The organism is Asticcacaulis sp., from assembly GCA_024707255.1.
GTDB lineage: Bacteria > Pseudomonadota > Alphaproteobacteria > Caulobacterales > Caulobacteraceae > Asticcacaulis.
Map to the genome: position 1 here is coordinate 1,025,915 of JANQAC010000002.1, position 115,343 is coordinate 1,141,257.

The following is a 115,343-nucleotide window of genomic DNA, read 5'->3' on the forward strand; positions in this document are numbered from 1 at the left end:
GAGTGCGTGTTCGTTGCCGGAATAGCCGTCCATAATCTGGCTGAGATCCAGCTTGAGCGACAGGGCGCCTTCAGTGGTCGGTTGCAGCTTTTCGTCGAGGGCGGCCATCTGCACCCATTCGCGCACCTTGCGCGAGCCGACGCGGTAGGACTTGATATTGCTCAGGCCATAATCGGCATGGAAACGACTGAGAACCTTCTTGGTTTCTTCCAGTGACGAGAAGCGATTGAAGCTGAACAGCGCCATGCCGGTGGAAGGCAGGCGCGGACCGGTCATCAGGCCGGCATCGAGCATGTCCTTGTAGACGATCTCGTCGATGGTCAGGGTCGAGGGATCGAAGCTGGTGGTCACGCCATAGGCCAGGCGTTCGCGCAAGGCCCAGTCCTCGCTATCGAGCACGTCACGGCGCACCGTGCCGATATGGTCGTGGGTATCGATGAAGCCCGGCATGATGGTCTTGCCGGTGACGTCACGGATCGTGGCATCAGCGGGCACATCGAAGCTGCCCAGCGGACCGATCTCGGCGATGCGATTGCCATCGATCAGGATGTCGGCATTGGCGATGGCCGGCGCATCCATGGGCAGGGCGGTGGCGCCGCGCAGGAGCAGCAGACCCTTCGGTTCATCGCGCGGGACGACGACATCGGCGTGGAAACGGGCGGGCTTGCCGGGATCGGGCATCCAGTTCGGCTTGTCGTCGAAGGTGATGCTGTCGAGCGCGCGCGTATAGAAGGTCGAGCCCAGGGCATAGGTCAGGGTCTTGCCATCGGCCGACCATTCCATGAAGTCGGCGCCGACATCGGTGATGCGACGGTGCTTCACCTTCGGATCGGACAGGTCGACCTGTTTCACATCGGCCGCCGGGCGTTCGATGACGTGCAACTGCTGGCCGATGATGGCGGCGATCCACTTGCCATCGGGTGCAAGACGCAGGGAATCCACCGGCACCGGGCCATCCTGGAAATACCAGCCAGGGCCATTGACTGACACAATATCGGTGACCGCGCCGGTTTTCAGGTCGATGCGCGACAGGCCGGCGCTGGTTTGCAGGTAGGCTGCGTCCGGCTCATTGGTGAAGGTCGGGCGCTGACCCATATAGGTGGTGACGATATCGCGCGCAGGATCGCCATTGACCGGCAGGCTGACGAGGGTGGCTTCGCGCGTGGCGCCATATTCCATGTAGAGGCGCAGGCGGTCGCGTTGGGCGGAGCGTTCGGCCAGTACCTGCGTACCGTCCGGCGTGAAGACCGGGTAGGTGTAGTAGTCCGAACGCGGGCTGATCTTTTTAGGCGCACCGCCATCAAGCACCACGGTCCAGACATCGCCGGCCTGGCGTGCCGACCAGGTGACATAGGTCAGCGACTTGCCGTCCGGCGACCAGGACGGTTGCCAGCCATCGGCGATCAGGCGTGGTTTGGTGTCGGCGGCGAGCGCCATGACATAGACCTTGCCGAGTGCCGAGAAGGCCAGTTGCGAGCCATCAGGCGACATCTGCGGCGTCTGGATGATGTGGGCGTGGACTGGGCCGGTGTCCTCGGTGATTGTTTGCCGGCTGAGCGCGCCCAACGCTAGCCGCACATGGGCGGTGAAGGGGATAGGCGTCGCCTGGCGATCCAGGGAAATGCGTTGGAACTTGCCGCCGACCGTGATCAGGATCGACCGGCTGTCGGGCGCGAAGCTATAGCGTGGCAGCAGGTCCAGCCAGCTATTGGCCTGGAGCTGGTCGTGCGTAACCGGGAAGGCCAGCCACCTGTCCTCGCCGGTTTGCAGGTTGTGCAGGCGCAGGCCGGTCTGGTTGTCGAAACGGGTGGCGTAGGCGAGGTAGCGGCCATCCGGCGAGACGGCCGGGCGGAAATAGGCGCCGGGATTGCGACTGTGTCCGGAGCCGGAGGGTTCAGCGATCAGGGTGGTTTCGCTGCCGGTGGCGAGATCGCGTTTGATGATGGTCCATTCGTCGCGCGCATCGGGATCGACCGGGCCGACATGGCGCGCCATGTAGAGTGACTTGCCGTCCGGTGACGGCGTGGCGCCCAGTGTACTCAGCCAGGTGTCGCGGCCCTGATCGGCGGTGGCCTTGGAGGGCACGATCAGGGTTTCCGTGCCATCCAGGCCATATTGCCAAAGCTCGTAGGCGTTATAGCTGGGGCGATAGCGGCTGAGGTAGACGGTCTGGCCGTCCGGCGCCCATTCGGGCGACACCAGTACTGTATCGTCATCACCGAAGCTGACCTGGTGGGCGCCCGTGCCATCGGCCTTCATGACCCAGAGATTGTCCGCCCCGGAGGCATCGCTGATAAAGGCGACCTGTTTGCCATCGGGCGAAAAGACCGGTTGCGACTCGAATGGCAAACCGGTGCGCAGGGGCTTGGCCGCGCCGCCTTTCGTATCCAGGGCGTAGATATCGCCCAGCATGTCGAAGACCATCATTTTGCCGTCGGGCGAAACGCCCAGCGACATCCAGGTGCCTTCATCGGTGTCGAAGCTGATCTTGCGCGTCGGCTTCAGTGGCAGGACCTGGCCCTTCGCCTGACGGGGGCGGACATTATCAACCGCGCCGGCGCCATCCTTGATCCAGCCGACAGCATTGCCGAAAGGCACGGGCAGGTCGTCATCATGGGCGTGAACGGCGGTGGCGGCGAACAAAGCCACAAGCGCGAAGAGGGGTAGGGTTTTCATTTCTGATAGACCGGGGGCAGGGCAGAAGGTTTGGCGTAGCGGTCGCGCAGCAAGGTCTGGCGGGTTTCGAGCGAGGCTTCGTGGCCCAGGACGAAGACCTTCCATGGGTAGGTGCCAGGCTCCAGCGGATCGCCATCCCAGATGACCAGGTCGGCCTCCTGGTCCTTCGCCAGGGTGCCATAATGGTCATTGAGGCCAAAGATAGCGGCGGGGTTGCGCGTCATGGCCGCCAGTGCATCCTCGTAGGGCAGACCATTGGCGACGGCCAGGCCAGCCACTTCGCGCATGGCTTCACCGGCATCGTAGGAGAGATAGATGGTGTTGCCAGAGGCGTAGAATGCCATTTGTACGCCGGCCTTGCCGAGGATGGCGGCGTTATCCAGCCGCGCGCCGATCTGGTCGAAGCTGATCGGCAGGTTATCCATCGGATCGAGGATGACCGGGATTCTGGCGGCGGCCAAGGCGTCGGCGCAGCGCCAGGCTTCGTCAGCGCCCATGACGGCGACGCGCAGTTTGAAGTCCTTTGCCAAAGCAATTGTCTGACGAATATCGGATTCGCGCTGGGTGACAATGACCAGCAACTGGCCTTTTAACACCTTTTGCAGGGCCTCGGCGTCGAGACGGCTGATCGGCTGATCGGGCTGGCCCGGCTTATAACGCCCGGCCTCGATCAGGGCATTGCGCAGGAGTTGCCACTGGGCGCTGCGCGAACCGCCGGCGGCGGAAAGCGTAGCGCTGCCGATCTGCACGTACATAGCGGCCTGGGGCCGTTCGAGAATGTCGCCAGTCTCTGTCAGGTGGATAGTGGCGGCCTGGCCCATGAAGGGCGCGGTGCCGGCGGCGGCCGGATAGGAGACCGCGCGGGTCAGGCCATCGGCGCGCGCCACGGGCAGCAGCACGCTGTTCGCGTTGAGCGCGTACTGGATGTCGAACGAGGCCCCCAATGTGGTGTTGCTGCTCGATTTGTCATTGGTCTCGTCGGCCGAACCCGTCTCGACCAGTCCAAGCTGGGTGGCGGCGTTCATCAGGCCGGGCGTAACCATCCGGCCGCCGGCGTCGATTACGGTGGCGCCAGCGGGCACGGCGCCGGAAGGGGTGACCGAGACGATCCTGCCGTCATGGACCAATACGGTGGCATCAGAAATCTTGCCGGCGCCGGACATCGTCCAAGCTTCGGCGTGGGTGATGGCCAGATCCTGCGCAAAGGCAGGGGCCGGCAGAAGGACGGCAAGCGAGAGAAGCGTGACGCGGATCATTGAACCACTCCTGCCTTTCGGCCAAGCTGGAAATCGCTCAGGGGCTGATAGGCCGGATCCTGGCGGTCATAGGCGATGGCGCCGTCAATCATGACGGTATCCGCCTTGGTATAGATGCTGAACGGATCGCCCGACCAGATGACGATATCGGCATTATAGCCGGGCGCGAGCGTGCCGATTTTATCTTCGAGACCCAGCACCTTGGCCGGATTGCTGGTGATCCATTTGATGATGTGTTCCGGCGGCTCCGGCAGGCCCATGTGCCGGCCGGCGGCCGCGGCCTTGGCGGCTTCGATATTCAGCCTCTGGCCGATGACCGGCGAATCCGAATGGACGGTGACGCAGGCGCCGGCGGCATCGAGAATGGCGGCATTTTCGCGGATGCCGTCATTGGCCTCCATCTTGAAGCCCCACCAGTCAGGCCAGACAATGGCGCAGGTGCCGGTTTTGGTGAACAGGTCGGGATTCTTGTAGCCCTCGACCGTGTGGTGGAAGGCGATGATTTTGAAATCAAACTCGGTGGCCAGGGCTTGCATCTCGGCCATGTCATCGGCACGGTAGCAATGGATATTGACCCGCAGGTCGCCGTCCAGAACAGCCGCCAGGGTATCGAGCTTCAGGTCACGCGATGGTGGCGGGCCGTGCGGATCGGCGTGATAGTGGTTCCACTGGTCACGATAGGCTTCGGCCTGGCTGAAAATATCACGAAAATTGGCCATTTCGCCTTGCCGGCTGTTTGGCTTCATACCCTTGCCGCCGTAATAGCCCTTGGCGTTCTCGCCGCACGACATCTTGAGGCCCGTTGGCGCATCGGGAAACTTCATGGCGGCGACCGAGGTGGCGGGGATCGAATGCAGCGTCACTGCCCGGCCGCCGATCTGCGGCGTGGAACCGGGCAGGATCTGGAGCGTGGTGACGCCGCCTTGCAGGGCGTAGAGGAAACTGGCATCCTGGGTATTGATGGCGTGCTCGATCCAGGTGTCGGCGGCGATCGGCGAACTCAACTCCGAGACATCGGACGAGTCGCTGTCGATCGAGGTCAGAGGCATCGAATAGGTGCCATCGTGGCTGTGCGGATCGATCAGGCCGGGGGTCACCCAGCGGCCCCTGGCATCGATGACGCGGGCATTGCCACCGTCGAGATGCTGGCCTACCGCGATGATCTTGCCGTCACGGCTCAGCACATCGGCATCATCGAAGCGATGACCGGCGCCATCGAGTACCGTGGCGTGGGTGATCAGCACATCCTGGCGGGGCAAGGGTTTGTAAGTGCTCGGATTGGTGCCGAGCAGGAAGGGGATGGGATGTTCCTGCGTTTTTTCAGCGGCAAAATCAGGCTTTGGCTTTTCGTCGCGTACGACAGGCGGTCGATGCGGCGCGCGGTGGGGTGTGGCGGCCCAGGTCGCGGGGCAAATGAGGGACAGAGCAATGAGGGGCAGCCAGACCCTGGAAAATGAACCCTTCATCGCAACAGCCCCTGTATCGTCAGTTTACGCTTATGAAATATATGGCAAAGGCCCGCCTCCGGATACCGGAAGCGGGCCTCTCTGGATCAGAACTTCCGCGTCAATGTCGCGGTCCAGGTCTGACCGGCGCCGTAAGTACAGCCGACCGAACCGGAGCAGCGGGCGACGTACTTGACGTCTGTAATGTTGCTGCCGTTCAGAGCCAGACGCCAGGCCGGGGTATCATAGTGGATGGCGGCATCGAACAGGGTTGATTGCTGACCCCAGATGCCCGCGCCATAGGAGCCCAGACTCTTGGAGTTGTAACGGACGCCCAGACCAAAGCCGAGACCGCCGAGCGCGCCGGATTTCAGCGTGTAGTCGGCAAACAGGGAAGCCTTGTCTTTTGGAGTCGTCGGCATGGGGCCACCAACTTCAGCCGGATTGTTTGAGGCCAGGACTTCACTGTCCGTATAGGTGTAGGAGCCGTTGATCGAGAACTGCTCGTTGATACGGGCCACAAACTCGGTCTCGAAGCCCTTGACCTCGACTTCACCGATCTGGGTGCTGATGAAGGTGGGGAAATAAACGGTCGAAACCACATTGGTCTGCTTGATATCGTAAACGGCCGCCGTGGCGAAAAGTTTCACGCCGTTGTCCAGTGTACGACCGTCATATTTGACGCCGATTTCCGACTGCTCGCCTTCGGTCGGCCGGAAGCCGGTGCCGATGACAGGCTCGAACGAGGTCGAGTAGCTGGCATAGGGAGCGACGCCATTGTCGAACAGGTAGTTGGCGCCGATACGGTAGGTGAATTTGCTGTCCTTGGTCGTCGTCGCGGGCAGATAGGTTTTTGTGACGATCTTGTCTTCGTCGTAACGGCCACCAATCGTGATAAACAGCTTGTTGATACCGATCTGGTCCTGGACATAGAGGCCGGTCTGCTTCAGGTCCTGGTCGTTGTAGGGATTCCAGGCCGGGTCGGTAAGGGAGGAAGCGTCGCTGTAAACCGGGTTATACAGGTCTATCGATGAGGCCAAGGCAAAGCCGTACTGGGCGAAGTTCTTGACATCGCGGTAGTCGATACCGGCCAGAACCTTGTGTGTCACGCTGCCGGTGGTGAAGGTGCCATCCAGTCGGTTATCGATGGCGAAGCTCTCGACATTTTCCATGTAGGGGAAGCTGTAGCGATCGACCGTGCGGTTATCGGCCTCAAGTGCCGCGCCATAGATCACCTTGCTGTTCTCGCGGTACTTGCTGTACTTGGCGTTCGACGAGAAGGACAGGTTGTTGCTGAATGTGTGCTTGTAATCGTAACCGACGGCCCACTGGTTGCGCTTGTAGATATTGTAATCCGGCTCGCCGAGATTGGCCGATTCACTGACCTGGCCGTTCGGGTTCGGCAGAAGGGTGCCCAGTTCCGGCAGGAAGCCGTTGGTGTCGCCATCAACCTCGTCGTCCTGCAGGTAGGCCAGACCCGTGAGGGTGTCGTTGTCGGTGATCTTCCAGGTCACGGTCGGGGCGATCAGGTCGCGCTTGGCCGAGACGCCGTCGCGCTCCGCGCCGCGATCGAGGTAAAGGCCGGTCAGGCGCGCCGAGACATTGCTGGACAGGGCGCCGGTGACCGTGCCGGCGATCGACTTGTAGTCATAGCTACCGAGCTTGCCCTGGATTTCACCGCCAAAATTGCGGCTGGCGCGGCGGCTGGTCTCGTTATAGAGGCCGCCCGGAGGCGAGTTGCCATAAAGCGTGGCGGCTGGACCCTTGATGATGCTGGCCGTATCGAAAGCGTAGAGATCCACGCCGGTCGAGAAGATGGTGGTGGTGACGGGCGCTGCCAGGCCGTCAACATATTGTTTCGGCGTGAAGCCGCGCAGGGTGACGAAATCGTAGCGCAGGTCGGGGCCATAGTTTTCACCGAAGGCACCAGAGGTGTAGCGTACCGCCTGTTGCAGGTCGGTGAAGCCGAGCAGGTCGATCTGGTCGCGGTTGATGACCGAAACCGACTGCGGAGTCCGGATCAGCGGGATGTCGGTTTTGTTGGCCGACATGGCGCCGCTCGGAACGAAGCGCTTGGACCTGATGATGACGACGGTAGAGCCGTCAACGGTTTCCCTGGTGGTCTTGAGGCCGTCGCCGGTGTCATCCTGCTGTGCCTGGGCGGCGCCGCTGATGCAGGCGGTCGCCACGGTTGCCAGAAGCAGAGCCCGTGTAATGGTTTTATTTATCGAAGTCCGTTGGGTCAGCATTTCAATTCCGCTCCTTATTGAATTGCCCATGACACGAAAATGTCTTGGTAACGTGACGAAACTGTAACTCTCTTTTTTTGAGGCCCGATGTCTAACTTAGGACAGTTTATCTTGCGATCAGGCCGCGTAAAGTGGATGTGGGATCCTATGTTGCCAAAGTGCTTCAGTTTCGGACGATTTGGGCGAAAAAAGGCATTCTGTGAGATAGTTTTTTGTGCGACGCAATATTCTTGAGATGTGTACGGAAATCAGGACGCAGTCTTTTTTCTTGCAAGGCGTTTGCGTGTCCACCACAGACTGATTCCCAGTCCGGCCATGGCGATCAGCCAGAAGCCAATGAGCAACTGCAAAATCCGACCGGTAATCCCGCCGATCTGGCCGGTATGCAGAGGGTAAATCGTATCAAGCACGAGCCGCGCCGGGCCATGCGCCTGACGGGCATCATACGCGCTTAAAATCCGGCCGTCATGCGCGTCTATATATACGGTTGTCAGCCCCCAGATTCGCGGTATTTCGCCATTCGCCCGCAGGCGGACCTTGTACCAGGGCGTGTCTTCGCCAGGCAGGGAGAAGCCGGAAAGGGTGGCGCCGGGATAGGGCGCCAAAGCTGCCGCCAGGGCGGCGGAGGGTTTGATTCTGGTTGTCCGAAGCCGGCCTTATCTCGGCGGGCACCGGGATTTCGGCTTTGAAAAGCCCCTCAAGGCCCTCGTCAAAGGCCAGCAGGACCCCAGCGGAAATGGTGATAAAGGCGGGTACGGCGATCCACAGGCCGACGGTACGATGCCATCCGTGGAGCAGGGGAACGCCGGCCTTGCCTTTCGGGCGGCTGAGCGCCTTCAGCCACTGGCCGGCGCGCGGCCAGGCAAGCTTGAGACCCAGGCCGATGTTTGTCAGGAGCAGGAGGCCGCTGAGACCAAGAAAGGCCCGGCCGGCATCACCCAGCATCAGGGCCATGTGAAGGTCGCTCAGGCGGTCGAATATATTGCCGTCGGAAAGGGTATCGTTGCGCCGGTCACGCAAGGGTTCGCCCTGTCCATCAACACGCAGAGTGCGGTCCGTATCCGCCCGGCTGTAAAAAATATCGAAACGGCTGGCGCTGTTATTGGCCGACCACACGGAAGACACGTGCGTGCCCGGTTCCTGAACCAGGCTGTCCAGTCTTGCACCCAGGCGTTCGGCCTGGAAAGCGGCGCGGGAGCCGGCAACACCGGCGTCGTCAATATCCCAGCGGAAGACGATCAGGCAGCCGGTGACCGCCTGAAAGACCCAGAGGGCGGCAAAAACGAGACTGACATAACGGTGGATGGTCCTGATCTGCATGGTTCGTCTCCCGTTTATTCAGTGTCAGGTGTATGCGCGTTGCGATACCCGTAAAATACGTAGATCAGCACACCGGCCAGCAGGTACAGTCCGAGGAATATGGCGGGCAGGACGTCGCCGCGTCCGGCCTGCGAAAGGATATCCATGCCGACGGGTATAACCATGCCGAAGCACAGCACTATGGCCAGCAAGGGAACATAGCCGATCCAAACCTTGCCGATCGAGAAACCGCCAAGCGGTACGCGGAAAGGGCGGGGCAGGTCAGGACGGCGATTGCGCAGCCAGATCAAGCTGAAGGCGACGATCGAAAAGGCGAGCGCCGTGCCGAAACTGACCATGTCGCCCAGCACGGAAATGGGCAGAAAGGCCGCGATGACCGCTGAGGTGAGGCAGACGGTGATCGTGCCCCACACGGGTGTTCGTAACCTGGGGTGGACCTTCGAGAACAGCGGTGGAATCAGCCCGTCACGGCCCATGGCGTAGCAGATGCGCGAATGACCGTAGCCATTGACCAGCAGGACGGAAGCAAGGCCGGTCAGGGCGCCGATCTTGATGATGAAGGCAAAGGCCGGCTGGCCGATGCGATCGACCGCGACGGCGATCGGATCGGCGACCCCAAGTTCCTTGTAGGGCACCAGGCCGGTCAGGACGGCGGCCACAGCGATATAAAGGGCCGTGCAGACAAAGAGCGCGCCCAATATGCCGATCGGCATGTTCCTTTGCGGATTTTTCGTTTCGCTGGCGGCGGTCGATACGGTTTCAAAGCCGAGGTAGGCGAAGAACAGTATGGAGGCGCCGCGGACGATGCCCTGCCAGCCGAAGGCGAAGCCGCCCTCATTGGCCGGAATGAAGGGGGTCCAGTTGGCCGGGTTCACCGCACCGGTGCCGACAGCCACGAACGCGATGAGCACGGATATCTTTATGAAGACGAGGATGGTGGTGACGAGGGTGGACTTGGAAACGCCCGCCGACAGGATCACGGCGCTGATCAGCAGCGCGATGGCGGCGATCAGGTTAACCCCGCCGCTCAGTGAAAAGCTGGTCCGTCCGTCCACCACCGTTGAGACGACAGACGGCGTAGACAGCCAGGCCGGTATATTGACGCCGAAATCAGTGAGCAGGCTGACCAGGTAGCTGGAAAACCCGACAGCGAGTGCAGAGCCGGCAAGGCCGTATTCGAGCATCAGCAGCCAACTCAGCCCCCAGGCCACAACCTGGCCCAGGGTGGCGTAAGCGTATGTGTATGATGAACCGGAGACCGGGATGGTCGAGGCGAGTTCGGCATAGCACAGGGCGGTAAAGCCGCAGGCGGTCGCGGCCAGCAGAAACGACAGTATGACGGCTGGTCCGGCGAAATGGGCGGCGGCCGTGCCCGTCATCACATAGACGCCGGCGCCGACAATGCAGCCGATTCCCAGCAGCATGAGCTGGAAACCGTCCAGAGTCCGATGCAGGGGATGCTCTTCAGCCTGCAGGGCCTCTATGGATTTTCGGGCGAACAGTCTGGCGGGCATGATTGGCTCCGGTGCTGGGGCTATGTGTAAGGCAGCAGAATTATCGGACGTATAGTATGCGGATAATTTTTAACGCGCTGTGTCTGGCGCGCTACAGCGAATGGAGCGCAAATCATCTATAACGGGCCACATGATGACACGCAGCACGCATGGTGAAGATTATCAGAAGGTCAATCGCCCGATCGCCGTGCTGATTGACGAATATTCACCGGATCATGTCGATCCGCCGCACAGCCATGAACGTGCCCAGTTGCTGTACGCCACATCTGGCGTGATGTCGGTCATAACCGATGAGGTCAGTTTCACCATTCCCCCACAGCGCGGCGTATGGATGCCGGCCGGTGTCCGTCATGAGGCCCACTGCCGGGGGCATGTGTCGCTGCGCACGCTCTATGTCGAGCCGGATGCCGACAGCCGGATGCCGAAGCGCTGCCAGACGCTGAAAATATCGCCCTTGCTGCGTGAACTGATTATCGAGGCGGGCAACCTGCCGATCGAGTACAGCCTCAATGGACGTGAGGCGCGCATAATGGAACTGATTCTCGATGAGATTGCCGAGGCGGTTGAGCATCCGGCATCGGCGCTCAACATACCGATGCCAAAGGATCCGCGCCTCTCGCGCATTTGCCGGAAGATCATGGATGATCCGGCGGCGGAAGATGATCTCGATCACTGGGCCGCAGTGGCCTGCATGGGGCGCCGCACCTTCACGCGCGCTTTCCGCCGGGAAACGGGCATTACCTTCTCAGAGTGGCGGCAGCAGGTCAGGCTGGCGGAGGCGGTATCCATGCTGGCCTCCGGCAAGTCGGTGACGACGGTTGCTTACGAGGTCGGGTATAACAGCCCCAGTGCGTTCGGCACCATGTTCCAGCGCGCCTTCGGTACGCCGCCCAGCCAGTATTTCAGCCAGCTCACAAAGCCGGTCGCGGGCGCCTGATCAGCGGGCCGGATTCTGCCGGCGCATCTCCGTCGCTAGGTCGGTTTCGCCCGCGCGGTCCAGCGCCGCCAGGATTTCATCATATTCCTGCACGGCTTCATCCTGTCCCATCTTGAACGCCGCCTGCACATCGGTAATCCGGGCGTGAAAGCCTACTACGCCCTGCGCCAGCCGTGCCGCGCGTTCGCCCATGTCGTCCAGCGACCAGGCATTGTCGCGGCCCGCCTCCATTGTATCGATAAGGTCGCGCAGGAGCATCTCTATGCCGGGGGCATCTTCAATCAGGCGGATGTCGCAATCGAAAGCGATGCTGGCATAGTTCCAGGTCGGGGCCTGGGTGCGGTCTGTCAGCCATGAGGGCGAGATATAGCCATGCGGTCCCGTAAGCAGCAGGAGGGCGCGGGGGTGAGCGCGCAGGTGCGCGATCTGGGGATTGTTGCGCCCGAAATGCCCGATCAGCCCGGCCAGCCGGCCATTTTCCAAATATGGCCGGACCGGAAGCTGGGTCGCGCCAAAGCCGCCGGCAGCCGTAACGATCCAGGCAAATGGATGGCGGGTGACGATATCGAGGATATCGGCGTCGGATTTCGGGGCATATTTGGCGGGTTTCGGGTCCATGCGCCGGTTCTAGCGCGATAACCGCAAGGGTTACAGCCGCTATTCAGGCCCAACGGTCATGTTTTCGGGCCAAATCCAAGGAAGATGTGCTGGTGCCGGTTGCAGGAATCGAACCCCCGTTTGCGTCAGCAAACAAAAGACCAGACACACGGGTTCATGCAGGAAATGAATGAATCAGTAAAGGTGGGAGTGCTGGTGCCGGTTGCAGGAATCGAACCCGCGACCTGATGTTTACAAAACAACTGCTCTACCATCTGAGCTAAACCGGCGCGCACACTCCGAACCGTCAGGTCCGAGGAGGGGTCTTATGCCGATGGCCGCGCGGCTTGTCCATATCTCATGCGCGGATTTTTTTGCTCATTTGCGCATCATCCCTATATTTCAACCGTCGAAATGGTTTATGACCACGGCCTTCTCATCATTAGAGAGCTGAAAGACCACTATGTCCCGCATCCTGATCACCTCCGCGCTTCCCTATATCAATGGCATCAAGCACCTCGGCAATCTGGCCGGTTCCATGCTGCCGGCGGATGTGTTCGCCCGGTTCCAGAGGGCGCGGGGACATGAGGTGCTCTATATCTGCGCCACCGACGAGCACGGCACGCCGGCTGAGCTGGCGGCCGCCAAGGCTGGCCAGGATGTCCGCACCTATTGCGACGAACAGCATCTGATCCAGAAGAACGCTGGCGAAGCTTTCGGTCTGAGCTATGACTGGTTCGGCCGGTCTTCCTCGCCGGAAAACCGCGAGCTGACGCAGGCATTCTGTGAGGCGCTGGATCGGAATGGCCTGATCGAAGAACGGGTCGACAAGATGGTCTTCTCCATCGATGACGGCCGCTTCCTGCCAGATCGCTATGTTGAAGGCACCTGTCCGCACTGTGGTTACGACAAGGCGCGCGGCGACCAGTGTGACAATTGCGGCCGCCTGCTTGACCCCACCGACCTGATCAATCCCTATTCGGCGGTTTCCGGTTCGCGCAACCTCGAAGTGCGCGATACGCGCCATCTCTATTTGTTGCAAACCAAGGTCGAACCGCAGTTGCGCGAATGGATCGCTGGCAAATCGGAATGGCCGCAACTGGCGCTATCCATCGCCAACAAGCATTTGGAAGAGGGCCTGATCGACCGCGGTATTACGCGCGATCTGAAATGGGGTGTGCCGGTGACCAAGGATGGTAAGCCGCGTCCCGGTTTTGAGGATAAGGTCTTCTATGTCTGGTTCGATGCGCCGATCGAGTATATCGGCAGCACAAAAGAATATTTCACCGACTTGTCTCGGAAGAATGGGAGCAATCCCGACGACTGGCAAAAGTGGTGGCGCCTCGACCAGGGCGCCGATGATGTCCGCTATGTCGAATTCATGGGCAAGGACAATGTCGCCTTCCACACGGTTAGCTTCCCGGCCACCATTCTGGGCTCCGGTGAGCCGTGGAAGATGGTTGATACGCTGAAGGCTTTCAACTGGCTCAACTGGTATGGCGGCAAGTTCTCGACCTCCATGAACCGCGGCGTCTTCATGGACCAGGCACTGGAAATCCTGCCGGCCGATTACTGGCGCTGGTATCTGATCGCCAACGCGCCGGAAAGTTCGGATTCGTCGTTCACCTGGGAGCAGTTCCAGGCCACGATCAACAAGGACCTGGCTGATGTGCTCGGCAATTTTGTCAACCGCATCCTGAAATTTACCGAATCGAAGTTTGACGGCATCGTACCGGCAGGCGGCGAGGCCGGGCCGCTGGAAGAAAAGCTCTATGCCGATATCTCGGCCCTGCTGGTCGAAGCGACCGAGGCTTTCGAGGCGATGGAAATGCGCAAGGCGGCGCAGGCCGTTCGCCGTATCTGGGTGCTGGGTAACGAGTATCTGCAGGAAGCCGCCCCGTGGACGGCCTTCAAGACAGATGTCGAGCGTGCCGGCGTGATCGTGCGCCACGGCCTGAACCTGGTACGTCTCTATGCCACCCTGGCCCAGCCGATCATTCCGTTTGCCGCGCAGAGCATTGCCGATTGCGTTGGGGTTGAATTGCCGCTGGCCTGGCCGTCGATGGACGCAAAGGCTGAACTGAGCCAGTTGCCGGCCGGTCAGAAGGTGCAGTCCGGCGAAGTGCTGTTCAAAAAGATCGATGACGATATGGTCGCCGAATGGGCCGCGCGATTCGGCGGCAGCGAGGCATAAAGGTTACGGCGAATTCAGTAGGCGAACCGTTATCGCTGCGTATACTCCGTTTCATTACGAACGAATGATCGGGGGTAAGTCATGAATCTCGTCCAGTTCCTGTTCAGCTTTCAGGGGCGCGTGCGCCGTCTGCATCTGTGGCTGTTTTTCCTTGTCCTGTCGGTGCTTTACGGCGGCATTTTCTGGCAGTTCGGCCATATCCATGTCGATTACGGCAGCGGGTGGGCACATGGTCGCCATGACTGGTATGGCCCCGGCTTCTGGTTCATCGAGCACAATCCGGGCTTCGGGCTTTTGGGAATCGTGGCGATCTGGATGAAGCTTGCGGTCATCGTCAAGCGCTGGCACGACCGCGAAAAGTCCGGCTGGTGGATACTGATCACCCTGATCCCGTTTATCGGCTGGCTGTGGCAACTGATCGAGTGCGGCTTCATGGACGGAACCCAAGGTCCGAACAAATACGGGCCGTCACCGAAAGGGCTTTGACCGCCGAAGCGTTTCTTTAAAATGCCAGATATTTTGAAGTTTATTGCCGGAGGGCTGATTCTTTCCCGGCTTTTTAGAAGGGGGAATATGTCTCTGTTTCAGACACTCTTTAGGCTCAGGACTCATTGATTGATCCAGAAGGCTACGGTAGCGGCGATGAGTATGGCTGAGAAGAATGTGTGTGCGCATCGTTCGTATCGTGTGTGTATGCGTCGCCAGTCCTTCAGTTTTGCAAACATGTTCTCGACCTTGTGGCGCTGTTTGTAGAGCCGTTTGTCGTAGTCGACCTGGATTTTTCGGTTTTGCCTTGGCGGAATGCAGGGCGTAATACCTTTTTCAATCAAGGCTTTGCGGAACCAGTCAGCGTCATAGCCACGGTCAGCCAGCAGGTCTTTAGCCTTGGGCAAAGAGTCAGGCAGCAGGGCCGCACCTTTATAGTCGCTCATCTGGCCTTCGGACAGAAGCAGCACCAAAGGCCGCCCCTGGCCGTCTGTCACAGCGTGGAGCTTTGAGTTGAGGCCGCCTTTCGTGCGACCGATGCAGCGGGAAAGAGCCCCTTTTTAAGGAGGCTTGCCGCCGTCCGATGTGCCTTCAGATGGGTTGCATCGATCATCAGCCGGTCGGGTTCACGGGCATGTCCGGCCAGAGCCGCGAAAATGCGGTTGAACACACCCAGCCGGCTCCAGCGGATAAACCGGTTGTATAGCGTCTTGTGTGGGCCGTAACCTGACGGCGCATCTTTCCACTGAAGTCCATGTTTTATAACGTAAATAATCCCGCTCACAACCCGAAGGTCATCCACACGCGGTACCCCGTGCGACAGCGGAAAATAGGGACGGATGCGGTGGAACTGGCGCTCAGACAGCAAAAACAAATCACTCATGGCAAGTCACTCCTGAAAAGAGTGAAACACAACAAACCTGATTTGGGAATCCTGTTAATCAACAGGTCCTGAGCCTAGGGACCTTGTTCCATTGGTTGATGTTTTACTTATGAATGGAAATGAATCTGCACACGATTTTTTATGGGGTGAAAATCGCAGCGGTTACTTCGTTCACCTTAAAAGGCCGATTGATTTCTAGTTGATCGAACCGTTGTTTGAGATTCCAGACTTTATTAAAATTGATAGAGCCACGAATTCAATTGAATGTGAAAAGAGTTGGGTTACCCTCAAGGGAGGGGTGAAAGGTAAAATTTCACTTGCTAAAAAAATCAGGTGGCCTTCTGGGCCTTTTCTTTAAAAAGTGGCGGTGTTTAATCCAGATTAAGCGTCAGGTCGTCCAAAGCGTCATAGCCGGACCTAATCGCCGCCAGATGGGCGGGGGCATGGTTCAGGACATAGGCAAAAAAGATGCGCATCAGTTTGATGCGGTTGGTCAGCCAGATTTTGTCCCCGTTTTCCAGTTGTTCACTCGCGGCCACGGCGCCTTTCAGCAGCAGCCAGCCGCCGACCAGATCGCCGGAAAGCGTCAGGTAGGTCGTGGCGGCGGTGGCGACATCAAGGGGCGCGGTCGCTTTTTGTAACAAAAGATAATCCGTGGCAGCGGAAAAGACCGCAAGCGCGGATTTCAAGACTTCACAATCTGCCTTGAAATCCGCCGGCAAGTCACTGTCCAGGAAAGATTTTATATCGTCGGCAAGTTCCTTTGCCGCCATGCCGTCGCTGCCGAGCTTTCGGCCGACCAGATCGGCGGCCTGAATGCCGTTGGTGCCTTCATAGATCGGCGCGATGCGGGCGTCGCGGTAATATTGCGCGGCGCCGGTCTCCTCGATGAAGCCCATGCCACCATGCACCTGGACCCCGGCGGACGCCACTTCAACGGCACGATCCGTGCTCCACGCCTTGGCAATGGGCACCAGAAAGTCCTCCCGGCGTTTGTGGCGTTCGGCATCATCGCCGCGCTTGACTGCATCGATAGCCGAGGCCGTCAGCATACAGATGGCGCGCGCGGCCTCGATCTTGGCTTTCATCACGGCCAGCATCAGACGGACATCCGGATGATCATAGATCGGCGCATAGTCCTGACCGGTGATCAGTGACTTGCCCTGCCGGCGTTCCAGTGCATAGTCTTGTGCCTTCTGCCAGGCCGCATCGGCCAGGCCCACGCCTTCAAATCCGACCGCCAGGCGTGCGGCATTCATCATGGTGAACATGGCCGCCAACCCGCCATTGGGCGGGCCGATCAGTTCGGCTTGTGCGTTCTCGAACGACATGACGCAGGTGGGGGAGGCGTGGATGCCCAGCTTGTGTTCCAGTCCAACGCATTTGACGCTGTTGCGCGCGCCGAGACTGCCGTCCACATCGACCAGAAATTTCGGACAGAGGAACAACGAAATGCCGCGCGTGCCTTTAGGCGCATCGGGCAGGCGGGCCAGCACCAGGTGGATGATATTTTCCGAGCCATCATGTTCACCCCAGGTGATGAAAATCTTCTGGCCGGTAATGCGGAAGGTGCCGTCACCATTGGGTTCAGCTTTGGTGGTCAGGGCCGCCAGGTCGGAACCGGCGCCGGGTTCGGTCAGGTTCATGGTGCCCGACCATTCCCCCGCGATCAGCTTCGGCAGGAACAGGTCTTTCTGGGCTTGCGTGCCGTGTTCATGGATGGCCTCGATGGCGCCCTGGCTCAGGGTTGGCAGCAGGGTAAAGGCCATGTTGGCGCCGTGGAACATATCAAAACAGGCTTGCTCCAGCATTTTTGGCAGGCCCTGTCCGCCATAGGCCGGATCGGCCGCCAGACCGTACCAGCCGCCTTCGGCATAGGTTTTTATGGCCTCCAGGAAGCCCGGCGCGATCACGACCCGGTCGCCTTCCAGTCGGGTGCCACCCAGATCGCCAGCGCGATTAAGCGGCGCCAGCACATCCCCGGCCAGTTGCCCGGCGGCGTCGAGCACGGCGTCACGCAGGTCGGAGTCGAAATCCGGGAAAACGGCGTGACCATAGCTGTCCGACATGCCGATGACATGATCGAGGCAGAAGGTGATATCCTTGAGACTGGGGCGGTAGGTCATTTCGACTCCCTGTTTTTCAGGCAGTCTATGACGGAGAAAATCGCACCGCAAGTTTAATTTACGCGAACGTCAACTTTGATTAAATTGTAATCATGACTATTGCATTTGTTTTTGCATGACCCCTTATGACGGGTAGTGTATGCAAGGCGTATCTGAGGAGAGTGGCCGTTATGACAGATCTGACCCCGACCAGCTATAATCGTTATAGCCGCTATATTCACTGGCTGATGGCCTTCCTGATCCTGTTCATGGTCTTCCTGGGGTGGCGCTTCGAGGATAAGGATACCTTCCTGCTCAATCGCGCCAACCTGCATAAGTCGATCGGTATAACGATTTTGCTGCTGACTTTCCTGCGTATTGGCTTGCGCCTGGCTTACAAGGCGCCGCCGGAGCCGCCCATGCCGAAATGGCAGGCCCTGGCCGCCAAGGCGCTGCATCTCGGCTTCTATGTGGTGATGATCGCCCTGCCATTGTCGGGCTGGCTGATGGTCTCGACCTCAGCGCGCGAAATTCCCTTCTTCGGTATGGCCTGGCCGCATCTGCCGGTGCCGCAGAACCACGAAACGCACGAAACCTTCGAGACTGTGCATGGCCTGTTCGCCAAGCTGATCTTCTACGTCATGATCCCGCTGCATGTCTTGGCGGCGCTGAAGCACCAGTTTGTCGATAAGGATACGGTGGTCGAGCACATGGTGCCGGGTCTGACCCCGCGGCCGATCCTCAATTACCGCTGGCTCCTGCCGATCGGCGTGGTCGCATTGGCCGTGGCGCTCGGTTTTGGCATCTACAGTGGTACGCCGCTGAATGAGGGCCGGGACGCGCCGCCACCGCCGGAGGCCGCGGCCGAATCCGCCTCAGTCGAAGCGTCGGCCTCAAATGCCGCGTCTTCGACCGAAACCGCTGCGAGCGCGTCGTCTGCGGCCGCGGTGACCAACTGGATCGTCGACAAGTCAGCCACAACCATCGCCTTCGCCACCACCTTTTCCGGTGAGGTAATCAATGGTGGATTCAGCAGCTATACGGCCAGTATCGCCTTCGATCCGGAGCAACTCGACTCATCGCACGTCAAGGTGACGATCGATCTGGCCTCGGTCAATTCCGGCGATAGCGACCGCGACGGAACCTTGAAAAGTGATGCCTTCTTCAATGTCGCGGCCACGCCCAAGGCGATTTACGAGGCATCCAGCTTCACCAAAACCGACGCCACCCATTTCGTCGCCAGCGGCAAGCTGACCATGCACGGCACGACCAAACCGCTCAACCTGCCGTTCACGCTGAATATCAAGTCGGGCGTCGCCACCATGTCGGGTACGGTCGATCTGGATCGCACGGCCTTTGGCGTTGGCACGGGTGACTGGGCCAAGACGGATTCGGTACCGGCCAAGGTGACCGTGAAAATCAACCTGAAGGCCAAAGCGTCAAAATGAGTGACGTCGATGCGGCGGTAAGCGCTCTGCGTGAGGGTGCGCTGATCCATCTGCCGACCGAAACCGTCTATGGCCTGGGCGCGCGCGCCGACGATCCGGAAGCGGTCATCAAGGTCTTCGAGGCCAAGGGACGGCCGCGTTTCAATCCGCTGATCGTCCATGTGGGTGAAGTTGATCTGGCCGAATGGATCGGTGTGTTCGACGACCGTGCGCGCGCCCTGGCGAAAGCCTTCTGGCCGGGACCACTGACCCTTGTTGTGCCGGTGCGCGATTCCGGCCCGGCCTGTGATCTGGCGCGCGCCGGGCTCGACAGCGTGGCCCTGCGGATGCCCGCGCATCCGATGGCGCTGGAAATACTGCGCGGTTTCGGCGGCGGTGTGGTGGCGCCTTCGGCTAATCGCTCTGGCCGGCCCAGCCCAACGACGCAAGCGGATGCCTATGAGGAAACCGGCGCCTTTGTGCAGGCGTCGCCGGATGGTGGTGATTGTCCGGTGGGCGTGGAATCAACGGTTGTCAGTTTAATGGGGGATGCTCGCTACCTGCGTGCTGGTGCCGTAACGCGGGCGCAGGTCGAGGCGGTGATCGGGCCATTGGCCCCGGATGAAGCCGAAGGTCACCGCTCGCCTGGACGGCTAAGCCTGCACTATGCGCCGGATGCGCCGGTAAAGATCAATATTGATACACCGTCCGCCGGTGCTGCCTATCTGTCTTTCGGCCCGACGGATTACAATGGCCCGGTTATCCAGCTCAGTACCACGCGGAATTTGCATGAAGCGGCCGCAAATCTCTTCCGGGCTTTGCGCGAGGCCGATCGTCTTAAGCCGCCGGTGATCGAAATCGCGCCTATACCGGAAGAGGGCATAGGTGAGGCAATCAATGATCGCATCAAACGCGCGGCGGGATTTGTCGGCTAGAGCGCAATCCGATAAAGTGGATGCCACTTTTCGTATAAATTGTGCGGTAAAACAAAAAACTTAGATCAGGATATGTTTTGATAGAATCAAAACATATCCTGATCTAAGCGGCCTTCTTCTTTGTCAAAAGGGCCGGCTGCGGGCGGGTAAATACCCAGTCGCTTTCCTGCGATAGATCGGCGCGGAATTGATAGTCGGCCACCCTGAAGTCCTTCAGGCCGTCGATCCGGTCGATACGGTTATCAATCATGTATCGCGCCATCAGGCCGCGCGCCTTCTTGGCGAAGAAGGAGACGATCTTCGCTTCATTGCCCTTGATCTCCAGAAAGCGTGGACTGACGACCTTGGCCTTAAGCGCCTTGGTCAGGGCGGCGCGCGAATATTCGGTGCTGGCCAGGTTGACGAGCGTGTCATCGCCTTGCGCTTTCAACTCCTCGGTCAGGCTTTTGGCCAGGCTGTCGCCCCAGAACTGATAGAGCGACTCCGCCCGTCCTGTTTTCAGTTGCGATCCCATTTCCAGGCGGTAGGGACGGATCAGGTCAAGCGGCCGCAGTACGCCGTAAAAACCAGACAGGACGCGGACATGATCCTGCGCCCAATGCAACCCGGCTGCATCGAGCGTGCGGGCATCGAGGCCGCTATAGACATCGCCATCGAACATGAAGGCGGCGGCGCCCGGTGTCTGGTCTTCAAAGCCCTGATACCGCTCATAATTCAGCTCGCTGAGCGCCGGTGAAATATCCATCAGTTCGGCGATCTGCTTCGGCTTTAATCGCTTGAGGCTTTTCAATAGTTTTGCGCTCTGTTCTGAAAACCGCGGTTCTGTAGGGTTAATGCCGCCATCGAATGGCGTGAGGTCGAGTGACTTGGCAGGCGATAAAAGAGTGAGCATGAACGTTTTTTTTAAGCTTTGCGGTTTAGGGTGCGCGTCACCGGCCAACATACGGATGTTCGACATCTAAAACAATAGAGCCGGCCTGACGTTCAGGACAGAGGCCAGTAGCGTTCCAGTTGCTTAAGTGTACCCGTAACCGATTTCGGCAGGTCCGATCTCGGCGCGTAAGTGTATGACCAAGACAATAGGGGAGCCATCCACATGCCCGTATCCGCCGGTACTGTACTTGTTCTGGAAGACAGCCGCGTCCAGGCGCAACTGATCTCGCGTATGCTCACGCCGCTGGGCTGGTCGGCGGTGCTGAGCTTCGATCACAAGATGGTTTTCCAGCAACTTAAGGCGTCGCGCGTCGATCTGCTGCTGCTGGATGTCTATGTCGATGACGGCAATACCCTGACCTTGCTGCCGGAGATCCGCGAACTGGCGCCGGGCGTGCCGATCGCCATCATGAGTGCCGGCGGAGCGGGTGGCGCGGCGCTGAATTCGACCCTAAATGCCGCGCGGCGCGCGCAGGCGGATTTCGTCCTGCCCAAGCCCTTCGCGCCCGACGACCTGGCTATTATTCTTGATGAGGCCGCGAAGATGCGCCGCGCGCCGGTTCGGCCGAAGCATGTGCTTGTGGTCGATGACTGCCGCGTGGTCCGCAAGCTGACGACTACGGCGCTGGCGGAGGAGGGCTACCGCATCAGCGAGGCGCGTTCGATGGAGGAGGCATTCGATCGCGTCGATATCGCCCACGTCGATGTCGTCATTACTGATATCTTCATGCCGGGCATGGGTGGAATCGAGGGGATCCAGATCATCAAATCGACATGGCCGAAGGTAGCGATTGTTGCCATGTCTGCCGGCTCGGACAATCGCGTGGGCAATGCTCAGGCGCTTTCCGCCGCCAAATATATGGGGGCGGATGCCCTGCTGCCAAAGCCGTTTTCCGCCACCGACCTGACCTATCTGATTGAAGCGATCCTGAGTGAAGCCGGCACCGTTGCCTGACAGGATGGCTTTATGGTTATCTGCCTGTAAACCACAATAATGGTTAAGCAAATAACTTGCATGTAAGTGGTATCTGGAAACCGTAATTGTAATATATTGCCGCATGAATCATGAAAGCTGGCGCATATAAGGGCATCTGCGGGGCGTTATTAAGATTTTAAGTGTTTTTTACTTAAATTCGGGAAACAAGAATAAAGTCGCCGTTTCAAGGGTTCCGTATGAGTCAAGGCAGCGTGCTTATAATGGATCAGAACCGTGATCTGGCGCAGCGCATTGCCTTGATGCTGCATCAGCAGAAGTGGACATCGGTCCTGAGTTTTGATCAGAAAATGGCCATGCGGATGCTGAAGGGCAGCCGTTTCCATTTGCTGCTGTTCGATGCCTATGACGCCAATGGCGCAACAATCGAGCATATCGACCAGATCCGCGGCGAAGCCCAGGATGCGCCTCTGGCCATCATGTCCGATGGCGGTGGGCGCGGCAATGCCATCAATACCGCCATGAACCAGGCGCGTGTTGCCGGCGCGGACTTTGTCCTGCCCAAGCCGTTCAATCCGGAAAAACTGAAAAACCTGCTGGCTGATACCAATGCTTATCATCGCGCCCGCTCAAAGGATCACAATGTCCTGGTCATCGAGGACAATGAAGACCTGCGCAATGATATCTGCCGGGTGCTCAAGCAGGTGGGCTACAAGGTCTCCTATGCTGCCAATATGGAAGACGCCTTCTTCGATCATAATCTCGGTCTGATCGATGTCGTAGTGACGGCGGTGCTTATCCCCGGTATCGGCGGCATCGAAGGCACGGCGCAGATCAAGAGCGACTTTGGCCACTGCAAGGTCGTGGCCATGTCGGAAGGTGTCGACGCCACAATTACCGCTGTTCACGTTCTGGCGGCGGCCAAGGCGGCCGGGGCGGATGCCTTGTTGCCCAAGCCTTTCACCATGCACGAACTGCTCAAGAGCGTGGCTGGTGTTATCCGCGCCAAGGATGATCCGGCGGAAGACCTGGCCCAGGCGGCTGTCGACGCGATTTTCGCGCGCTAAAACAACACATGCGGATTCATGATCCGCTTCGGATCAAGCGCCAGACGCAGGGCCTGCATGGCCGAGATTGCCACCGGATCCTTGTAGAGCAGGGCTTCTTCGGTTTTCATGCGGCCGAGGCCATGCTCGGCCGAGATCGAGCCTTCATATTCATTGACCAGATCATGGACGACCTTGGCGCCGGCGTCGCGCATGGCATTGAATTCGCCAGCGTCCATGCCTTCCGGCACAATGACGTTAAAGTGGACATTGCCATCGCCGACATGGCCAAAGGCCACAAGACGCGCGCCCGGCAGGAAGGCTTCGATGGCCTTGGCGCCTTCTTCCATATATTCCGCCATCCGTGACAGGGGCACCGAAATATCATGCTTCCAGGCGGCGCCCTCGGCCTTTTCGGCGGCGGAATGGTCTTCACGCAGGCGCCAGAACTCGGCGGCCTGGGTTTCGTTCTGGGCGATGACAGCGTCGAGCACCAGTTCTTCTTCGAAGGCGGCCTCCAGCAGGCGCTCCATGGATGAGGCAGCGCCTTCCGGATCGCCGGACGCGACCTCGATCAGTGCGTACCAGGGATATTCGGCACCCAGCGGCTCGCGCGTATCCGGGATATGCTTCAGCACCAGCGAGAGACCATAACGGCCCATAAGCTCGAAGGCTTCGACCTGACCGCCGGTTTCCTGCTTGGCGCGGACCAGCAGATCGATTGCCTTTTGCGCGCTGTCAAACGCCACGATGGCGGTCGAACGCGAATTCATGATCGGGAAGAGTTTCAGCGAAGCGGCGGTGATGATGCCGAGCGTGCCTTCGGCGCCAATGAACATGTGCTTGATGTCATAGCCCGTATTGTCCTTGCGCAGACGTTTAAGGCCATGGAAAATATCGCCATTGGGCAGGACAACTTCGAGACCGGAAACCAGGTCACGCGTTACGCCATAGCGCAGCACGGCCGTACCGCCGGCATTGGTCGAAATCACGCCGCCGACCGTGGCGGTGCCTTCCGCGGCCAGCGACAGGGGGAAGTAGCGACCAGCCTTTTCGGCGATCTGCTGGGCGTCGAGCAGGGTCAGGCCGGACTCCAGCACCATTGTGTCGTCGGTCGGCGCCACATCGCGGATCGCTTTCATGCGCTCCAGCGAGATCAGGATTTCGCCGAACGGAATTTGCCCGCCGACCAGACCAGTATTGCCACCCTGGGGGTAATGGCGATGTTATTATCGTAGCAGATCTTGACCACGGCTGAGACTTCCCCGGTCGATTTCGGCAGGACGAGCAGGGGCGTGTGTCCCTTCCACTTGCCACGCCATTCGGTCAGCTTCGGGTCGACACGCATCGGGTCTTCGCTGTAACCGGCTTCCCCGACAACGGCCTTGATCTGCGCCAGGACTTCGGGCGAAACGGGCGGAGCGTCAGTGAAGGCGGGCGTAGACATAGCATAGACCTTGATTAAAGATGCGTTGGCGTTGCGTTAAGCGAGAGAGCCCGGAAGTGCAAGACACAAAACCTAATCCATCCGGTCAGCCTGACTCACATCCGGTGCCCGCAGTAGGGGTTGTGTGCTGGCGCGGTGACGAAGTCCTGCTGATCCGGCGCGGACGGGCGCCGCGCCTGGGCGAGTGGTCGATCCCAGGCGGCAAGGTGCATCGGGCGGAGGCGCTTGAGGCAGCCGCCCTGCGTGAGTTGCTTGAAGAAACCGGCGTGCAGGCGAAAATTAGCGGATTACTCGCCATCTACGAGATAATTGAGCCCGGATTTCATTATATTCTGATCGATTATGGCGCCGAGTGGCTTTCAGGGGAACCGGTAGCCGGAGATGACGCCGATGAAGCGCGCTTTATGCCGCTGGGCAAGGCTATGGCATTGATTAATAATGCGGATATGCACGACGTGCTGTTGAAATCCGTACGCGCCAGGTAAGATTCAGGTCGTTAAAAAGGACTGTGACCTTTCGGTCGCGTACGGTCAAAGAATGCAAAAAATCTAAGTTGAGGGGCGTGTGCGGTAATTTCGCGTCTTGTGCGAGTTTCATTTTTGTGGTTAATGCCTGTTAACGGTAATAAAGGTGGTTAATTCCACTCGAATCCGTGCGGCAGGGCTGTAATTCCAAACGTCAGTGCGGAGCTCCAGACTGCGTCAAATGTTCATTTTGGTGAGTCTCAGGAGTAAGTTTATGAAGAAGTTGACTATCGCTGTTGTCGCTATGGTTGTCGCTGCCGGCGCCTCTTTCGCCGTTAGCCAGGCGGTTGCTCACCAGATGCCGACCTGCAACTGCTCGCCGCAGTTCGGTTGCGTCTGTGGTGGTATGCGCTAATTACGCTCGAAACTGACGGAATTCAGTTATAATTTTTACGCCCCGCGCTTGCCGCGGGGCGTTTGCATATTACCGTCTTCGTAACCCTGCAGTTTAAGTGAATCCTAAGGTCTTTATGGCCAAATGGAAGAACTTTAGGTAACGGGAGACGGCATGGGTCGCTCTGATCGCGCAATGAGCATTGCGACCGTAAGGCATTGGCTTGCTTTAGGGGGGGCTCCTGCTCGCCTTTTTTGTGATGCCCATATCGGTGTTTGCGCAGGAACAACCGATCGCCCCGCGGCATGATAAATTGCTGGCTGTATATAATCTGGTGGCCTCCAACCCGTTTATATACACTGAAAATGAGATTGACACTTATGGCGAACGCGCTGTCAGGCTTTCCGGCGATGCTCGAATTCACGCCTTGTGGCGGGTATTATATGCCTACAAAACTGACCAGAATGAAACCAAGCTGTTGGCTTGGCACGACCGCATTCTCAAACTGGCTCAAAAAGAAGACGACACCAATCTCGATTTGCTGGCTCGCTTTATGTACCAGGCATACCAAAGTGAAATCGGCGATTTTAAAGGTTTCTCGGATCGTGAGTGGAGCGCCTATCTGACGACGCCCAATCAGGCGCTGCAAAGCATCGTCATGATCGAACGCGTGCGTTACCTGCAATACTTCGAGCAGTGGGCAGACGCCATCGATCTGGGTGACAAGCTTATTGTACACCTCAAGGCGGAAGGCCCTGATGCCGAACCCGTGCTGGAGGCGGCATATCAGGTTATTGCTTTCTCGCTCGGCGCTGTCGGTGATTATGACGCCTATGCCAACAATATGCTGGCCATGGCGAAATTATCGCAAAAAAGAATGCCTTTTTCTCCCAAAAGCTCGATATGGTCTACGATCTGGCCTTATGGGCGGCGCACGAAAACGATATGCCGGTCGCCGAGCAGTTTCAAAAGCTGCATACTGACTACGTCAATAAGTATAATGTTGAAGACTTGAAGACGTGGGATGAGTTTCTGTGCGCCACTATTGAGGATCAGGCACAAAAATATGCCGCCGTCAGAGAGTGCCTGGCTGAGTCATATGTTACCAAAGGCATCATCAATAATGTGCTGGATGTGTGGAAAATGCGCCTGTTGGCGCGTGCCTATGCTGATGGAACGGACACAACGAAGGCTCGTTTTTACTTAGCCAAATTGCGGGCCTTACCTGAAAGCATGAGCCCGCCTGATCCGTCGTTCGATAAGCGTCTGCAGGCTTATATGCTGCGTGCCGATGGCCGTGGCAATGAAGCTTTTGATGCGCTGGACGAATGGACTCGCACTCAGGCCGCCTATTACGAAAAATCTCGCGTGGACTCAGTGCAGGGTATGTACAAGGCGCTGCGCAAGGAACTGGACAGTAAGACGGCCGAAAGTCGCCTGCTGGTCAAGCAGGTGCAAATGCGAAACCTGCTGCTTGGAGCGGCGGGGCTGATCGCGCTGCTGCTTCTAGTAATCCTCGTCGGCGGTGCCTTATGGGTCTTCCGGATGCGCCGGATGCAGTGGCACCTGCGTGATGCGCACGAACATGCTGAAGCGGCCAATGCCGCCAAGTCGCGCTTCCTCGCCGTCATGAGCCATGAACTGCGCACGCCGCTGAATGGGGTGCTTGGCATGGCACAGGCGCTCAAGAAAAACGATCTTACCGAAAGCCAGCGCGAACAGGTCGACATACTGGTCGATTCCGGCCAGACCCTGCTGGTATTGCTCAATGATGTGCTCGATATGTCGCGGATCGAAGCCGGCAAGATCGAGCTGGCGCCGACGCCTACGACGTTAAAAGACATGATCGAGCGCGTCATCAATACCTATGGGTCGCTGCTGGACGGCAAGGACGTCATGCTGCGTTACGAACTGGATGAAAATGCCAGGGCGCCTATGACCTTTGATGTACTGCGTGTCTATCAGTGCCTGTCCAATCTCGTTTCTAATGCCCTTAAATTTACTGAAAAAGGCACGGTGCGTATCCTGGCTTCGGCTACGTCGCGCGAAGAGGGCGGGTATCGGGTGCGTGTCGAGGTCCGTGACACGGGCATAGGCATGAGCAAGGCCACGCTCGACAAGCTGTTCGAGGCCTTTACCCAGGCGGATGCTGTCACCACCCGTAAATATGGCGGCACCGGCCTGGGCCTGAATATCAGCCGCCGCCTCGCCGAACTGATGGGGGGCACGCTGAGCGTCACCAGTGAAGAGGGGGTCGGTTCGGTGTTCGTCATGACTTTTGAAGCCGGTGAGGTTATGGCCGTGCCTGAATCGGAGCAACCGGAAATGAAGCCCATGCCCAAGCACGATAACAATGCCGACCTGCCGGGTATGCACATCCTCCTGGTCGACGATCACCCGGTCAACCGCAAGGTGGCGCGCCTGTTCCTGGAGCCGTTCGGCTTTATCATTACCGAAGCCGTCGATGGCCAGGAAGCGCTCGATCTCGACATGTCGCGTTATGACCTCGTCCTGATGGACCTCAACATGCCGCGCCTGGGCGGCCTGGAGGCCACGCGCATCTTCCGGTCGCAGGAACCCGAAGGGCAGCATGTGCCGATCGTCGCCCTGACTGCCGATGCCATGCACGACCAGGTCGAAGCCTGTTATGCCGCCGGCATGGATGCGCATATTCCCAAGCCGATCATCATGGATACACTGATTGATACGGTGGCCGGGCTGCTGCGCCTGAAGGAAGATCAGCCGGACGCAAAGGCGGAAGTGGCTTAAACCGCTTTCACGCCGATTTGGCTAGGGCCCGGCCGAAACCCCCTGTATAATGGCCATCACATACCCCATATTGGGCGTGTGATTTCGGGGGAGGCCCTATTGCTGCAATCCATTTCCATTTTCGGACCCTTGACCTTTGTCGTCATCGTGCTCGGAGTCATGATGCTGTTCAGCATCGTGAAGATCGTGCCGCAGGGGTACGAATTTACCATCGAGAACTTTGGCCGTTATACGCGCACGCTCAAGCCGGGTATTGCCTTCCTGACGCCGTTCGTCGAGGCAATCGGACGCAAGGTCAATATGATGGAGCGCGTCTTCGATGTGCCGCAGCAGGACGTCATCACCAAGGACAATGTCAATGTCAAGGTCGACGGCATCGTCTTCACCCAGGTTATCGATGCCGCGCTGGCCGCCTATCGCGTCGATAATCTTGACAACGCCATCACCCAACTGGCCATGACCAACCTGCGTACGGTCGTTGGCGCCATGGAACTGGATGAGGTGCTTTCCCAACGCGACGCCATCAATTCACGTCTGCTGAATGTGATTGATCATGCCACCAGCCCGTGGGGCGTTAAGGTAAATCGTATTGAAATCAAAGATTTGAAGCCGCCTCATGACATAACGGATTCGATGGCGCGCCAGATGAAGGCCGAACGCGAACGTCGTGCGCTGATCATCGAGGCCGACGGTGAAAAACAGGCCGCGATTGCCCGCGCAGAAGGCTCGAAACAATCCGCCGTGCTGGAAGCTGAGGGCCGCAAGGAAGCTGCTTTCCGGGACGCCGAAGCCCGCGAACGGTCGGCCGAGGCGGAAGCCCGCGCCACGGATGTGGTGTCCCAGGCTATTGCCAAGGGCGATGTCAACGCCATCAACTATTTCGTGGCGCAGAAATATGTCGAAGCCTTCGGCCGTTTCGCCGAGTCGAACAATACCAAGACCCTGATCATGCCCGCTGACATGTCGTCCCTGGCCGGAATGGTTGGCGGGGTCGCCGAACTGATCAAGTCGGTCGGGCCGGATACGCCCAAAGCGCCGGCGAAGAAGGCGTAGGAGGCAACCATGGATATGAATGCCATTCTTCTGATGGGGCCGATGTCGATGAATGCCTTCTGGTTCTGGTTCGTCTTCGGCCTGCTGCTGCTCGGCATTGAAATGTTTCTGGGCACGCAATGGCTGCTGTGGGCCGCCGCCGCGGCCGGCGTCGTGGCGGTAATCTGCTTGACCGGCCTGCCGTTCGGCCTGTTCCTTCAGGCCCTGACCTTCGCGGTCCTGAGCCTGGTGATGGGGCTGCTGACGCCGAAATTTCTCAAGGTGAGCAGCCACAGCCCGGATGTCAATGATCCGCACCGGCGCATGGTCGGCAAGGAGGCTGAGGTGCTCAGCGGCTTTGAACTGGTGTCCGGCGGTGAACGGACCGGCCGTGTGGTGTTCGATGGTGTCGAATGGCCGGCCGTGCTGGGCGAAGCGAGCCAGATGAAGCTGGCGGCCAGCGATCGTGTCATCATTGAGCGCATATATGAAGGTCGGGTTTTCGTTCGGCCGGCCTGATTCGCTTTAAAGTCGCATCTTGCCTCGTTAACCATTTTTTGGTTTGATATCCGGCGGACATCTGGTCCGTTTGGGGGAAATCCATGAAAATCTGGTTGCGGCTGACCATGCTTGCGGCGTGCCTCGTATTGCCGACTGTGGCTCAGGCGGGTGCCTGGCCGCAGATGAAGGGCGATACGCAGGCGATTATCACCTATGAACCAGGCGCTGCCGATGATGGGTTCGACGCTTCCGGCGACAAGACGATCGCGCTTGACAGATGGAAGCAGAACAACCTGTCGCTGTTCGTCGATCATGGGGTCACCGAGCACCTGACCCTGACAGCCAAGGTCAACTACCGCGACTATACCACTGGTTCGGAACGCTTTTCCGGCCTGAGTTCGATTGAAGTCGGCGGACGCTGGACAATCAGACGAACCGACGATTTCGTCTTTGCGCTGGGTGCCATGGTCGAAGGTTTCGGCAAAGGACGGCGCAATGATTACGACCAGACTTCTAAGGGCGGGACCGATTATGACCTGCGCGCCTATGCCGGTCGGAACTTCAGGCTGCTGGGCAAGGATGCGTTCGTCGATCTTCAGGCGGCGCGTCATTTGCGCCAGTATGAAGCCAATGAATGGCGTATCGATGCAACCCTGGGGGTAAAGCCCTCGCCAAAATGGATGGTCATGGCCCAGGTTTTCGCCGGCCGCACCGATAAGGCTGCCTGGGGACATGCGGAATGGGCCAATACCGAACTGAGCGTAGTGCGCCGCTTCGGGCCGCAGCAGCAGACCAGCCTGCAACTCGGCCTGCGTCAAACGGCGGCCGGCCGTAATGTACCCGCCGTCCAGGCCGTCGTTGTCAGTCTGTGGAAGACGTTTTAGTCGGCACTTGAGGCCGATTGCGAAGCCGCTGCCGGCGGCGCATAGGGCGTTGTTTCCAGCTTGAGCCAGGCAATCAGATTGCGGCGGTCGGTTTCATTCTGGATGCCCTGATAGCTCATCTTCGTGCCTTTGACGACGGACTGCGGCGCGGCGAGGTAGGTATCCAGCGTGTCGAAGTCCCAGGTAACATTATGCGCCGTCATGGCTTCCGTGAAGGTGTAGCCCGGTTCGGTGCCCGATTTGCGGCCGAAAACACCATAAAGATGCGGCCCCACCAGGTTCATTTTGTCGGGGCCGATCGTGTGACAGGCGCGGCATTTGGTGAACTGCTTTTCGCCGGCAGCCAGGTCGGCGGTATTGTAGGGGGCGGGGAAGGTGGTCTGGATGGCGACTTTTTCCGCGTCGGTATAGACATGCGGTGCCGCCATCACGACGTCCGGCGCATCGTCATTATCCGCCTTGGAATCGCAGCCGCTTAAGATCAGTGCGGCGGCAGAAAATAGTAATATGGCCTTCGTCATGTGATCTGCCTCTGAATGAACGCCCATCTCTTAAGCCAGACCGAGGCGTCTGGCGACCGTTAAAATGTCGCACTCAGGACGAGGCGCTGCTGTCCATGGGGGCGGAAGCCGGTACTTCGCTCGGTGCGGAATCGCCGGGCTCCTGATTACAGGCGGACAGCAGAACTATGGACGTCAGCGCCAGTAGCAGCAGGCGGACAGAGGTTTGATGAGCAATCATGGGAGGCTCCGTATTGCCGGTTCGTAGGGCTTTAACCGGCTTTCTCTCCATCATAATCCACAGCGATCCCTTCAGCCTATCGGAAATATCGCAAGGTGATCCAATGCCGCAGGACTGTGGCAAAACCTCCTCAATCAAAAGAGGAGCGGGGTCTCGAAATCGAGCAGTTTCTGCTTGAGCGGGAGGCCGCCGCCATAACCCGTCAGGGCGCCGTTCTTGCCGATGACACGGTGGCAGGGAATGATCAGGGCAATCGGGTTCCTGTTATTGGCGCCGCCGACCGCCTGGGTGGCCTTGATGTCGCCGATGGCGGCGGCAATCCGCTGGTATGACCAGGTCTCGCCGAAGGGAATGTCACATAGAGCCTCCCATACCCTGAGCTGAAAATCGGTGCCGCGTGGTTTCAGGTCCAGTGTGAAAACGGTGCGTTTGCGGTCGAAGAATTCATGAACCTGCCGCGTCACCTCCCCGAGCCGTGCCGGCGCGTGCTCCGCATGACCGGGACGGGAGTAATGGTGGGACATCTCGCCGTTCAGGAAAATGAACTCAATCAGGGCGCCGTCTTCGTCCACAGTGGCCGCAGCCATGCCAACCAGTGTGTCGATATGTGAAAAATAGAGGGCCATATCACCAGTTTCTCACGCAGATATGAGAGTCTCAAAATCAACTTTTCGGGCATCGCGACGGCGGCTTGACCAAGCCTTAAGACATACGTCAGTAATTTGCTTCAATGAAAAGTGCGAACATGAGTGACGCATTATGTGGTCTGAGGTGCGCGTTGCGGTTTGTGTAGTCCGTGCCCGGTACCGCAGCCAGCGAAGGATATATTCTATGAGCACCGATGCCCTGAAATCTGATCAGCCGCTGGCCAATGTGCTCCTGATCGATGACCGGAAGGCGGATATCGAACTGGCCCGCGTCTTCCTGCAGGTCCGTGACCGGATGCAGTTCAATCTCAAGGTCGCCCATGGGGCAAAAGAGGCGCTGGAAGTCCTGGAGCAGGCCATGATCCAGGGGAAGGCCGTCGATCTGCTGCTGCTTGACATCAACATGCCGGGCATGGATGGTTTCGAGCTTTTGGAGGCGGTGCGCCGGGATGCGGCGTTGAGGCATGTGGCCGTGGTGATGTGTACCGGCTCCACCTATGACCAGGACCAGGTCAGGGCAAAGGCGCTGGGGGCCGTGGGCTATATGGTCAAGCCGGCTTCTCTGGCGCAGCTCAGGCCCATGCTGACCGCCATCCCGACATTGAAACTGGAGCCCGAAGGCGAGGGGGTCCGTCTGCTGCGCGCCGCCTGACATCTGCTGCCGGCGTACTGGCTTTCAATGTAACTTCCGTATCTTGTTTTTATGCGCGGGCGTGGCAGAGTGTGCCTATTGAAGGAGCATTCAAATGGCTGAGACCATCTACCATATCTTCGACAACAACACAGGCGAGGAAATCTACCTGTCGAACGATTTCCGTTTCCAGAGCACGCCCCAGCCGGAACATCGCATCAATGACGAAAACATGCGCGATCGCTTTGGCGGGCCGGCGATCGTCAACCGCGTCGAAACAACCCCGGACGGTTCGATCAACGTGTATGTGGATGGGTCCGAAGAACGCCTAAACGCCGACAACCAGGATAGCGATCAGTCTTACCGGCGCTCATAAGGTGGTCAGACCAGGCCGAGGTGCTCGATGCCGAGGCGACTGGCCTCGGTTTTCAGACCTTTCTGAGCTGCGGCAAAACCGGGCGCGCCGCCGCCATCGCTGTTATAAAGAATAGCGACAGTCAGCTTGCTGTCCGTAAAGCTGCGCAGGTGACCGGTGAATCCGTTGATGCGGCCGCCGTGCGCTGCCAGTTTCAGGCTTTTCATGGTGCCGAGCCCCTGGCCCAGACCATATTCCAGCGGATCGGCGCCCTGACGCTCATAGGCGGGCTTGCCGTTCCGGAGCAGGGTGGGGGTAAGCATGGCCTCCACGCTTTCCGGCTTCAGCACCTTTCCGCTCAGCAGGGCCAGATGCCACAGGCACAGATCTTCCGTGGTTGAGCGGATGGCGCCGGCGCCGCCCGCGAAACTCGGGGAAATAGGCATGGCCAGGTCATATTTCATCGGTGCCCGGAAGTTGGGGCGATAGCCGTTGCAGATGGCCGTGGTGTTGCAGATCTTGTCGATCACCGTCTGGCTCAGTCCGGCGGGTGCAAACAGATGCTGGGCGCAGAAATCGGCAAAGGCCATGCCGGACAGTTTTTCGACCACGATGCCCAGCAGGGTGAAGGCGCTGTTGCTGTAAAGCCAGGTGGCACCGGGCTGGGCGCGGTAAAAGGGCTGGCGGGCGGTAATGATTTTGATGAGTTCGTCGGCCGTGTAGTCGCGGGTCTGCGCCTCGGTCAGGATACTGCTGACCTGGCCGTTGATATAGTCTCCCATGCCGGAGGTGTGGCTGAGGAGCTGGCGCAGGGTAATGTTTTCACCGCGCGGCACCGCTGGCAGGAATTTTGACAACGGATCATCAAGGGTCAAGAGGCCGCCTTCGGCCAGAAGCAGAATGGCCGCGGCCGTGAACTGCTTGGTGATCGAGGCCACGCGAAATCCAGTCTGCGGTGTGGCGGCGGCATTGCTCTCTATATTGGCCAGGCCGAAACCCTTTGAATAGAGCAGCACGCCGGCAGCCATGACGCTGAGGCTCAGGCCTGGCGTCAGCTTCTTGTCGACCATCGCCTGGCCAAGCGCTGTCAGGCTGGGCCAGTCGAGCAGGGGCGGTCCAAGCGTCTTTTTTGCCGGCGTCGCCGGGGTGGCTGCCTTTTCGACGGTCCGGATCAGGGAGGGAGCGGCGGCATTGCCCGCCAGTGCGGCCAGCATCAGGCCGAGGGTTGAGCGCCGTGTCAGGATGGCCGGGTTTTCATGCGTTGCGGTCATAAGCTTACAAACCAGTAGATGCCCCAGGCGCGCCGCCGTCCTGCGCTCAGGGGTGTAAAAAATCGATAGCGAATCTCGCCGTCATTTGCCGGAAAGACTAGGCTAATCGGTAAATGGTTTCAAAATCGTTTTGGTAAACGGGAAATTCACAGGGTCATATTTTTGTGAGCAAAATGTGTTCCAATGGCTGGATTGGCCTGAAAATGCCCGCGAAGATGGCTAACGGCCGGTTAAAATTGCCGCCCGGCCGGGATTTGCGGAAGCTTTTGCCGGGGAGGCGTTTTTAGCGGGTTGATCTCGACATGTGGCAACTAAATAATATTATTTAATTTCAACGTATTAAATTAAAATTTGCCCGCCCATTCCCTGGCCTCCGGCTTGCTGTGTGCATCACCGGCTAAAATAGCTGTGCGGCAAAAGCCGTTTAAATCCCCCGACCAGAATGGAAAGGAAATCCGATGTTGAACAACTCGGTGAACACCAATGTTGGCGCAATGATTGCGCTGCAGAACCTGAACAAGACGAATTCTGAACTGTCTACCACCCAGAACCGGATCAACACCGGTTTGAAGGTGGGCTCAGCCAAGGATGACGGTGCGACCTTCGCTATCGCTCAAAGCCAGCGATCCACCGTTGCCTCCCTGGATGCGGTAAAAGACTCGCTGAACCGGGCGACGTCCTCCGTGGATGTGGCCATGTCGGCGGGTGAAAGCATTTCGGATATGCTCACCCAGATGAAGGAGAAGGCACTCGCAGCTTCCGACACGTCGTTGGATACCACCAGCCGGGAGGCCCTGAACACGGATTTCGCTGCCTTGCGTGACCAGATCACCAAGACCATGTCGAACGCCAAGTTCAACGGCATCAACCTGATTGATGGCTCGCTGCCGGGTCTTGAGGCCCTGGCGAATGCTGACGGCAATTCACGACTGACCGTCGCCGGGCAAAATCTGAGCCTTGGCGGCACGATCGTGACGTTGGCAACGACGGCTGCGTTTGCAACCGCTTCTTCCGCGGGCGCACTGCTGACGACGATTGATGACTCGATCAACAATGTCTCGGCGGCCCTGGCAAAACTGGGTACGTCTTCCAAGGCTCTGGAGGCGCACATGACCTTCATTGGTAATCTGCAAGACTCGGTTACGGCAGGTATCGGCAACCTTGTGGACGCTGACCTGGCGAAAGAAAGCGCGAAACTCCAATCGTTGCAGACAAAGCAGCAATTGGGCGTACAGGCGCTATCCATCGCCAATCAGGCGCCGCAAACGGTGCTTAGCCTGTTCAAGTAACCCTTATGCCGGGGCGGGCCGCGTCCGCCCCGGCTTATTTTCCGTTGTCCCCATTTTGAAGGGGGAGGCGAAGAGCGCAAGCTTGTGGGCAAAAGCTGCCGGCCTCGGCAAATATTGCCGCCCTCCGGCAAAAATTACCCGGCAAAATTATCCTTAATGCGCCATTAAAATGAAATAAATCAGTTCGTTGCGTATTTCTCGAAATTTGGCCGGTGTGGCCTTTTTCTTGCAGTCTCGACCTCAGGCAAAATGCCGCCGGCAGACAAAACGTCGCCGGTTCACTTCTAGAAGAAAGACTAGACAGATGCCCGTGAATAGCGTCAATACCAATGTCGGGGCTATGATTGCCCTGCAAAACCTCAATAAAACCAACACCGACCTGCAAACGACCCAAAACCGCATCAATACCGGTTTGAAGGTTGGCAGTGCCAAGGACGACGGCGCCGCTTTCGCCATCGCCCAAAGTCAGCGTTCGACCGTTTCGTCGCTCGACGCTGTCAAGGACTCCCTGTCCCGCGCGACTTCGGTTGTGGACGTTGCTTCGTCCGCCGGCGAATCCGTTTCGGACATGCTGACCCAGTTGAAGGAAAAGGCCCTGGCCGCTTCCGACACCTCGCTGGACTCCACCAGCCGCAGCGCCCTCAAGGCCGACTTCGAATCCATCCGCGATCAGATCACCAAGACCCTGACCAACGCCTCCTTCAACGGTATCAACCTCGTTGACGGCAGCCAGGGCTCGGTTACGGCTCTTGCCAATGCCGATGGTTCCAGCGTCCTGACGGTTGCCGCTCAGAACCTGTCGCTCGGCGGCAGCATTGTGACCCTCGCCAGCAACGCGTCGTTCTCGACCGCGTCGTCGGCCGGTGCCCTGCTGACCACGCTCGACAGCTCGATCAACTCGGTTTCGGCGGCTCTCGCCAAGCTGGGTACGTCGTCCAAGGCGGTTGATAACCACTTGGAGTTCGTCGGCAAGCTGCAAGACTCGATCACTGCCGGTATCGGCAACCTGGTCGATGCTGACCTGGCCAAGGAAAGCGCCAAACTGCAAGCTCTGCAAACAAAGCAGCAGCTCGGCATTCAGGCCCTGTCCATTGCCAACCAGTCGACCTCGACTGTCCTGAGCCTGTTCCGTTAATCGGTCCAAAGCCTCTTGAAATCGGGAGGCGGGCCACAGGCTCGTCTCCCTTTTTCTTTTCACCCATTCTATCGGAGGGCGCCTGACGTGTAAGAGCGCAGGCGAGTTGCGAAGATGATCAATAATATTCTCAGTTTCCCGCAGGTTCCTGACGTATCTCATGTAAAACCTGCGCCTGACGTGCCTGTCGAGGTTGCCGCCGGTAATGGTTCGGAGCAATCGAAGAATGAATCTGGCGCCGACCTTTCCAAGGGAAGCAGCCAGGGCCAGACGCCGGCCTACATGCTGCGGTTGACGGTCGACAAGGATCCGGACACGGGCGATTGGGTCTACAAGGCCATCGATCGCTATACCGGCGAAGTGGTTCGCGTCCTGCCGCGCCAGGAGCTTACCAGGATGAGGGAAGCGTCGAATTACCAGGCCGGTTCGGTTATAAAGACAGACGTCTAAACCGGACTTTCAGGTCAATATTTGTATTTATCCACCGTGCATTCCCTAATGCGCGGTAAAAGTCGTTTGCGCTCATTAACCATTTGCTTACCATAAAAGTTAAGACTCTGCTGAGTCGGCGTTTTTATAGAAGGTATTTAGGCCATGACAGTGAGCGTTCATACGAACTCCTCCGCGATGATTGCCTTGCAAAATCTTAACGTAACCAACAAAAGCCTGGAGGATGCGCAGCAGAAGATTAGCACGGGCCTGGCGGTTTCCTCGGCCAAGGACAATGCCTCGGTCTACGCCATCGCGCAGGGGCAGCGTGCGGACCTGGGGGGCCTGAACGCCGTGACTGACAGCCTTAACCGCGCGTCTTCCATCGCCGATGTGTCGCTGGCGGCCGGCGAATCGGTTTCTGATCTGCTGAACCAGTTGCGCGAAAAAGTCGTCGGCGCGATGGATACCTCGATCGACACGACCTCGCGCAATGCGCTCAGCAGTGATTACAAGGCCATTCTGGGCCAGATTACCCACGTCGTGGAAAACGCCACCTTCAACGGCTCCAACATTATCGATGGCTCGCTGTCCAACGCCATCCAGTTCATCGCCAATGCTGACGCCAATTCGGTCATCACGCTGAGCGTCCGCACCATGGCCCTGGGCGGACCGATCATCACGCTTTCGGCAGCCAGCGACATTTCGTCGGCTACGGGGGCGTCGCTGCTCCTGACTCAACTCGATCAGTCCATTGACAATCTAAATGCCAATCTGGGCGCGCTGGGCTCGCAGGCCAAGCAGATCGAGGGGCATTTGAGTTTCGTCTCGAAACTTCAGGATCTCGATCACCGGCGGTATCGGCAATCTGGTGGATGCTGACATGGCCAAGGAGAGCTCACGTCTCCAGGCGCTTCAGGTACAGCAGCAACTCGGCACCCAGGCGCTGTCGATCGCTAACCAGTCGCCGCAGCAGATCCTGTCGCTGTTCAAATAGGGCGGCCGGCATCCGGGTGTCTCTCAAAAGGCGGGCTTCAGGCTCGCCTTTTTCAGTTTGGCGTGACCGTCAGGGCGTTATTTTATCAGGACTTCCGGCGCATTAATCTCAAGTGTTTACGACTCTTAAGGATTATCCATCGATACTGAGCACTGATACGTTTCATTCGCCGCCGGACCTGTTGTGACCATCTCTTTTGATGCCTCATTGCTGACCAGTTACTACAATGCCAAGATGGGCATTGCGTCGACGGATGCGTCATCGTCTGGTTCGTCGTCGAGCGGTTCCGCCAGCACCAAAACCAATTCCCCAACAGGGCAGGCGGCGGCGCCATCGGCGCCCTGGACGGGCAGTTCCGGCATGATGTCGGAAGACGACCTGGTCACGAAGGTGCTGGGCGGCCGCCGGTTTATCGACCCCAATGCGGTCACCTCCAATGTGGCGGGCGCCTCGCCCGACTATACCAAGCTCTTTACCCTTTATCAGGGGCTTAATGCTCTGGAAGGGCTGGCCAGCAAGGCGCAGGATTCAAAGATATCCGCCCTGACCCTGGCGGCGGTCCAGCGCCGTTTTGCCGCCGGCATGGCCGAGGTCGGCAGCTATCTGTCCGATACGAAATACGATCACCTGTCCCTGACCGAAGGCACCCTGACCAGTGAGCTCAAGGGCACGGTCGGCACGGCGCGGACCGATACCCTCTATACCGGGCCGGCGATCCAGACCGGTTCCGCTTCGACCGCCGTCAAGGCGTTCGAGGGCGATGTCAAATTCACCATGAGCGTCAAGAAGATCGGCACGGCCACGCCGTTTACCGTCAATATCGACCTGGCTGAAATGGGCACGCAGACCCGCAGCATGTCGAATGTGGTCAGCTACATCAACAGCAAGCTGAAAGAGCAGGGGCTGCAGACCAAGTTCGTGGTTAACCGCACGCCGGCCGTGCCGACCACGACGACGATCAACGGCAAGACGGTCACTCTGTCCGCCGGCCAGGATACGTTCGGGTTGCAGATCAAGGGTGTGACGACCGAGGCTCTGACCATGAGCGCGCCGGCCCTGCAGGATTCGGTCTATGTGGTGCAGACGACCGGCGATCCGACAATCACCACCACCAAGAAAGCGGCGGACGGCACATCAACCACGACCAACAGCGTCACCTCGCAGATATTGAAATTCCAGACCGACAGCTCAAGCACGGCAACTCAGCCGGCGGCGGCGATTTCCAAGGTGGGGGCGCAATACTGGACGGCGGGCGAATCCGGCCAGACCGTGCTGCCCGATTCCGTGGCCAATGTGGACGCCAACGGCTCTGCCGATGATACCATCGCCAATGCCCTGCAAACCGCCGCCGGACCGGACGGATCGCTCTATGTGCTGGCCAATGTCGATAATACGACCGATGATCAGACCATCAAGGGCACGCAGGATGTGGCCCTGATCAAGTACGATTCCGCCGGCAAGATCGTCTTCACGCGCACCCTTGGCGCCAGTGACACGGCCTCGGGCACGGCCACTGGCGGTCTCGGCCGACGGCAAGGTGGCGGTGACCGGTTCGGTGACCGGCGCGCTCGATGTCGCCACCACCAAGGTCACGACCTACGGCAGTGGCACGAATACCGCCACCAGTACTTCGACCACGACCACCAGCCTGAACGGTGCCGACAACACGACAACCGACAGCTTCGTCACGGTCTATGATTCCGCCGGTGTCGAGCAGTGGACGCAAAGACGTGGGGCGAGCGGCGCGGATGAAGCGACCTCGGTGACCTTTGGCGATGACGGTTCGGTCTTTGTCGGCGGCAAGACGCAAGGGCTGATGCAGGGCGCCAGCGGCACGGCCAAGGGCGGCTATGACGGCTATGTCATGGGCTTTTCGGCCACGGGCGATTACAAATTCACCGTCCAGACCGGCACGGCGCAGAGCGATACGGTGTCGCAACTGAAGACGGACGGCAATACGCTCTATGTTGCTGGCGTGGAAAACGGCAATGCTGTGCTGAAAACCTTCGACCTGGGCTCGACCACGACGATGGATTCGAAGGGCGTAACGACGACCAAATACACGGCCACCCAGTCGGCTTCGCGCGACCTGGGCGGCATTGGCGGCGGCACGATCAGCGGCATGGATATCTATAACGGCAAGGTCTATCTCGGCGGATCGTCCGGGTCTGGCAGCCTTTTGAGCGCGACCGGCAATGAGACGGCGCAATATGCCGGCTCCTATGACGCCTTCGCCCTTTCGGTGGATGCGGACATGTCCGTCACCACCAATGACCGCATCGCCTTCTATGGTGGCACGGGCACGGAAAAAGACGCCAAGGTGCAGTTCGCCAATGGCAAGGCGTGGATTTCCGGCCAGACCAATGGCGCGATCGACGGCACGACCAAGATCAACGGCAATGACGCTTATCTGGCACGGCTGAACATCGATACGGGCGCCGTGGAATACCAGACGCGCTTTACCGGCACGAACGGCATGGTGACGCCGAATGCCATCGCGGTATCGGCCAATTCCGGCAGCGTGCTCGATCGCCTCGGCTTGCCGCTCGGCAAGATCGAAACCACCGATTCCAAGCTGATCACGTCGGGTACGAGTGTGCGGACCGGCGACCAGTTCTACCTGGTCGATCCCAAGACGGGCGTTAAGAAGACCATCACCATCGAGGCCAATGACACGCTGGAAAGCCTGGCGACCAAAATCACCCGCGCCTCCGGCTATAAGCTGACGGCCGATGTTACCAAGGTCACTGGCAAGCAGATCGACCGACTGGATATCAAGCCCGCCAACACGTCGAGCCAGATGGAAATCGTCAGCGGCCCGGCGGGCAAGGACGCCCTGGCCGGCCTTGGTCTGGCCTCAGGCATGATCACCAATGACGCCGACAAGGCGATGGATGCATCATCGAGCAATTATCTCAAGTCCCAGAAGACGATGGGCCTGGAATTTGATACCTCGCTGAACCTGAATTCCGACGCCAATATCGCCAAGGCGATCGCTTCGTTGCAGGACACGCTGAAAAACGTCCAGAAAGCCTATACCTATCTGCGTTACGGCGATCCACAGGACAGCGAAAATAGTAAAAAAGGCAAGACCGGCGGCACTGTGCCGCAATATATGACCGACCAGATCGCCAACTACCAGGCGGCGCTGAATCGTCTGACGGGCGGCGGCTAGCCCAGCCGACGCTTGACAGCGGGGCGCGGAACAGGGCTTTTACATCCTCATAATGCAGCAGATTGCCGGCCGTCATTCGGTTGCCATCTTTTCGCGTCAATCGTATTATGGTTAGCAGTCAGGACGCGTGTTTGCGTCAATGAGGGGAGTTCATGGCCAAGGATCAAAAGCGCTGGATCGCCATCGGCACAGGCGCGGCGGTGGCAATTATTGTCGGCATCATACTGGCTATGGGCATTTCGCGCGGCCATAAGGACGACGAAAAGATGAATGATCAGCCGACCGGCCTGACCTTCAAGGTGGCCGATCCGGCGCCGTCGCTCGACACCAAGAAGCCTCTGCGCTGCTATGTCAACGGCGCATATGTCGGCGATGTCACCCTGGCGGAATGCGCCAAAAAGAACGGCGTCGCCGCCCAGTCGCTTGATGTCGGTATCGATGACAACGGTAACCAGGTGGCGGCGCCCACGGCTTCGCTTGTGCCTGTGCCTGGCGCGCCGGGAAGCGCCGAGGCCGCCCAACCGGCCGATCCGGCCCAGGGGGCGGAAATCGTGCCGCCCACGGCGACGGCCGCCGGCCCGACGGCGTCCTGCCTGCGCTACAGCAGCAATTCGTGGAACAAGCTGGCGGATAATATCACGATCGGCCAGTGCGCTATTCTCCTGTTTGATACGCGCTGTGTGTCACCCGGTCAGGCGTCTTATGGCCGCTGGGGCAGCAAAACCCTGCGCCTGGTGCCGAGGCGCGTCGAGCAATCGGATGATAACGCCACCTTCCGCCCGCTGGTCGACCAGGGGCAGGGGTGTTCGGTGCCGATGGTGCGCTGAGGGAATTAAAAGGCGGGGCTTTTGTCCCGCCTTTTTTCATGGATTTTCCTTGGTTTTTTCCGGTTAAACGTGGTTAAATCCGCTGTCTGATTAAGGGGCGGATTACGAAGGATAAGCCATGAAAACCAAGACAATTCTGCTGGGCGGCCTGATCGGTGCTGCGGCCATGACCGGCCTGGCCGGATGCCAGAAGCGCGTAAAGGCGCCGGAGGTGGCAAATGCCTGCTATTATGTCGGCTTTCCCAAAGCAGGCGGCCTGAAATTCAACGAACTGTCGAAGAACGAGCCGGACCTCGAACATTGCGCTGTCCGGCTCTACAATGCCCGCATGGACCTGATGGCGACCCGCACGGCCGGTGAGCAGACGATCGGCGCCTATAATGGCACCTTCCTCTTCGCCAGCGGACGCGAAGTGCGCTATTCGCAGCACTATGAAGGGCCGGCCTTCCCGCTGCTGGTGAAGGCGCCGGACGGCCGTCTGGTGGCGCCGGGATCGGTGGTCCAGGAAGAGGCGCCGACCGGTGAACAGGTGACGGTCGATATCCCGAAAAATCTGCCGCAAATGCCTTCGGACGCCAAGAAGTAACTATCTGTGGAAGAGGCGGCGAGAAGCGGCGGCAAAGCCGTTGCGGGCCTTCCCATGAGCGGCATAAGGTTCTAGTGTTAACTATTCGGCGCCTTCATGGCGAACCGATTCGTCATGGAACAAAAGAGCGTGGAAAGCGCTCAGGCAATAAAGGAAGTTTACGATGGCAGGCAGTGTCAACAAGGTCATTCTGATCGGCAATCTCGGCAAGGATCCAGAAATCCGCAACATGCCCTCCGGCGACCGGATCGCCAACCTGACGATCGCCACCTCCGAGCAGTGGCGCGACAAGGCGACGGGCGAGCGCAAGGAAAAGACGGAATGGCACCGTGTCGTCATCTTCAACGATAACCTGGCCAAAATCGCCGAGCAGTATCTGCGCAAGGGCTCCTCGGTTTATGTCGAAGGCAGCCTGCAAACGCGCAAATGGACCGACCAGAACGGCGTTGAAAAATATTCGACCGAGGTCGTCCTGCAGCGCTTCAACGGAAACCTGACCCTTCTGGGCGGTCGTGGCGACAGCGGCGGCGCCTCTTCCGGTGGCGGTTATGACCAATATGAGGATTCCTATGGCGGTGCGCCCGCTTCCTCCGGTCCGAAGGCGGCCCCTTCCGGCGCGCCGCAGAACTTCGACCTGGACGACGAAATTCCGTTCTAAGGCAGAACTGTACCTCTACGCGTTTTAACAATCCACGCCGCCGTTAAAGGCGGCGTGGATGCATACAAGACATTGAATTCATGAACGATACGACATCTGGCGACGTTTTGGGGCCTGAAGACGAAGATCCCCGTAACGGTTTTGGCGGCCAGCCGCCGACCGGCATCAGCTTCATCACGATCGAAGACGAACTGAAGCGCTCCTATCTCGATTACGCCATGAGCGTCATCGTGTCGCGCGCCCTGCCGGACGCCCGTGACGGCCTGAAGCCCGTCCACCGCCGCATCATGTATTCGATGCACAAAGAAGGGCACACGCCCGAAAAATCCTATGTGAAATGTTCGCGTATCGTCGGTGACGTGATGGGTAAGTATCACCCGCACGGCGATCTGGCCATCTACAACTCCCTAGTCCGCATGGCCCAGCCCTTCTCGATGGGGCTGCTGCTGGTCGATGGCCAGGGCAATTTCGGCTCGGTCGATGGCGATGCCCCGGCGGCCATGCGTTATACTGAATCGCGCCTCTCCAAGCCGGCCATGTCGCTGCTGGCCGATATCGACAAGGACACGGTCGACTTCCAGCCCAACTATGACGGCAAGGAAGACGAGCCCTCGGTCCTTCCGTCGCGCATCCCGAACCTGCTGGTCAATGGCGCCGGCGGCATCGCCGTCGGCATGGCGACCAATATCCCGCCGCACAATCTCGGCGAGGTGATCGACGCCTGCCTGGCCCTGCTCGATAATCCGAACGTTACCCTGGAAGAACTGCTCGATATCGTGCCGGGGCCGGATTACCCGACCGGTGGCGAAATCCTCGGCCGTTCCGGGGCGCGTCAGGCCCTGATGACGGGCCGCGGCTCGGTGGTCACGCGCGGCAAGGCCAGCGTCGAGACGATCCGCAAGGACCGCGAAGCCATCGTCATTACCGAGATTCCCTATCAGGTGAACAAGGCGACCCTGATCGAATATATCGCCGACATGGTGCGCGAAAAGCGTATCGAAGGCATTTCCGATATCCGTGATGAAAGCGATCGCCAGGGTATGCGCGTCGTCGTCGAACTGAAGCGCGAAGCCTCGGGCGACGTCATTCTTAACCAGCTCTATCGCTACACGGCGCTGCAATCGAGCTTCGGCGTCAACATGCTGGCGCTGAATCACGGCCGCCCGCAGCAGATGGGCCTGCGCAAGCTGCTCGAACTGTTCCTCGAATTCCGCGAGGAAGTCGTCGTTCGCCGCACGCGCTTCGAATTGGGTAAGGCGCGGGATCGCGGCCATACCCTGGTCGGCCTGTCGATCGCCGTCGCCAATATCGATGAAGTCATCCACATTATCCGCTCTTCGGCCGATCCCTCGGAAGCCCGTCAGCGCCTGACCTCGCGCACCTGGCCATCCGGCGACATGGCGCCGATGATCGACCTGATCGCCGATCCGCGCTCGATCGTGCTCGAAGACCGTCAGGTCCGCCTGACCGATGAACAGGCCCGCGCCATCCTCGCCCTGACCTTGTCTCGCCTGACCGGCCTCGGCCGTGATGAAATCGGCGACGAGATCAAGACCCTGGCCGCCGCCATCGCCAACTATCTCGAAATCCTGGGCTCGCGCGAACGCATCCTCGGCATCGTGCGCGAGGAACTGAGCGAGGTGAAAGCCCTTTATGCCGTTCCGCGCCGCACGACGATCGTCGATGGTGAAGGCGACATTGAAGATGAGGACCTCATCCCGCGCGAGGACATGGTGGTCACGGTGACCCACTCCGGTTACGTCAAGCGCACGGCGCTGGCCGCCTATCGTGAGCAGCACCGCGGCGGCAAGGGCCGTTCCGGCATGGCCATGAAGGACGAGGACGCCATCACCGGTGTCTATTCGGCCACCACGCACCAGCCCATGCTGTTCTTCTCCTCTACCGGCAAGGTGTACAAGCTCAAGGTGTGGCGTCTGCCGCTGGGTAATCCGCAGTCCAAGGGCAAGGCGTTCGTCAACCTGCTGCCGCTCGATGGCGGTGAAACCATCACCAATATCCTGGCCCTGCCTGAGGATGAAGCCGCCTGGGAACGCCAGGACATCATCTTCGCCACGAAGTCGGGCGATATCCGCCGCAACAAGCTGAGCGATTTCGTCAACGTCAATCGCGCCGGCAAGATCGCCATGAAGCTGGAAGAGGGCGACGCCATTGTCGGCGTGGCCGTCTGCAACGAGGATCAGGACGTTCTGCTGTCCACCTCCGGTGGTCGGTCAATCCGCTTTGCGGTCGACGAAGTGCGTGTCTTCAAGGGCCGGGATTCGACCGGTGTGCGCGGCGTGCGCCTTCTGGGTGAGGATACGGTCATCTCCATGGCGATCCTGAAACGCGTCGAGGCCACGCCGGCTGAACGCGCCGCCTATCTGAAATATGCCGCCCAGCAACGCGCGACGGCCAATACGGAAGAGGGGGAAGAGGCACCGGCGCCTGCGGATGATGACGGTGAGGAAGGCGGCGAAGAAGCCAGCCTGTCACCGGAACGCATCGCTGAACTGGCGGCGGGCGAGGAATTCATCCTGACGGTTTCGGATATCGGCTTCGGCAAGCGGTCATCCTCCTATGATTATCGCCGCACAGGCCGGGGCGGGCAGGGGATCGTCGCCATCGACCTCAGCAAGCGGGGCGGCAGGCTCATTGCCTCCTTCCCGATTGATGCGACAGATGGTCTGCTGCTGGTAACATCGGGCGGGCAACTGATCCGTACCAATGTGACAACCGTCCGCATCGCCAGCCGCAATACCCAGGGCGTCACCATTTTCCGCACCTCAGAAGGCCAGAAGGTGGTCTCGGTTGAACGGATTGTGGAGTCGGGCGAGGACGACGCGGATACAACGGACGAAACCGCATCGGTCACGGACGCGACCTGAATCAGCCGCAGCAAGGGGCGCCGCATGACAACCGACCACAGGACCGGTCTTTATCCGGGGACTTTTGACCCGATCACCAATGGCCACAGTGATATTATCGGGCGGGCGGTCAAGCTGGTCGATAAGCTGGTGATCGGTGTGGCGCGCAATATTGGCAAGGCGCCGATGTTCACCATCGACGAGCGGGTCGAAATGGTGCGCGAACAGGTGGCGTCGCTTGGTGACCGTGTCGAGGTTCTGCCTTTCGACAGCCTTTTGATGCATTTTGCCCAGGAGGTCGGCGCCGGGGTCATCATTCGCGGCTTGCGCGCGGTGGCGGATTTCGAGTACGAATTCCAGATGACGGCGATGAACCAGCAGCTTAACCGCGATATCGAGACGGTTTTTTTGATGGCCGACCCGCGCCATCAGGCCGTTGCGTCGCGTTTGGTCAAAGAAATAGCCCAATTGGGCGGCAGTATCGCGCCGTTTGTGGCCCCCAGCGTGGCGGAACGCCTGCTGGCCAAGGTCGCTCCCAAGGTCGCTCGTTAAAATTAGACAGGAAGAATGATGTCATTGGTGAAAAAAAGTGCGCTTCTGGCGGGGGCGATAGCGGCTTTGATGGCGACTTCCGCGTTTGCGCTTGACCCGGGCTACCGGATGGCGGACCCGAACAATACCCTGGTGATCGATACCACCAAGGGCCAAGTCATCCTCGAAATGTATCCGTCGCTGGCCCCCAATCATGTCGAGCGCCTGCTGACCCTGACGCGCCAGCACTTTTATGATGGCCTGACCTTCCACCGCGTCATCGAAGACTTCATGGCCCAGACGGGCGATCCCAAGGGCGACGGCACGGGCGATTCCACCCTGCCGAACGTGAAGGCCGAGTTTACCGTCCGTCATGATTCCAGCTTCCCGTTCACGGTAGCCACGCGGCCCAAGGGCTCGCTGATCGGCTTTGTCGGGGCTATGCCCGTACAGAGCCAGGTCAATGAACTGATGGCCATTTCCAACGACGGCAAGGTCAATGCCTGGGGGCTGTTCTGCCAGGGCACGGTCGGCATGGCCCACAGCTATGACCCGGATTCCGGCAACAGCCAGTTCTTCCTGATGCGCGGCGCCAATTCGTCGCTGGAGAAAAAATATACCGCCTTCGGTACGATACTCACCGGCCTTGACGTGGTGCGCAAGCTGAAGATCGGCGAGCCGCCCGTCAATCCGGACAAGATGAACACTGTGCGTGTGCTGGCCGATATTCCGGAAGCTGAGCGTCCGCAGGTCGAGGTCATGGATACGGCGTCACCGCAGTTCCAGGCCGTGCTTGACGCCACGCGCAAGGAAAAGGGCGACAATTTCTCCGATTGCGACGTCACTGTACCGGCCAAGATACTGAATGCCGCGTCGGCCACGGCAGAAGCTGCCCCAACGCCGGCGGCACCGGCAGGCAGATAATTAAAAGCGCCGGGCTATTCCGGCGCTTTTTTATTCCGCCACAGGTAATGCCGCTGCCTTAACAGCCGGGCGCGGTCCACGTCGACGCCGCCGACGAGCTTTTTTCTTTGCCATCGAAAGCAGCAACCCTTCGCGCAGGCCACGATCCGCCACACGCAGTCTCTGGCACGGCCAGAGTCGTTGAATGGCTTCCAGTATGGCGGCGCCGGCCAGAACCAGATCGGCGCGGTCCTTGCCGATACAGGGTTCCTGTTCGCGCCCGGCATGTCCGATATCCAGCAGACGAGTGATCACGGACTGCACATGCGCGTGGCTCATCCACAGGCCGTCGACGCGGGAACGGTCGTAGCGTTCCAGGCCCAGATGCATCCCCGCAAGCGACGTGATCGCGCCGGACGTACCGACAATATAGGCTTCCCCCCGGTCGAAGTGTGGGCGCAGGGTTTCCGGATCGGTAAAATGGCGAACCGTCCGGCTGACATCTTCCACCATGGCTTCAAACCAGGCCGCCGTATGGCCGGAAACGGGCTCTGGAAAGCGTTCGGCCAGATTGACCACCCCGACCGGAATGGAGATCCAGTAACGCGGGCGCGGCATCCGGCGGGCCACTTTTAGCGCATTGTTTTGCGCCAGCGTCTGGGCGTCTGATAAGGAGGCGACCGGGGCTGGAGCCTCATCCGCCAGTTCCACCCAACTCAGTTCGGTTGAGCCGCCGCCAACATCCATGACCAGGGCGGCGCGCGCCACGGGGCTGACCTCGCGCGGGTCAAGAAGCGAAGCACAGCCCATCACCGACAGGTGCGCCTCTTCCTCCGGCGAGATAATGGTCAGTTTCAGGCCGGTTTCGCGTTCGACACGGGTAATGAACTCGCGGCCATTGCGGGCGATGCGGCAGGCTTGCGTCGCCACCGCGCGGATGCGCACGGCGCCACGCTTTTCAATCTTTTCAGCGCATATCTTCAAAGCCTTCAGGGCGCGATCCATGGCGCGCTCATGGAGCTGGCCGGAATGGGCCAGGCCCTCGCCAAGCCGCACGATACGTGAAAATGCCTCGACGATGCGAAACTGCGAATTGGCGAAAGTGGCGATCATCAGGCGGCAATTATTCGTGCCGAGGTCGAGTGCGGCATAGACGACCGCGGGTTCGCCGCGGATGGTCAATCCACCGGATGCGTTGCGCGGACCGCCCGACGACTTGCCCCGCCGGTGATCGTTTGAGGGAGCCCGGTACATGGCTCATACCCCGCTTATGGACGGTTGCCGGTCCGACACCATGTCAGAGGCCAGGCCTTCACAACCTGACAGGCAATCTTTCCCCCTTACTTTATGGCCTGCGTCCGGACATGCCAACCCAAAATCGGGCCAGGCCGTAAATTACCCAACGATAATCGCCGTTATTGAAAATAATTTGAAGCCACAACCGCATGGAGAAGGACGGTGCGCTTTACGCCGTGTTCGGTCCATTATGCCGCCAGGGGAATGGGGCAAGGAAGTCGTTTCATGCCAGAACAGCGGTCAGCGAAATTCGATATCGGTCAGGTGGTCAAACATAATCTGTTTGAGTTCCGCGGCGTCGTTTTTGACGTCGATCCGGAATTTTCCAATACGGAAGAATGGTGGCAGGCGATCCCGGAAAGCGTGCGTCCGCAGAAGGACCAGCCCTTTTATCACCTACTGGCCACCAATGGAGAGAGCTGTTACGTCGCCTATGCGTCCGAAGGCAATCTGTGCGCCGACGATACAGGTCAGCCCTTTAGCCATCCGCAGACCCAGTTGATCTTCGAGCGATTCGAGAACGGCCGTTACAAACCGAAAAGCCGAATGGCCAACTGAGGGGCCGTCACCCTGAAAAATGACTTGTGGAAAAACTGGCTGGATCGAACCGGTTCAGGCCTGGTTCATATTACACGGACGATATATGGGGTCCGTGTTACGCTGCTTACCGCCATGAAATTGTCACGCAAATCCTGGAAAGACTTGGTGAGCGCGCTGGGACTCGAACCCAGGACCCTCTGATTAAAAGTCAGATGCTCTAGCCGGCTGAGCTACGCGCTCATGAAGATAAGTCAGACTTGACCCGCTTTTGGAAAGAGCGGATCAACTGGGCTCTTCATAGAGTGGACTATTTAATTTCGCAAGCGCGAGGCGTTGAAAAAAGACGCTTTTTCTTATGTATTGTTTTTTTATGTGCAGAATAAGCTATAACGGGTCTACACAGGACACAGGCGCCGATGGCGTTTCTGGACTGAAGGTATGAGGGGGATGTTGGTGAAGGCTGCCAGTGCTGTGAATATGAAGCTCCGAACGTGCGCCCTGATGGTACTGGCGGGAGGGGCTTTGTTATCGGGCTGCGCCTCGAAACCCCATTATGACGCCAGCGGCGCCGTGGTGGAGAAGCCCAAGCACAGACCGGCCGAGGAAACACAGGCCGTGCGTTCCTCCACGGATGATCAGAGTAATAGCTGGGGCGATGCGGTCATGGCGCCGCTCGAAGACCTGAACCTGCGCCGCAAGGATATTCCGGAAATCCTGACCCAGGCCGTGACCAAGCCCTATGACCTGACCGGACTGGATAATTGCGAGGCCATTGCCTCCGAGGTCACCAAGCTCGACAGCCTGCTGGGCGCCGATTTCGATGAGCCGCCGCCGCCACAAGATACGAAAAGCCTTCGTGAACGTGGCGGCGAGGCCGCCGGCGATGTGGCGCGCGGTTCCGTGCGCAATGCCACGCGCAGCATTATCCCGTTCCGCGGACTGGTGCGCCAGATGACCGGCGCGCAGCGTCACCAGCGAGAAATGGATACAGCCATCCAGGCCGGTAAGGTGCGCCGCGCCTATCTCAAGGGGGTGGGCATGAACAAGAACTGTGCGCCGCCGGCGGCGCCGTCATGGTTCGTCCCGCGCGTCTACACCGATACCTATGCCGGCGGTAAGACCGTTCCCAAGCCGATTCCCGTGCCGGCAAAGCCGAAAAAACTGCCGAAACGCCGCTAAAGCACAGTGGCTTTAAACGTCCTTCGTTTGCCAGCGAGAGAGCAGATCAGCCCGTAAAGCGTCGAAGGTGCCCGCCGTGATGGCGGCGCGGATGCGAATCATTAGGGCCTGGAAGAAGGCGATATTGTGCCAACTGAGTAGCATCTGGCCCAGGATCTCTTCCGATTTGACGAGATGGTGCAGGTAGGCTTTTGAATAATCGCGGCTGGCCGGACAATCGCTTTCAGCATCCAGCGTTGTGTCGTCTTCGGCGAAGCGGGCATTCTTCATATTGAGCGGGCCATCCCAGGTCCACACCTGGCCATGGCGGCCCGAACGCGTCGGCAGGACGCAGTCGAACATATCGACGCCGCGCGCCACGCCTTCCAGCAGGTCGATTGGCTTGCCGACGCCCATCAGGTAGCGCGGCCGATCCCAGGGCAGCAGCGGCGCGCTGTAATCGAGCGTGTCGCACATGGCTTCGTGACCTTCACCGACGGCCAGGCCGCCGATGGCATAGCCGTCGAAACCGATATCGAGCAGGCGCTCCGTCGATTCCCGGCGCAGGTGCTCAAAGGTCGAGCCCTGCTGGATGCCGAACAATGCCTGCGTGTCGCGGGCACCGAACGCGGTCTTTGAGCGCAGCCCCCAGCGCGCCGAAAGCTGCAACGCTTCACGGGCGCGCTTTTCCTCGGCAGGCCAGGAAACGCATTCATCAAGTTGCATGACGATATCCGAGCCCAGCAGGTCGGCCTGGATTTCGATCGAGCGCTCCGGCGACAGGATATGCCGCGAGCCGTCGATATGGCTCTGGAAGGTGACGGCGTCTTCCTTGACCTTGGAAATCTTCGACAGGCTCATCACCTGGAAGCCGCCACTGTCGGTCAGGATCGGGCCATCCCAGCCCATGAATTTATGCAGGCCGCCCAGTCTCGCCACGCGTTCGGCGGTCGGGCGCAGCATCAGGTGGTAGGTATTGCCAAGAATAATCTTCGCATGGGCCTGTTTCACCATGTCCAGTGTCAAGGCCTTGACCGTGGCGGCGGTGCCGACCGGCATGAAGATCGGCGTCGGGATATCGCCGCGCGGCGTTTTCAGCACGCCGGTACGGGCCTGGCCCTGGGAAGCGAGAATTTCAAAAAGGAAGCGGCTCATCGGGACGTATTACTCAGCAAACAGGCATCGCCATATGAAAAAAAAGCGGTAGCCGGTCTCAATGGCGTGGGCATAGGCCCTTTTCATGACCTCGGTGCCGGCCAGGGAACAGACCAGCATGAACAGAGTCGATTTCGGCAGATGAAAATTGGTCATCAGCAGGTCGCACGACCGGACCTTGACGCCCGGCGTAATGAAGATGGCGGTCTCGGCGGCAAAGGGGTGGATAGCGCCTTGCTTATCGCAAGCGGATTCCAGCAGGCGGAGTGAGGTAGTGCCGACGCAGATAATCCGGCCCCCGCCGCGCGCACCGCGTTGATCCGCGCGGCACTTTCCGGCGTGATGATGCCGAATTCGGCGTGCATGACATGATCATCGGTGTCCTCAACCTTGACCGGCAGGAAGGTGCCGGCGCCGACATGCAGGGTGATCCGCTCGATATTCACGCCTTTGGCCGCGAGCTTTTCCAACAGGGCAGGGGTGAAGTGCAGGCCGGCGGTCGGCGCGGCCACGGAGCCCTCGTCACGGGCGAAAATGGTCTGGTAGTCGCTCTTGTCCTGCTCGTCCTCGTGACGCTTTGAACGAATATAGGGTGGCAGCGGCATTCCGCCGACCAGATGCAGACGCTCCAGCAATTCCTGCGGCCCATGCTTGAAATCGAGCGTGTAGAGGCCATTGTGATCCTTGGCGGAAACGACGGCGTTCAGCTCGGCAAGTTCACTCTTAAATTGCAATCGGTCCCCGACCTTCACCTTGCGGCCCGGTTTCAGGAAAGCCTGCCACTGTGAAGCGCCGGTGCTCTTGACCAGAGTGGCCTCGATCATGACCACGCTGTCGTCACGGAGGCGCTGGCCGTCGAGTTGCGTTGGCAGCACACGGGTATCATTGACCACCAGCAGATCGCCGGCCTTGAAGAAATTGGCTATATCGCCAATATGGCTATCGGTCAGCGCGCCGTGTTCATCGACACGCAGCAGGCGGGCGGCCTCGCGCGGTTCTGCCGGTCGCAGGGCAATGCGGTCCTCGGGCAGGTCGAAATCAAATTCGGAAATTAACATGCGGCTGTCTCAAGCCGCAAAAGCGCGTCAGGTCAAGACTTAAACCAGGCCATTATGATCAATGACCGCTTTTCACTGGCGCCGCAAGCCAGTCCAGGGCTTCGTCCATCGTGTCGAAAACGCCGGAGGTTCGGTGCGGAAAAATTGCATCCCGCAAGCGTTTGCGTGCGTGGATCAGCGGGTCGCTGGAAACGACGGCAATGCGGCGGCCGGCATCGTTCCCTTGCGCATATTCAGCCCACCAGCGCCCGAAGGCTTCAGTATCGCTGGATTGGATGACTCCTTCAAAGCGCCGGGCATCGACCAGGAAATCATAAAGCCACGGCGCTTCAACCGTTTGAATGTGCTCGATAATCTGAGCATAAAGCTGGTCGCCCGTCAGGTCCCCGATATAGCGGAAGGCAAGTGTCCGTCTGGCTTCATCGATGGAAAAGGTGACACGGGCACGAAGGCTCATGGTGAGGGCTGCCGTATTATTTTGTTCAGATTACCACACCCACCTTAAGGCTTGATTGACGCTAAGCGGCCCGGAGTGTCTCGCCAGCCTTGATCCAGTCCAGCCCTTCATCAAAGGTATCGAAAATGGCGATGCGGCGATCGGGCATGACATCGAGCATGGCTTTCAAATTGAAAGTGAGGTCGGAATCGCCGCCCACCAGCGCCATGCTGCGGGCCTGATCGCGGCCGCGTGTAAAGGCGGCCCATTTTTCGGTCAGGAATTTCAGGTAATCGCGCGACAGGTCGGCTTCGTAGCGGCGGAAGTCGAAAATAGCGTTGAAAAGCCAGGGACTGTCGACCGTGGCCAGCAGGTCGATCAGATCGGGGCCGGCGTCCTGATCGTTGCGCACGCTGTGAAATCGGATGATCAGGATCATATTGTCGCGGTCAACTGTAACCGCAAAACGCGAACGCTTACTCATACTAAAACCCTTGCAGGATACTCTACTGTTCGGCGGACAAATTGCCGCCTGGGTTGAGTATCCTGCTTTACAGGTCTTAAGATGGCTTTAAATCGAAGACTTAAAACCATTTTTACCATGCACTTTTAAGCGACGTCGGCGGCCACACGCATGGAAACGATCTTGCCCGGATTGCGCGGCGGCTCACCCTTGGGCAGGGCATCGACATTTTCCATGCCTTCGGTGACTTCGCCCCAGACGGTATATTGCTTGTCGAGGAAGCGGGCGTCATCAAAGCAGATGAAGAACTGGCTGTCGGCCGAATCCGGATTTTGCGAACGGGCCATCGAGCAGACACCGCGGACGTGGGGCTCGGCATTGAACTCGGCCTTCAGCTTCTTGCCGGAACCGCCAAAGCCCTGGCCTTGCGGGTCGCCGCCCTGGGCCATGAAGCCGGGGATGACGCGGTGGAAGACGATGCCGTCATAAAAGCCTTCGCGCGCCAGTTCCTTGATGCGGGCGACGTGGTTCGGCGCCAGGTCGGGGCGCAGCTTGATGGTGACCGGACCGGTGTCGAGCGTCAGGATCAGGGTGTTTTCGGGATCGGTGGACATGACGTGTCTCCTTGAGAAAAATCGTGGCCCTGACATAAGAGGTCATCCGGGCAATTGCAAAATAATTCCTACCTGGAGCATTCCGCCGGCTTTTTTCTTCCGGACGGTACATGGCGCAGGACCGGTCGATCTCCTCCTGGATCATCTGGCAACTATTGGCGGCATTGCAGGGCGGGTGCGTGGCCGGCGAGACCATTATGCAGCGCGCGACCAGGCGGTCGGAGGCTGCCTTGCCGATCTCGGACTGGCAGGTGCCGTCGCTGGAGGATGCAGCCACATCGCTGACAGCGGCGGCAGTAGCCATGGGCGACTGGCTGCTTTCGGACATTTCGGCGCTTGCAGAGTCTTGCGTGGCGCCCGTGTCTTTCGGCGGCGAAGGCGAACAGGCGGCGAGACACGCGAAGACGAGTAGGGTAGGGATACGACGCATGAAGTCTCCTTGATTTGGCCAATACCCTAGCAGTACCGGGCATAAGGAAAAAATAGTTTCCGCATTGCGGCCAAAAACCAGTATAGACGCGGCCATGAACGATACTCCCGACGATCCGACTAAGGACGAACCCCGCCGCCGCATGGTCAAGCCACCGGAAGGCGGCAATCTGTCTGGCCGCCACAAGGGGCACACGGCGGTCAAGACGGCGCGTTTCCGCACGCAGTCCTCGGCCAAGTGGCTTGAGCGGCAACTGAACGACCCCTATGTCCTGAAAGCCAAGGCCGAGGGTTGGCGCTCGCGCGCCGCTTTCAAGCTGATCGAACTGGACGAGCGCTTTCACTTCCTGAAAAAGGGCGTCCGCGTGGTGGACCTCGGCTGTGCGCCGGGCGGCTGGGTGCAGGTGGCTATCAAGCGCGGCGCGTCGCATGTGGTCGGCGTCGACCTGCTGCCGGTCGATCCGGTGCCGGGTGCCGATCTGCTGGAAGCCGATTTCACTGACCCCGCCATCGGCCAGAAGCTGATGGAACTGATGGGCGGCAAGCCGGACGTGGTCCTCTCCGACCTGGCGCATAATACAGTCGGCCACAAACAGACCGACCACCTGAAGATCATGGGACTTCTGGAGTTGGCCGGTGATTTCGCGCTCGATAACCTGAAGCCGGGCGGCGCCTTTGTCGCCAAGGCGTTCCAGGGCGGCGAGACCGAACAACTCCTGCTGCGTCTGAAATTGGCTTTTGAGACGGTCAAGCACTTCAAGCCAAAATCGAGCCGCGCCGGATCGACCGAAATCTATATTGTTGCCCTGGGTTACAAGGGATAGAGGTCATGCCGTCCTTCCTGCCCCTGCCGTGGCTTTACCTGATCATCGCCGGTCTGCTGGAGGTCTGCTGGGCCATCGGCCTGAAATACAGCGCCGGTTTCACCAAACCCGTTCCGTCCATATTCACCCTGGTGACCCTGGCGCTCAGCATGTTCCTGCTGTCGAAGGCCGCCAATACCCTGCCGATCGGTACAGCCTATGCCGTCTGGGTCGGCATCGGTGCCCTGGGCGCGGCGGTACTCGGCATTTTCCTGTTCCACGAGGCGGTTACGCCACTGCGCGTCCTGTTCCTTGTGATGCTCCTGAGTTCCATTATCGGCCTGAAAGCGACCGCTGGCTGAGGACCGTGATAACTGTTCACCGATTGAAACAATTATTTCGGTGAAAAGGGCTTTACGTGGCCGTCCGATTCCCATAGGAACAACCCGCAAAATGGAGAGTTCCTTATGGAAATACGCGAAGGCTTAACCTTCGACGACGTTTTGCTGGAGCCCGGTCCCTCGGACGTGGTGCCCACTCAGGTCGATACGAAAACCAAATTCACCCGCGAACTGTCACTGAATATCCCGCTGGTCTCGTCGGCGATGGATACAGTCACCGAAGCGCGCCTGGCCGTGGCCATGGCCCAGGCCGGCGGCATGGGTATTGTCCACCGCAACCTGACCAATGAAGAACAGGCCGAGGAAATCCGCAATGTGAAGCGGTTTGAATCGGGCATGGTCATCAATCCGATCGTCATTCACCCGGATACCAGGCTGGCCGAGGTGCGCGACATCATCGCCCGCAAGCACATTTCCGGCTTTCCGGTGGTCGAGCGCGAAACCAACAAGCTGGTCGGCATCCTGACCAACCGCGACATCCGTTTCGAAGGCGAAGGGTCGAAAACCGCCGCCGAAGTGATGACGAAGGACAACCTGATCACTGTCCGCGAGGGCGAGGGCCAGGCGCAGGCTCGCGCACTGATGGCCAAACACCGTATTGAGCGCATCATTGTTGTTGATGACGCCTATCGCGCGGTAGGCCTGATCACCGTCAAGGACATGGAAAAGAGCCAGGCCTATCCCCCTGGCTGCAAAGGATGGCGCCGGCCGCTTGCTCGTCGGTGGCGCGTCCACGGTCGGCGATGCCGGTTTCGAGCGCTCCATGGCGCTGGTTGAGGCCGGGGCCGACGTGGTGGTCATTGATACGGCCCACGGCCACAGCATACTCGTTTCGCAAGCGGTTGAACGCCTGCGCAAGGAAACCAACAAGGTCCAGATCATCGCCGGTAACGTCGCCACCTATGACGCCACCCGCGCCCTGATCGATGCCGGCGCCGATGCCGTCAAGGTCGGGATCGGTCCGGGCTCGATCTGCACCACCCGCATGGTCGCCGGTGTCGGCGTGCCGCAACTGACCGCCATCATCGACAGTGTCCGCGCCGCCGAGGGAACCGGCGTGCCGATCATCGCTGACGGCGGCATCAAGCTGTCTGGCGACCTCGCCAAGGCCATTGCCGCCGGCGCTTCCACCGCCATGCTGGGCTCGATGTTTGCCGGTACTGAGGAAGCGCCGGGCGAAGTCATCCTCTACCAGGGGCGTTCCTACAAGTCCTACCGCGGCATGGGCTCTGTTGGCGCCATGGCGTCCGGTTCGGCCGATCGCTATTTCCAGAAGGAAGTGCGCGACACCATGAAGCTGGTGCCGGAAGGTATCGAGGGGCAGGTGCCTTACAAGGGGCCGATCTCGCCGGTCATCCACCAACTGGTCGGCGGCCTGCGCGCCTCCATGGGCTATGTCGGGGCGCATACGGTGCCGGAATTCCAGCAGCGCGCGCGCTTCGTCAAGATCACCGGCGCGGGCCTGCGCGAAAGCCATGTCCACGATGTCATGATCACGCGGGAAGCCCCCAACTATCGCCAATAGGACGGGAACCAGTAACTGAAGGGAAAAGCCTGTGACTTATGAACTTTGGATACTGGTCTGGGCGGCGATCCTTGGCCTCATTCAGGTCGGATTGCCGCCGATCGCCGCCATGTCGCGCCAGGGTTATGCCAAATGGAATGCCGGACCGCGCGACACGGCGTTTGACATTGGCCCGCTGGCTGGTCGCCTCAACCGCGCCTTTGCCAATTTCAAGGAAACCTTTGTTTTCTTTGCGGTGATCGTGGTGGCGCTGGCCTTTGCTGGCAAGTCCTCGGAATTGTCGCGCTGGGGCGCCGATATCTATCTGGCGGCCCGCATCTTCTATATCCCGCTCTATGCGTTCGGCGTTGTTGGCGTCCGTTCGCTGGCTTGGATTGTCTCTCTCGCCGGCATTCTGATGTGCCTCTTCACTTTATTCCTCTAAGGATCTGATTTGACTCCCGCTGCCCGACTTCAAGCCGCCGCCGATATCCTCGACCAGCTTTCGGGGACCCGTGCGACTGCCGAGGTGGTGCTGAAACAGTGGGGACAGGTCAACCGCTACGCCGGCTCGAAAGACCGTCGCGCCATCGCCGATCGCGTCTATCGCTGTCTGCGCGGCAAGCAGCGCCTGCTGTGGGCCATGGAACTGGGCGAAAAATCACCGGGGCAGGGCCGGGCGCTGGTCCTCGGCGTCGCTGTCACTGATCGACGGGTTGCCGATCGAAGAGATCGATTCCCTGTTCAGTGGCGGAGGCTACGCGCCCAAGCCGCTGACCGAACAGGAGCGCGAACGTCTGGCGGCGGGCGATGGCGATGCCCCAGCCTGGGTGACCACCGGTCTGCCGGAATTTGTCGTGTCGCGCTTTGAGCAGCAGTTCGGCAAGGACTGGGCCGCCGAAGCCACCGCCCTGATGCTGCCGCGCGCGCCGATCGACCTGCGCGTCAACGGCGCCAAGACGACGCGCGAAGCCATGATCGCCGCACTGGAAGCCGAGGGCCTGTCGCCTGAGCCGACTCCGTTCTCGAAATATGGCATCCGCCTGAGCGCCGAGCCGCCGCCCAATCTCGCCAAGCTCGACATTTATCAAAATGGCCAGATCGAAATCCAGGACGAAGGCTCGCAACTGGCGGCCTTTATCGCCGGCGCCGGGCTGCTGCCGGGCGCGGCGAAGGTGGTCGATTTTTGCGCCGGCGGTGGCGGCAAGACTTTAGCGCTTGCTCAGATGATGGATGGCAATGGCGAAATCTACGCCTGCGACGTGGTGGAAAAGCGCCTGAAAGCCATCGAGCCGCGCCTTCTCCGCGCCGGCACTTCGGCGCATTTCATGCACTTTTTCGATCCTGACGATACCGCGCAGCTAGAACTGCTGAAAGGCGCCGATCTGGTGCTGGTCGATGCGCCATGCTCCGGTTCGGGCACCTGGCGCCGCCACCCGGAAGAAGCGCATCGCCTGAATGAGGCCAAGGTGGCGGACCTGCATACCCTGCAAACCCAAATCCTCGACCGCGCCGCGCAATGCGTGAAGATCGGCGGCCGTCTCGTCTATGTCACCTGTTCGGTGCTTGACGATGAAAACGCCCAGACCGCTGATGCCTTTGAGGCCGCCCATCCCAATTACGACGCTCTGCCGATCCACACGTTGCTGGAGCACAGCAGCCGGTTTATCGATCACGTGGCGCGCCTGACAAAGCTGGCCAAAACCGGCCACAGACTATCTCTCACACCTCATTCGACACAGACCGACGGTTTCTTTATCGCCGCCTATACACGGACCCAATAATCATGGCTTCGCCGCACCACGAGACTCTTCTTATTATCGATTTCGGATCGCAAGTTACTCAGTTGATCGCGCGCCGCGTCCGCGAATGCGGCGTTTATTGCGAAATCCATCCCTTCACCAAGGCCGCCGACAAGATCGATTCCTTGCGCCCCAAGGCGGTGATCCTGTCGGGTTCGCCGCACAGCGTCATCGATGAGGGGCCGCGCATCGACGCCAGACTGTTCGAAATGGGCGTGCCGGTTTTCGGCATCTGCTATGGCGAACAACTGATGTGTGAACTGCTGGGCGGCAAGGTTGAAAGCGGCCATGATCGCGAGTTCGGCCGTGCCGAGATCACCGTCAAGGGGCAGTCGCCGATCTTCAAGGGCCTCGATCCGGTCGAGACCGTCTGGATGAGCCACGGCGATCGCGTCACCGCCATCCCCGAAGGTTTCGAGGTTATCGCTACCTCGGAAGGCGCGCCCTATGCCGCCATCGCCGATGAAAAGCGCAAATTCTACGCCGTGCAGTTCCACCCGGAAGTGGTCCACACCAAGCGTGGCACCGACATGATCCGCAACTTCCTGTTCGAGATCGCCGGCTTCACGGGCGACTGGTCGATGGCCGCCTTCCGCGAAGAAATGATCGCCGAGGATCCGCGCCCAGGTCGGCACGGGCAAGGTCATCTGCGGCCTGTCGGGCGGGGTCGACTCGTCGGTTGCCGCCATCCTGATCCACGAAGCGATCGGCGAGCAACTGACGTGCGTGTTTGTCGATACCGGCCTGCTGCGCAAGAACGAAGGTGAGCAGGTCGTTTCCCTCTTCCGCAATCACTACCATATCCCGCTGGTCCATGTGCAGGCGCAAGACAAATTCCTTGGCGCCCTGGCCGGCATTAGCGATCCGGAAACCAAGCGCAAAACCATTGGCAAGCTGTTCATCGATGTGTTTGATGAAGAGGCCGGCAAGATTGACGGCGCTGAATTCCTCGCTCAAGGCACGCTCTATCCGGACGTGGTGGAAAGCATCTCGCCGCACGGCGGCCCGTCGACCGTCATCAAATCGCACCACAATGTCGGCGGCCTGCCGGAATATATGAAACTCAAGCTGGTCGAGCCCCTGCGGGAACTCTTCAAGGATGAAGTGCGGGCGCTTGGCCGCGAACTGGGGCTGGACAACGCCTTTGTCAGCCGCCACCCGTTCCCCGGACCGGGGCTGGCCATCCGCATCCCCGGCGAAGTGACGCCGGAAAAGGTGAAAACGCTTCAGGACGCCGACGCCATCTATCTGGATGAAATCCGCAAGGCCGGGCTGTATAACGATATCTGGCAGGCTTTCGCGGTGCTCTTGCCAGTCAAGACGGTCGGCGTCATGGGTGATGCCCGCACCTATGAGGACGTGCTGGCCCTGCGCGCCGTCACCTCGTCCGACGGCATGACCGCGGATTTTTATGAGTTTCCGTGGGCTGTGCTCGGACGCTGCGCCACCCGCATCGTTAATGAGGTGAGGGGGGTCAACCGCGTCGTCTATGACGTTACCTCGAAGCCCCCCGGCACCATCGAATGGGAATAATTAGCCCTTCGCCACTCTTATTGCCTTGCGCCACAAACCTTCGGGTACTGGCGGCGCGATTTCGCCCAGTTGACGCAGATCCTCCAGGATCACGCTCAACTGGGCCGAACTGCCGGGCAAGTTCAGGCGCAGGATTTCCAGCTTGCGCCGCAGGGATGAATAGGCGCTGGCGGCATTGAAATGGCTTTGTGAGCGTTCGCCCCAGCGCTGGACCGCCTGCATCACCGAAATAACCGACACCGCACCGCCGATGACGAAGAGGCCAGCGTTCAGTACATCGCTGTGCGGCTGGTAAAAGTCCTTGTATAGCACAGGCAGGGCCGCCAGGGTCGAGACGAGGAAACCGCCGATCAGGGTAGAGATAGTGGTCACGCGATTGAGCGTATCCATGCGGTTGGTCGCCGCCCAGTGGGCATGAGCCGAGTGACGGACACGGGTTTCAGTTTCATGCAGAATGCGCATGAAATCATCCGTCAGTATCTCGTGAATATTCCCCATCGGCGCCCCCCTGGCGGTTAACCTAACCGCGATCGAGGCAACAGGCAAGCCGGCCTATTTCGGCACCAGCTTCACTTCGTAGAGGTTTGGCCACAACTTGCCGGTGACGAACAGCCGCCTATCCTTGGCGTCGTAGGCAATGCCATTGGCGACGGCGTCGATCTCCAGGCTGGTGTCCTGGGTTTCCGGCAGGCTGTTCAATTGTATAATGCCAGTGATATTGCCGCTCTTTGGATCGATGCGGACAATGTAACGGCTGCGCCAGACATTGGCGTATATTTCGCCGTCCACCCACTCCAGTTCGTTGAGCTGGTCGATGTCGCGTCCGTCCAGTTTCACGGCGATGGTGCGAACGACCTTAAGCGTCACCGGATCGAGAAAGCGGATGGTCGAGGTGCCGTCGCTCATGATCAGGTTCTTGTCATTGACGGTCAGGCCCCAGCCTTCGCCGGTATAGAAGAAGCTGCGCTTGAGTTTGAAATCCTTGCCGGACCAGACAAAACCGGCGCCGCCGGTCCAGGTCAGGCTGACAATATGATCGCCCCAGGGCGCGATGCCTTCGCCGAAATACTTGTTGTCGATTGTGGTCTGGCGGATGACCTTGCCGGTATCGAGCGCCACTTGGCGAATATAGGATTGCCCGTTGCGGCCGGTGCTCTCATAGAGCGATCCGTCTCGGTAATAGAGGCCCTCGGTGAAGGCTTTGGTATCGTGCGGGTAGGTCTTGACGACTTCCAGCCTGTAGACCGGCACGGCCGCCCGCGCCGAACCCATCGTAAGCCCAAGGGCGAGACAGATCAGGGCGAGCGGACGAACGGACATTCAGTACCTCTTAAAGAGCGTTTGCGGCGGAGAGTACCGCCTTTATGCTGGCTGTGGCAACATCATGATCGATGCCGACGCCGAAAATGGTGCGGTCGCCGGCCTTGCATTCGACATAGGCGACCGCCTGACTTTCCGCGCCTGCGTGCAGGGCGTGCTCGGCATAGTCGACGACCTCAAGTCCCAGGTCATAATGGGCGTTTAGGCCACGGACAGCCGAGGAAATCAGGCCATTGCCGTGACCTACTACGGATGTCTCGATTCCGTCCTTTATAATTCGTCCCACGAAGGTTCGCTTCGCGTCCGAACGCACCGGGCCGGCGTGTTCGTATTCGATCAGTTCGTACTTCTGTGGACCGGTCAGGTGATAGGACGACTGGAAGGCTTCCCAGATGTCGCTGCCGCTGACTTCCTTCGCCGAGGCATCGGTGATGTCCTGGACCTTGCGCGAAAAATCGACCTGGAATTTGCGCGGCAGTTTCAGGCCGTGGCCCTGTTCCAGCACCCAGGCGATGCCGCCCTTGCCGGACTGCGAATTGACGCGGATGACGGCCTCGTAGGATTCGCCCAGATCGGCGGGATCGATCGGCAGGTAGGGCATTTCCCAATAGCTGTCATTGCGCTTTTCGTGCGCCGCGAAACCCTTCTTGATGGCGTCCTGGTGGGAGCCGGAAAAGGCGGTAAAGACCAGTTCGCCGGCATAGGGGTGGCGCGGATGGACCGGGATATTATTACAGTGGACGACCGTGTTCACGACCTCGCGCATATTGGAGAAGTCGAGTTCCGGAGAGACGCCCTGCGTATAGAGATTGAGCGCCAGGGTGACCAGATCGACATTGCCGGTGCGCTCGCCATTTCCGAACAAGCAGCCTTCGATACGGTCGGCGCCGGCCAGCAAGGCCAGTTCGGCGGCGGCGGTGCCGGTGCCGCGGTCATTATGCGGGTGCAGGCTGATGACCACGCTGTCGCGCTTATTTATGTTGCGGCAGAACCATTCGATCTGGTCGGCATAGGTATGCGGCCCGGCTACCTCCACCGTGGCCGGCAGGTTGAGGATCAGCGGGCGTTCCGGCGTTGGCTGTACCACGTCGATCACGGCATTGCAGACCTCCAGGGCGAATTCCGGCTCAGTGGCGGTGAAGGTTTCCGGGCTGTACTCGAAGCCCCATTGGGTGGCCGGTTGCGCGGCGGCTTCCGCTACCAGCAGGGCCATGCCCTTGCGCGCCAGGGCCAGCACTTCCGGCTTGTCCATGTCGAAGACAACGCGGCGGAAGAGGGGGGAGGTGGCGTTATACAGGTGAACGATCGCCTTTTTCGCGCCGCGCAGGGCCTCGAAAGAGCGCTTGATCAGGTCCTCGCGCGACTGGGTCAGCACCTGGATGGTGACGTCGTCGGGGATCAGGTTTTCCTCAATCAGCTTGCGCACGAAATCGAACTCGGTCTGCGAGGCCGAGGGGAAGCCGACCTCGATCTCCTTCAGGCCGACCTTGACCAGCAGGTTGAAGAACATCAGCTTCTTTTCGACGTCCATCGGATCGGCGAGCGCCTGGTTGCCGTCGCGCAGGTCGGTGGAAAGCCAGCGCGGCGCCTTGGTGGTGACCTTGTCGGGCCAGGTCCGGTCGCGCATGTCTATGCCCAGGGAGAATGGGCGGTATTTGGTTTCGGGATTGGACAGCATCATGGGTGAAAACCCTTACTTTTCATAAATCTGGCATAAATTGTGACGCGCGACGCTCGGCTTACAGGTGGGCGCAAACCTGCAAGCTGGTGCGAATTCGCGCGGTGTGTAGCAGAAGAAGGGACATGATCGAAACCCGAAACGGGGAGAAAGCCAAAAAAAGACGCGAGGAAAACACCTGATCGCGTTTACGCGAGCAGGGTGCCAATAAGGAGCGCAGTAATGGCTTTGGACGTGATCATGGCGGGGTTAATGTCACGATGCGCGGCCGCCGTCAATGAGCGGCCAACAAATTGCATGATTTCCTTGTCTTTTCGCCCGACACGCGCTATTGGCACCGGTTCATGACTTTGTGATGTCGCCAGATGGCCGCCGGAAATGCGTGCGGGCCAGGTGATATCGTTACTTTATTGAGGTGCCGGATGGCTCGCGTTACCGTCGAAGATTGCGTCGAAAAGATCGACAACCGTTTCAACCTCGTCCTGCTGGCGGCTCATCGCGCCCGCGCCATTTCGTCGGGCTCGTCGATCCTGGTGGACCGCGACAACGACAAGAACCCGGTTGTATCCTTGCGCGAAATCGCCGATGGCGTGCTGGAGCCGGGCACCCTGACCGAAAGCCTGATCGCTTCGCTGCAACGCGTCGATGAGCGTACCGAGGCCGAGGAGGAGGCCGAAACCCTGGCCCTGCTGGCCGATCCGTCGCACCAGCAAATGTCGGAATCGGAACTGATCCGCGCCCTGCAATCCGACCGCGATGGCGGCCAGGAAGAGCGCTACTAAGAGCGCTACTGGATTTCGCTTCCCAACTTATTATTTAAAAGGCTCAGGGCTATCCTTGGGCCTTTTTTGCTTGTGTAAATCTGCACTTGTGAGAGACTTTTTAACTCCTGATCCGTTTAGATTAAGGGTGTAGCGTACAACAGGACGGAATTATGTCGGCGGAAAGCGAACAGGTATTGGACAAGGCCACGCAAGGTGCGATTGCGCCTATGGCCGTTCCTGTGCCGGGTGTTCAGCCTGAACCTTCCACACCGGCGCCCAGCCGTCAGAAATTCCTGCGCCAGATCGAGCTGATCGACCGGGTGGCCGCCTATGACCCGACGGTCGACGAGGCCATGCTCAACCGCGCCTATGTCTACGCCATGAAGATGCATGGCGCCCAGCTTCGCGCATCGGGCGATCCGTATTTTGCCCATCCGATCGAGGTGGCGGGCATACTGACCGACTACAAGCTCGATGCCGCCGCCATCGCCACCGCGCTCTTGCACGATACCATCGAGGATACGCCGGCCACACGCGAGGAAATCGCCGCCAAGTTCGGCGAGGATGTCGCCAGCATGGTGGAAGGCGTCACCAAGCTGACCCGGCTGGAACTGCAATCGGAATATACCAAGTCTTCGGAAAACCTGCGCAAGTTTATCCTGGCCATTTCCAAGGATATCCGCGTCCTGCTCGTCAAGCTGGCCGACCGCCTGCACAATATGCGCACCCTGCATTTCGTGGCACCGGAAAAGCGCGAACGCATCAGCCGCGAAACCCTGGAAGTCTATGCGCCGCTGGCTCGCTCGATCGGTTGCAACCGTTTCGCCACCGAACTGGAAGATCTGGCCTTCTCCTTCATCAATCCGCTGGCGCATCAGGCGATCATTCACCGTCTGGAGGAAATGCGCGCTGAAAAAGGCGCCACCATCGCCGCCATTGCCCGCGATGTCGCCGGCAAGCTGGAAAAGCAGGGCATTTCCGCCAAGGTGATGGGGCGCGAGAAATCGCCCTATTCGATCTGGAAGAAACTGCAAAGAAAGTCGGTCGGCTTCGCGCAACTGTCGGATATCTATGCGTTCCGTGTAGTGGTGAATAGTGTTGAGGAATGTTACCGCGCGCTCGGCATCATCCATCGCGCCTGGCCATGCGTGCAGGAACGCTTTAAGGACTTCATCTCGACGCCGAAATCCAACAATTATAAGTCTCTGCATACAACCGTGGTTGGCCACAAGGGCACGCGGATCGAACTCCAGATCCGCACCGAGGAAATGGACCGTGTCGCCGAAGAGGGCGTGGCGGCGCACTGGGGTTACAAAAATCAGGCTTACGGTTTCGACGAGGAGGCGGCAACGCGCGATGGCGGCCGCAACCCGATGAATAGCTTACGCAATATCGTCAATATCGTCGAAAGCGGCGGCGACAGCGAAGACTGGGTCGAACATGCCAAGATGGAGATGTATCTCGATCAGGTGTTCGTTTTCTCGCCGAAGGGCCGCCTGATCTCGCTGCCGCGCGGCGCCATGCCGCTCGATTTTGCCTTCGCTGTCCATACCCAGGTGGGCGAAACCGCCATCGGCTGCCTGATCAATGGCGAGCACAAGCCGCTGCGCACGGTTCTGCAAAACGGCGACCAGGTTGAAATCCTGACCGGACTGGAATCGCGCGTCAACCAGGACTGGTTTTCGCTCACCGTCACCGGCAAGGCGCGCTCGGCTATCCGCCGGCACCTGCGTCAGCGCGAGGCGGGCGATTTCATCAAGCTCGGCCGCACGGCCGTGGAACGCGCCGCCGCCCAGGTCGAAAAGGCGCTGAAAGATATAAGCTGGCGCCCGGCCTTCGAGCGCTTCAATGTCACCAGCGAGGACGACCTGTTTGAACTGGTCGGCCGTGGCAAAATTTTTCCGGCTAAGGTGCTGGAAGCCATCTTCCCCGGCCTGAAGCTGCCTATGATGCTGACCACCGATACCCTGACGCGCATCCGGGATGGCGCCGGCGGGGCGGCGTTTGTGCGCGGCAGTGCCTTGCGCGAAAGCCAGACGGTTATTTTCTCGAAATGCTGCTATCCGGTGCCGGGCGACCGCATCGTCGGGATTGTCGAGGATGACGGCGTCCATGTCCATTCCATCGAGTGTGAAAATCTCGAAGCGCTGGAGGAAATGGACGGCGAAAAGGACCGCTGGATCGACCTGCATTGGACGCTGAATGCCGAGAAGAACACGCTTTCCGTGGCGCGCCTGCGGGTAAATATGCAGAACAAACCGGGTGTGCTGGGCCAGGCCTGTACCCTGATCGGCGAGGCCAAGGGTAATATCATCAATATCAGCATTGCCAACAAGCCGATGGACTTCCTCGATGTCGATTTCGATATAGAGGTGCTGGACGCCCGCCACATCACCAACATCTCGGCCGCCCTGCGCACCTCGCCGATGATCGAAAGCGTGGAGCGGGTGAGGGGATAGATGGCTGTTCTCAATATTACTTTACCCAATGACCTGCCTGAGGATAGCGAACAGGCTATACTGCTTCTGAAGAATTTGGGTTACAGCAAGATTGCGTGTATTAAGGCTCTCAGAGAGAGATATGGAGTGAGTTTGGCCGATGCGAAAAAGCAGGTCCATTTCAGTCCGGCCTGGAAGGAGCGGCGTGAGGATGATGAGCGCTTTCATGCCCAATTGGAAAAAGCTGTTACTGAGCTAGGCTTGATCACGAAGGAATAGGAAAAACTTCGGTAAGACTGTTCCCAATCCTTATCGAAGGCGTTAAACAGCCGCTATTCGACAAAGGATTCCCGCCATATGACTTCCGAAGACGTAATCAACGAGTTCCGCGCCGCCAATGCCCTGCGCGAAGGCCATTTTGTGCTCTCATCAGGCCTGCACAGCCCGATGTTCCTGCAAAAGAACCTCGTCTTCATGAATGCCGATCGTTGCGAACGTCTGTGCAAGGCGCTGGCCGAAAAGATCACGGCGCAAGTCGGCCCGGTCGATGTCGCCATTTCGCCGGCCGTGGGCGGCATCATTCCCGGTTACGAAACCGCCCGTCACCTGAAAGTCCCTTCTATGTATGTCGAGCGTGAAGGCGGCGAGTTCAAGCTGCGCCGTGGCTTCCATGTCGAGCCGGGCCAGAAGGTGGTCATGGTCGAGGATATCGTCACCACCGGCCTGTCGTCGCGCGAATGTATCGCCGCCATTAAGGCTGCCGGCGGTGACGTGGTCGCCGCTGCCTGTATTGTCGATCGTTCCGGCGGCAAGGCCGATGTCGGTGTGCCGCTGATCGCCCTGGCCTCGCTGGAAGTGCCGGCATACCCTGCCGACAACCTGCCGCCCGAACTGGCCGCCATCCCCGTCGAGGATCCTGGTTCGCGCCGCCTAGCCAAGGCCTGAACATCATGCATGATCGCATCCGTTTGGGCTTGAATGTCGATCACGTCGCCACCGTGCGCAATGCGCGCGGCGGACATGCGCCTGATCCGGTGCGGGCGGCGCAACTGGCGCTTAAATCCGGCGTCGACGGCATCACGGCGCACCTGCGCGAAGACCGCCGGCATATCCTGGATAAAGACGTAAAGGCCTTGAAAGAGGTCTGCGATACCTTTGGCCGCCCGCTCAACTTCGAGATGGCGGTGACCGATGAGATGGTCGGCCTGGCGTTGAAGATGAAGCCCCATGCCGCCTGCCTGGTGCCGGAACGCCGCCAGGAACGCACGACTGAAGGCGGCCTGGATGTGGTCGGGCAGATCGATGGGGTTGGCGCCGCAGTGGCGAAATTCAACGCCGCCGGTATTCGTTCGTCCCTGTTCATCGCCACCGACCCGGCGCAGATCGATGCGGCGGCGAAGGTGAGGGCGCCGGTCGTCGAGTTTCATACCGGCGCCTTGTGTGATGCTTTCCGTGAACAGGAAGATGTCATTTTTCACAACGAACTGAACCGGTTGCAGGCGGCGGTTCGGCAGGCGCATGAACTGGGTATCGAGGTCCACGCCGGCCATGGCATCGATTACGACACCGTGCCATTCATCGCGCGTATTCCGCGTGTCCGCGAACTGAATATTGGCCATTTCCTGATCGGCGAGGCGATCTTCGTTGGTCTTGAACCCGCCCTGCGCCGGATGCGCGAACTGATCGACCTGCACCATAAGGGCGTTGTCGAGTGATTTTGGGCATCGGCGTCGATCTCTGCGATGCCCGGCGCATCGAATCCTCGATGGAACGCTTCGAGGGCCGCTTCCTTGATCGCATCTATACCCCGGCCGAGCAGCAACATGCCCGCGCCGCCGCCAAACCGGCCTTGAGTTTCGCCAAGCGCTTCGCCGCGAAGGAAGCCGTCGCCAAGGCGTTCGGCACCGGCGTGCGCGGCTTCCTGTTCGTCGATATCGAGGTGGTCTCCGGGGCGTTGGGTAAGCCGCATGTCCTTCTGCATGGTGGGGCGGCTGAGGTTTTGCGCGGTCTGGTGCCGGAAGGGCGGACGGCGCATATCCACCTGTCCTTAAGCGATGAAGACCCTTACGCCACGGCCTATGCAATCATCGAAGCTTATTGATTCTGAACAAGGTTTAATGTCAGCCGGGAAAAGAGCCTTGTGCTTGCCATAATCTGTGGTTAGGTGACACACCGTAACAGATTAAAGCAATTTGGGGGCGATCCTTATGGCACAGCACGACGACACAGCGAATGAGGTGATTGCCGCTGCGGCCAATGCGGCGGAAAAGATCGACCACGAAACCGCCGCTGCCGTCGATAACGCCCCAGAGGACGAGCCGGAGGAGGTCGATACGCGGGACGCCAAGCAGGTCGCGGTCGATGAAGCCAAGGAAATCTTCAGTGTCGTCGCCGTGGCGCTGATCCTGGTCATGATCCTGCGCACCTTCCTGTTCCAGCCTTTCACCATCCCCTCGGCATCGATGGAGCCAAACCTTTATGAAGGCGATTACATCATCGTCTCCAAGTGGGATTACGGCATTTCGAAATATTCCTTCCCCGTAGCTCTGCCGTTCATCAAGGGGCGCATAATGAACCATGCGCCGAAGCGCGGCGATATCGTGGTCTTCAAACTGCCGAGCAACACCAAGATCGATTACATCAAGCGCGTCATCGGCTTGCCGGGCGATACGGTCCAGATGAAGCAGGACCAGCTTTACGTGAACGGCGTGGCTGTGCCGAATACCGAGCTCGGCCCGGTCGACGCCAAGGGTTTCGAGGCGCGTTATGCCACGGCCTATCGTGAAACCCTGCCGGATGGCCGTACCCACCTGATGCAGGATATCGTCAAGGACGGCCGCGCCGACGATACCGGCGAGTTCATCGTGCCGGCCGGCAACTACTTCATGATGGGCGACAACCGCGATAATTCGCTGGACAGCCGCTTTTCGCCGGATGATCCCTATGAACCTGGCGTCGGTTTCGTGCCGGAGGAAAATCTCGAAGGCCGCGCCGTGCTGATCCTGATGTCGTGGAAGGAAGGCTCGTCCCTCTGGAAGCCTTGGACCTGGCTGAACTTCCACTGGAACCGCTTCTTCAAGCCGCTGCACTGACAGGCATGTCTGTTCAGGTTCGTGAGGCCCTGCCGTCCGATCTGGACGGACTGCTTACGCTTTACGCGCAACTGAACCCTTTCGATCCGCGCCTGCCGGACGATACTGCTGTACGGATTTTCACTGAAATCCAGGCAAGGGCAGGGCTGTCCGTTCTGGTGGCGGTTATCGATGGTCATATGGTCGGATCGGTAACCTTGGTCATCCTCCCCAACCTGACACGCGGCGGCGCACCCTACGCGCTGGTCGAGAATGTCGTGACCCATGATGGCCACCGGCGCCGGGGCATTGGCCGGGCGCTGCTGGCGGACGCGGCCCGCCTCGCCGAAGCTGCCGGTTGCTACAAGCTGATGCTGATGACCAGCCGTCCTGAGCCGCATGTCCGCGACTTTTACACAGGATGCGGTTTTAGCCAGAACAAGATCGGCTTTCAGATGCGTTTTGGCGGTCATTGATCGGCAAAAGCGTGACGTACGCAATCCTTTGCCTTTGGTCATGGCTTGATGTAAACGCAGGCACATGAACGTCCGTGTCTCTCCATCGAAAGAGTCGAACCTGCGCCTGAAGGCCATTGACGCCTTGCAGGACAAGCTCGGCTATCGTTTTCATGACCCGGAACTGCTCGAACTGGCCCTGACCCACGCCTCCGTGGCTGAAGGCGCGCGCAAGATGGCTGATAATGAACGCCTGGAATTCCTGGGCGATCGTGTGCTGGGCCTGATGACCGCCGAAACCCTGATGGAGGCTCTGCCAGAGGCCACCGAAGGCGAACTGTCGCGCCGCTTCCATACCCTGGTCAGCCGCGAAACCTGCGCCGATGTCGCCCGCCAGATCGATCTGGGGCCGGCCATCCGCCTGGCCGCCGGCGAAACCAAGAGCGGCGGTCGCAGCAATCCGACCATCCTGGGAGACGCCTGCGAGGCCCTGATGGCGGCCGTCTATATCGATGGCGGTTACGAGGCGGTCCTGCGCTGCTTCAAGCCCCTGTGGGTCAAGGCAGTAAAGGAGAGCGGCAATGTCTCGCGCTCCAATCCGAAATCCTATCTGCAGGAATGGGCGGTGGCGCACGGCATGGGCGCGCCGGTCTATACGCTGGTCAGCCGCAAGGGGCCCGACCACGCGCCTGTTTTCACCATCGAGGTCCGCATCGACGACCTGCCCCCGCAATCGGCCAGCGGCAAATCCCGCCAGGAGGCCGAAAAGGCCGCCGCGCTTGGCCTTATCGAACGAGAAAAACTGAATTGACCGATTCCACCACACGCTGCGGCTTTGTCGCCATCATCGGTGCGCCGAACGCCGGCAAGTCGACGCTTGTCAACCAACTGGTCGGCACCAAGGTGTCCATCGTTACCCAGAAGGTGCAGACGACTCGCTTCCCGGTGCGCGGCATCGCCCTGCACGATGACTGCCAGATGATCCTGGTCGATACGCCGGGCATCTTCAAGCCGCGTCGCCGCCTGGATCGCGCCATGGTCAAGTCGGCCTGGAGCGGTGCCGAGGATGCAGATTGCATCGTCCTGCTGGTCGATGCCGCCGCGCAACTGGCAGTGAAACACCCGAATGCCGAGACGAAGGCCACCGGCGCCGATCACAAGGCGGTCGAGGATGTTGAGATGATCGTCAAGGGCCTGCAGGAGAATAATGCCAAGGCCATTCTGGCGCTCAACAAGATCGACCTGATGAAGAGCGAGAACCTGCTGGCCATAGCTGATGAGCTTTATAAAGCGGGCGTCTTCGAGGACGTGCTCATGATCTCGGCCGAGAAAGGCCATGGTGTCAAGGATCTGCGTGCCCTGCTGGAAAAGAAGATGCCGGAAGGGCCGTGGCTTTATCCGGCCGATCAGGCGGCCGATGCGCCGGTGCGTATCCTGGCCGCCGAGATCACCCGCGAAAAGCTGTTCCTGCGCGTGCATGAAGAACTGCCCTATGCTGCGGCTGTGGTCACGACCAAGTTCGAGGATAAGCCGGACGGTTCGGCGCGTATCGAACAGACCATTTTCGTTGAACGCGACAGCCAGCGCTCGATCGTTCTGGGCAAGAATGGCCAGACCCTGAAATGGATCGGCATGAAATCGCGTGAGGAACTGGGCAAGCTGCTCGACCGCCAGGTCCATCTCTTCCTGCATGTTCAGGTCGAGGAAAAGTGGAGCGAGGACCGTGCTTTGTATGCGCAATTCGGGCTGGAGTATGAGTCTTAAGAATGGAATTTGAGGATGAAGCCATTGTCCTCGGGGCCCGGTCCCATGGCGAAACCGGCGCCATAGTCCATGTCCTGACCGAAAACCACGGTGTCTATGCCGCCCATATTTCCGGCGGAGCCTCGCGGCGGATCAAGCCATTACTGCAAGCCGGCTCCAGTGTGGTCTTCGCCTATCGCGCCCGCCATGCCGATCAACTGGGCGCGGCCACTTTGGAAGCGTCCGGCCCGTCACCGGACCTGCTCGATGAGCCGCTGGGTCTGCTGGGCCTGCAATGCGCCTGCGCCATGGCGCAGACCGTCCTGCCTGAACGCGACAGTCAGCCCGGCGCCTATCATGCTCTGTCGGGTCTGCTTGGCCTGTTTGCCTTCCCGGAAATCTGGCCGGCGGTCTATGTTTGCTATGAAGCCGGCCTGCTGGAAGCGCTCGGCTTCGGCCTTGATCTCAGCGCCTGCGCGGTCAGTGGCGATCATGATGATCTCATCTATGTCAGCCCGAAATCGGGCCGGGCGGTCGGGCGCAGGGCGGGCGAGCCTTATAAGGATAAGCTCCTGCATCTGCCGGGCTTCATGCTATCGAGCCAGGGCGGGCTGGCCGAGGGCGATGTGGTGCGCGGTCTGGAACTGACGGGCTTCTTCCTGGAGCGCCACGTTTTCCACCCGCATAATAAGCCGCTGCCGGATATACGTTTACGGCTGAAGAACAGCCTGGCGTCCTGAGGGGTTGCCTCGACTCAGTTGCGTCCTTAAAAACGACCGAACGGTTTGGTAACGGATTTTATGCCATAACCCTGTTACGAAGCTGGGAGTCGTCAAGAGCGTATGTTGCCATACAGTGAGCAGGACCTGTTAGCCGCCAATGTCAATCCGGCCACCCAACTGGCCACTGACTACCTGAATCTGTTCAACGAAGCCATCATGCTGTTCGAAATGGGCCTCGACATGCCGGACATGGCCGAGGAACTGGCGGACTGGCAGAAGCGCGGCTATGTCGAGCACTTCGAGAAATCCGGCTTCGAGATGAAGGACGTGGTCATTGCCGCCTATCATCATGCGCCGGTCGATGGTCGTCGTGACTTTGATGAGGTCTGTGACCGTGCCCTCACCACCTTCAGTTCCTCCATAGACATCCTGATGAGTTCCAACCTGACGGATGAAGCCGCCCTGGCCGACCTTGGCGATCGGCTGCGCGACATGAAGGCGCTGGTGCTGGAGATGGATTCGCATATTCATGGCCGGGCGCTGGCGCCAAAGAGCCTGCAAAGCGAAGTCGACGCCCTGTTTTAAGGGGAAGGCTGCTCCTTTTTGTAATTTCCTACGCGTCTTAATCCGAAAATAACACCGCTACATTAGGCTGCCGCTTTATCTGGTAACTGCCTGCCGTTCCGAATGTCCCGTCGTCAAGATACAGAAAATCTGTCTTCAGAAGAACCGCTCCTGGCCCCGACGCCGGACATGATCGTCCGCATCGCCCAGGGTCTGCTGATCAGCGGCCGCGGCATGGCGGTCTTCGCGCCGGATGACACTATTCGCCTGGCGACCGAGGGCTTCCGGACGCTCTATGACATGCAGCCGGGGCATCAGACCTTTGACAGCCTGATGCGGCATTGCTGGCAGACCGGGCGCGGGCCGCGGATTGATACCAACGACATCGACACCTGGCTGGCGGTCGCGCATCTCAAGCGCCGCAGCCAGCCGGTGCGCGAATTCGAGGTCGACATGATTGACGGCCGCTGGCTGTGGATCAGCGAGGCGACCCTGCCGGATGGCTGGCTGATCCTCTCCGTGGCCGACATCACCTCGGTCAAACGGCGGGAGTTCCGCCTGGCCACCGACCGGGATGCCGCCATCACCGCCGCCGAAACCGACCACCTGACGGGGCTTTATAATCGTGGCGCCACCATGAAGCGTTTCCAGAAACTGGTGGAACGCGCCAGCGGTACGCATGAAACCTTTTGCGCGGTGCTGGTAGACCTCGATCATTTCAAATCCATCAATGACCGTTTTGGCCATGATGCCGGCGATCAGGTTCTGGTGCATTTCGCCACCTCGGCCTCGGCGGGGTTGCGGGGCCGCGATATTCTTGGGCGCGTCGGCGGTGAAGAGTTCCTTATCCTGATGCCCGGCGCCGACATGTCGCAAGCCTGTGCCATAGTCGAGCGCTTGCAGGCCCATGTGTGGGATCAGCGGATATCGCTGAGTGGCGTGGCCCTGCGCTACACTTTTTCCGCCGGGGTCGCCCAGTGGCGCCACGGCGAGACGATGGATCAGCTTTACCGTGAAGCCGATCAGGCGCTTTATGCCGCCAAGGACGCCGGTCGCAATCTGATCGGCCGGGCGGGCTGACATCGGATTAAACCGTGAACAATTTTAGCCGGGAGCGGTGAGGGTCTTGTCTTGACTCCTTGCAGCCTTTAGCCTGCCCGAATGAGTACTGATGTGATTCCCGATGACGCCGGCGGGCGTGTAATTGACGAGCCGATGGGCGACGCGCTCTCGAAGCGTTATCTGGCTTATGCCCTCTCCACCATCATGCACCGGGCGCTGCCCGATGTGCGCGACGGCATGAAGCCGGTACACCGCCGCATCATGTACGCCATGTCGAATATGCGCCTGACGCCCGAAGCAGCGGCGCGCAAATGCGCCAAGGTGGTCGGCGAGGTCATGGGTAATTTCCACCCTCACGGCGACCAGTCGATCTATGACGCGCTCGTCCGCCTGGCGCAGGACTTTGCCCAGCGCTACCAGCTCGTCGAAGGCCAGGGCAATTTCGGCAATATCGACGGCGATAACGCCGCCGCCATGCGTTATACCGAATGCCGCCTGACCATAGCCGCGACCCTGCTGCTGGAAGGCATCAATGAGGATGCGGTCGATTTCCGCGCTACCTATGACGACCAGGACGAGGAACCGGTGGTCCTGCCGGCCGGTTTCCCCAACCTGTTGGCCAATGGCGCAACGGGTATTGCGGTGGGCATGGCAACGTCCATCCCGCCGCACAATGCCGGCGAACTGATCGACGCCTGTCGCAAGCTGCTGACCAAGCCCGACACCACTACCGAAGAACTGATGGAGTTCATCCCCGGCCCGGATTTCCCGACCGGCGGCATCTGCGTTGAATCGAAGGCATCGATCCTCGAATCCTACAAGACCGGCCGCGGTTCCATCCGCACCCGTGCGCGCTATGAGGTGGAAGACCTCGGCCGTGGCGGCTGGCGCATCGTCGTGCGTGAAATCCCGTACTACGTGCAGAAGTCGCGCCTGATCGAGCAACTGGCCGACCTGATCGAAAATAAGAAGGCGCCTTTGCTGGGCGATGTGCGCGATGAGTCGGACGAGGAAATCCGTCTGATCCTGGAGCCCAAGTCGCGCAATATCGAGCCCGAAGTCCTGATGGAGAGCCTGTTCAAGATCTCCGATCTCGAAACGCGCTTTGGCGTCAATATGAACGTGCTCGACGCCACGGGCACGCCGCGTGTCATGGGGCTGAAGGATTGCCTGGTGGCCTTCTTGGATCACCGCCGCGTGGTGCTGATCCGCATGTCGAACTGGCGCCTGGACCGGATCGAAAAGCGTCTGCACCTGCTCGACGGTTTGATGATCGCCTTCCTCAATCTCGACGAGGTCATCCGGATCATCCGCGAGGACGAGACGCCGAAACAGACCCTGATGGCGCGGTTTAACCTGACGGACGTGCAGGCCGACTATATCCTCGACACCCGCCTGCGCCAGTTGGCGCGGCTGGAGGAAATGACCATCACCGACGAGCATAAGCGCTTGTCGGAGGAGCGTGACGGTATCCGCGCCCTGCTGGATTCGGAAAAACTGCAATGGAAGCGCATCGACCAGCAACTGGGCGAGGTACGCAAGAAGCTGCTGTCGGCCCGCCGCACCACATTTGCTGAGGCTCCAGTCGGCATCGAGGTCGCCGCCATCGAATCTTATCTCCCCAAAGAGCCGATCACGGTCATCCTGTCGGCGCGCGGCTGGATCCGGGCTGCCAAGGGCAAGGTGGAGGATCCGTCCGAACTGAAGTTCAAGGAAGGCGATGAGCTGGCCCACCTGGTGCCGGGCTTCACCACTGACAAACTGCTGATCCTGACCTCCGATGGCCGCTTCCTGTCGCTCGGCTGCGACAAGCTGCCGTCGGGTCGTGGCAATGGCGAACCGCTGCGCCTGATGCTCGATATCGAGGAAACAGCCAGGATCGTCACCGTCTTCATGATGAAGCCGGGCCAGAAACGCCTGATGGTGTCGAAAAATGGCTATGGCTTCGTCATGAACGAAGAGGATGCCTTCGCCAACAAACGTGCCGGTAAGCAGGTGCTTAACGCTGATGGCACTGAAGCGTTCGCGGCTCTGGCGGTTACGGGTGATCATGTCATGGTGCTTGGCGAAAACAACAAGCTGCTGGTCTATCCGGTCTCGGAACTGCCGGAAATGGCGCGCGGCAAGGGCGTCAAGCTGCAAGGCTACAAGGATGGCGGCGTGAAGGACATCGCCATATTCGACATGGCCGTCGGTACGCAATGGTATGATGGCGCCGGCAAGGCGCGCGATTTCAAGGACGTGAAGGACTATATCGGCAAGCGCGCCGCAGTTGGCCGCATCGCCCCGCGCGGATTGAGAAAACTGAGGTTGTAAAACTCCTCCCTACGAAGTGGGGAGGGGACCACGAAGGGGTGGAGAGGCGCCCCTCCGTCAGCGCTGGTGTTGCCACCTCCAACATCTTTGATGGGGAGGTACGCTTTACGCCTGCGGATCGATTTCCCGCCAGCCCATATCCGTCAGGCCCTCCAGCGGACGATAGCGCGCCTTGTAATCCATCTTCGGGCTGTTTTTCACCCAGTAACCGAGATAGACATGGTCATAGCCGGCGCGGCTGGCCTGATCGATATGATCGAGGATGATGTAGCGGCCGAGGCTGCGCGACATCAAATCCGGATCATAGAAACTGTAAACGAGGGACAGGCCATCATTCAGTGCATCGACCAGCACGCAGGCGACCAGTTGCCCGTTCAGCCGGTATTCGATCATGTGGGTGCGGACGAGGGTGTCCTCGACCATGGCGACCAGGTCCGGCCAGCTCATGTCCATCATGCCGCCATCGGGGTGACGCGCCTTGAGATAGCGCTGCAACAGGTCGAACTGCTCGCGGCTGGCCTCGGCCTCGACGAATGCCTTGGCGAGGTCAGTATTGGCCTTGACTACCCGCCGGTCGGATTTCGACAGCTCGTAACGCTTGACCGGAATGCGCACGCTCTGGCAGGCATGGCAGGTCTGGCAGGCGGGGCGATAGGCGATATTCTGAGAGCGCCGGAAACCGATGGCGGACAACTGATCGTTGACGCTGATGGCTTCGAGCGGCGGCAGGTGAACAAAGACCTTGCGTTCTTCCTGACCGGGCAGATAGGGGCACGGACCGGGAATGGTCAGGTAGTATCTGAGCTTTCGGCCTGGGAAATGCTCGCTCATCTTACGCCGTACAAATCCTGTTCCTGCGCGGACAATACCGCCACTACAGTTTGAACCTAAAATGCGTCGGTCGGCAAGCGCAAATGCCTAAATCTCTTGCGCCAAAAACCTTTACTGAGGCAGGACGGGCGCCTCTCTCAGCAGCACGATGGCAATGCGGCGATTGCCGGCCAGTGACGGGTCATCCGGGTAGAGCGGTTCCTTCGCCGCCTTGCCGGAAACCATGGCGATGCGGTCCTGATCGACGCCGGCCGATTGCAGAATGGCGCGCGACGCATCGGCGCGGGCGCTGGAAAGCGACCAGTCGCGCGGGTTCTGCCCGGCCTGGCCGGGCGACCCGGAGGTGTGGCCGGTAATCGAAATCCGGTTCGGCAACTGGTTGATCACCTTGGCGACGGCGCGCAGCAGTATCTTGGCGCGATCATTGGGCTGGGTCGAGTTTTCGTTGAACATCGAACGGCCTTCCTGGTCGATCAACTGGATGCGCAGACCCTCCGGCGTCTGGTCAACGAGAATATTCTTCGACAGTTCGGCCAGTTCCGGCATGTCCTGCAGGGCCTGGCGCAGGGATTCGGCCGCGCTCTGGAAGGACTGCTGCTCGCGGCGTTGCGCGTCCGATTCGTCCGAGGTGTCGGCAGTGGCGCCGGCGCCCTTGGTTTCGGTGGCGGTGCCGTCGCTGTCCTGGGTTTCGGGTGGCTTGGGCGCCATCTGCTCGATGAAAGACATGGTGCCTTCATTCTTGTCGCCGTCCTTGCCGAGCGCCCGGCCGCCCAGGATTCCCCCGGAACCGGAGGTCGATTGCGACACATTGGCCGGTGCGAAATAATCCGCCACGCCACGCTTCTGTTCGGGCGAGGTGGTATTGATCAGCCACATCAGCAGGAAGAAGGCCATCATCGCCGTCACGAAGTCGGCATAGGCGACCTTCCAGGCACCACCGTGGTGGCCGCCGCCGGAGACTTTTTTGACTTTCTTGATGACGACGGGGGCGTCGCGGCTGGCCATGACTCAATGCTCTCGTAAAACTGCCTTCAACCTAGCCGGATTATCGTTAACAGCCTGTTTAGGATGTTAAGACTCAGGACAGTTTGCGCAAAAAATCATTTGCCGGAGTTGCTTTGCCGGGCTGCGTCATTTACCTCCATACGCATGGATTTGAAACACACCGAGACGGGCATGGACAGGAAGGCATTGCGTCATGCCATGGGCGGTTTCGCCACCGGCGTCTGCGTGATTACCGTTGCCGATCCGGATCATGTCGATGGTCATGTGGTCGGGATGACGGCCAATTCCTTCAGTTCGGTATCGCTCGATCCGCCGCTGGTGCAGTGGTGCCTTGATTTGAAAGCGCACCGCTACGCGCTCTATGCTCAGGCGCAGAGCTTCGGCATCAATATACTGAGCGCCGGCCATGAGGCCCTATCGCGCCGGTTCGCGCGGGAAAACGCCCATATCGTGCCGGAGGAAGGGCTTACCCACGCCCATGATCCGCTGAAGATCAAGGATGTTGTCGGCTATTTTGCCTGTGATCTCTATGAATCGCGCCTGGTCGGCGATCACCTGGTCATAGTCGGTGAGGTCCGGCATTTCGAAAGCGACCCGGTGCAAGCTGGCCTGACCTTTTTCAAGGGCAAATACGGACAAATTGGAGTTTAAGTCATGAGATTATGTTTCGCAGGTCTGGGGATCATGGGCGCGCCGATGGCGGGCCATCTGGTCAAGGCCGGTCACAAGGTCAACGGCTTCAACCGCACGCACCAGAAGGCGCTCGACTGGGCGAAAGAATACGGAATGCATGCGGAAGCGACGCTCGGCACAGCGCTTTTGGGCGCCGAGGCCCTGATCCTGTGCGTCGGCCGTGATGAGGATGTCCGCCAGGCGGTCCTGAATGCGATTTCGCACATGAAGCCGGGCTCGCTGATCATTGACCACACCACGACCTCGGCGAAATTGTCACGTGAACTGGCGGCGGTATGTGCTGAGAAACACATCACTTTTTATGATGCGCCGGTATCGGGCGGACAGGCCGGCGCGGTCAATGGCCAGTTGTCGGTCATGGTCGGCGGCGATGAGGCGCGCTATCCCGAAGTCGTGGAACTGACCAAAGCCTACACCAAGTCGATCACGCGTCTGGGGGAGGCCGGCGCCGGCCAGATGGCCAAGATGGCCAACCAGATCGCCATTGCCGGCGCGGTTCAGGGCGTGGCCGAGGCGCTGCATTTCACCAAATGCGCCGGGCTTGATCCGGACCTGGTCTTCAACGCCATTTCGGCGGGTGCGGCCGGTTCGTGGCAGATGTCGAACCGCTGGGCCACCATGGCGAAGGACGAATACGAGTTCGGCTTTGCGGTCGACTGGATGCGCAAGGATCTGGGGATAGCGCTCGACGAAGCGCGGGCCAATGGCGCGCATCTGTCCGTGGCGGCGCTGGTCGATCAGTTCTATTCCGAGGTCCAGGCCATGGGCGGACAGCGGTGGGATACATCCAGCCTGCACGCCCGTCTTGAAGCCCGTCGCCAAAAAAGCAAGTAGGCTCATCGCTTCACGCGCTTGTTAATTCTAAAAGCGTATGGTTGCGACTAACCTCCCTCGCAACGAAACGGCGAGGAATAACCATGGCGAAAAACACAATCTGCATCTGGTATGACAAGGACGCTGAAGCTGCGGCCCGTTTTTATGCCGAGGTATTCCCTGACAGCGCCGTAACGGCCGTCCATAAGGCGCCCGGCGATTATCCCTCCGGCAAGGCCGGCGATGTGCTGACGGTCGAATTTACCGTGGCGGGCGTTGCCTGTCTCGGCCTAAATGGTGGCCCGGTCTTCACGCATACAGAAGCTTTTTCCTTCCAGATCGCCACCGATAATCAGGCGGAGACCGATCGCTACTGGGATGCCATTGTCGGCAATGGCGGGCAGGAAAGCGAATGCGGCTGGTGCAAGGACAAATGGGGCATTTCCTGGCAGATCACGCCACGCACCCTGACCGATGCGCTGGCGGCCGGCGGCGATGAAGCCAAACGCGCTTTCGCCGCCATGATGACCATGAAAAAGATCGACGTTGCCGCCATCGATGCCGCCCGGCGCGGCTAGTTGGTGACCGCCGAAAGGATAGGCCCGCCTGTGCCGGACTGGACCAGCACCGCCGTTTTCAATCCCGGCATACGGGCCTTAGGTAAGGTGAAATCTGTCGCCTGACCCGAAAACGTGCCGAGGCGGATCAGTTCGCGGACCACATTACGGTGGGGCAGGGTCCGGCCGGCATTTTCCCCGCGGTTGACCGGCACCTCCACAACTCTTGGATCGTAGCGCACCAGCCAGACGGTTGCCGGCTGTGTGCCTGTGGCGGCGATTGTGACCTTTTCCGTGTCTAGCCGGATGGCCGGACCCGCAGGGTCTTTTTTCGCCGCCGCGATCAGGGGCATAACATTGGCCAGGCTCTGGCCGGTCGTATCCCGGCGGCCATTAATGACCATCTGAGGCGTAAACACACCGCCATGATGCAGGCCCTTGGCGTAGTCATATTGTCGCTGGGTATTGGCCGGGCTGGCGAAGGTGTCTTTCCAGCCCAAATAGTCCCAGTAGATAACGCCAAAGCTCAGGGCCAGCACATCCTGGCGGTCGGCGAGCTGGTTCAGGGTGGCGTTTGCCGGCGGGCAGGAGGAGCAGCCCTGGCTGGTGAACAACTCGACGACGACCGGTTGCGATGGTTCGGGCGCGGCTTTTGCGCAGCCGGTCATGGCCGGTAAAATAAGTGCGAGCAGAGTGTTGCGTATAAATCGGGACATGCCGGATTATACGCCGCGACCTGTCATCCGGTTACATCTTAATGGCTGGTCGGTTGCGCTGCCCGTTTCTCGACATAACGTTGCAGGGTGCGGCTGTAGCTGTCATCGAACTGCACCAGCGTGATGTCGTCGAATGGCCATTCGACCTCGTCGGCTTGCCAGTTACCGCCGGGATCGATCGCCTTGATCACCACGCAATCGGCCTCGATCGTATCGACCGTGCCCACCTCGGTGCCGTCCTCAGCCGAAACGACGACGAACTTTTCCTTGAACTGCAATGACTTGAAAAGGTCCTGCCAGCCGCCGAGCCGCACCCAGCCATAGCGCTTGGTGCGCTTGACGCTGTTGAAGTCGAGAATCTTCATCTGGTCGTCGTGATAATCGGAAACCTCTACGGCCTCGACTGTTTCCACGGGCGCGACCAGCGCCCCGACATCCTGCCATTCATGGATGGCTTGCAGCAGAACCAGAGCCGAACTTAGGGCAATGATAAAACCTTCATGCTCGCCGTCAGCCAGGGTCAGGCGCACATAGATGCCGGCATTGAGGGCCTTTTGCAGGTCTTTGTAGATGTCCATCTTATGCCTTCAGCAATTCAGCCGCGTGCTTGGCGAAATAGGTCAGAATGCCCGAAGCGCCGGCGCGCTTGAAGGCCAGCAGGGTCTCCATCACGCCGCGGTCGTGATCCATATAGCCCTTCTCGACGGCTGCCTTGATCATGGCATATTCGCCGCTGACCTGGTAGACGAAGGTCGGCACCTTGAAGGTGTCGGAGACGCGCTGGACGATATCGAGATAGGGCAGGCCGGGCTTGACCATCACCATGTCGGCGCCCTCCGAAATATCGATGGCGACTTCGCGCAGGGCCTCCTCGGTATTGGCCGAATCCATCTGGTAGGTCTTCTTGTCGCCCTTCAAGGCTTTGACGCCGATGGCGTCGCGGTAGGGACCATAGAAGGCCGAGGCATATTTGGCGGCATAGGACATGATCATCGTGTCGTGATGACCCGCGGCCTCCAGCGCGCTGCGGATGGCGCCGATGCGGCCGTCCATCATGTCGGAAGGCGCCAGGATATCGGCGCCGCCGGCGGTTAAGGCCAGGGATTGCTGCACCAGCATCTCGATGGTGGCGTCGTTATGAATCTTGCCATCGATCAGCAGCCCATCGTGGCCGTGATCGGTGTAGGGATCGAGCGCGATATCAACCAGCAGGCCGATATCGGGCACCGCTGACTTGATGGCGCGGCAGGTCTGGACGATCAGGCCATCCGGATCGATGGCGGCCTTTGCATCTGAGGTGCGGATCTTCTCATTGAGGTGAGGAAACAGCGCTATAACATTGATTCCAAGCGCTTTTGCTTCACGCGCTTCCTTGACGGCTTCGGCGATGCTCAGGCGATCGACGCCTTGCAAAGAGCCGATAGCGTCACGCGCCTTGTCCTGATCATGGACGAAGATCGGCCAGATCAGGTCCGAAACGTGCAGGCGGTTTTCCGCCACCAGATCACGTATCCACGGGCTCTGGCGCAGACGACGCGGCCGACCGGCAGGATAGGGGGCAAGAATCGGATTGAAGGTCATGGGCGAACTCGAAAAGGCTTGCGGGAGCTTTAGGCCGATTGCAGGTAGCTATCAAGGCTCAAGCGTTGCGACAAACGGCTCTATATGAAGGTTGCGATTAGAAGACCTTCGTCGCACATACTCAGCAGCCGGCCATCCGACATGCCCCGTAAAGCCTTTCCCGAAATAGACGGCGCTTTACTGACTGTGCCTGTTACCCTGTTAAAAGCAAAAACTTCGTCTCTTGGCTTGCTAAAATCTTGGTTGTCTGGATAAGGACCAACGAAGAACGCTGTGTCCCCACGGCATGTGATGGCGCCTGAACCGTGGAGTTGTTGTGGTGTTGGCACGACCTTCTGTGTGTGGCTCTCCAGGTCGAGCTCAACCCATTCGAAATGCGAGTATGCGCAAAATGCGAGGCGGTTTGGGCCCAGAGGACACATCGCGTAACAGTCTCCTATGTCAACCGCATTACTGACGCTGCTCGTGTACCCCCACAGATACGCTCCGTCGTGGCTAAGTATACAAAGCCCCTCAATAGAAAGGCCTTGCGGAGAGCCGAAAATGCCTTCGTCGAAATAACTGACAGCGATGAAATTTTTAAGGACCAATACATCCTTTACACCATCGCCGACCGAAAAAGCGTTTAGAATTTCACCGCCTTTTGGGTCTATGACCCATGCATTTATCTCTCCGACTTCAACTATACGAGAGATCACGACCAGTGCGTTATCTCCTATCCATCGCACCATTGCGTATGGCAAATCGACAGGCATAGGGAAATTAACATGGTCTGTAAGTAATCGCAGACCTTCGTCACTTTCGATGATAGCGATCCAGTTGCCATTGTCATCAAGATCGAACCCCTGCCAACTTATGCGGTCAGTGGAAAATGGGAGTGAGATGATTTTTGTTGAAGGGCGAAAAGTCATTTTGAAAGCTCCGCAGCCATGTCTCTCAAGGTCTCGACCGTATTCAAATTACGGGCGGTCATATCGGCCTTGACGGCGCGACCAAGCTTCTCGGCCATCTTCGAGCGGCCAATGCCTTCCGGCGCATAGAGATACATCAATTCATTTGTGATTTCACAGGCTTCACTATCGGCTTTCAGGCTATCCAGCAGGTCACGATCAACCTTCGTCGGCGGCGCCTTGAAGAAGAATACATGCTGCGCCTTTCCCTGATGTTCATGATCGCGGAACGGGTTTTCCGCCAGCACCTTTTCCAGATGCTTTAGCGTGATCAGGAAGATCGACGGGCGAAACCCAAAGCCGTTCTCGACCAGATCGCCGATCAACTTTTCCAGCGCGGCCTCATCCAAATCAGAGCGAAACAGCACATTGCCGCTGGCGATATAGGTCTTCACGTCCGTCAGCCCGGCCGCCAGCATAACCTTGGTCAGGTCCTTCATCGGCAGCTTGTTATTGCCGCCGACATTGATGCCGCGAAACAGGCATATCCAGACTTTCGACACGGTATCCTCCAACTGCGACAATCTGCGCAGTCCTTCTTAGCAAAAACTCTGGATATTTGAATGGATATGTCACAAAGTGGCTATCAATGTTGTCGGCAGGGTTATTTCAAGCCTGCAGGCTTGAATGAAGGCCAGCAAAGCGCTATTTCGCCGGTCAGATTTGCGGTTTCGCGTGAGGCCGTCGGAGTTTGATATGAACTATAATGCCGCTTTCGAGGCCGCTGTAGAAGCTGTTCGCGCCGAAGGGCGCTATCGTGTGTTCGCCAATCTGAAGCGTCACGCCGGCCAGTTTCCGCGCGCCACCTGGATCAGGGAAGACGGCAGCGAGCAGGATGTCACCGTCTGGTGCTCGAACGACTATCTCGGCCAGGGGCAGAACCCCGTCGTGATGAACGCCATGCACGAGGCCATTGACGCGGTCGGTTCCGGTTCCGGCGGCACGCGCAATATCTCCGGCACCACCTGGTATCACAACGCCCTCGAAGCCGAACTTGCCGACCTGCACCACAAGGAAGCCGCGCTGGTCTTCACCTCCGGCTATGTCGCCAACGAAGCGACCCTGACCACGCTCTACAAGGTTCTGCCGGGGCTGATCATCTTCTCGGACGAACTGAACCACGCCTCGATGATCCAGGGTATCCGCAATGGCCGCGGCGAGCGCCATGTGTTCCGCCATAACGATCTCGAACACCTCGAAGACTTGCTGAAAGCCGCACCGGCCAATGCGCCGAAACTGATCGCCTTTGAATCCGTCTATTCGATGGACGGCGATATCTCCGACGTGCGTGGCACCGTGGCCCTGGCCAAGAAGTACAACGCCCTGACCTATATCGACGAAGTCCACGCGGTCGGCCTCTATGGCGAACGCGGCGCCGGTGTGGCCGAACGCGACGGCATCATGGGCGAGATCGACATCATCGAAGGCACGCTTGGCAAGGCGTTCGGCATGATGGGCGGCTATATCGCCGGCACCTCAGCCATGGTCGATGCCATCCGCCTGTGGGCCTCGGGCTTCATCTTCACCACCTCGCTGCCACCCGCGGTCATGGCCGGCGCCGCCGCTTCGGTGAAGTATCTGAAAGAACATAACGAAAAGCGCGTCGCCCATCAGGAGCGCGCCCAGACCCTGCTGAAGAAGCTGCGTGCTGTTGGGATCGCCACCTTCCCGACGCAGTCGCATATCGTGCCGGTGCTGGTGGGGAACGCCAAGCACTGCAAGATGGTCTCGGACATGCTGCTCAATGACTTTGGCATCTATGTCCAGCCGATCAACTACCCGACCGTGCCCAAGGGCACCGAGCGCCTGCGTTTTACGCCATCACCGGATCATACGGATGAGATGATCGATCATCTGGTCGAGTCTATGGACAAGCTCTGGACCATGTGCAACGTCGCCCGCCTGCCGGCTGTGGCGTAAGCATAATAATCAACAATTGGGTTTGTCGTGAATAGATATCAAACTCAATGGGCCGCACAGTTTGCAGTAGCATCGGAGCTTTGTAAACGGGGATATGATGTTGCTTTTACTGTAGGTAATCAAACTCCAGATGCGGATATTATTGCGATTGGCCCTGACAGCCATCAGCCGATAATGATTGATGTTAAAGGACAATCTACGCCAAATTTTTGGCGCATTCGTGAAAAGCAAGCCAAGCCAAATTTGTACTACGTGCTTGCGTTGGTGCGTTTGGGTAAGGAAACACAATTTTTTATCCTGTCCGAATCTGAAGTGCGGCAGGAACAAGAGCTATATAAAAATAGTGGTGTTAAATTCGACCCTAAACATGCTGGCTTTAATTGGGGCGCCAGTAAAAAATATGCAGAAAATTGCTGGTCGCGCTTACCACGTTAAGTGCTAACTTGTTTTAATTTTCAATGCGCGGCACACTCTATCCATGTCCGAAATCTATATCGAGATGCAGCGGAAGGGCGCTTACCTGAAGGTCACGGCGATCGATGCCGATACCGCGGAAGAAGCCACCGCCATGGGGCCGATCAATGACCCGGAAGGCGTCAAGCGCCTGGCCGTACTCAAGCTGAAAAACAAACTGGGCCAGGGGAATGGACCGAGCGGACAGAAACCGTCATCGCCCGGCCGCGGCACCGTGGTCTAGGCTCAGGCTATTGGAGACCATATGCGCCAGCAGGGGGTGATCCCGCCGATCAGGCGCCTTCGATCATCATGTGGATGATGCCGTGGCTATGGTGATGGTCGCCGGACTGCGCGAGTTTGGCGTGAAGATCAGACATATGGTTTCCCCCTTATTTATGCGGCAGCAGGTTAGTGAAGAGATCGCGCCACCAGGTAGCGGCATCGCCGGCCATGACCGGCAGGCATTTCAGCGTGGCGTCGCAATGGCCGAACTCCCAGATCTGGTGGCCGCCTTCCCAGATCATCTTGAGCGCCACGAACAGCACGACCGCCACGCCGGCATACGCGATCCAGCGGTACTTGTGCAGCACCTTGGCGATCAGATTGGCGGCCACACCCATAGCAGCGATGGAAAGCAACAGGCCGAAGACCAGGATCGGCACGTGGTGTTGGGCGGCGCCGGCTACGGCCAGCACATTATCCAGCGACATGGAGATGTCGGCTGCCAGAATTTGCATAGTGGCGGATAGAAGCGTCTTGGCCTTTTTGGTCAATGCCTGTTGCGGTTGCGCGGTGCGCTCGGCTTTTTCCGCATCGGTCAGATTAACGGTGCCGGCCATCACGAGGGCTTCGGCCTGCGCTGTTTCGTGATGTTCGCGCAGTTCGCGCCACATCTTCCAGCACACCCATAGCAGCAATATGCCGCCAGCCAGCAGCAGGCCGACCAGGGCCAGGAGTTCCACGGTGATAAGAACAAAGCCGATGCGCAGGATCACCGCACCGATCAGCCCGTAGAGAATGGCCAGCCGGCGTTTGTCGGGGGCCAGGCCGGCGGCGGCAATGCCGACGGCCACGGCATTATCACCGGCCATGACGATATCAATGAAGATGACCTGCACCAGGGCCAGGCCCTGCGACAGCAGGACGGGATCGATGTTCAGGAACGAAGTCTCAATCGCCACGGGATCACCAGGAAGAGGGACGGTTAACCCTAGATAAGCTACCGGTGTTTCATGTCAATTCTTATGGTAGGTCTTATCGCCGCGCACAGGCTTCGTACAGGGAGATAGACGCGGCGTGGCTGACATTGAGGCTCTCGAAGCCGCCGGGCATGGGGATTCGCGCCAGGTGATCGCAATGCTCGGCCACCAGCCGGCGGATGCCTTCGCCCTCGGCCCCCAGCACCAGCACCAGTTTTTTCAAGGAATCCCCCAGCCTTGCTGCGCCAGGAGCTCATGCAGGTTGAACTCGCCTTCACCGGCGAGGCCGATGCTGACATAGCCGTTCTCGTTCAGCGTCTCCAGGGCGCGCGACAGGTTGGTCACGCGCGCAAAGGGCACGATATCGACAGCGCCGACGGCCGTCTTGGCCAGCACGCCCTGCAGGGGCGGGGAGTGGCGGTCCTGCATGATCAGGCCCTTGACCCCGAAGGCCGCGGCCGAGCGGAAAATGGCGCCGATGTTCTGCGGATCGGTGACCTGATCGAGCATCAGGATGACATGCACGCCGTTTGTGGCGTCGCGTTCCATCAGGTCGTCGAGCGAATCGCCTTCCAGCACTGGCGCGTGCAGGGCCATGCCCTGATGGACGGCATCGGGCGGCAGAAGGCGCGAAATCTCGCTCATGGGCAGGCTGCTGATCTTGATATCCTGTCGCTTGAAGAGGGCCGGCGGGGCGGATTTTGCCCGTTCCTCGCTTAAAAAGAGCCTGATCGGGCCGTGGCGCGCAGAATTTTTCAACGCTGCCTCTACCGCATGAACACCCCACAGCCAGCCATCATAATTGGCCTTAGGTTTTTGTTTAAATTGAGGTTTGTCGTCACGCCGCGCATCCGATGCCGGCTTCACGGCAGGGCCTCTGGGCTTGTCCACAAAATTTTGTGACCTGTTTTTACCTGATTGCGATTTACGGTCGTTGCGTTCACGAAAAGAGGACACTATAAGACGCGCTCCGATTTGAGGCCTGATTGAAGGCTTTTTGACTGATCCGGACGGTCTTTACGACCAAAGCCTGTGAATCAAAAAGTTTTTTTTTCACTTTAGGGCTTGAGCTTTTTCGGAAGCTCAGGTTTAAGGCGTCCGGCTAAGACTTTGTGAGTGTTTGGGGGAATGTCCCGAGCGGCAAAGGGGGGGACTGTAAATCCCCTGCGTAAGCTTCGCAGGTTCGAGTCCTGCTTCCCCCACCATCACTCATAGTCGGCCAGACGGTCTCCAATCAAAAACGAAGTTAGTGGTAAGAATTCCAGGATCCTTGATCCTGGCAAGGGCGACCGCCCGCCCGAGCTGATGCGAGGTATAGCCTTGCGGCGCTTGAGCAATAAAATGCGGGTATAGCACAATGGTAGTGCAGCAGCCTTCCAAGCTGAGGATGTCGGTTCGATCCCGTCTACCCGCTCCAAACATTTCGATTGTTCAACCCTTAGCCCGTTTGGGCAAATTGGAGCCTTAGACCTATGGCCAAGGAAAAATTCAACCGCTCGAAGCCTCACTGCAACATCGGCACCATTGGTCACGTTGACCATGGCAAGACGACTCTGACGGCAGCGATCACGATCACTCTGGCGAAGTCGGGCGGCGCGACCGCGAAGAACTATGCCGACATCGACGCCGCTCCGGAAGAAAAGGCGCGCGGCATCACGATCAACACGGCGCACGTCGAGTATGAAACCGAGAACCGCCACTACGCCCACGTCGACTGCCCGGGCCACGCCGACTACGTGAAGAACATGATCACCGGTGCCGCCCAGATGGACGGCGCGATCCTGGTCGTTTCGGCCGCTGACGGCCCGATGCCGCAGACCCGCGAGCACATCCTGCTGGCCCGTCAGGTCGGCGTTCCGGCCCTGGTCGTCTACATGAACAAGGTCGACCTGGTCGACGACGAAGAACTGCTGGAACTGGTCGAAATGGAAGTCCGTGAACTTCTGTCGTCCTATCAGTTCCCCGGCGATGATATCCCCATCACCAAGGGTTCGGCCAAGGCCGCGACCGATGGCGTCAACCCGGAAATCGGCGAGCAGTCGATCCTCGGCCCTGATGAAGACGGTCGACGAATACATCCCGCAGCCGGAACGTCCGATCGACCAGCCCTTCCTGATGCCGGTCGAAGACGTGTTCTCGATCTCGGGCCGTGGTACGGTTGTGACCGGCCGCGTTGAGCGCGGTATCGTGAAGGTCGGTGAAGAAGTCGAAATCGTCGGCATCCGTCCGGTTCAGAAGACGACCTGCACGGGCGTCGAAATGTTCCGCAAGCTGCTCGACCAGGGTCAGGCCGGTGACAACGTCGGCGTTCTGCTGCGCGGCACCAAGCGTGAAGACGTTGAACGCGGTCAGGTTCTCTGTAAGCCGGGTTCGATCACCCCGCACACCAAGTTCGTGGCTGAAGCCTACATCCTGACGAAGGAAGAAGGCGGCCGTCATACCCCGTTCTTCACCAACTACCGTCCGCAGTTCTACTTCCGTACGACCGACGTGACCGGTATCGTGAAGCTGAAGGAAGGCGTGGAAATGATCATGCCGGGCGACAACGCCGAGCTGGACGTTGAGCTGATCACCCCGATCGCCATGGAAGAGAAGCTGCGCTTCGCTATCCGTGAAGGCGGCCGCACCGTCGGCGCCGGCGTCGTCTCCAAGATCGTCGAGTAAGGGGGCAAGCCCCCTTAACCCGGACTCGCTATGGTGGAGGTGGAAACATCTCCATCAAGCGGAAACGGTACGATAAAGATACTGAAACCCCGTCGGTGCAAACCGGCGGGGTTTCTTTTATTTCTCCTCCCCTGTAGCGTAGCGTGCGGGGGAGGTGGCAGTGGCGAAGTCCGAAGGACTGGTGCCACTGACGGAGGGGGCATGGCAGAAATATCAAACTTGGCTTAGGTTGCTCAGTCCACCAAATAAAGAGGAATATATGCACGCCGAATTACTGACTGGGCCTCACAACTATGCGGTGGTTCAACTACCTACACGCAAATTTCCGGGTATCGTCTTTCAAGGAGACAGCTTGCACGCAATGCTTAAAAATATAGCGGGCGTTTCTCTACAACTGAAGGACGGACAGGTTGAACTGGCAGCAGAGGAGTTGGCTTTCATACAAGAACAACTCGCAGAAGTTTTGTCTAACTACGAAACCGTTTGCAAATCTCACAGACTAGGACTGCCATATATAGGTGGCTGAAATCATCTGTCTTGCGGAGCTACTTTTTCCCACCTATGCTTCTGCATATGAGAATAGTTTTCATGCTGGCGGGATTGTTTTTTGTGGGCCTCGGAATTGCCGGTGTCTTCCTGCCGGTCATGCCGAGTACGGTCTTCTTCATCATCGCTGCTGTTTTTTTTGCCCGGTCCAATCCGGCCTGGGAGGCGAAGATCATGAACCACCCGAAGATCGGGCCGCCGATCCGCGCTTTTCGTGAACGCGGCGCCATCGCCAGGAGTGCCAAGATCGCCGCCTTGACGGCCATGACGATCAGTTCCATCATTTCGGCTTTCCTGTTACACGACTGGTGGCGCTTTGCGCCCGCCGGCGTCTGCGCCTTGTGCGCCGTATTTATTCTGACGAGGCCTTCCGAGTGAAAGAACTGGTACGAGCCAATAATCCGGCCCTGATCTCCTTTGTGGAATCGTTGCTCAAGGAACTGGACATAAATTACTTCGTCGCCGACCAGGCGATCAGTGCAGCGGAAGGTTCCATCGGCATGTTCCCCAAGCGCGTATTGGTCAGCGAAGAGCATTTCGACAAGGCGCGTGGCCTGTTGATCGATGCTGGACTGGAAGATGAACTCCGTCCCCTTAACCCAGGTATTTGGCCTTAGTTGCAATCGCAACAGGCTTGACGGGTGGGCCGGCGCGGGGATAGCGTCAGCGCTTCCGTTTATGGGGAGTATGCCTTGATGAAATCCGCCCGTCTGTCCGCGATTCTTTTCGGATCGCTCCTGATGACCACCACGATGATGACGGGAGCCGCCATGGCCGATACGTCCGCCGCTGTTGCTCAGCAAATCGCCCTCACGCCTGAGCGCGCTTTTGCCGATCCGGCCCTGTCTGGACCGAGTGCCGTAGGCGTCAAGCTGTCACCGGATGGCACGCTCCTGACCTTCCTCAAGCCGAAGGAGAAGGACCACAATATCCAGGATCTGTGGGCCGTGCCGGTAAAGGGCGGCGAGCCCTATCTGCTGGTCGATGCCGACAGCCTGACCTCATCCGACAAGACGCTTTCCGAAGCCGAAAAGTCGCGCCGCGAACGGATGCGAGTCTCGGCGCGTGGTGTTGTGGCTTATGAATGGTCCGAAAACAGCCAGTCGATCCTGCTGCCGCTCGATGGTGATGTCTATATGGTTGATCGCGCCACGAAAAAGGTGACGCGCCTGACCGATACCGCCGGCGACGAGGTTGATGCCAAGCTAACGCCGGATGGCAAGGGCATTTCGTATGTGCGTGACCAAACGCTCTACCTCAAGGATTTGGCGTCGGGCACGGAAACCGCGCTGACGCCGAAAGGTGAGGGGACAACCACCTACGCCACAGCGGAATTTATCGCCGAGGAAGAACTGGACCGCCACACCGGTTACTGGTGGAGCCCGAAATCGACCCAGGTCGTTTACCAGAAGACCGACGAGAGCGGCGTCGATATCGCCCAGCGCGTCGAAATCGGTGGCGAGGGCATCAAGATCATCGATCAGCGCTATCCCTTCGCCGGCAAGCCCAATGCGGTCGTTGAGCTGTATATCAAGACGATTGGCGGCGGTGATGTAAAGGTCGATCTCGGCAGTAATCCGGATATCTACCTGGCGCGTGTCAACTGGGCGAAGGACGGCAAGTCGTTCTACGTTCAGCGCCTCAGCCGAGACCAGAAGACCCTGGACCTGCTTCAGGTTGATCCGGCTACTGGCGGTTCAAAAGTGATCCTGTCGGAAACCTCCGATACCTGGGTCGAACTGCATGATGACTTCCGTTTGCTGGCCGATGGCAGCTTCATCTGGTCGTCCGAGCGCGATGGCAATAAGCATTTCTACTACTATGGCGCTGATGGAAAACTGATCCGCCAGGTGACGCATGGCGACTGGCCGGTCGACAAACTGGCTGATCTCAATGAGAAGACCGGCGAACTGTACTTCACCGCCTCCAAGGATACGCCGATCGAACACGGCCTCTATAAGGTCAATTTCAAAAAGCCGGGCGAACCCGTCGCCCTGACGAAATCCGGTGGCTGGTGGACGGCCGATGTCTCCGGCGGCGGCGCGGCCTTTATCGGCGGCTATTCCGATCCGCAAACCCCGCCGCAGACCGCGCTCTATGACGGCACGGGCAAGCGCCTGCGCTGGATCGAGGAAAACAAGCTCGACGCCAGCCATCCGTATGCGCCCTACAAAGACGAATACAGCCAGCCGGAATTTGGCGAACTGACCGCCACCGATGGCGAAAAGCTGGAATATTCCATCCTCAAGCCAAAGGGGTTCGATCCGGCGAAAAAATATCCGGTCATCGTCTCCATCTATGGCGGCCCGGCCTCGAAGACGGTAAAAAAGACATGGGTCACGCCGGCCACGCGGCTGTGGCAAGAGGCCGGCTATGTCGTCTTCTCGCTCGATAACCGCGGCACGCCCGGTCGCAGCGTCAAGTTCGGCCGCTCGATCTATAAGCAATTCGGCGGACCGGATATCGACGACCAGATCATGGGCGCCAACTGGCTGAAGACTTTGCCCTATGTCGATGGTGATCATATCGGCATCATGGGCTGGTCGCAGGGCGGTTTCGTCACCCTGATGGCGCTGACGGCCAAGGATACCCCCTTTGCCGCCGGCAATGCCGGCGCGCCGCCGACCCAGTGGGAACTGTACGACACGGCCTATACTGAGCGTTACATGTCGACGCCGCAGGACAATCCGGATGGCTATGCCAAGTCCGACGTGCTCAACCGTCTTGATAACCTAAAGCCTGGTTCACTGTTACTGATGCAGGGTATGTCGGATGATAACGTCCAGTTGTCCAACTCGACTCGGGTGATGGCCGCCCTGCAAAAGGCCGGCGTGCCGTTTGAACTGATGCTCTATCCGGGCGAGCGCCACGGCCTGAAAGGTAACGAACGCAACCTGCAAAAATTCCGGCTCCAGCTCGATTTCTTCAATCGCAAGCTCAAGCCGAATGGGTAACGGAAAGGGCCGGGGAAAACCGCCGGCCCTTTTCTGTTTGATTACAAACGCTTCATGACAGCTAATTAAGTTGTCTGCGACGTGCCTTGTGTCCAAAATGTGTTCTACACCCTTTCAAAGGACATCGATCATGAAAACCTTCGCCCTGAATTCCGCCGTATCCATTTGTGCCCTCATGGCCGCCGCCGGCGCCTCGGCCCATACCGAGGTTGAACTGAAGAATATCGCCGCTCGTGTAGTGGTCACGCCGGAAAACCGCCCTGATGTCGAACTGAAGGTAGCCTATGGCAATGCCAAGGTGCCGGTGATCATGGTCTCGACCAAGGGCAATACCCTGGTGGCCGATGGCAAGCTGCGCGGCCGCCATCTGAACTGCAAGGCCGGTGGCGTTGATATCGGCGGCATGGGATCAGTGGCCAGTGCCGACCTGCCGATCGTCTATATCAAGGTGCCGATGGATGCCGGGGTTTCGGCCGGCGGCGCCACCTACGGCAAGCTCGGCGCCAGCCAGTCGCTGGAATTCAGCGAAGGCGGTTGCGGCAACTGGCAGCTTGGGGATGTGGCCGGCAAGGCCGAGATCAATATCGGTGGCTCGGGCGATGTGTCCCTGACACGCAGCGCTGATGCGGCGGTTAATATCGGCGGGTCCGGCAATTTCGCCGCTACCTCGGTCAATGCCATCGAGGCCAATATTGGCGGCAATGGCGATATTCTCGTCAATCAGGTCAGCGGCCCGGTCGAGGTCAATATCGGCGGTTCGGGCAATGTGAAGCTCGATAGCGGCGTGGCGTCGAAAATGGAGGTCAATATCGCCGGATCGGGTGATGTGCGCTTCGGTGGCGAGGCCAAGTCCCTGGAAGTGAATATCGTCGGTTCCGGCGATGTGCGCGTCAAGACGGTCTCCGGGAATATCAGCAAATCCGTCATGGGTTCGGGTAATGTGATCGTAGGGGCATTTTAGCGCTCAGGCGCCGCGAGGCTCGCCGCATCATATTACGTTTTTTTGGGGCGGTGGGCACTTGCCCTTGCCAAGGCTGAAGCCTTGGAAATTCTTTAAACTCAACTCCCACGGTTTAGACCTTTACAGGGTTAAGCCTTGTGTTAACGATTAACGGCCCGGTCAGCATCAAGCTGGCCGGGCCTGATTTATCGGCGTTTGTTGGGGGGAAACGTGTACGAGGAAGAGGTCAGGCGGCATATCCGTTTCGCGCCGGAACCCGACTGGGTGAAGGTGCAGCCGTTCCGGCGGCCGACTGCTCTTGACCAATCCAAAGCGCCCTATGGTTTCTACACATGGCTGGTCGATGACCAGTCGAAGCTCGATATCCGGCCGTCGCGGTATAACCGCACAATCGAAGAAGTGGTCAATCTGTCGTCATTGAGCTACCTGGCCAATGTCACCCTGCCGTTCAATCCCTATTATGACGACCTGACCATCCACCATATCCGCATCCTGCGCGGCGAGGAGGTCATCGAGGTCGATGTCCAGTCGCGCTACATTGTCATGCGCCGCGAACGCAGTTTCGAGCGCCTGGTGCTGGATGGGCGCTGGACCCTGGCTATTACCCTGCCGGATGTGCGGGTAGGGGACATCATAGATACCGCCATGACCCTGACCGGTGATCCGGCCTGTTTCCAGGGGGAGTTCTCCGTCCCGGTCATGTTGCAGAATGTTATCTACTGGGACAGGCGTCATGCCCGCCTGCTGGTGCCGCCGGAGCGCCAGATGTACATGCAGCCGTTTCCGCTGGGCTGGACAGAGCCGAAGGTCAGCAAGCTCGATGACGGTTACAGCGAAATCCTGTTCGAGGCCGACCACGTCCGTGAATGCGACTATGAGGACGACGCGCCGGGCTGGGTCATGCCTGTGCGCGGCGCTTATGCCTCCAGTATCGATAACTGGCCGCGGGTCGCCGATATCATGCGTGCCGGCTTCGAGGGCGATGACGATTATCCGGAGGGGCTGCTTGAGGTCATCCGGCAGATTGAAACCGACCACGAAGAGACGAAGGACCGTATCGTCGCTGCCGTGCGCTGGGTGCAGGAAAGCATCCGCTATTTTGCGTTTTCGTTCGGCGAGGGCGGCTTTGTACCGCGCAGCCTGAAGGACATTTTCGCCGACCGCATCGGTGACTGCAAGGATGTCTCCAAGATGATCGCGGCCATGCTGACGCAGATGGGCGTGGAAAGCTGGCCGGCTTTGGTCGACACGAAGCGCGGTTTCGACCTGATCAATACCCAACCGCGCCTGGGCTCCTTCAACCACTGCATCTCCATGTGCGTGCATGACGGGCGCCTGTACTGGTTCGAGGGTACGTCTGATGTCGCGCAGGGCGGTGACCTCGATCACATGGCGCAGAACGATCTCGGTTATGCCCTGATCCTCAAGCCGGGCGGCGACCTGGTCCGCATGATGGAAAAGACGCCTGGGCTTGATTACGAGGTGCGGGAAGTCATCCACCTGCCCGATAAAAAGGGGCAGGAGACCCTGATCGAGATTGACTACATCTATCGCGGGGCGCGGGCCGATGGCGTGCGGCGCGAACTGCGCCACCAAAGCCTGACGAGCTATGTCGAGGATCGCTGCGCCCTGTTCAGCTATATCTATGGCATGAACATGTGTGCTATTCCGCAGATGGTCGATGATCGCCGGCTGAACGAGATCACCATCACCACCCTGGTGACGACGGATAATCCCTGGCACACAAATGGCGAGGCCAGGGTCTTCTTCAGCCCGGAATCGGGTTTTGATTATGTGCTGGAAGAACCGGAAGGCCGTCGGCGGTTCCCGTTCGATATCGGCGATGTACGCGAAGGGCGGATCACCACCCTGATCAAAACGGCCCTGCCTCTGACCTGGCCGGACAAAGCCAAAATATGGGATTTCGGCGGCTTACGCCTCAGCTTCACGCCGCGCCAGACGGCGGAAGGCTATGAGGCGGTGCGGGACTACACCGTCCTGCGGCCCTGGTTGTCGGCCGATGAAAAGATGGCCCTGGATAGGGCCTATACGGAGATCGGCACCTATGACCGCATGAGCATCTGCGTGCCGCCGAAACCGGTGGCGACGTGGCGATCGGGTTTGCTGACGCGCGTGGCCATCTGGATGGGGATGCCGCTGATGGGAGGGCTGGTATGGCTGGCAACCAAGCTGCTGCACCAATAACTTGAACCACGAATAGACACGAATGAGCGCTAATATTGACGTCTATTCATGTTCATTCGTGGTTCCGTTGCGCAAAGTGTGTTGGAAACAGACAGAATTTCACAGATTGCCTGTTGCACGTTCCGTCATCCGCTGATAAACCGCACGCCTCCCATGGGCATGTACGGATTCTCCGTACTGTCCCTGAGAACTGCAGGGGTGTAGTTCAGCTGGTAGAGCGTCGGTCTCCAAAACCGGATGTCGTGGGTTCGAATCCCTCCGCCCCTGCCACTTTCTCTTTTCAAAGGCTTGAAACCTGGGTTTCTAGCCTCATTTTTGTTGTTCGGAAGCCGCGATCCGCGGCGCTCACATTGAATAGGCGTTTTGACGGTGAAGAAACCTGAGACGAAGACCAAGACCGTTGAGCCGGGCCGCAAGGTCGCCATTGGCAAGATAAACGTTGCGCAGGCGCCAGCTGGCGCCGCCGCCGTTGAAAAAGCGCCGAAAAAGCCGTTCAATCCGACGAAGTTCTTCAAGGAAGTCCAGATCGAAGCCAAGCGCATCACCTGGACGACCCGCAAGGAAGTCTGGATTACCACGGTCATGGTGCTGATAATGGTTGTCCTGGCCGGTGTCTTCTTCTTTGTGGTTGACGGCGGCATTGGCTTCCTGACCAACTACGTCACTAAAATCGGCCTGCAAGGATAAATTATATGGCTACCGCTGCACATTCCGAAACGCCGGTTCTCTCCAACCCGAACCACAAGTGGTACATCGTCCACGCCTATTCCAATTTCGAGAAGAAGGTGGCCGAAGCCCTGCGTGATCAGGCGAAGTCGCAAGGTCTGGAAGACAAGTTCTCCGAAATTCTGGTTCCGACCGAGGAAGTGGTTGAGGTCCGCCGTGGCCGCAAATTCAATTCGGAACGCAAGTTTTTCCCCGGCTATGTGCTGGTGAAGATGGAGCTTTCCGATGAAGCCTATCACCTGGTCAAGAACACGCCGAAGGTGACCGGTTTCCTCGGTTCCGGCTCCAAGCCCATGCCGGTGTCGCAGAAGGAAGTCGATCGTATCCTCGGCAACTCGGCCGCCGCTGTGGAGCGCCCAATGCCCGTCCTGTCGTTCGATATCGGCGAGAAGGTCAAGATCGTTTCCGGCCACTTCGCGTCCTTCGATGGCGTTGTGGAATCGGTCGACCAGGAACATGCCCGCCTGCGCGTCTCGGTGTCGATCTTTGGTCGCGCCACACCGGTCGAACTGGAATATGCACAGGTCGAAAAGACGGCCTGACGGCCTTCGGGGTCGAGAAGACGGCTTAAATTCACTGACAGCTAAATGTCTAAAAAGCGCTTCGGTAAGCCGGAGCGCTTTTTTTGTGTCCGGTGTCTGTGTTATGCCGCGTTCGGCCATATGGGGAAAGGCATGAAGAGGATTATCTGTGCCGTATCTGGCCTGGGCCTGATTACCGCCGGTATGGCGCATGGGCAGGTCATGACCGCCTTGCCGGCCGAGATCGAGGTTGTGGTGACCGGGCATGAGGCTGAAACACCTGACCGCGTGACCTACGACATCACTCAGGATCCCGAAGCGCACAGTGGTATCATTGCCGATATATTGCGCAAACTGCCCTCAGTCACGCTTTCTCCGAATGGCGCTGTTGCGCTGCGGGGCGGCGCCGTAACGATCCTGGTTGATGGCAAGGCGCCGCCTGAAGGCAATGCGGTGATCCGAAACCTGCCATCTGGGACGGTTGAACGTATCGAAATCATGGCCACGCCTTCGTCGCAATTTGCACCGGCGGGGACGGGCGGCATCATCAACCTCATTACGCGCCGACACCGTCATATGAAGCGCTCCGGTGAGGTTACCGCTCAGGTCACTACACTGGGGCAGGGGAATGCGTCATTCTCCTCCACGCTGGAAACCGATCGCTGGACAGTGAACAGCCAGTTCTATGCTGATCATTTTATTGATCGCAGCGTGCTGTACCTCCACCAGGAAGCGCTCAACGAAAACGCGGACGGCTATGACATCACTGACCGTGAAGATCACGCGCGAGCCGTTTCCGCCTCGGTAAATGGCCGGCTCAGCGCGGCCTGGAAACTGTCAGACCGCGCCGGACTGACCTTCAAGGGAGAGGCGGGCCGCTATGACTCTGTCAGCCGCGGTATTACCTATTATCGCGGGTTTGATGACTTCGACGAGCGTTCCGACATCCGCACCAACAGCCGGCACAGTGATGTTCAGGTGCTCTACGATTACACGGGTGAAGCGCGGGGCGAATATCTCTCCCTGACGGCTGAACATCTGCAGAACCGGAGCCGGACCGCTTCGGCCTATGATCAGGTGGGCGGATATCCTTATGACACCCTGTATCGCAGCGAAGGCGCGACGGACCGGGCGCAAGGGGATTACGAGCGCCGGTTCGGATCAGCCCGCCTGACCTTTGGCGCGTCGCTCGACCGAACGGGCCTGGACCTGCAATCCGGTTCGGAAAGCGCCGAACTGGCAATCGGGCTGGCGGATTATTTCGACGGTTTCTCAGCCAGCCGCACACTTTCAGCCCTGTATGCCACCTGGCAGATGCCGGTTGGCCCCTGGACGGTTCTGAGCGGCCTGAGAGCAGAAAGGGAGCAGTTGCAGCTGGAGGATACGGGGAAATCCGATGTCCTGGCCTGGTATCCGTCCTTTCACGCTGGCCGGGATCTGACTGACAAGGCGCGACTGAAAATCGATTACAGCCGGCGTGTGCTGCGTCCCGACCTCGGTGAATACGATCCGGTGATCCGATATTTTGGCGCCTTCAAGGCATTTTCGGGAAATCCGGACCTTGAGCCGCAGACAACGGACTCATACGAGATCGGCTATGCCTATGATGAAAAGGACTTCGGCACTGACGCGACCTTATATTACCGCGAAACGCGCGGCAGCTTTACGGGTTATGCCGAACTGACGGATAACGGCCTGCTGCTGACCAGTCGCATCAATTCCGGCCGCAGCCGGTCCAGCGGACTCGAACTGACCTGGCGCGGCTCCTTGTCGAAGCGCCTGAGCTATTCCGCCAATGGCAATCTGTCCTACACGGAATTCCCGTTCGCCGATGGCGGTACGCACAGCCGGTTCGGCTGGTCCGGCAATGTGCTGCTTGAATATGATGCCGACAATGGCGACCAATATCAGCTCAATGCGACGGGGTACGGCCGGGCCCTGACTCTGCAAGGCTATAGCCGCGGCGTTTGCCGCCTTGACGCCAGTTACCAGCACCCCTTGGATGACAAGCTGTCGCTTGCGGTCAGCGCAACCGATATTTTCAATACGTCGCGGTTCAGCACCATCGTCGACACGCGGGCGCTGAAGACCGTATCAACAGGCCGGCCGAACCTGCGGACGCTGAAAATCGCGCTGACCTATCGCTTCGGCAGTGGTACTTAAAGCTTTGCCGCGCGTATACGCAGGGCATTGGCGATGACGGATACCGAACTGAGCGACATGGCCGCCGACGCAATGACCGGCGACAGCAACAGGCCAAATGCCGGATAGAGCAGGCCGGCGGCCACCGGCACGCCAATGGTGTTGTAGGCGAAAGCAAAGACCAGGTTCTGCTTGATATTACGCATCACCACCCGGCTCAGGGCGCGCGCCTTGACGATGCCGCCCAGGTCGCCCCGGATCAGGGTGATGCCGGCGCTTTCCATGGCAATATCGGTGCCGTTGCCCATGGCGATGCCGACTGTGGCGGCGGCGAGGGCAGGGGCGTCATTGACGCCATCGCCGGCCATGGCCACCTTGTGGCCCTGGCGGATCAGATCCTCGATCACATCGCCCTTCTGGTCGGGCAGGACATCGGCGCGCACGTCCGTCAGACCCAGTGACGCCGCAACCGCCTGGGCGGTGGCCGCGTTATCGCCGGTCAGCATGATCACATTCAGGCCCTCCGCCGCCAGGGCCTTTAGGGCGGCAGCCGTGGTGGCCTTGACCGGATCGGCGACGACGATGATGCCAGCGGGCGCGCCATCAAGCGTTATGCAGACAACCGTCTGGCCCTGATCGCGGTAAGGCTGGGCCAGCGCGGTCAGTTCCGGCGTCTCTCCGAGCAGGGCGGCATTGCCGAGTGCGATGGCCGTGCCGTCAGCCGTGCCGCTGACACCTTTGCCGTTCAGAACCTTGAAGTCACTGACCGCATAGATCGGCAGACCTTTGGCCTTGGCCTCCCTGACAATGGCGTCGGCGATCGGATGTTCGCTGAGTGCCTCGACAGCCGCCGCCGGGGCCAGTACGTGGTCCTCGTCGATCGCGCCGATCGTTCTGACTGCGATCAGCCGCGGCCTGCCCTCGGTCAGGGTGCCCGTCTTGTCGAATACCAGGGTGTCTACGCCCTCGAAGGCTTCGAGGACGGCGGCGTCGCGCACCAGTATGCCTTCGCGGGCGGCGCGGCCGGTGCCGGCCATGATCGACATTGGCGTGGCCAGGCCCAGGGCGCACGGACAGGCGATGATCAGCACGGCGATGGCGTTCATCAGGGCGTGGCCGAGACGCGGCTCCGGTCCCCACAGCATCCAGCCGGCAAAGGTCAGAACGGCGCACAGGACGACGGCCGGTACGAACCAGCCGGAAACCGTATCGGCGACACGCTGGATAGGCGCACGCGATCGCTGCGCCTGGCCGACACGGGCGACGATCTGCGCCAGCAGGGTATCGTTGCCGATACGTGTGGCTTTCATAGTCAGGCTGCCGGACTGATTGACCGTGGCGCCGGTCACCTTGTCACCCGGCTGTTTGCTGACGGGCATGGCTTCACCCGTAAGCATGGATTCATCGACATGGCTGGCCCCATCGATCACCTCGCCATCGGTCGGCACCTTTTCGCCGGGACGGATGCGCAGGGTGTCCCCGACCTGTACCTGTGCAAGCGGGATCGTCTCTTCCTCCCCGTCGCGCAGACGATGAGCCGTGGCGGGCGCCAGTTTCAGCAGGGCGCGAATGGCGTCGCCGGTCTGGGCGCGCGCCTTCAGTTCGAGCACTTGGCCGACCAGCACCAGGGTGGTGATGACGGCGGCGGCTTCAAAGTAGACGTCGGGCGCCATGCCGGCCATATGCGGAAAAGCGTCGGGCAGAAGCACCGCCACCACGGAATAGGCCCAGGCTACCAGGACGCCAAGGGCGATCAGGGTGAACATGTTGAGGTGACGTGTCGTCAGGGATTGCCAGCCGCGCACCAGGAAGGGCCAGCCGCCCCACAAGGCCACAGGCGTGGCGAGGAGTAGCTGTATCCAGACAGACAGGCGATCCGGCACCACGGCTGACAGGCCCAGATGGGCGCCCATGGCCAGAATGGCGACCGGGACGGACAGGAGGGCCGAAATCCACAGGCGACGGGTCATGTCGGCCAGTTCCGGATTGGCGGTATCCTCCAGGGTAATGACTTCCGGCTCCAGAGCCATGCCGCAGATCGGGCATGATCCGGGGCCTTCCTGGCGGATCTGCGGATGCATCGGGCATGTATAGATGACGGCCTCGCCTGCCTTCGGTGCAGGGACGGGCGTTACAGGCGCTGTATGGCCGTGGCAACAGGACTTGGCTTCATGACCGGTGTCAACAGGGGCATGTGAATCTGGGGCATGTGAATGATGATGTGTGTGTTCGGGCATGGTATCCGCCTATTCGTACTTCTTGAGCAGGGTCATGATCTCGGCGATCTGCGCCGCCTGCTGCGTTTCGTTTTCGCCGGCGGAGCGCTTGAGGCAGGATTGCATGTGCGTTTCCAGTACGGCCAGTTCGATGGATTTAAGGGCGCTGCGGGCGGCGCGGAGCTGGGTCAGGATGTCTATACAGTACCGCTCGTCCGCGACCATGCGCTTGACGGCTTCTATCTGTCCGGCGGCGCGGTTGAGCGCGGGCAGTTGGGCGGAATGGGAGGGGTGGTGCGCCATATTGACATCCTTATACCTGGGTGGGGTATATTTTGAATATACCCCTAATGGGTATAAGTCAATGCGGCATTGTGTCGGTTTTAAACCGGCTGAGCCTTGCCAAGCCGTGACAAAGCGGTTATAGCGCGCGCTCTTCGTTGCAAGACGAGGCTAAATCCGTGGGAGCAGAGATGCGCACCACGGCTCACAATACGCTCCCCGGAGCGTTATATGGAGATATCAATGGCTAAGAAAATCCTGGGCTATATCAAGCTCCAGGTGAAGGCCGGCTCTGCCACGCCTTCGCCCCCCATCGGCCCTGCACTGGGTCAACGCGGCGTCAATATCATGGGTTTCTGTAAGGAATTCAACGCCCGTACCGAAAACGTCGAGAAGGGCACGCCGCTTCCGACCATCATCACCGTCTATCAGGACAAGTCGTTCACCTTCGTGACGAAGACGCCGCCGGCGACCTTCTTCATCAAGCAGGCGCTGAACCTGAAGTCCGGCTCGAAGCTGCCGGGCCGCGATTCCGCCGGCAAGATCACGCGCGCTCAACTGCGCAATATCGCCGAAAAGAAGATGAAGGATCTGAGCGCCCACGATCTCGATCAGGCGACCAAGATCATCGAAGGTTCCGCCCGTTCCATGGGCCTGCAGGTGGTGGACTAATATGACCAAGATCGCAAAGCGTATTAAGGCGTGGGAAAACGACGCCAACAAGTTCTACGGCCTGACCGAAGCGCTAAACGTCGTCAAGGCGAACGCCAAGGCCAAGTTCGACGAATCCGTTGAAATCGCCGTCAATCTGGGCGTTGACCCGCGTCACGCCGACCAACAGGTCCGTGGCGTTGTCAACCTGCCGTCCGGCACCGGCAAGGACGTCCGCGTCGCCGTATTCGCCAAGGACAAGAAGGCTGAAGAAGCTCTCGCCGCCGGCGCTGAAGTCGTTGGCGCCGAAGACCTGGTCGAAAAGATCATGGGTGGCTTCATGGATTTCGACCGCGTCATCGCCTCTCCGGACATGATGGCCCTGGTCGGTCGTCTCGGTAAGGTGCTCGGCCCGCGCGGCCTGATGCCGAACCCGAAGGTCGGCACCGTCACCCCGAACGTCGCCCAGGCCGTCAAGGACGCCAAGGGTGGTGCGGTCGAGTTCCGCGTCGAAAAGGCCGGTATCGTCCACGTCGGCGTCGGCAAGGTCTCCTTCACGACCGAAGCTCTCGAACTGAACGTCAAGGCTCTGGTTGATGCGCTCGTCAAGGCGCGTCCGTCGGGCGCCAAGGGCCTCTATGTCAAGAAGATCGCTCTGTCTTCGACCATGGGCCCAGGCGTGAAGGTTGATACGGCCTCCGCTTCGTAAGTTTTTCAGACTGAAAATAATTAAGCCGCTCCAGAGATGGAGCGGCTTTTTTTATGCCGGTGGGCCGGAGTGAAAGCGAAATCCCGTATCAGGCTCGGCGATCAATGCCTGCTCGGTTTCGCGGATAATTGGAATGCGTTGCGCGATATCGTCAGCATCCCCATACAGGGCCGCCAGCTTGAGGTAACCGGTGAAATGACGCGCCTCACTTTTCAGCAGGCCTTTGTAGAACTTGCCTAGTTCTTCATCCAGATACGGCGCGATGGCGCCGAAACGCTCGCAGGATCGCGCCTCGATAAAGGCGCTGATCAGCAGGATATCGATCATCATTCCGGGCTCGGTACGGCGGCACAGGCGGCGCAGGCCCATGGCATAGCGCGAGGGCGTAAGAGGACGAAGCGCAATGCCGCGCCGCTTCATGATCTTCATCACCTGCTCGTGGTGCGCCAGTTCTTCGCGCGCCAGACGGGCCATGGCCATGACCAGAGCCTCGCATTCCTGATATTTGGCCATCAGGTTTATGGCATTGCTGGCAGCCTTGTATTCGCAGTTCTTGTGGTCGAGCAGCAGCAGGTCCTGGTTTTTCAGCGCCGCCCCCACCCAGGCGGATGGTGTCGGGCTGCCCAGAAAATTGTGGATATCAGTCAGCATGGAAACTCCTTGCGCGTCTCTTGGCAAGGCCGGATTTGGAAATCAAGTCATCACGTCAATCCGTGGTTATCGGCGCGTCATCAAGTTGTAACAAATGTAAATAAATTCGGCCAAGAAATTTTCATGTTTATGCAAAAATATCTCTTGAAAACATTACCTATTGTTCACTCGACTTCCTGTGTCGTTGCGGTATTTTCAGACTTGTGGGATTCGGCATATTAGTGTTATGCGAGCCGCGAGATTTCAAGGCGGCTTAATACTGCTTTTGCATCATTTATTTCCTGCCATTATTTGGCGGATGACAGGTTTATCTGAGTGAACTTCCTCTCCGGGTTGCCGCAGCTCAGGTAATGTGGGGGAAGATGTAGGCGCATCTTCCCCTTTTATATTGCCTTCAGGAGGCGAGGCGCTCTGCCTCGGCGTCCGGATTGGGCAGGACGCCCAGTTCGATCAGGTCCGGTTCGCCGGCGGTCTTGATGATGTCATAGATGACCTGCTTTTCTTCGGCGCTGAAATAGGCATCGCCCCGGCCGCCGACGCCCTTGTTGAAGCGCACGGCTTCCTTGTCCTGCATAGCCAGTTGCAAGGCCGCCTGCGCCTGTTCACGGCTGTAGGTGTGAGCAGGATCAACATGCTGGATGATGGCCATAAGCAGGTCGACCGGACGCTCCACGAGATCTTCGTAACGCATCCACAGGGGCGGACGCGTGCCCTTTTCCATGCAGGCTTTTGAATAACGCAGCCAGCTACCATAATGACGCGCGTACCACAGCGGCGCGAAATGAACCAGGCCATGCCGGCGTTCTTCGGGCGTCATTTCCGAAAAAGGCTTGCCGTTCTCGGTCAGGAAATCCCAGTCGGGATAGCCGCCGGTTGCCAGGTTTTTCTCCTGATGGTTTGCCCAGGAAACAAGCGTATCGAGGATGTTGCGCGTGGCGATCAGCACCGGGATATCGAAGGCTTCAACGATTTCGGTGGTCGCCTGGGTGGCCACGGTGTGCAGGTGCATGACGGCTGCACGCGGCGTGGTGTCGGTCAGGACGTGCTGGTTGAAAATCAGAGGAAAATAGGGTTCTCGGTTGGGACCGACGGCGACATACGAGCCGCGTGACAGGTGCGCCTGGTAGTGGAAGCTGAGCAGGTGGATCAGCGCCACCCGCATATAGGTGCCACCCACCTTTAGCGGATAGGCCAGTATGGTCTGGATGTTTTTGGTTTTGGTGGCGGTGATCATGCCGCGCATTTCCGCCGTGATCTCGCCGGTATGGACCGGCATGGTGCTCATGATTTTGTAAATCGCTTCATATGCGGACATGACGTCTCCTGAACTCGCGGCGTACTCGCTGATGAAACGCATCAGACGCGATTCGGAGTTAGAATTTCATTAACCACGTTGGGTGGCGGCTCAGGCGGAAAGCCGTCCAAACGTTTGCCGGTAAGCGGTGGGGGTGGTGCCCATCTGTTCGCGGAAGTGGTGGCGCAGGTTCGTCGGTGTGCCGAAACCGGTGTGTTCGGCTATGCGCTCGATGCTGATATCGCTGGTTTCCAGATGATCGCGGGCCTCGCATAACCTGACATTCAGTAGCCATTTGGCCGGCGTCATGCCCGTCGCTTCGCTGAAGCGGCGCAGGAAGGTGCGCTCGCTCATGCCGGCGCGCCGGGCCAGGTCAGGGATGCGATGCTCCTGATGCAGATGCTTGCGCATATGGTCGAGCAGGGGGCCGAGGCGATCGCTTTCATAGCTGACCGGCACACTGCGCTCAATAAATTGCGCCTGTCCGCCATCCCGGTGCGGCGGCACGACCAGGCGGCGCGCCACGGTATTGGCGGCGGCCGGCCCGAAATCGCGGCGGATCAGGTGCAGGCACAAATCGATGCCGGCGGCACTGCCGGCGGAGGTCAGGATCTGGCCCTCGTCGACATAAAGCACATCGGGTACGATTTCGATGTCTGGATAGGCGGCCTTGACGTGATCGGTGTATTTCCAGTGCGTGGTGGCGCGTTTGCCAGCCAGCAGCCCGCTGGCCGCCAGGACATAGACGCCGGAACAGATGGTCAGGATACGGGCGCCGCACCTGTGGGCAGCCCGCAGAACCTCGGTCAGTTCCACTGGTACGGGGCGGTCGATCGGCCAACCCGGAATAATGACCGTGCCGGCATCAGCGAAAATCGCCAGTCCGGCATCCGCCGTCACACGCAGGCCGGCCGTGGTGCGCACCGGCCCGCCTTCCAGGGCGGCGATCTGGAAACTGTACCAGTCGGGGCCCATTTCCGGTCGGTCCAGGCCGAACAGTTCTACAGCGATGCTGAATTCGAACAGCGGCATTCCGTCAAAGGCGAGGAGGGCGACTTTACGATTAAAGGGTTGTGGTTTTGGCATGATTTATACGATAGTGGGAATTTGCGCCATATTCAAGCCGTCCGGTATCATCCGAGAAAACACGATACGGCCTCTTGATTTATCAACGCTTTGCCTGTAATGACCGCGCCTCGGCTTGGGGAACCCATGTTCTCTATGTCGTTCTGTCAGAGACCTTCGGGGATCAGGGGCCGCCTGATCCATAATAGCCGGGAGCCCCCGGATGCCGAAATTAGACGGGACGCGAAACGCCATCAAAGTTTACCTGTATTTCCTTAAATGCGGAAGTCTGGTGCCTTTGGGTGATCAGCATCTCATCTCGACAGCGATCGTAACGTTTCCGGTTTCTGGAAGCGCCAAAATCATTTGTTAGTTTTGAACGGATTGTCCGTTTGAAGCATCACCCCATGGAGGCCAGCAATGGACCGCGCAAAAAAGGCCGAGTCGATCGAAGAGCTCAAGAGCGTCTTCGCCGAATCCGGCTCCGTGGTTGTTACCCAGTATTCGGGTATGACCTTTGTGGAAATGTCTGAACTTCGCAACCGTCTTCGTAAAGAAGGCGCGGTGCTGAAGGTGTTTAAGAACCGTCTGGCTCAAAAGGCCCTGAACGGCTCGGTTGGCGAAAAGGGCGATGCCCTCTTCAAGGGCCCGGTCGCTCTGGTCTATTCGGCCGATCCGGTTACCGCTGCGAAAATCTCTTCCCAGTACGCCAAGGAAAATGACAAGCTCAAGATCATTGGCGGCATCATGGGGACGGACGTTCTCAACGAAGCAGGCGTCAAGGCCCTGGCCACCCTGCCTTCGCTCGACGAACTGCGCGGCAAGCTCATCGGCCTCCTGCAAGCTCCGGCGACCAAGATCGCTGGCGTTCTGCAAGCCCCAGCCGGTGCCGTGGCCCGCGTCATCGCGGCCCATGCCGAAAAAGCGGCTTAAGCAACCTCATTCATTATCACATCAACACATCTTATCTTTTAAGGAAATCACATGTCTAAGTTGGAAAAGCTGGTCGAAGACCTGTCCGCCCTGTCCGTCCTGGAAGCCGCTGAGCTCTCCAAGCTGCTCGAAGAAAAAGTGGGGCGTCTCCGCTGCCGCTCCGGTCGCCGTTGCCGCTGCCGCTCCGGCCGCCGGTGGCGCTGCCGCCGCTGACGCTGGCGAAGAGCAAACCGAGTTCACCGTTGTCATCGTTGACGGCGGCGACAAGAAGATCAACGTGATCAAGGAAATCCGCGGCATCCGCGCCGATCTCGGCCTGAAGGAAGCCAAGGACCTCGTTGAAGGTGCTCCGGCGACCGTCAAGGAAAACATCTCGAAGCAGGAAGCCGCTGACATCAAGAAGAAGCTTGAAGAAGCCGGCGCCAAGGTCGAAGTTAAGTAATTTCGTCTTCGGAAAATCTTCTGAAAAATTCAGGCCCGGACGTTCGCGTTCGGGCCTGTTTTGTTATATGCATTGGCGCCTGAATGAGCATTCAAAAATTGGTCTTGACAAATTTGAAAAATATTAAATTCACCCTCTTTACGAACGGGGATAAGTGAGCTATGTGACGCTCCCCCTCAAGGCGTATTGCGTCTGATGTCGGGGCCCGAATGCCGGTCTTATGCTCTTTCTGCCGGAGAAGGGTTGGTCCTCTAGGATCATAAAAACAGCGTCTTTGGTGTCAAAAGCCAAAAAAGAGCAGGCGCAAGGCAAACCTTTCGGCCCGGAAGTGGCCAAAACCCTAACCTTCGCGCGCAGTTCCACTGCACAAATTCGATCTCATAAAGCGTTTTATACGCCCACCTAACCTGTGTCAGGAAAAACGATGGCCTTATCGTTCACCCAGAAGAAGCGGATTCGCAAGTCTTTCGGCCGTATCCCCGAAGCTATCCGTATGCCCAACCTCATCGAGGTGCAGCGCTCGTCATATGAGCAGTTTCTGCAGCGCGATGTCCGTCCGGCCAATCGTATCGATGACGGCTTGGAAGCGGTGTTCAAGTCCGTATTCCCGGTGAAGGATTTCAACGAACGCGCCACGCTGGAATATGTGTCGTATGAGTTCGAAGAACCCAAGTATGACGTTGAAGAGTGCATCCAGCGCGACATCACCTATGCCGCGCCGCTGAAGGTCAAGCTGCGCCTGATCGTCTTTGAAATGGACGAGGAAACCGGCGCCCGTTCGGTCAAGGACATCAAGGAGCAGGACGTCTATATGGGCGATATTCCGCTCATGACCGACAAGGGCACGTTCGTTGTCAACGGTACGGAGCGCGTCATCGTTTCGCAGATGCACCGTTCGCCGGGCGTCTTCTTCGACCACGACAAGGGCAAGACCCACTCTTCGGGCAAACTCCTGTTCGGCGCCCGCGTCATTCCGTACCGCGGTTCGTGGCTCGATTTCGAGTTCGACGCCAAGGACATCGTCTATGTCCGTATCGACCGCCGCCGCAAGCTGCCGGCCACTTCCTTCCTCTATGCCCTGGGCATGGACGGTGAGGAAATCCTGACCACCTTCTATGACGTGGTACCTTACGAGAAGCGCGAAGCTGGCTGGGTTACGCCGTACAAGTTCGAGCGCTGGCGCGGTGTGAAGCCGGAATTCGACCTGATCGACGCCGACAGCGGCGAAGTGGTCGCACCGGCCGGCACCAAGATTTCCGCCCGTACCGCCAAGAAGCTGGGCGATACCGTCAAGTCGCTGCTGCTCAGCCAGGACGCACTGGTCGGCCGTTACCTGGCGCGTGACGCCGTCAATTTCACGACTGGTGAAATCTACGCCGAAGCCGGTGACGAACTCGATGCCGCTGCCGTAAGCGTGCTGGAAGCGCAGGGCTTCACGACCGTCGACGTGCTCGATATCGACCACGTCACCGTTGGGCCGTACATGCGCTCCACCCTGCGCGTCGACAAGAACTCAAGCCGCGAAGACGCCCTGTTCGACATCTACCGCGTCATGCGTCCGGGGGAACCGCCTACGATCGAAGCCGCCGAGGCGATGTTCAACTCGCTGTTCTTCGAGCTGGAGCGCTACGACCTGTCGAGCGTTGGCCGCGTGAAGATGAACATGCGCCTGGAGCAGGAGGTCGCTGACTCGGAGCGTGTGCTGCGTAAGGACGACATCCTGAAGATCCTCAAGATCCTCGTTGGCCTGCGTGATGGCCGCGGTGAAATCGACGATATCGACAACCTCGGTAACCGTCGCGTCCGTTCGGTGGGTGAACTGCTGGAAAACCAGTATCGCGTCGGCCTGCTGCGCATGGAGCGCGCTATCAAGGAACGCATGTCGTCGGTCGATATCGACACCGTCATGCCGCATGACCTGATCAACGCGAAGCCAGCCGCCGCTGCCGTGCGTGAATTCTTCGGTTCGTCGCAGCTTTCGCAGTTCATGGATCAGACCAACCCGCTGTCGGAAATCACCCACAAGCGTCGTCTGTCAGCCCTGGGGCCAGGCGGTCTGACGCGTGAGCGCGCGGGCTTTGAAGTCCGCGACGTTCACCCGACCCACTATGGCCGTATCTGCCCGATTGAAACGCCGGAAGGCCCGAACATCGGCCTGATTAACTCCCTGGCCACCCATGCGCGTGTCAACAAGTACGGCTTCATCGAAAGCCCGTACCGTAAGGTGATCGACGGCAAGGCTCAGGAAGAGGTCGTCTATATGTCGGCCATGGAAGAGTCGAAGCACGTCATCGCTCAGGCCAACATCAACATGAAGAACGGTGAGATCGCCGACGACCTGGTCCAGGGCCGCGTCAACGGTGAGCCGGGCCTGCAACAGGCCTCGACCGTCGATTATATGGACGTGTCGCCGAAGCAGGTCGTTTCCGTCGCCGCCGCGCTCATTCCGTTCCTGGAAAACGACGACGCCAACCGCGCGCTGATGGGTTCGAACATGCAGCGTCAGGCCGTGCCGCTGGTGAAGGCCGATGCGCCGTTCGTCGGCACCGGCATGGAAGAAGTCGTGGCCCGCGATTCCGGCGCTACGGTTGCCGCGCGCCGCACCGGTGTGGTCGAGCAGATCGACGGCACGCGTATCGTTATCCGCGCCACCGAGGAGCAAGACCCGAACAAGCCGGGCGTCGATATCTATCGCCTGTCGAAGTTCCAGCGTTCCAACCAGAACACCTGTATCAATCAGCGTCCGCTGGTTCGCGTGGGTGACAAGGTTTCGGCCGGTGACATCATCGCTGATGGTCCCTCGACCGATCTCGGTGATCTGGCCCTCGGCCGCAACGTCCGCGTGGCCTTCATGCCGTGGAACGGTTACAACTTCGAAGACTCGATCCTGATCTCCGAGCGCATCGTGCGTGATGACATCTTCACCTCTATCCACCTGGAAGAGTTCGAGGTCATGGCCCGCGATACGAAGCTTGGGCCAGAAGAAATCACCCGCGACATCCCGAACGTCGGTGAAGAAGCCCTGCGCAATCTCGACGAAGCGGGCATTGTTGCTATCGGTGCCGAAGTCCAGCCGGGTGATATCCTGGTCGGCAAGGTGACCCCGAAGGGTGAAAGCCCGATGACGCCGGAAGAAAAGCTCCTGCGCGCCATCTTCGGTGAAAAGGCGTCTGACGTCCGCGACACCTCGCTTCGCCTGCCGCCTGGCGTTGCCGGCACCATCGTCGAAGTCCGCGTCTTCAACCGTCACGGTGTTGAAAAGGACGAACGCGCCCAGGCTATCGAGCGCGCCGAAATCGAACGCCTCGGCAAGGACCGCGACGACGAACTGTCGATTCTGGAACGCAATATCTACGGCCGTCTCAAGGAACTGCTGCTCGGCAAGGTCGCCGTGTCCGGTCCGAAGGGCATGGGCCGCGGTGAAGTGACCGAAGAAAAGCTGGCCGAGGTCTCGAAGGGCCTGTGGTGGCAAGTGGCGCTCGAAGACGAGAAGGTCATGTCCGAGCAGGAAGCCATGAAGCGCCAGTTCGAAGACGCCCGCAAGCGTCTCGACCGCCGCTTCGAGGACAAGGTCGAGAAGCTGCAGCGCGGCGACGAACTGCCGCCGGGCGTCATGAAGATGGTCAAGGTGTTCGTGGCGGTGAAGCGCAAGCTGCAACCGGGCGACAAGATGGCCGGTCGTCACGGCAACAAGGGGGTTATCTCCAAGATCCTTCCGGTCGAAGACATGCCGTTCCTGGCCGATGGCGAGCACGTCGATATCGTGCTGAACCCGCTGGGCGTGCCTTCGCGCATGAACGTCGGCCAGATCTTCGAGACCCACCTCGGCTGGGCCTGTCACAATATCGGCCTGCAAATCGCAGCCCTGTTGGAAGACTGGCAGAACGGTGGCCAGAAACAGGCCCTGATCGATCACCTGCGGGGCGTCTATGGTCCGGATCAGGAACTCCCCGAGTCGGAAGAGGAACTGATCGACCTGGCGAAGAACCTGTCGCGCGGCGTGCCGATTGCGACCCCGGTCTTCGACGGTGCCCACATCAACGATATCGAGGATATGCTCGAATTCGCCGGTCTCGATCGTTCCGGCCAGTCGATCCTGTACGATGGTCAGACGGGCGAGCGCTTCAAGCGTCCGGTTACCGTCGGCATCATCTACATGCTGAAGCTGCACCACCTGGTCGACGATAAGATCCACGCCCGCTCCATCGGGCCATACTCGCTCGTTACCCAGCAACCGCTGGGCGGCAAGGCGCAGTTCGGTGGTCAGCGCTTCGGGGAAATGGAAGTCTGGGCACTGGAAGCCTATGGCGCCGCCTACACCCTGCAGGAAATGCTCACCGTCAAGTCGGACGACGTGGCGGGCCGCACCAAGGTTTACGAAGCCATCGTCCGTGGTGACGACAGCTTCGAAGCCGGTATCCCGGAAAGCTTCAACGTTCTGATCAAGGAAATGCGTTCGCTTGGTCTGAATGTCGAGCTTGAGAATGGGCAAGGGTAAGTAATCAAGGCGAGGGAGCACGGCCCCCTCGACCCCATAACTTAGCCGCATTAAAATTTTTTTCGGGCGTCAGCCCAAAATTGGAGTACTGGCATGAACCAGGAAGTCCTGAATATCTTCAACCCGGTCCAGGTCGCCCCGACCTTCGATCAGATCCGTATCACACTCGCTTCGCCGGAAAAGATCCTGTCGTGGTCGTTTGGCGAGATCAAGAAGCCGGAAACCATCAACTATCGCACGTTCAAGCCGGAACGTGACGGCCTGTTCTGCGCCCGTATCTTTGGCCCGACCAAGGATTACGAATGCCTGTGCGGCAAGTACAAGCGCATGAAGTACAAGGGCATCATCTGCGAAAAGTGCGGCGTCGAAGTCACCCTGAGCCGCGTCCGCCGTGAGCGCATGGGCCATATCGAACTGGCCTCGCCGGTCGCCCACATCTGGTTCCTGAAGTCGCTGCCGTCGCGTATCGCCATGATCCTCGACATGGCGCTGAAGGACGTCGAGCGCGTTCTGTACTTTGAAAACTACATCGTCACCGAGCCTGGCCTGACCTCTCTGAAGCTCCACCAGCTTCTGTCGGAAGACGAATATTATCGCTGCCAGGAAGAATTCGGTGATGACAGCTTCACCGCTGAAATCGGCGCCGAGGCCGTCCGCAACATGCTGATGGCGATGAATCTCAATGAAATCGCCGACAAGCTGCGCGCCGACCTCGTTGACCAGACCTCGGAAATGAAGGCCAAGAAGTATTCCAAGCGCCTCAAGCTGATCGAGAACTTCATCGAGTCCGGCAATCGTCCGGAGTGGATGATCCTGACCGTTGTGCCGGTCATCCCGCCCGAACTGCGTCCGCTGGTTCCGCTCGATGGCGGCCGCTTCGCCACCTCCGACCTCAATGATCTCTACCGCCGCGTCATCAACCGGAACAACCGTCTGAAGCGCCTGATGGAACTGCGCGCGCCGGACATCATCATCCGCAACGAAAAGCGCATGTTGCAGGAATCGGTCGACGCCCTGTTTGACAACGGCCGCCGTGGCCGCGTCATCACCGGTGCCAACAAGCGTCCGCTGAAGTCGCTCGCCGATATGCTGAAGGGCAAGCAGGGCCGCTTCCGTCAGAACCTGCTCGGCAAGCGCGTCGACTATTCCGGCCGTTCCGTTATTACGGTTGGGCCGGAACTGAAGCTGCACGAGTGCGGCATTCCGAAGAAGATGGCGCTCGAACTGTTCAAGCCGTTCATCTATGCCCGCCTCGACGCCAAGGGCCTCTCCGGCACCGTCAAACAATCGAAGCGCATGGTCGAGCGTGAGCAGCCGCAGGTGTGGGATATCCTCGAAGAGGTCATCCGCGAACACCCGGTCATGCTCAACCGCGCCCCGACGCTTCACCGTCTCGGCATCCAGGCGTTCGAGCCCAAGCTGATCGAAGGCAAGGCCATCCAGCTTCACCCGCTCGTCTGTTCGGCCTTCAACGCCGACTTCGACGGTGACCAGATGGCCGTCCACGTCCCGCTCTCGCTGGAAGCCCAGCTTGAAGCCCGCGTGCTGATGATGTCGACCAACAACATCCTGTCGCCGGCCAACGGCCGCCCGATCATCGTGCCATCGCAGGATATCGTGCTTGGCCTCTATTACCTGTCGCTCGTCAAGGACGGCGAAAAGGGTGAGGGCATGATCTTCGGTGACCTGAACGAAATCCAGCAGGCGCTGGATAACGGTTCGGTCTCGATGGCCGCCAAGATCAAGTGCCGCTTCACCCAGAAGGACGAAGACGGCGTCATCCGTACCAAGGTTGTCGATACGACTCCGGGCCGCATGAAGATCGCTGCCCTGCTGCCGTACAACGAAAACATCGGCCTGAAGGTACTCGACAAGACCCTGACCAAGAAGGAAATCGGTAACCTGATCGACATCGTCTACCGCCACTGCGGCCAGAAGGCGACGGTGATCTTTGCCGACCAGATGATGGCCCTGGGCTTCAAGGAAGCGGCCCGCGCCGGTATCTCCTTCGGTAAGGACGACATCGTCATCCCCGATACCAAGAAGGGCATTGTCGATGAAACCCGTCACCTGGTCGAGGAATACGAGCAGCAATACGCTGACGGCCTGATCACCAAGGGTGAGAAGTACAACAAGGTGGTTGATGCCTGGTCGAAGGCGACCGATCGCGTTTCCGACGAAATGATGAAGGAAATCAGCCGCAAGCACCTGGACGCCGATGGCCGTGAAAAAGAGATCAACTCGATCTACATGATGGCCAACTCCGGCGCCCGTGGCTCTCAGGCCCAGATGAAGCAACTCGGCGGTATGCGCGGCCTGATGGCCAAGCCCTCCGGCGAGATCATCGAAACGCCGATCATCTCGAACTTC

The 115,343-nt window shown here is 59.2% G+C and carries 103 protein-coding genes, 5 tRNA genes and 8 pseudogenes (2 of these 116 running past the window's edge); 75 read left to right on the forward strand and 41 right to left on the reverse strand.

Annotated elements, in window-relative coordinates:
- The 7 genes from NVV72_16110 to NVV72_16140 form a co-directional block, all read right to left on the reverse strand.
- A protein-coding gene (locus tag NVV72_16110) for an amidohydrolase family protein (GenBank protein ID MCR6660786.1) crosses the window boundary here: on the reverse strand, positions 1 to 2,676 show its 5' portion. The gene continues 630 nt to the left of window position 1, outside the view; only the first 2,676 of its 3,306 coding nucleotides appear in the window; it begins with the start codon at positions 2,674 to 2,676; its stop codon lies off the left edge, out of view.
- Complete coding sequence (locus tag NVV72_16115) at positions 2,673 to 3,932, reverse strand: amidohydrolase family protein (protein MCR6660787.1); 1,260 nt, start codon at positions 3,930 to 3,932, stop codon at positions 2,673 to 2,675. The genes NVV72_16110 and NVV72_16115 overlap by 4 nt, the downstream gene beginning before the upstream one ends.
- Positions 3,929 to 5,398, reverse strand: a complete 1,470-nt coding sequence (locus tag NVV72_16120) for an amidohydrolase family protein (protein MCR6660788.1) — start codon at positions 5,396 to 5,398, stop codon at positions 3,929 to 3,931. The genes NVV72_16115 and NVV72_16120 overlap by 4 nt, the downstream gene beginning before the upstream one ends.
- An 86-nt stretch (positions 5,399 to 5,484) precedes the next feature.
- Positions 5,485 to 7,626, reverse strand: a complete 2,142-nt coding sequence (locus NVV72_16125; protein ID MCR6660789.1) for a TonB-dependent siderophore receptor — start codon at positions 7,624 to 7,626, stop codon at positions 5,485 to 5,487.
- A 248-nt stretch (positions 7,627 to 7,874) separates the two neighbouring features.
- Complete coding sequence (locus NVV72_16130) at positions 7,875 to 8,192, reverse strand: PepSY domain-containing protein (protein ID MCR6660790.1); 318 nt, start codon at positions 8,190 to 8,192, stop codon at positions 7,875 to 7,877.
- On the reverse strand, positions 8,092 to 8,946 hold the full coding sequence (locus NVV72_16135) for a PepSY domain-containing protein (protein ID MCR6660791.1): 855 nt from the start codon (positions 8,944 to 8,946) through the stop codon (positions 8,092 to 8,094). Before NVV72_16135 ends, NVV72_16130 begins: the two co-directional genes overlap by 101 nt.
- Before the next feature lie 14 nt (positions 8,947 to 8,960).
- Positions 8,961 to 10,460, reverse strand: coding sequence for an amino acid permease (locus NVV72_16140; GenBank protein MCR6660792.1), 1,500 nt, complete (start codon positions 10,458 to 10,460; stop codon positions 8,961 to 8,963).
- A gap of 130 nt (positions 10,461 to 10,590) precedes the next feature.
- Between NVV72_16140 and NVV72_16145 the strand changes: the two genes are divergently transcribed.
- The gene (locus tag NVV72_16145) at positions 10,591 to 11,397 is read left to right on the forward strand and encodes a helix-turn-helix transcriptional regulator (protein MCR6660793.1); all 807 of its coding nucleotides are present in this window, start codon (positions 10,591 to 10,593) and stop codon (positions 11,395 to 11,397) included.
- Here the strand turns inward: NVV72_16145 and NVV72_16150 are convergent, their stop codons facing one another.
- Together NVV72_16150 and NVV72_16155 are read right to left on the reverse strand one after the other, a co-directional pair.
- A complete protein-coding gene (locus NVV72_16150; protein MCR6660794.1) occupies positions 11,398 to 12,015 on the reverse strand; it encodes an FMN-binding negative transcriptional regulator in 618 nt (205 codons plus the stop codon).
- Between the two features lie 193 nt (positions 12,016 to 12,208).
- Positions 12,209 to 12,284, reverse strand: a tRNA-Thr gene (locus tag NVV72_16155).
- A gap of 173 nt (positions 12,285 to 12,457) precedes the next feature.
- On the opposite strand from NVV72_16155, the gene metG reads away from it, so the two are divergent.
- Both metG and NVV72_16165 read left to right on the forward strand, forming a co-directional pair.
- Positions 12,458 to 14,188: a methionine--tRNA ligase gene (gene metG / locus NVV72_16160; GenBank protein MCR6660795.1), complete on the forward strand. Its 1,731-nt coding sequence runs from the start codon at positions 12,458 to 12,460 to the stop codon at positions 14,186 to 14,188.
- An 81-nt stretch (positions 14,189 to 14,269) separates the two neighbouring features.
- Positions 14,270 to 14,674, forward strand: coding sequence for a DUF805 domain-containing protein (locus NVV72_16165; protein MCR6660796.1), 405 nt, complete (start codon positions 14,270 to 14,272; stop codon positions 14,672 to 14,674).
- A gap of 122 nt (positions 14,675 to 14,796) precedes the next feature.
- Here NVV72_16165 and NVV72_16170 read toward each other — a convergent pair.
- Together NVV72_16170 and NVV72_16175 are read right to left on the reverse strand one after the other, a co-directional pair.
- Positions 14,797 to 15,557 (reverse strand): IS5 family transposase gene (locus NVV72_16170; GenBank protein ID MCR6660797.1). Its coding sequence is split into 2 segments (ribosomal slippage): positions 14,797 to 15,224 and positions 15,224 to 15,557, totalling 762 coding nucleotides; the frame shifts between segments, so codons are not numbered across the junction.
- 371 nt (positions 15,558 to 15,928) lie between these two features.
- The gene (locus tag NVV72_16175) at positions 15,929 to 17,683 is read right to left on the reverse strand and encodes an acyl-CoA dehydrogenase family protein (protein MCR6660798.1); all 1,755 of its coding nucleotides are present in this window, start codon (positions 17,681 to 17,683) and stop codon (positions 15,929 to 15,931) included.
- A 170-nt stretch (positions 17,684 to 17,853) separates the two neighbouring features.
- Between NVV72_16175 and NVV72_16180 the strand changes: the two genes are divergently transcribed.
- Entirely contained in the window at positions 17,854 to 19,110 is a 1,257-nt protein-coding gene (locus NVV72_16180) for a YceI family protein (GenBank protein MCR6660799.1), read from the forward strand.
- Positions 19,107 to 20,024 carry an L-threonylcarbamoyladenylate synthase gene (locus tag NVV72_16185; GenBank protein ID MCR6660800.1) on the forward strand — a complete coding sequence of 306 codons (918 nt, stop codon included), beginning with the start codon at positions 19,107 to 19,109 and terminating at the stop codon, positions 20,022 to 20,024. The genes NVV72_16180 and NVV72_16185 overlap by 4 nt, the downstream gene beginning before the upstream one ends.
- A 103-nt stretch (positions 20,025 to 20,127) precedes the next feature.
- On the opposite strand, the gene yaaA is transcribed toward NVV72_16185, so the two are convergent.
- Positions 20,128 to 20,916, reverse strand: coding sequence for a peroxide stress protein YaaA (gene yaaA / locus NVV72_16190; protein MCR6660801.1), 789 nt, complete (start codon positions 20,914 to 20,916; stop codon positions 20,128 to 20,130).
- A gap of 204 nt (positions 20,917 to 21,120) precedes the next feature.
- Here yaaA and NVV72_16195 point away from each other — a divergent pair, with 204 nt between their 5' ends.
- Both NVV72_16195 and NVV72_16200 read left to right on the forward strand, forming a co-directional pair.
- Complete coding sequence (locus NVV72_16195) at positions 21,121 to 21,912, forward strand: response regulator (protein ID MCR6660802.1); 792 nt, start codon at positions 21,121 to 21,123, stop codon at positions 21,910 to 21,912.
- A 242-nt stretch (positions 21,913 to 22,154) separates the two neighbouring features.
- Positions 22,155 to 22,958 (forward strand): response regulator, encoded by an 804-nt coding sequence (locus tag NVV72_16200; GenBank protein MCR6660803.1) that lies wholly within the window; start codon positions 22,155 to 22,157, stop codon positions 22,956 to 22,958.
- Here NVV72_16200 and NVV72_16205 read toward each other — a convergent pair.
- Positions 22,955 to 24,384, reverse strand: a pseudogene (locus NVV72_16205) (FAD-binding oxidoreductase). The gene NVV72_16200 and the pseudogene NVV72_16205 overlap by 4 nt on opposite strands.
- Positions 24,385 to 24,440: 56 nt before the next feature.
- Here NVV72_16205 and NVV72_16210 point away from each other — a divergent pair.
- From NVV72_16210 to NVV72_16240, 7 genes are all read left to right on the forward strand, one after another.
- A complete protein-coding gene (locus NVV72_16210; GenBank protein MCR6660804.1) occupies positions 24,441 to 24,869 on the forward strand; it encodes an NUDIX domain-containing protein in 429 nt (142 codons plus the stop codon).
- Between the two features lie 253 nt (positions 24,870 to 25,122).
- A complete protein-coding gene (locus tag NVV72_16215) occupies positions 25,123 to 25,263 on the forward strand; it encodes a hypothetical protein (protein MCR6660805.1) in 141 nt (46 codons plus the stop codon).
- Between the two features lie 250 nt (positions 25,264 to 25,513).
- The gene (locus NVV72_16220) at positions 25,514 to 26,257 is read left to right on the forward strand and encodes a hypothetical protein (GenBank protein MCR6660806.1); all 744 of its coding nucleotides are present in this window, start codon (positions 25,514 to 25,516) and stop codon (positions 26,255 to 26,257) included.
- The gene (locus NVV72_16225; GenBank protein MCR6660807.1) at positions 26,146 to 28,011 is read left to right on the forward strand and encodes an ATP-binding protein; all 1,866 of its coding nucleotides are present in this window, start codon (positions 26,146 to 26,148) and stop codon (positions 28,009 to 28,011) included. The genes NVV72_16220 and NVV72_16225 overlap by 112 nt, the downstream gene beginning before the upstream one ends.
- 159 nt (positions 28,012 to 28,170) lie before the next feature.
- Positions 28,171 to 29,064, forward strand: a complete 894-nt coding sequence (locus NVV72_16230; protein MCR6660808.1) for an SPFH/Band 7/PHB domain protein — start codon at positions 28,171 to 28,173, stop codon at positions 29,062 to 29,064.
- Between the two features lie 9 nt (positions 29,065 to 29,073).
- A complete protein-coding gene (locus NVV72_16235) occupies positions 29,074 to 29,562 on the forward strand; it encodes an NfeD family protein (protein ID MCR6660809.1) in 489 nt (162 codons plus the stop codon).
- Positions 29,563 to 29,645: 83 nt separating this feature from the next.
- Positions 29,646 to 30,428 (forward strand): hypothetical protein, encoded by a 783-nt coding sequence (locus NVV72_16240; GenBank protein MCR6660810.1) that lies wholly within the window; start codon positions 29,646 to 29,648, stop codon positions 30,426 to 30,428.
- On the opposite strand, the gene NVV72_16245 is transcribed toward NVV72_16240, so the two are convergent.
- From NVV72_16245 to NVV72_16255, 3 genes are all read right to left on the reverse strand, one after another.
- Positions 30,425 to 30,949, reverse strand: a complete 525-nt coding sequence (locus tag NVV72_16245; GenBank protein ID MCR6660811.1) for a cytochrome c family protein — start codon at positions 30,947 to 30,949, stop codon at positions 30,425 to 30,427. The genes NVV72_16240 and NVV72_16245 overlap by 4 nt on opposite strands.
- Positions 30,950 to 31,022: 73 nt before the next feature.
- A complete protein-coding gene (locus NVV72_16250) occupies positions 31,023 to 31,169 on the reverse strand; it encodes a hypothetical protein (protein ID MCR6660812.1) in 147 nt (48 codons plus the stop codon).
- A gap of 134 nt (positions 31,170 to 31,303) precedes the next feature.
- Complete coding sequence (locus tag NVV72_16255; GenBank protein ID MCR6660813.1) at positions 31,304 to 31,795, reverse strand: methylated-DNA--[protein]-cysteine S-methyltransferase; 492 nt, start codon at positions 31,793 to 31,795, stop codon at positions 31,304 to 31,306.
- A 205-nt stretch (positions 31,796 to 32,000) separates the two neighbouring features.
- Here NVV72_16255 and NVV72_16260 point away from each other — a divergent pair, with 205 nt between their 5' ends.
- Both NVV72_16260 and NVV72_16265 read left to right on the forward strand, forming a co-directional pair.
- On the forward strand, positions 32,001 to 32,468 hold the full coding sequence (locus NVV72_16260) for a response regulator (protein ID MCR6660814.1): 468 nt from the start codon (positions 32,001 to 32,003) through the stop codon (positions 32,466 to 32,468).
- A gap of 94 nt (positions 32,469 to 32,562) precedes the next feature.
- A complete protein-coding gene (locus NVV72_16265) occupies positions 32,563 to 32,823 on the forward strand; it encodes a hypothetical protein (GenBank protein ID MCR6660815.1) in 261 nt (86 codons plus the stop codon).
- A 5-nt stretch (positions 32,824 to 32,828) separates the two neighbouring features.
- Here NVV72_16265 and NVV72_16270 read toward each other — a convergent pair whose 3' ends face one another.
- Positions 32,829 to 34,073, reverse strand: coding sequence for a beta-lactamase family protein (locus NVV72_16270; protein MCR6660816.1), 1,245 nt, complete (start codon positions 34,071 to 34,073; stop codon positions 32,829 to 32,831).
- Between the two features lie 458 nt (positions 34,074 to 34,531).
- On the opposite strand from NVV72_16270, the gene NVV72_16275 reads away from it, so the two are divergent.
- From NVV72_16275 to NVV72_16325, 11 genes and pseudogenes are all read left to right on the forward strand, one after another.
- Complete coding sequence (locus tag NVV72_16275) at positions 34,532 to 35,362, forward strand: flagellin (GenBank protein ID MCR6660817.1); 831 nt, start codon at positions 34,532 to 34,534, stop codon at positions 35,360 to 35,362.
- A gap of 304 nt (positions 35,363 to 35,666) precedes the next feature.
- Entirely contained in the window at positions 35,667 to 36,497 is an 831-nt protein-coding gene (locus NVV72_16280) for a flagellin (GenBank protein ID MCR6660818.1), read from the forward strand.
- Positions 36,498 to 36,611: 114 nt separating this feature from the next.
- Positions 36,612 to 36,947, forward strand: coding sequence for a flagellar biosynthesis protein FlaG (locus NVV72_16285; protein MCR6660819.1), 336 nt, complete (start codon positions 36,612 to 36,614; stop codon positions 36,945 to 36,947).
- A gap of 144 nt (positions 36,948 to 37,091) precedes the next feature.
- Positions 37,092 to 37,923 (forward strand): annotated as a pseudogene (locus tag NVV72_16290) (flagellin).
- 1,489 nt (positions 37,924 to 39,412) lie between these two features.
- Positions 39,413 to 41,098: a hypothetical protein gene (locus tag NVV72_16295; protein MCR6660820.1), complete on the forward strand. Its 1,686-nt coding sequence runs from the start codon at positions 39,413 to 39,415 to the stop codon at positions 41,096 to 41,098.
- Between the two features lie 152 nt (positions 41,099 to 41,250).
- Positions 41,251 to 41,925: a hypothetical protein gene (locus tag NVV72_16300; protein ID MCR6660821.1), complete on the forward strand. Its 675-nt coding sequence runs from the start codon at positions 41,251 to 41,253 to the stop codon at positions 41,923 to 41,925.
- A 118-nt stretch (positions 41,926 to 42,043) separates the two neighbouring features.
- The gene (locus NVV72_16305) at positions 42,044 to 42,511 is read left to right on the forward strand and encodes a hypothetical protein (protein MCR6660822.1); all 468 of its coding nucleotides are present in this window, start codon (positions 42,044 to 42,046) and stop codon (positions 42,509 to 42,511) included.
- A 163-nt stretch (positions 42,512 to 42,674) separates the two neighbouring features.
- The gene (gene ssb, locus NVV72_16310; protein MCR6660823.1) at positions 42,675 to 43,169 is read left to right on the forward strand and encodes a single-stranded DNA-binding protein; all 495 of its coding nucleotides are present in this window, start codon (positions 42,675 to 42,677) and stop codon (positions 43,167 to 43,169) included.
- Positions 43,170 to 43,249: 80 nt separating this feature from the next.
- A complete protein-coding gene (gene gyrA, locus NVV72_16315) occupies positions 43,250 to 46,054 on the forward strand; it encodes a DNA gyrase subunit A (GenBank protein ID MCR6660824.1) in 2,805 nt (934 codons plus the stop codon).
- 24 nt (positions 46,055 to 46,078) lie between these two features.
- Positions 46,079 to 46,585 carry a pantetheine-phosphate adenylyltransferase gene (coaD, locus tag NVV72_16320; protein ID MCR6660825.1) on the forward strand — a complete coding sequence of 169 codons (507 nt, stop codon included), beginning with the start codon at positions 46,079 to 46,081 and terminating at the stop codon, positions 46,583 to 46,585.
- Positions 46,586 to 46,603: 18 nt separating this feature from the next.
- Positions 46,604 to 47,488, forward strand: a complete 885-nt coding sequence (locus tag NVV72_16325; protein MCR6660826.1) for a peptidylprolyl isomerase — start codon at positions 46,604 to 46,606, stop codon at positions 47,486 to 47,488.
- Positions 47,489 to 47,518: 30 nt separating this feature from the next.
- Here NVV72_16325 and NVV72_16330 read toward each other — a convergent pair whose 3' ends face one another.
- Positions 47,519 to 48,721, reverse strand: a complete 1,203-nt coding sequence (locus NVV72_16330; protein MCR6660827.1) for a Ppx/GppA family phosphatase — start codon at positions 48,719 to 48,721, stop codon at positions 47,519 to 47,521.
- A 267-nt stretch (positions 48,722 to 48,988) separates the two neighbouring features.
- Here NVV72_16330 and hspQ point away from each other — a divergent pair, with 267 nt between their 5' ends.
- On the forward strand, positions 48,989 to 49,321 hold the full coding sequence (gene hspQ / locus NVV72_16335) for a heat shock protein HspQ (protein ID MCR6660828.1): 333 nt from the start codon (positions 48,989 to 48,991) through the stop codon (positions 49,319 to 49,321).
- Positions 49,322 to 49,466: 145 nt separating this feature from the next.
- Here hspQ and NVV72_16340 read toward each other — a convergent pair.
- Positions 49,467 to 49,543 (reverse strand) — tRNA-Lys (locus tag NVV72_16340).
- A 213-nt stretch (positions 49,544 to 49,756) separates the two neighbouring features.
- Between NVV72_16340 and NVV72_16345 the strand changes: the two genes are divergently transcribed.
- Positions 49,757 to 50,482, forward strand: a complete 726-nt coding sequence (locus NVV72_16345; protein MCR6660829.1) for a hypothetical protein — start codon at positions 49,757 to 49,759, stop codon at positions 50,480 to 50,482.
- Between the two features lie 12 nt (positions 50,483 to 50,494).
- Here the strand turns inward: NVV72_16345 and tgt are convergent, their stop codons facing one another.
- From tgt to NVV72_16370, 5 genes and pseudogenes are all read right to left on the reverse strand, one after another.
- Positions 50,495 to 51,616, reverse strand: coding sequence for a tRNA guanosine(34) transglycosylase Tgt (gene tgt / locus NVV72_16350; GenBank protein ID MCR6660830.1), 1,122 nt, complete (start codon positions 51,614 to 51,616; stop codon positions 50,495 to 50,497).
- Positions 51,613 to 52,674 (reverse strand): annotated as a pseudogene (gene queA, locus NVV72_16355) (tRNA preQ1(34) S-adenosylmethionine ribosyltransferase-isomerase QueA). The gene tgt and the pseudogene queA overlap by 4 nt, the downstream one beginning before the upstream one ends.
- Before the next feature lie 58 nt (positions 52,675 to 52,732).
- Positions 52,733 to 53,131: an STAS/SEC14 domain-containing protein gene (locus tag NVV72_16360; GenBank protein MCR6660831.1), complete on the reverse strand. Its 399-nt coding sequence runs from the start codon at positions 53,129 to 53,131 to the stop codon at positions 52,733 to 52,735.
- Positions 53,132 to 53,192: 61 nt separating this feature from the next.
- The gene (locus tag NVV72_16365) at positions 53,193 to 53,594 is read right to left on the reverse strand and encodes a hypothetical protein (GenBank protein MCR6660832.1); all 402 of its coding nucleotides are present in this window, start codon (positions 53,592 to 53,594) and stop codon (positions 53,193 to 53,195) included.
- Between the two features lie 125 nt (positions 53,595 to 53,719).
- Entirely contained in the window at positions 53,720 to 54,187 is a 468-nt protein-coding gene (locus NVV72_16370; protein MCR6660833.1) for a peptidylprolyl isomerase, read from the reverse strand.
- Positions 54,188 to 54,297: 110 nt separating this feature from the next.
- Here NVV72_16370 and NVV72_16375 point away from each other — a divergent pair, with 110 nt between their 5' ends.
- The 7 genes and pseudogenes from NVV72_16375 to guaA all read left to right on the forward strand — a co-directional run bounded on the left by NVV72_16375 (position 54,298) and on the right by guaA (position 60,659).
- Entirely contained in the window at positions 54,298 to 54,630 is a 333-nt protein-coding gene (locus NVV72_16375) for a hypothetical protein (protein MCR6660834.1), read from the forward strand.
- Between the two features lie 81 nt (positions 54,631 to 54,711).
- The gene (locus NVV72_16380) at positions 54,712 to 55,440 is read left to right on the forward strand and encodes an RlmE family RNA methyltransferase (GenBank protein ID MCR6660835.1); all 729 of its coding nucleotides are present in this window, start codon (positions 54,712 to 54,714) and stop codon (positions 55,438 to 55,440) included.
- A gap of 23 nt (positions 55,441 to 55,463) precedes the next feature.
- Positions 55,464 to 55,781 carry an SMR family transporter gene (locus NVV72_16385; protein ID MCR6660836.1) on the forward strand — a complete coding sequence of 106 codons (318 nt, stop codon included), beginning with the start codon at positions 55,464 to 55,466 and terminating at the stop codon, positions 55,779 to 55,781.
- 105 nt (positions 55,782 to 55,886) lie between these two features.
- Positions 55,887 to 57,345: pseudogene (guaB, locus tag NVV72_16390) on the forward strand (IMP dehydrogenase).
- A 31-nt stretch (positions 57,346 to 57,376) separates the two neighbouring features.
- A complete protein-coding gene (locus tag NVV72_16395) occupies positions 57,377 to 57,769 on the forward strand; it encodes an MAPEG family protein (protein ID MCR6660837.1) in 393 nt (130 codons plus the stop codon).
- Between the two features lie 271 nt (positions 57,770 to 58,040).
- Entirely contained in the window at positions 58,041 to 59,108 is a 1,068-nt protein-coding gene (locus NVV72_16400; GenBank protein MCR6660838.1) for an RsmB/NOP family class I SAM-dependent RNA methyltransferase, read from the forward strand.
- 2 nt (positions 59,109 to 59,110) lie between these two features.
- Positions 59,111 to 60,659: pseudogene (gene guaA, locus NVV72_16405) on the forward strand (glutamine-hydrolyzing GMP synthase).
- On the opposite strand, the gene NVV72_16410 reads toward guaA, so the two are convergent.
- Genes NVV72_16410 through leuA form a run of 3 tightly spaced genes read right to left on the reverse strand, consistent with a single transcriptional unit; the run spans position 60,660 to position 63,660 of the window.
- Positions 60,660 to 61,157, reverse strand: a complete 498-nt coding sequence (locus tag NVV72_16410) for a hypothetical protein (GenBank protein ID MCR6660839.1) — start codon at positions 61,155 to 61,157, stop codon at positions 60,660 to 60,662. It abuts the pseudogene before it with no gap.
- A 54-nt stretch (positions 61,158 to 61,211) separates the two neighbouring features.
- A complete protein-coding gene (locus NVV72_16415) occupies positions 61,212 to 61,979 on the reverse strand; it encodes a glutaminyl-peptide cyclotransferase (protein ID MCR6660840.1) in 768 nt (255 codons plus the stop codon).
- 10 nt (positions 61,980 to 61,989) lie between these two features.
- A complete protein-coding gene (gene leuA / locus NVV72_16420) occupies positions 61,990 to 63,660 on the reverse strand; it encodes a 2-isopropylmalate synthase (protein ID MCR6660841.1) in 1,671 nt (556 codons plus the stop codon).
- A gap of 419 nt (positions 63,661 to 64,079) precedes the next feature.
- Here leuA and rpoZ point away from each other — a divergent pair, with 419 nt between their 5' ends.
- The 14 genes from rpoZ to parC all read left to right on the forward strand — a co-directional run bounded on the left by rpoZ (position 64,080) and on the right by parC (position 76,792).
- Positions 64,080 to 64,439: a DNA-directed RNA polymerase subunit omega gene (gene rpoZ / locus NVV72_16425; GenBank protein ID MCR6660842.1), complete on the forward strand. Its 360-nt coding sequence runs from the start codon at positions 64,080 to 64,082 to the stop codon at positions 64,437 to 64,439.
- Positions 64,440 to 64,591: 152 nt separating this feature from the next.
- Positions 64,592 to 66,880: a bifunctional (p)ppGpp synthetase/guanosine-3',5'-bis(diphosphate) 3'-pyrophosphohydrolase gene (locus NVV72_16430; GenBank protein ID MCR6660843.1), complete on the forward strand. Its 2,289-nt coding sequence runs from the start codon at positions 64,592 to 64,594 to the stop codon at positions 66,878 to 66,880.
- Positions 66,881 to 67,138, forward strand: a complete 258-nt coding sequence (locus NVV72_16435) for a ribosomal protein L7/L12 (protein ID MCR6660844.1) — start codon at positions 66,881 to 66,883, stop codon at positions 67,136 to 67,138.
- A 78-nt stretch (positions 67,139 to 67,216) separates the two neighbouring features.
- Positions 67,217 to 67,804: an orotate phosphoribosyltransferase gene (gene pyrE, locus NVV72_16440; protein MCR6660845.1), complete on the forward strand. Its 588-nt coding sequence runs from the start codon at positions 67,217 to 67,219 to the stop codon at positions 67,802 to 67,804.
- Between the two features lie 5 nt (positions 67,805 to 67,809).
- Positions 67,810 to 68,574 (forward strand): pyridoxine 5'-phosphate synthase, encoded by a 765-nt coding sequence (locus tag NVV72_16445; GenBank protein MCR6660846.1) that lies wholly within the window; start codon positions 67,810 to 67,812, stop codon positions 68,572 to 68,574.
- Complete coding sequence (gene acpS / locus NVV72_16450; protein MCR6660847.1) at positions 68,571 to 68,960, forward strand: holo-ACP synthase; 390 nt, start codon at positions 68,571 to 68,573, stop codon at positions 68,958 to 68,960. The genes NVV72_16445 and acpS overlap by 4 nt, the downstream gene beginning before the upstream one ends.
- A 106-nt stretch (positions 68,961 to 69,066) precedes the next feature.
- Positions 69,067 to 69,951 (forward strand): signal peptidase I, encoded by an 885-nt coding sequence (gene lepB, locus NVV72_16455; GenBank protein ID MCR6660848.1) that lies wholly within the window; start codon positions 69,067 to 69,069, stop codon positions 69,949 to 69,951.
- Positions 69,952 to 69,956: 5 nt separating this feature from the next.
- Positions 69,957 to 70,406, forward strand: coding sequence for a GNAT family N-acetyltransferase (locus NVV72_16460; protein MCR6660849.1), 450 nt, complete (start codon positions 69,957 to 69,959; stop codon positions 70,404 to 70,406).
- Positions 70,407 to 70,470: 64 nt separating this feature from the next.
- Positions 70,471 to 71,196, forward strand: a complete 726-nt coding sequence (gene rnc / locus NVV72_16465) for a ribonuclease III (protein ID MCR6660850.1) — start codon at positions 70,471 to 70,473, stop codon at positions 71,194 to 71,196.
- Complete coding sequence (era, locus tag NVV72_16470) at positions 71,193 to 72,149, forward strand: GTPase Era (GenBank protein ID MCR6660851.1); 957 nt, start codon at positions 71,193 to 71,195, stop codon at positions 72,147 to 72,149. Before rnc ends, era begins: the two co-directional genes overlap by 4 nt.
- Positions 72,150 to 72,151: 2 nt before the next feature.
- A complete protein-coding gene (gene recO, locus NVV72_16475) occupies positions 72,152 to 72,868 on the forward strand; it encodes a DNA repair protein RecO (GenBank protein MCR6660852.1) in 717 nt (238 codons plus the stop codon).
- Between the two features lie 102 nt (positions 72,869 to 72,970).
- A complete protein-coding gene (locus tag NVV72_16480) occupies positions 72,971 to 73,435 on the forward strand; it encodes a hypothetical protein (GenBank protein MCR6660853.1) in 465 nt (154 codons plus the stop codon).
- 102 nt (positions 73,436 to 73,537) lie between these two features.
- A complete protein-coding gene (locus NVV72_16485; GenBank protein MCR6660854.1) occupies positions 73,538 to 74,494 on the forward strand; it encodes a diguanylate cyclase in 957 nt (318 codons plus the stop codon).
- An 81-nt stretch (positions 74,495 to 74,575) separates the two neighbouring features.
- Entirely contained in the window at positions 74,576 to 76,792 is a 2,217-nt protein-coding gene (parC, locus tag NVV72_16490) for a DNA topoisomerase IV subunit A (protein ID MCR6660855.1), read from the forward strand.
- Between the two features lie 105 nt (positions 76,793 to 76,897).
- On the opposite strand, the gene NVV72_16495 is transcribed toward parC, so the two are convergent.
- Complete coding sequence (locus NVV72_16495; protein MCR6660856.1) at positions 76,898 to 77,623, reverse strand: arginyltransferase; 726 nt, start codon at positions 77,621 to 77,623, stop codon at positions 76,898 to 76,900.
- Positions 77,624 to 77,734: 111 nt separating this feature from the next.
- Positions 77,735 to 78,628: an OmpA family protein gene (locus tag NVV72_16500; protein ID MCR6660857.1), complete on the reverse strand. Its 894-nt coding sequence runs from the start codon at positions 78,626 to 78,628 to the stop codon at positions 77,735 to 77,737.
- A 171-nt stretch (positions 78,629 to 78,799) separates the two neighbouring features.
- Between NVV72_16500 and NVV72_16505 the strand changes: the two genes are divergently transcribed.
- The 3 genes from NVV72_16505 to NVV72_16515 all read left to right on the forward strand — a co-directional run bounded on the left by NVV72_16505 (position 78,800) and on the right by NVV72_16515 (position 80,712).
- Positions 78,800 to 79,279, forward strand: a complete 480-nt coding sequence (locus NVV72_16505) for a flavin reductase family protein (protein MCR6660858.1) — start codon at positions 78,800 to 78,802, stop codon at positions 79,277 to 79,279.
- Positions 79,280 to 79,282: 3 nt separating this feature from the next.
- Entirely contained in the window at positions 79,283 to 80,155 is an 873-nt protein-coding gene (locus NVV72_16510) for an NAD(P)-dependent oxidoreductase (GenBank protein ID MCR6660859.1), read from the forward strand.
- A gap of 83 nt (positions 80,156 to 80,238) precedes the next feature.
- Positions 80,239 to 80,712: a VOC family protein gene (locus NVV72_16515; protein MCR6660860.1), complete on the forward strand. Its 474-nt coding sequence runs from the start codon at positions 80,239 to 80,241 to the stop codon at positions 80,710 to 80,712.
- On the opposite strand, the gene NVV72_16520 is transcribed toward NVV72_16515, so the two are convergent.
- From NVV72_16520 to NVV72_16540, 5 genes are all read right to left on the reverse strand, one after another.
- On the reverse strand, positions 80,709 to 81,407 hold the full coding sequence (locus tag NVV72_16520; GenBank protein MCR6660861.1) for a DUF1223 domain-containing protein: 699 nt from the start codon (positions 81,405 to 81,407) through the stop codon (positions 80,709 to 80,711). The genes NVV72_16515 and NVV72_16520 overlap by 4 nt on opposite strands.
- Positions 81,408 to 81,445: 38 nt before the next feature.
- The gene (locus tag NVV72_16525) at positions 81,446 to 81,985 is read right to left on the reverse strand and encodes a hypothetical protein (GenBank protein ID MCR6660862.1); all 540 of its coding nucleotides are present in this window, start codon (positions 81,983 to 81,985) and stop codon (positions 81,446 to 81,448) included.
- Position 81,986: 1 nt separating this feature from the next.
- Entirely contained in the window at positions 81,987 to 82,988 is a 1,002-nt protein-coding gene (gene hemB / locus NVV72_16530) for a porphobilinogen synthase (protein ID MCR6660863.1), read from the reverse strand.
- Positions 82,989 to 83,068: 80 nt separating this feature from the next.
- Positions 83,069 to 83,899, reverse strand: coding sequence for a hypothetical protein (locus NVV72_16535; protein MCR6660864.1), 831 nt, complete (start codon positions 83,897 to 83,899; stop codon positions 83,069 to 83,071).
- Positions 83,896 to 84,441 carry a DUF1697 domain-containing protein gene (locus tag NVV72_16540; protein ID MCR6660865.1) on the reverse strand — a complete coding sequence of 182 codons (546 nt, stop codon included), beginning with the start codon at positions 84,439 to 84,441 and terminating at the stop codon, positions 83,896 to 83,898. Before NVV72_16540 ends, NVV72_16535 begins: the two co-directional genes overlap by 4 nt.
- 193 nt (positions 84,442 to 84,634) lie before the next feature.
- Here NVV72_16540 and hemA point away from each other — a divergent pair, with 193 nt between their 5' ends.
- The 3 genes from hemA to NVV72_16555 are packed head-to-tail and all read left to right on the forward strand — an operon-like array spanning position 84,635 to position 86,555.
- On the forward strand, positions 84,635 to 85,858 hold the full coding sequence (gene hemA / locus NVV72_16545) for a 5-aminolevulinate synthase (protein ID MCR6660866.1): 1,224 nt from the start codon (positions 84,635 to 84,637) through the stop codon (positions 85,856 to 85,858).
- 27 nt (positions 85,859 to 85,885) lie between these two features.
- Positions 85,886 to 86,293, forward strand: coding sequence for a hypothetical protein (locus NVV72_16550; GenBank protein ID MCR6660867.1), 408 nt, complete (start codon positions 85,886 to 85,888; stop codon positions 86,291 to 86,293).
- A gap of 43 nt (positions 86,294 to 86,336) precedes the next feature.
- Positions 86,337 to 86,555: a hypothetical protein gene (locus NVV72_16555; protein MCR6660868.1), complete on the forward strand. Its 219-nt coding sequence runs from the start codon at positions 86,337 to 86,339 to the stop codon at positions 86,553 to 86,555.
- 148 nt (positions 86,556 to 86,703) lie between these two features.
- Here the strand turns inward: NVV72_16555 and NVV72_16560 are convergent, their stop codons facing one another.
- On the reverse strand, positions 86,704 to 87,495 hold the full coding sequence (locus NVV72_16560) for a YjbE family putative metal transport protein (protein ID MCR6660869.1): 792 nt from the start codon (positions 87,493 to 87,495) through the stop codon (positions 86,704 to 86,706).
- A gap of 73 nt (positions 87,496 to 87,568) precedes the next feature.
- Positions 87,569 to 88,470 (reverse strand): annotated as a pseudogene (gene rlmB, locus NVV72_16565) (23S rRNA (guanosine(2251)-2'-O)-methyltransferase RlmB).
- Positions 88,471 to 88,635: 165 nt separating this feature from the next.
- On the opposite strand from rlmB, the gene NVV72_16570 reads away from it, so the two are divergent.
- From NVV72_16570 to NVV72_16630, 13 genes and pseudogenes are all read left to right on the forward strand, one after another.
- Positions 88,636 to 88,718, forward strand: a tRNA-Tyr gene (locus NVV72_16570).
- A 138-nt stretch (positions 88,719 to 88,856) separates the two neighbouring features.
- Positions 88,857 to 88,930 (forward strand) — tRNA-Gly (locus NVV72_16575).
- A gap of 55 nt (positions 88,931 to 88,985) precedes the next feature.
- Positions 88,986 to 90,177: pseudogene (gene tuf, locus NVV72_16580) on the forward strand (elongation factor Tu).
- A gap of 160 nt (positions 90,178 to 90,337) precedes the next feature.
- Positions 90,338 to 90,703: a hypothetical protein gene (locus tag NVV72_16585; protein ID MCR6660870.1), complete on the forward strand. Its 366-nt coding sequence runs from the start codon at positions 90,338 to 90,340 to the stop codon at positions 90,701 to 90,703.
- Positions 90,704 to 90,765: 62 nt separating this feature from the next.
- Positions 90,766 to 91,101: a YbaN family protein gene (locus tag NVV72_16590; GenBank protein ID MCR6660871.1), complete on the forward strand. Its 336-nt coding sequence runs from the start codon at positions 90,766 to 90,768 to the stop codon at positions 91,099 to 91,101.
- Positions 91,098 to 91,340: a DUF2007 domain-containing protein gene (locus NVV72_16595; GenBank protein ID MCR6660872.1), complete on the forward strand. Its 243-nt coding sequence runs from the start codon at positions 91,098 to 91,100 to the stop codon at positions 91,338 to 91,340. The genes NVV72_16590 and NVV72_16595 overlap by 4 nt, the downstream gene beginning before the upstream one ends.
- 135 nt (positions 91,341 to 91,475) lie before the next feature.
- Positions 91,476 to 93,677: a S9 family peptidase gene (locus NVV72_16600; protein MCR6660873.1), complete on the forward strand. Its 2,202-nt coding sequence runs from the start codon at positions 91,476 to 91,478 to the stop codon at positions 93,675 to 93,677.
- Between the two features lie 130 nt (positions 93,678 to 93,807).
- Positions 93,808 to 94,638, forward strand: a complete 831-nt coding sequence (locus NVV72_16605) for a DUF2807 domain-containing protein (GenBank protein ID MCR6660874.1) — start codon at positions 93,808 to 93,810, stop codon at positions 94,636 to 94,638.
- 210 nt (positions 94,639 to 94,848) lie between these two features.
- Positions 94,849 to 96,843 (forward strand): DUF3857 domain-containing protein, encoded by a 1,995-nt coding sequence (locus NVV72_16610; protein ID MCR6660875.1) that lies wholly within the window; start codon positions 94,849 to 94,851, stop codon positions 96,841 to 96,843.
- A 194-nt stretch (positions 96,844 to 97,037) separates the two neighbouring features.
- A tRNA-Trp gene (locus NVV72_16615) sits at positions 97,038 to 97,113 on the forward strand.
- A gap of 93 nt (positions 97,114 to 97,206) precedes the next feature.
- Positions 97,207 to 97,530, forward strand: a complete 324-nt coding sequence (gene secE, locus NVV72_16620; GenBank protein ID MCR6660876.1) for a preprotein translocase subunit SecE — start codon at positions 97,207 to 97,209, stop codon at positions 97,528 to 97,530.
- 5 nt (positions 97,531 to 97,535) lie between these two features.
- Positions 97,536 to 98,111 (forward strand): transcription termination/antitermination protein NusG, encoded by a 576-nt coding sequence (gene nusG, locus NVV72_16625; protein ID MCR6660877.1) that lies wholly within the window; start codon positions 97,536 to 97,538, stop codon positions 98,109 to 98,111.
- Between the two features lie 132 nt (positions 98,112 to 98,243).
- A complete protein-coding gene (locus tag NVV72_16630; GenBank protein ID MCR6660878.1) occupies positions 98,244 to 100,253 on the forward strand; it encodes a TonB-dependent receptor in 2,010 nt (669 codons plus the stop codon).
- Here NVV72_16630 and NVV72_16635 read toward each other — a convergent pair.
- Together NVV72_16635 and NVV72_16640 are read right to left on the reverse strand one after the other, a co-directional pair.
- Positions 100,250 to 102,469, reverse strand: a complete 2,220-nt coding sequence (locus NVV72_16635; protein MCR6660879.1) for a copper-translocating P-type ATPase — start codon at positions 102,467 to 102,469, stop codon at positions 100,250 to 100,252. The two genes, NVV72_16630 and NVV72_16635, sit on opposite strands and share 4 nt — an antisense overlap.
- A gap of 9 nt (positions 102,470 to 102,478) precedes the next feature.
- A complete protein-coding gene (locus tag NVV72_16640; GenBank protein MCR6660880.1) occupies positions 102,479 to 102,751 on the reverse strand; it encodes a metal-sensitive transcriptional regulator in 273 nt (90 codons plus the stop codon).
- A 222-nt stretch (positions 102,752 to 102,973) separates the two neighbouring features.
- Between NVV72_16640 and rplK the strand changes: the two genes are divergently transcribed.
- Together rplK and rplA are read left to right on the forward strand one after the other, a co-directional pair.
- Positions 102,974 to 103,402, forward strand: a complete 429-nt coding sequence (gene rplK / locus NVV72_16645) for a 50S ribosomal protein L11 (GenBank protein MCR6660881.1) — start codon at positions 102,974 to 102,976, stop codon at positions 103,400 to 103,402.
- A 1-nt stretch (position 103,403) separates the two neighbouring features.
- Entirely contained in the window at positions 103,404 to 104,090 is a 687-nt protein-coding gene (gene rplA / locus NVV72_16650) for a 50S ribosomal protein L1 (GenBank protein MCR6660882.1), read from the forward strand.
- Positions 104,091 to 104,141: 51 nt separating this feature from the next.
- Here the strand turns inward: rplA and NVV72_16655 are convergent, their stop codons facing one another.
- The 3 genes from NVV72_16655 to ftrA all read right to left on the reverse strand — a co-directional run bounded on the left by NVV72_16655 (position 104,142) and on the right by ftrA (position 107,121).
- Entirely contained in the window at positions 104,142 to 104,741 is a 600-nt protein-coding gene (locus NVV72_16655) for a tRNA-(ms[2]io[6]A)-hydroxylase (protein MCR6660883.1), read from the reverse strand.
- Between the two features lie 394 nt (positions 104,742 to 105,135).
- Entirely contained in the window at positions 105,136 to 106,056 is a 921-nt protein-coding gene (locus NVV72_16660) for a sulfotransferase domain-containing protein (protein ID MCR6660884.1), read from the reverse strand.
- A 90-nt stretch (positions 106,057 to 106,146) separates the two neighbouring features.
- Positions 106,147 to 107,121 carry a transcriptional regulator FtrA gene (gene ftrA / locus NVV72_16665; protein MCR6660885.1) on the reverse strand — a complete coding sequence of 325 codons (975 nt, stop codon included), beginning with the start codon at positions 107,119 to 107,121 and terminating at the stop codon, positions 106,147 to 106,149.
- A 399-nt stretch (positions 107,122 to 107,520) separates the two neighbouring features.
- On the opposite strand from ftrA, the gene rplJ reads away from it, so the two are divergent.
- From rplJ to rpoC, 4 genes and pseudogenes are all read left to right on the forward strand, one after another.
- Positions 107,521 to 108,033 (forward strand): 50S ribosomal protein L10, encoded by a 513-nt coding sequence (gene rplJ, locus NVV72_16670; GenBank protein ID MCR6660886.1) that lies wholly within the window; start codon positions 107,521 to 107,523, stop codon positions 108,031 to 108,033.
- Positions 108,034 to 108,084: 51 nt separating this feature from the next.
- Positions 108,085 to 108,475 (forward strand): annotated as a pseudogene (gene rplL, locus NVV72_16675) (50S ribosomal protein L7/L12).
- A gap of 424 nt (positions 108,476 to 108,899) precedes the next feature.
- The gene (gene rpoB / locus NVV72_16680) at positions 108,900 to 112,973 is read left to right on the forward strand and encodes a DNA-directed RNA polymerase subunit beta (GenBank protein MCR6660887.1); all 4,074 of its coding nucleotides are present in this window, start codon (positions 108,900 to 108,902) and stop codon (positions 112,971 to 112,973) included.
- Between the two features lie 93 nt (positions 112,974 to 113,066).
- Positions 113,067 to 115,343: the 5' portion of a DNA-directed RNA polymerase subunit beta' gene (gene rpoC, locus NVV72_16685; GenBank protein MCR6660888.1), read on the forward strand. The gene runs 1,914 nt beyond the window's last position; only the first 2,277 of its 4,191 coding nucleotides appear in the window; it begins with the start codon at positions 113,067 to 113,069; its stop codon lies beyond the right edge, outside the window.

Bases quoted from the DNA above. Each gene is read 5' to 3' on its own strand.
- NVV72_16115 (MCR6660787.1), bottom strand. From the start codon at position 3,932: ATGATCCGCGTCACGCTTCTCTCGCTTGCCGTCCTTCTGCCGGCCCCT.
- NVV72_16120 (MCR6660788.1), bottom strand. From the start codon at position 5,398: ATGAAGGGTTCATTTTCCAGGGTCTGGCTGCCCCTCATTGCTCTGTCC.
- NVV72_16125 (MCR6660789.1), bottom strand. From the start codon at position 7,626: ATGCTGACCCAACGGACTTCGATAAATAAAACCATTACACGGGCTCTG.
- NVV72_16135 (MCR6660791.1), bottom strand. From the start codon at position 8,946: ATGCAGATCAGGACCATCCACCGTTATGTCAGTCTCGTTTTTGCCGCC.
- NVV72_16140 (MCR6660792.1), bottom strand. From the start codon at position 10,460: ATGCCCGCCAGACTGTTCGCCCGAAAATCCATAGAGGCCCTGCAGGCT.
- NVV72_16145 (MCR6660793.1), top strand. From the start codon at position 10,591: ATGATGACACGCAGCACGCATGGTGAAGATTATCAGAAGGTCAATCGC.
- NVV72_16150 (MCR6660794.1), bottom strand. From the start codon at position 12,015: ATGGACCCGAAACCCGCCAAATATGCCCCGAAATCCGACGCCGATATC.
- metG (MCR6660795.1), top strand. From the start codon at position 12,458: ATGTCCCGCATCCTGATCACCTCCGCGCTTCCCTATATCAATGGCATC.
- NVV72_16165 (MCR6660796.1), top strand. From the start codon at position 14,270: ATGAATCTCGTCCAGTTCCTGTTCAGCTTTCAGGGGCGCGTGCGCCGT.
- NVV72_16175 (MCR6660798.1), bottom strand. From the start codon at position 17,683: ATGACCTACCGCCCCAGTCTCAAGGATATCACCTTCTGCCTCGATCAT.
- NVV72_16180 (MCR6660799.1), top strand. From the start codon at position 17,854: ATGACAGATCTGACCCCGACCAGCTATAATCGTTATAGCCGCTATATT.
- NVV72_16185 (MCR6660800.1), top strand. From the start codon at position 19,107: ATGAGTGACGTCGATGCGGCGGTAAGCGCTCTGCGTGAGGGTGCGCTG.
- yaaA (MCR6660801.1), bottom strand. From the start codon at position 20,916: ATGCTCACTCTTTTATCGCCTGCCAAGTCACTCGACCTCACGCCATTC.
- NVV72_16195 (MCR6660802.1), top strand. From the start codon at position 21,121: ATGCCCGTATCCGCCGGTACTGTACTTGTTCTGGAAGACAGCCGCGTC.
- NVV72_16200 (MCR6660803.1), top strand. From the start codon at position 22,155: ATGGATCAGAACCGTGATCTGGCGCAGCGCATTGCCTTGATGCTGCAT.
- NVV72_16215 (MCR6660805.1), top strand. From the start codon at position 25,123: ATGAAGAAGTTGACTATCGCTGTTGTCGCTATGGTTGTCGCTGCCGGC.
- NVV72_16225 (MCR6660807.1), top strand. From the start codon at position 26,146: ATGGTCTACGATCTGGCCTTATGGGCGGCGCACGAAAACGATATGCCG.
- NVV72_16230 (MCR6660808.1), top strand. From the start codon at position 28,171: ATGATGCTGTTCAGCATCGTGAAGATCGTGCCGCAGGGGTACGAATTT.
- NVV72_16235 (MCR6660809.1), top strand. From the start codon at position 29,074: ATGGATATGAATGCCATTCTTCTGATGGGGCCGATGTCGATGAATGCC.
- NVV72_16240 (MCR6660810.1), top strand. From the start codon at position 29,646: ATGAAAATCTGGTTGCGGCTGACCATGCTTGCGGCGTGCCTCGTATTG.
- NVV72_16245 (MCR6660811.1), bottom strand. From the start codon at position 30,949: ATGACGAAGGCCATATTACTATTTTCTGCCGCCGCACTGATCTTAAGC.
- NVV72_16250 (MCR6660812.1), bottom strand. From the start codon at position 31,169: ATGATTGCTCATCAAACCTCTGTCCGCCTGCTGCTACTGGCGCTGACG.
- NVV72_16255 (MCR6660813.1), bottom strand. From the start codon at position 31,795: ATGGCCCTCTATTTTTCACATATCGACACACTGGTTGGCATGGCTGCG.
- NVV72_16260 (MCR6660814.1), top strand. From the start codon at position 32,001: ATGAGCACCGATGCCCTGAAATCTGATCAGCCGCTGGCCAATGTGCTC.
- NVV72_16265 (MCR6660815.1), top strand. From the start codon at position 32,563: ATGGCTGAGACCATCTACCATATCTTCGACAACAACACAGGCGAGGAA.
- NVV72_16270 (MCR6660816.1), bottom strand. From the start codon at position 34,073: ATGACCGCAACGCATGAAAACCCGGCCATCCTGACACGGCGCTCAACC.
- NVV72_16275 (MCR6660817.1), top strand. From the start codon at position 34,532: ATGTTGAACAACTCGGTGAACACCAATGTTGGCGCAATGATTGCGCTG.
- NVV72_16280 (MCR6660818.1), top strand. From the start codon at position 35,667: ATGCCCGTGAATAGCGTCAATACCAATGTCGGGGCTATGATTGCCCTG.
- NVV72_16285 (MCR6660819.1), top strand. From the start codon at position 36,612: ATGATCAATAATATTCTCAGTTTCCCGCAGGTTCCTGACGTATCTCAT.
- NVV72_16300 (MCR6660821.1), top strand. From the start codon at position 41,251: ATGGCCAAGGATCAAAAGCGCTGGATCGCCATCGGCACAGGCGCGGCG.
- NVV72_16305 (MCR6660822.1), top strand. From the start codon at position 42,044: ATGAAAACCAAGACAATTCTGCTGGGCGGCCTGATCGGTGCTGCGGCC.
- ssb (MCR6660823.1), top strand. From the start codon at position 42,675: ATGGCAGGCAGTGTCAACAAGGTCATTCTGATCGGCAATCTCGGCAAG.
- gyrA (MCR6660824.1), top strand. From the start codon at position 43,250: ATGAACGATACGACATCTGGCGACGTTTTGGGGCCTGAAGACGAAGAT.
- coaD (MCR6660825.1), top strand. From the start codon at position 46,079: ATGACAACCGACCACAGGACCGGTCTTTATCCGGGGACTTTTGACCCG.
- NVV72_16325 (MCR6660826.1), top strand. From the start codon at position 46,604: ATGTCATTGGTGAAAAAAAGTGCGCTTCTGGCGGGGGCGATAGCGGCT.
- NVV72_16330 (MCR6660827.1), bottom strand. From the start codon at position 48,721: ATGTACCGGGCTCCCTCAAACGATCACCGGCGGGGCAAGTCGTCGGGC.
- hspQ (MCR6660828.1), top strand. From the start codon at position 48,989: ATGCCAGAACAGCGGTCAGCGAAATTCGATATCGGTCAGGTGGTCAAA.
- tgt (MCR6660830.1), bottom strand. From the start codon at position 51,616: ATGAGCCGCTTCCTTTTTGAAATTCTCGCTTCCCAGGGCCAGGCCCGT.
- NVV72_16360 (MCR6660831.1), bottom strand. From the start codon at position 53,131: ATGAGCCTTCGTGCCCGTGTCACCTTTTCCATCGATGAAGCCAGACGG.
- NVV72_16365 (MCR6660832.1), bottom strand. From the start codon at position 53,594: ATGAGTAAGCGTTCGCGTTTTGCGGTTACAGTTGACCGCGACAATATG.
- NVV72_16370 (MCR6660833.1), bottom strand. From the start codon at position 54,187: ATGTCCACCGATCCCGAAAACACCCTGATCCTGACGCTCGACACCGGT.
- NVV72_16375 (MCR6660834.1), top strand. From the start codon at position 54,298: ATGGCGCAGGACCGGTCGATCTCCTCCTGGATCATCTGGCAACTATTG.
- NVV72_16380 (MCR6660835.1), top strand. From the start codon at position 54,712: ATGAACGATACTCCCGACGATCCGACTAAGGACGAACCCCGCCGCCGC.
- NVV72_16410 (MCR6660839.1), bottom strand. From the start codon at position 61,157: ATGGGGAATATTCACGAGATACTGACGGATGATTTCATGCGCATTCTG.
- NVV72_16415 (MCR6660840.1), bottom strand. From the start codon at position 61,979: ATGTCCGTTCGTCCGCTCGCCCTGATCTGTCTCGCCCTTGGGCTTACG.
- leuA (MCR6660841.1), bottom strand. From the start codon at position 63,660: ATGATGCTGTCCAATCCCGAAACCAAATACCGCCCATTCTCCCTGGGC.
- rpoZ (MCR6660842.1), top strand. From the start codon at position 64,080: ATGGCTCGCGTTACCGTCGAAGATTGCGTCGAAAAGATCGACAACCGT.
- NVV72_16430 (MCR6660843.1), top strand. From the start codon at position 64,592: ATGTCGGCGGAAAGCGAACAGGTATTGGACAAGGCCACGCAAGGTGCG.
- NVV72_16435 (MCR6660844.1), top strand. From the start codon at position 66,881: ATGGCTGTTCTCAATATTACTTTACCCAATGACCTGCCTGAGGATAGC.
- pyrE (MCR6660845.1), top strand. From the start codon at position 67,217: ATGACTTCCGAAGACGTAATCAACGAGTTCCGCGCCGCCAATGCCCTG.
- NVV72_16445 (MCR6660846.1), top strand. From the start codon at position 67,810: ATGCATGATCGCATCCGTTTGGGCTTGAATGTCGATCACGTCGCCACC.
- lepB (MCR6660848.1), top strand. From the start codon at position 69,067: ATGGCACAGCACGACGACACAGCGAATGAGGTGATTGCCGCTGCGGCC.
- NVV72_16460 (MCR6660849.1), top strand. From the start codon at position 69,957: ATGTCTGTTCAGGTTCGTGAGGCCCTGCCGTCCGATCTGGACGGACTG.
- rnc (MCR6660850.1), top strand. From the start codon at position 70,471: ATGAACGTCCGTGTCTCTCCATCGAAAGAGTCGAACCTGCGCCTGAAG.
- recO (MCR6660852.1), top strand. From the start codon at position 72,152: ATGGAATTTGAGGATGAAGCCATTGTCCTCGGGGCCCGGTCCCATGGC.
- NVV72_16480 (MCR6660853.1), top strand. From the start codon at position 72,971: ATGTTGCCATACAGTGAGCAGGACCTGTTAGCCGCCAATGTCAATCCG.
- NVV72_16485 (MCR6660854.1), top strand. From the start codon at position 73,538: ATGTCCCGTCGTCAAGATACAGAAAATCTGTCTTCAGAAGAACCGCTC.
- parC (MCR6660855.1), top strand. From the start codon at position 74,576: ATGAGTACTGATGTGATTCCCGATGACGCCGGCGGGCGTGTAATTGAC.
- NVV72_16495 (MCR6660856.1), bottom strand. From the start codon at position 77,623: ATGAGCGAGCATTTCCCAGGCCGAAAGCTCAGATACTACCTGACCATT.
- NVV72_16500 (MCR6660857.1), bottom strand. From the start codon at position 78,628: ATGGCCAGCCGCGACGCCCCCGTCGTCATCAAGAAAGTCAAAAAAGTC.
- NVV72_16505 (MCR6660858.1), top strand. From the start codon at position 78,800: ATGGACAGGAAGGCATTGCGTCATGCCATGGGCGGTTTCGCCACCGGC.
- NVV72_16510 (MCR6660859.1), top strand. From the start codon at position 79,283: ATGAGATTATGTTTCGCAGGTCTGGGGATCATGGGCGCGCCGATGGCG.
- NVV72_16515 (MCR6660860.1), top strand. From the start codon at position 80,239: ATGGCGAAAAACACAATCTGCATCTGGTATGACAAGGACGCTGAAGCT.
- NVV72_16520 (MCR6660861.1), bottom strand. From the start codon at position 81,407: ATGTCCCGATTTATACGCAACACTCTGCTCGCACTTATTTTACCGGCC.
- NVV72_16525 (MCR6660862.1), bottom strand. From the start codon at position 81,985: ATGGACATCTACAAAGACCTGCAAAAGGCCCTCAATGCCGGCATCTAT.
- hemB (MCR6660863.1), bottom strand. From the start codon at position 82,988: ATGACCTTCAATCCGATTCTTGCCCCCTATCCTGCCGGTCGGCCGCGT.
- NVV72_16535 (MCR6660864.1), bottom strand. From the start codon at position 83,899: ATGACTTTTCGCCCTTCAACAAAAATCATCTCACTCCCATTTTCCACT.
- hemA (MCR6660866.1), top strand. From the start codon at position 84,635: ATGAACTATAATGCCGCTTTCGAGGCCGCTGTAGAAGCTGTTCGCGCC.
- NVV72_16555 (MCR6660868.1), top strand. From the start codon at position 86,337: ATGTCCGAAATCTATATCGAGATGCAGCGGAAGGGCGCTTACCTGAAG.
- NVV72_16590 (MCR6660871.1), top strand. From the start codon at position 90,766: ATGCTGGCGGGATTGTTTTTTGTGGGCCTCGGAATTGCCGGTGTCTTC.
- NVV72_16600 (MCR6660873.1), top strand. From the start codon at position 91,476: ATGATGACGGGAGCCGCCATGGCCGATACGTCCGCCGCTGTTGCTCAG.
- NVV72_16605 (MCR6660874.1), top strand. From the start codon at position 93,808: ATGAAAACCTTCGCCCTGAATTCCGCCGTATCCATTTGTGCCCTCATG.
- nusG (MCR6660877.1), top strand. From the start codon at position 97,536: ATGGCTACCGCTGCACATTCCGAAACGCCGGTTCTCTCCAACCCGAAC.
- NVV72_16630 (MCR6660878.1), top strand. From the start codon at position 98,244: ATGAAGAGGATTATCTGTGCCGTATCTGGCCTGGGCCTGATTACCGCC.
- NVV72_16635 (MCR6660879.1), bottom strand. From the start codon at position 102,469: ATGCCCGAACACACACATCATCATTCACATGCCCCAGATTCACATGCC.
- NVV72_16640 (MCR6660880.1), bottom strand. From the start codon at position 102,751: ATGGCGCACCACCCCTCCCATTCCGCCCAACTGCCCGCGCTCAACCGC.
- rplK (MCR6660881.1), top strand. From the start codon at position 102,974: ATGGCTAAGAAAATCCTGGGCTATATCAAGCTCCAGGTGAAGGCCGGC.
- rplA (MCR6660882.1), top strand. From the start codon at position 103,404: ATGACCAAGATCGCAAAGCGTATTAAGGCGTGGGAAAACGACGCCAAC.
- NVV72_16655 (MCR6660883.1), bottom strand. From the start codon at position 104,741: ATGCTGACTGATATCCACAATTTTCTGGGCAGCCCGACACCATCCGCC.
- NVV72_16660 (MCR6660884.1), bottom strand. From the start codon at position 106,056: ATGTCCGCATATGAAGCGATTTACAAAATCATGAGCACCATGCCGGTC.
- ftrA (MCR6660885.1), bottom strand. From the start codon at position 107,121: ATGCCAAAACCACAACCCTTTAATCGTAAAGTCGCCCTCCTCGCCTTT.
- rplJ (MCR6660886.1), top strand. From the start codon at position 107,521: ATGGACCGCGCAAAAAAGGCCGAGTCGATCGAAGAGCTCAAGAGCGTC.
- rpoB (MCR6660887.1), top strand. From the start codon at position 108,900: ATGGCCTTATCGTTCACCCAGAAGAAGCGGATTCGCAAGTCTTTCGGC.